Below are 115,343 nucleotides of genomic sequence, written 5' to 3' on the forward strand. Positions count from 1 at the left end.
GCGACTTTTAATATGTGAGAGATCGCTTTGCGCATCGCTGCTCCGCAGCAATGAGCGGTGCTGCGCACCCGCTAGCGCAAAGCTGGCCGCCACAGCTTAGGTACGGCCCCGGTCTTTTTGCCGGGATCGCCGGCTTTTCGCCCTCGCGGTAACACTGTACCGCTTCGGGCTCCAAAGCCTGGCGCTGCCGGCAAAAATCCTCGGGGAATCATGGCGTGGCATGGGTAGGGCTTCAGGCTCCAGCGAGGCCACCGCTCTTTTGCTGTAGTCAGCAAAAGGGAAAGGGGTCGGGAAAACATATGTTTTCCCGTGGAGGAAGGCAGCGAGTCTTCGAGCGTCGGAAAACCGTGGGTTTCCGAGGAGGCAAAATTCCGCGCAGGAGCATTGTTCTTTGTTATTCAATGCAAGATGCGGGGGCAATCGTCAAGTGACAAAAGGAGGGTGCGTGGTAGTTTTTGTAAAGATTAATACCAACAAGGAGAACATGATGAAATTCACCAACTTAGACGGACTGACGCTTCCTTCGTGGGAGTCCTTTACAACTGAAGGTTTTCTTGATGAGCTCAAAGCGCTCCATCAGGAGGGTCTCGCACTTGCGGATGAAATTGCGCTTCTTGCGCAACCGACCTTCAATGATGTCGTGAACCGCTTTGAGGTCCTCGATCTCAAGCGCACAATGCACATTCATGTGTTGAGTCATTTGAAGAATGTGGACATGGATTCCTATCCTGGAATTTCCGCTATCGAGGAGGAATGTTTCGCGCTCGAAAGTGCATATGGTGCGAATCTTGATTTTCATCAAGGGTTGTATCGTGCGCATCTTTTTGTACGTGAAAATGAATATGGTCTGCTTAACGATGAGCAGCGCTATATTCTCGATGAGGCGATTAAGAGTTTCGAGCTGAACGGTGTCGGTCTTCCAAAAGACAAACAGGACCGCCTTCGCACTATCGTCGAAGAGATTGCACGATTACAGAGTCTCTTTGAGACCAATGTGGTAAGTGCAACGGATGGCTGGTCACTCCATGTGACCGACAAGGAGAGGCTCGTCGGGATTCCCGAGGATGTCTTGAAGTCCGCCGCAAAGCTTGCGGAGAGCAAAGAGCTCCCTGGCTACCTCATTTCCCAGAAGACGAATGTTGTCCTTTCGGTGCTCGACTATGCTGATGTTCGCTCGCTTCGCGAGGAGCTGTGGCGTGCATTCAGTTCACGCGCATCCGAAATCAGCCCGCTCGGGGCCGAATTCGATAATGGTCCTGTGATGGTGAAATTACTCGAGCTCCGTGCGGAATCCGCAGCTTTGCTCGGACTTCCTTCGCATGCCGCACGTTCGATCCAGCCGAAAATGTCTGGCGCCGTCGGTGTTGAAGGAGTTTCAGACTTCCTTGCCATGCTTGCAAGCGCCTCACTTCCGAAGTCGGAAGAAGATCGAGTGCTGCTCAAGGAGTTCGCAAAGAGTGAGCTTGGGCTCGATGAAATGTTCCCTTGGGATACAGGGTATGTTGCGCGTCTCTATAAGGACAAATTCTTTGCAGTGCATGATGAAGAGATTCGCGACTATTTCCCTGCATCGAAGGTCATGGAAGGACTCTTTGGACTTTTGCAGCGCATGTATGGCTGCACCTTTAAGAAGGCAGAGGTCAGTGTTTGGCATCCGAGCGTGCAGTTCTACGAAGTCTGCGACAAGGATGGCAAGGTTTTTGCGGGCTTCTATGTCGACTTGCTCGCACGCCCCGGAAAGCGTGGTGGCGCATGGATGGACGACCTCGGCTGTCGTATTGATCATGATGGCATCAGTAGTCTGCCGGTCGGATTCCTTTGCTGTAATTTCCGTACCCCAAGTGACGGGGGAGAGCCATACCTGCTCCATGATGATGTGGTGACAACGTTCCATGAAAATGGTCACGTCTTCCATCACTTGCTTTCGCGATCGAATTACTTCGACACTGCGATGATGCATGTGGAGTGGGATGCAGTGGAGTTGCCTTCGCAGCTGCTTGAGCATTGGGCCTGGGATAAGAACATGCTCCGCAGTATGTCGGCGCACCGCTCCAAGGGGGAAGTACTTCCCGACGCCCTCATTGATGCGATGCTCCGTGCAAAGCACTATCTTGCCGGCCTCGGTTATGGCAGGCAATTCGGCCTTGCGCTCTTCGACTGGAATCTCCACAAGGAGAAGCCTGTCGACCTGGATGGAATCATGGCGACGTACCGCAATGCGATGAGCATTGCAACAAGCGTCCCTGTGCACGAGAGTGGTCGTGGTCCGCATAATTTCACCCATGCATTTGGTGGTGGTTATGATGCTGGCTACTTCAGTTATTCGTGGGCGAACAGTCTCGTTGCTGACGTAGCTGCCGCATTCGATGAAGCTGGGGAAGCAGGCCAGGCAGAAGTTGCTGCTCGTTATCGCGACGAGATTCTTGCATGGGCTGCACGTCGTCCTATGATCGAATCTTTCCGCGCATTCCGTGGTCGCAATCCTGATCCGAAATACCTCATTCCGTACATTGGTTTGAATTAGTTTTAAAACACCCCAATAGGGGTGTTTTTTATAGTACCCATATCCCAATCGGTCAAGCTATGGTGTACTCATTTCCGGAATTGACGGAGCAGGGGTCGATGTTATCGTTAAGAGAGAAACATTGGGAGGCGTTATGCGCTACAAACGCTATGGAAGTCTACGGCTCCCAGTGTGGAGCACCTTTAAAATGGATGAAGTGGTTCCGAAATTAGAGGAGTTAATACGCGAAGGAATGCGCCTTGCTTGGCGCGTCTCCACGAAAAAGGATCCTCAATTCGATGATGTCATTACGCGCTTCGAAGAACTTGAAGAGCGGATCTGGAGGACTGTTACGCCAGTCATTTTTCTGGGAGATGCAGATGCTGCAAAATACCCAGGTACCGAGCAAGTGCGTAATACCGTCGAGATGTTAATGTCTCGATATACCGTCAGCCTGAATTTGCGGCGCAAGCTACTGCGGGCGGCAAGCATGGTTGAGTCACGACCGGGCTTCGGAAAGCGTCCGGTCGAAGATCAATTCGTTATTGAGCGTCTCGTGGTGACAATAAGAGAATCAGGGGGAGATCTTTCTCCTCAGCAAAAGCGACGCTTGAGGGAGCTCTCATTGCGCCTTGTGGATCTAGAGAATAACTATCAGCGTAACATCATCGGAGCAATCGATAGTTGGACGCTTGATGTCACTGACGAAGCAGAAGTCCTGGGAATCCCCGAGGAAGTGTTGCAGTCTGCACGAAGCAGGGCGCTTTCGCTCGGCAAAGAGGGGTATGCGTTTAGTTTGCAGCATCATGATTACAAGTCGATCGTCGATTATGCGGCAAGTCGGGCGCTCAGAAAAAGAGCCTGGTTGGCCTATAATTCCCGCGCGTCGAAACAAGGGCCCGGTGGTCCACAATTCGACAACGGTTTGCTCATGTGCAAGATCGCAGAGCTTCGTTGTGCAATTGCGCAGATTCTCGGTTACGATAATTTTGTCGCTCAAAATATAGGTTCGATGATGGCAGAAAAGCCCCATGTTGTCGAACGATTTCTCGATCATCTTGCGAAAGCGGTGAAGAAGAAATCCAAAGAAGATGACTGCTTGCTGCAGCGTTATGCACGGCGAAAGCTTGGTATCAGGAATCTGCAGCACTGGGATAGGGCCTACACAGAGCGGTGTATGCGTGATGAGCTTTATGCCATCGACGATGAGGCCATTCGTGCATACTTCAGTGAGGAATCGATCTTGAAGGGGCTCTCGAGTCTTCTTGCGCGATTATTCAACTGTACGATGGTAGAAAAGATCGTGTCTACGTGGCACGAAAGTGTACGATTCTTTGAAGTTCTGAATACGAAAGGCAAGGTGATCGGAGGTTTCTATTTGGACCTCTACGCACGTCCCGGAAAGGCGACCGATGCATGGGCAGTGAGCATCATGACTCGTTTCGTACGGCGCGGAAGAATACAGCGTCCTGTCGTGGCAATTTGCGCTAACGTGCGTACTCCTCCATTGGGTGAAGTCGCGACATTTTCCCACCGAGATATTTGCGAGATTTTTCATGAATTTGGACATACGATGCATCTCATACTCGGCACCACAAAACACCGAGAGAGTTTCGCATTCTATGTCGAAACGGACGTATCCGAAGTTCCTTCACTACTCCTTGAGGAGTGGGGTTGGAAGAAGGATATGCTCCGCCTCATGTCTTCACACAAAGATTCCGGTGCTCGCATTCCTGAAGCGATGCTGAGTTCGCTGATTGCTTCAAGGCACTTCATGGAGTCGCGCACCTATGCTTTCGATGTCGCTTGCGCCATCTTCGATTGGGAGATTCATAAAAACCCGCCGAAGAATGAGGCAGCATTGATGCATGTTTATGCAGATGCTGTTGCACGCTCTACGGGATTTTCGAATCAGATCATTGCCTGTGCGCCACATACGCTCAATCATATATTCAGTTGGGGACTCGCAGCGAGCTATTACAGCTACCTCTGGTCAAGTAGCCTGGTCGCTGATATTGCTGCGGCGTTTACTCATGCTGGACTTAGGGGTGAACTTACTGTTGCACAGCGGTACCGCCGCACGATTCTTGCACCTGGTTCGAGTCGACTCTTCGCGGAGTCTTTCAAGGCATTTAGGGGTAGGGGTCCGCGGACGCGATTCCTCTTACGCCATATCGGCATCCGTTGATTGTTTTCAAAATAAGCGCCCTTATTGGGGCGCTTTTTCATTGACCACCTACACATGTTATACTGTCCTCATGAAGCAAATATATCTCGCAACAGACCATGCAGGCTTTGCGCTAAAGGAGGAACTCTTCGCGTACTTAAAAAACAAAGGACATGATGTTGTTGATTGTGGCGCTACTGCACTCAATCAAAATGATGATTACCCTGATTTTATCAAGCTTGCAGCAAAGGCAGTTAGTGAACAGCCCGAAATGCGATGTGCGATTGTCCTCGGTGGTTCTGGTACTGGTGAGGCAATTGTTGCAAACCGATTCCCGCATGTGCGTTGCGTTGTCTACAATGGAGGCCCACGCGAGATCATCACACTCTCACGAGAGCATAATGATGCAAACATATTATCGTTTGGCGCACGATTTGTTGATACTGCAACTGCAATTTCTGTTGTCGAATCATGGCTCTCGACCGATTTTAGTCGCGATGAGCGACACGTGCGTCGTATTGCGAAAATAGAAGAATTACATTAGAATCCCATTCACCATGTCTATAGATATCATTCCGGCGATCATGCCAAAGACGTTCGATGACCTTCACGCTCGCGCAAGCGAAGTGGAAGGACTTGTGCCGCTCGCACAGATCGACATCATGGATGGACGTTTCGTAGCAAGTAAGAGCTGGCCTTATGCGCTTGGTTATCCGGAGCGCGATGAGGATTTTCTCGCTCTTTCTCGTCAGGAAGATGGACTTCCTTACTGGGAAACACTTGATTATGAGCTCGATCTTATGATTGCGGAGCCGGAGAAGCATCTTGAAGAGTGGCTTCCTATCGGAGCATCACGCATTATCATACACGCAGAGGCGGTGCAAGACTGGAATGCACTCTTTGCGCTCGATTTCTTGAATCCCGACGCACGCCGCATTGGTGATGATATTGTCATTGCACTCGGTATCGCATTCAATCCTGACACAGATGTTGCGCAATATCAGGAGCAGATAGAGAAATTCGATTTCGTCCAGTGTATGGGAATTGCGAAGATAGGCTATCAGGGACAGCCTTATGATGAGCGGGTGCTCGAACAGATCAATCGTATTCGTAGTTCATTCCCGAATCTTCCTATTGCTGTCGATGGTGGAGTGAGCGAGAAGACCGCACTCGAATTGGTGCAGGCGGGAGCCACGAGGCTCGTTGCAGGAAGTGCCATCTTTGGTGCTGACGATAAGGAGCAGGCGATTGGCCATCTCGAGTCACTGGTGTCGCAAGATACATTCGAGGATGCCGAGGAAGATGCTCCGATCGATGAATAAACACGACCACGTCGTGTTTTTTGTTGTATAATACTGGTATTACTATAGTCGCTCTTTCTATGCGTGAATATTTACACCCCGATAAAATAGCTAAGCTCGAAGTCATTGCAAATGATCTCCGTGAGTCTGTCATCGATATGCTGATGCATGCAGGTAGTGGACACACTGCAGGTCCACTTGGTATGGCTGATGTTTTTGCCGTCCTCTATTTCCATGCATTGAGACATGATCCGAAGAACCCAGAATGGTCAGATCGCGATAGACTCTTGCTCTCGAATGGACATATCTGCCCAATCCTTTATGCAGCAATGGCGCATTCGGGGTATTTTCCAGTTGAAGAACTGAAGACATTGCGCAAATTGGGTTCACGTTTGCAGGGGCACCCACATAGGGAGTGGTTACCGGGTGTAGAGTCTACCTCAGGACCTCTCGGCGAAGGGATCTCCCAGGCTGTTGGTATGGCGCTCGCCGAGCGCATGGATCATGGTAAGCAGTCCGATAAATTCTTTTATTGCATTACCGGAGATGGTGAGCTTGGAGAGGGGCAGAATTGGGAGGCGATTCTCCTTGCGGGAAAAGAGAAGATACACAATCTCATCGTCATCGTCGATCGCAATAACATTCAGATTGATGGTTTCACTGAGGATGTACTTCCACTCGAGCCCCTTGGTGCGAAGTGGGCAGCATTCAATTGGCACGTGCAGGAGATCGATGGACATAACCTCGAAGATATCAACGGTGCTATCCATGCTGCGAAGGCTATCTTCAATCAGCCGTCAGTAATCATTGCTCATACCATTCCAGGAAAGGGGATAGACTTCATGTCTCGTCGCTTTGAGTGGCACGGTAACCCTCCTGGGAAAGGGCCAGCTGATGTCGTTCCTAAGGAAGCGCAGGGAGAAGAAGCGTTGCGCGAATTGCGCACATTACGCGGACGAATTACTAGTGAACTCGACTAATATGCAACTCGTACCAATAAATCCAAAGATCTTTGATCCAAAGGTAGAGAAGTTTCCTATTCGTAAGGGTTACGGAGAAGGTCTCCTTGCGGTTGGTGAACTTAATCATCGTATCGTGGCCATTGCTGCCGATCTTGTCGAGTCTACTTATACCCATCACTTTGCGAAGAAATTTCCAGAGCGTTTTATCCAGCATGGTATTGCGGAGCAGTCGATGGCTGCAGTCGCATCGGGTATGGCCGCAATGGGGAAGATTCCTTTCATGGCGTCTTACGCGATGTTCAGTCCGGGTCGCAACTGGGAGCAGATCCGTACGTCTATCTGTTACAACTTCACGAATGTAAAGATTGTTGGCTCACATGCTGGGGTGACGGTTGGTCCTGATGGTGGGTCCCATCAGGCACTCGAAGATATTGCGCTCACGCGTGTATTGCCACGGATGATGGTGCTTGTTCCTTGTGATCACATCGAAGCGCGCAAGGCGACCATCGCAGCTGCAGGTTATGAAGGCCCGGTCTATATCAGGCTTTGTCGTGAGAATACTGCAGTCGTAACCGCTGAGGAAACACCTTTTGAGCTCGGAAAGGCACAGTGTTTCTTCGCATCACCCAATCCTGTTGTAGGTATCATCGCGATCGGAGCACTTGTACACGAAGCAATGCTTGCCGCGAAACAGCTTGAGGAAGATGGGATTCCGGTGAAGGTGCTCAATATGCCAACCGTGAAGCCACTCGACGAGGCGGCAGTACTGGAACTTGCTAAAGAAGTGAAGGGTATAGTGACTGTCGAGGAACATCAGATAAAGGGAGGCCTCGGTGGGGCAGTAGCGGAATACCTTTCATCGGTACATCCTACGAAGATCGCATATGTTGGCATGAAAGATGAATTCGGTCAGTCAGGTGAGCCGATGGAACTCATTAAGTTCTTTCATCTCGATGCGCCTGCGATTGTGCTCGCAGCAAAACAGGTGATACTATAAATAAATCGGTTACCCAACGCATCACATGCGACATGGGTGGCCGATTTTTTAGTTACTATGTGGACAAAAAATGAGGGAACTTGGTGTATAATGTACAGAACAAAGCGCTCACTGCGCCGTTGTTTCGCACAGAGGAAAATATGAAAATATCCACACAGAAATATTTCTTGAAGAACATTATCGTGCACGTCGGCGCGATTGTTGCAATAATCGCTGTCGGATTTTTCATGCACTCTCTGAGTCAGGGTGGCCTCTCGAATACAGTTTCGCGGATTAGGCAGCTGGCATTGCTCTCAAGTACATCGCTTATGGAAGTTGATTTGGTGCCTATGCCATACGACACACCGGTGTGTACTCCTGGTGCTCTGCCAGTCAACATGATGATTATTCTCTCGAAGCCCGATGCTGCCTCGGTGTATATCATCAGAGATCAAAATACGGCAACCGCTCAGCCGGCAAAATTGAATGTTCCATTTTACCTCGAAAAGGGTAATTATAAGCTGTATGCACAGCTGCATTCAGGTTTTTCTTGGTCTGGTCGCTCAGCTTTCACTTTCACAATTGATAAAACCTGCGATGCAGCAGACGCTTCTTCCCAGCAGCCTTCTGGGGATCCAGAAGCCAGTTCAACTCCTCCAGTGGCGTCATCTACGCCATCAGGCGCTACGGTAGCTTCATCGACCCCTACACTTCCTTCATATCAGATAGTGCAAACGCCCACTGCAACTGCAACTCCAGTACTTCAGCCTACCGTAGTTGTCGATACTGCTTTTTCGGTGACGAAAAACTATCCGATTGATGGGAATATTGTGCCGATGATCTTGAAGGAGAATGTACGTACGTATACTGGCGTTGGACAAATAACATTCCAGGTTGAGGTCCCAAGTGATACTGCAATGTTTCTTTTCGGGTCACCCAATGGGTGGAACGATGATGGTGTGTTCGGTGTAGATCGTGGATTCAAGCGTATCTCAGGTACACAACGCTGGGTTTTGCCATTTGATACGAGAAAATTCAAAGACGGAAACTATCGTGTTGCGGCCGCATACTTTGTGCGCAATGAGGGATGGAGACTCACGAGTGCTGTTGATTTTCCGATCAAGAACGCTGTTGTCGCTCCGGTTCCTACAGTAGCGACCACGACTCCTCTCAGTGCTACTACCTCAGGAGATCAATATGCTCCTGTATGGAAATCACCGACAAGTACAATGACCACAGCGGAGCCGAAGTTTACTCCGACACTCCGACTCGTGGTTGATGATCGTCAGGTTACTGCGCTCGGGCGCATGTTTGACCGTGAGTTGCTCGAAATGCGTGCAACGACACTTCCTGCACAATCAGTGCAATTCTTTGCTCTCTCTCTTGACGGAGCATTCAAGCCTGCAATAAAGGAACTCGGTAAGGGGGGACGCGATGAGCTGCTCTCTAGGGACGGGAAGGAGGTATGGACCTATTCTATCGATATGGGCGAATTTCCATCCGGGAGTTATCGTTTGTTTGCGCGTATTCGAACGCTTGCTAATAAGATAGAAGAAACTGCCCCAAGCACGATTTCTGTGCAACATCTCAATCAACTTGGTGTGACTCCAAATCCTTCGCTGAGTGTTGATAATACTCCGCCCGCAACTGCGACAAGAGAGCAGATCTTGCAGCGAGTGCAGGATCCAAGTACATGCCAGAACAGGCAGGAGTGTCAGGTTTATTGTTCAAGCAGTAGAGTAGCAGCAGATAAATGTGCTGATTTTGCTCGTGTTCAGGGGATGGCGGGATATGATATTACCGCAGTGCTTTCTGATGTCGCTGCATTGCAGGATTCGATTCGAGGCGAATTTGGCTCGAAGCTCGCTGAATATATTGGTCGCGCATCCTATACTGGAACGACAACAGAGGGCGTGTCTGCCACAGGAACGACAGAGGTTATGGCTTCATCGTCATGGTCATATGCTGATTCTGTAGGAAGGCCTTCGCTCGCTGATGTGCTTCCGAAGCCTGTTATAGATGCGACTGTTGCAAATCCACTGAAGCTTGCAGCGGAGTTGCCTGCTGAGGTGCATACTGCAAGTGATTTCCAATCGTATTGTGGAACTATTGAGCACGCTGAACGTTGTGCGAAAATTATCACAAATATCGCGCCAGATCTTTCTACTGCACTTAAGAAGCAAGAAGAAATCGTGCAACGCACTGAGCAACATCATGTGCAGGTGATCGAGCAGCGTACGGGTGCGCGAGTGTTCACTGATTCCGATAATGATGGAATTTCAGATTATGATGAGATAAATATCTTCCATACTGATCCAACAAAGCGAGATACCTATGGCACGGGTTACTCAGATGGTGCAGCGTTGCTTGGACAATCAAGTACGATTGGACAGGTTGCGGGAACGACAACGAGTTCAAGTATTGCGCTTGCGGGCGGTCTCGCTGTCGAGAATCCAAAACTCACCGGTACAACTCAAGCAAATATCTTGAATGTTGGCTCTGTTGCTGCAATTGAGTTTAAGGATATTGAGGGTGGCAAGAAAGAGATTGCAAAAGCACTCTTCAAGGGTAAGGCGCTCCCGAATAGTTTTGTAAAAGTGTATCTTTTCTCTGATCCTATCGTAGTGACTGTAAAGACTGACGATCAGGGCAACTGGTCATATATCCTCGACAAGACGCTCCCTGATGGTGCGCATACTGCGTATGTTGCGATGGTGGATAATGGAGGACGCATTCTTGCAAAGTCTGCTCCATTGCCATTTATCAAGGAAGCAAGCGCGTTGACCGTTGAAGCAGCTGGCCTCGGTATCGGTGCGCCTGTTCCTAAGGGTCTTTTCAGTGGCCTTACTCCACTCGCTCTGGTCGCACTTGTTGTTGGCGTGCTTGGTCTTGGACTTTCGGTCATTGGTGCGGTCATCGGTATTAGGCATTCAGGTAAGTCCGCAAACGATTCTGGTCTTAGTGCTAACTAAATATGCAATCCCCAAACTCATATATGAAGAGTGGTGTGCAGTTCGTTCGAGATAACCCTCAGCTTCTGTATACACTTTTCTTGCTCGTTATTATTCCAATGGCTTTCGTTATTTCGAGCGAACAGTTTCTTGGAATTGCGCGAACTCAAAATGATAAGGCGGAGCAAGCGCGCGTCGGGCTACTGCACGACGCGTTTGCTGCGTTTTTGCCAACTCAATTCGAGCCTGCGCTGATAGACGAGCATATCCGAAAGATTGCAGAGAAGAATGAGACAATCACCGGTTTTGCAGTGCTCGAGGAATTGGAATCCGCAACAAGTTCCACATATCAAGTTGTTGGGTCGCTCAACAAGCAGGAGATTCCCCTGGGGGAATATCTTCCTGATCCGACGACTGCAGCACTTATGCGTTTTGCGCTTGCAAATCCAGATCAATCACTTACGTTGGAGTTTACAAAGAGCGCAGTACGGCAATGGAAAACTGCTCGTGTTATTCCACATCCTCATGATGGTGTTGCGCGTGCCTATGTAGTTACTGATGTCTCAATGTCGCAGAGCGATGCAGTATTGCAGGGTAACATTCGCGCTGCATATGCATCACTTGCACTCATTATTGCGCTTATTATTGTTTTGCTTGCGCGGCAGGCTCGCATCGTTGATTACGCGACACTCTATAAGAAACTTGAAGAAGTGGACAAGATGAAGGATGACTTCGTTTCTATGACTGCTCACGAGTTGCGCTCGCCATTAACGACCATCCGTGGCTATGCAGATCTGCTTAAGGAGGTACAGCATCTTTCACCCAAGGGTGAGGAGATGTTGTCGAACATCGATAGGTCTGCTCGCGACCTAAACGATCTGATCACAGACATCCTTGATGTCTCCAAGCTGCAAGAGGGACGAATGTCATTCAAGCTTGCACCACTTGCACCGGTTGCTGAATTGCGTGATGTTGTAGAAGCATTTAGAAAGCCTGCCGAAAGCAAAGGACTGACAATTGGACTCACTGTAGGAACATTGCCCGATCTCATGGTGGATAAAATGCGATTTCATCAAGTGCTTGTAAATCTAGTGGGAAATGCAGTGAAGTATACACCGAAGGGAAGCGTGACTCTTTCTGCTCGTTCAATCGATAGTGCGCATATGTGTGAGTTTCGCATTTCTGATACAGGTCTTGGTATCAGTGCCGAGGCGCAGCAAAAACTCTTTTCAAAATTCTACCGCGTAAAAACGAAAGAAACGGAGATGATTACAGGAACCGGACTTGGATTGTGGATTACCGCTGAAATCGTCAGGCAAATGCACGGAACCATTGCTGTAGAGTCTATCGAAGGTAAGGGTACTGACTTCATTGTCCGTTTCCCGATTGCGAGTGTATAGTCAATAATATTGATGTTTTAAGCCATATTTTGTTCAGTCGGGAAGCCACCACTTTGGTGGCTTCCATGCTATAATGCCCTTGGGTTTCTAGATACTTGAGCGACATTTTAGCAGTAACGTTGTTATCTATACCGTATGTGCGAACTTAAGCTGATTGAGATTACTGAGCACCCAATTACTTCTACATTTGAAATCTATGCTAAAGGGGAACGTGTAGGTAGGTGTATGCTTCATCACGAAGCACGCAGCGAATCGCATCTCCCTGAGGGATTTTCTGGACATATTTTCTACGAAATATTTGAGCCTTTTCAGGGCAAGGGATACGCAAAGGCAGCTCTTGAGAAGCTCGTCGTTGCTGCGCGTCATATCGGTCTTCCTCGCGTGTTTGTGGTCGTAAGTGATGAGAATGTTCCATCACAGAAAGTCATTGAAGGGCGAGGGGCACAGCTCATTGGTGCCACGATGGGAAGTGATGGTCGTTATTATCGTCGCTATGCAATAGATTGTAATAAATAAAACACCACATTGTGGTGTTTTGTTTATTAGACTGGCGTTGCGACAAAATCCGTTGGTTTCTCAGCGAGATATTTTTCTAGTTGAGGGCGTGTGAGTAGTCCCTCCTGAGCACCGATATACTGCACGACCGACATCGAATTGATTGGGCCCCAAAGGAGTGCTTCTTCGAGTGGTAGTCCGAGTCCGAGTGCAACGACGATTGTGGAAGAGCATGCATCTCCAGCACCAGTGCGATCATATGGGGGTTTTGGATCTGGGTATGGTGGCACGAACCAGGTCTTGTCCACATCTGCATCATAAGCATAAAGTCCTTTTGGTCCATCGGTGATGACCGCGATGCGCGGGCCGATTGCGGACATCATCTTCGGGAGTTTTGACGGATCCTTCTCGTTGGTTTTCAGGATGATACGGGCTTCATCAGTATTACAGAAGAAGATAGAGCACGATTGGTACAGTTCCTTGAGTTTCTCGGCTCCAAGCTTGATCTGGAACGTACCTGGCTGGAAGGCAAACTTTACACCAGGGTGTGCTTTGATATAGTTCAGCACTTCTTCGTGATAGGGGAGTGAGTTTTCACCGAGGGAAGAGAAGTATATCCATTTTGGTTGTTCGAATGCCGGAAGTTTGTAATCGAAGGTCTCATGTTTGATGAGAATTGTGCGTTCTGCTTTGAACCAGAGCACGTAGTGATAGTTTGATGACTTTCCTGGATTAACGCGAACCATATCGGTGTTCACGTGATCGTGTGCAAGTGCAGCGATGATCTCCTTTCCCTGAGCATCCTCGCCAACATCAGCGATCAGTGCAGAAGAGAGTCCGAGACGTGCTGCGCAGACCGCAGCATTTGCTGAGTTACCGACTCCCGGTATTACCTTAGCAAATTCATAGGGAATCTTTGCTCCGTTAATGAAGCAGAGATCTTGCTCTGTCTCACCAGCTTCACCCTCGATAGTGTGCACAGAAGCCTTCTGTATGCGAATAAATGCGTCAGTGACTGTGTCTCCAATAGCCACGAAATCAAAAGATTTTTGTTCCATCAGGAAATTATAGCATAAATTGCATATGCACTACTTACCACTTTCCACTTTCTTGCTATAATAAAGGCATGAATATTGTACAGCTTGAATCCGTTGCACGAGCGCTGGTCGCACCAGGAAAGGGAATCCTTGCCGCTGATGAATCAAGTGCAACTGCCAATAAGCGTTTTGCCGCAGTCTATGTCACTCAAGATGAAGACCACCGTCGCACGTTCCGCGAGATACTTTTGACGACTCCTGATGCAGTCGGTATCGTCTCAGGCGTGATCTTTTATGACGAAACATTCTGGGAGAAGGGTTCTTCGGGTGAGCTTTTTCGGGAATATTGCGCAAAACATGGAATAATCCCCGGCATAAAGGTGGATGAAGGTCTTACTGATCTCCCGGGTTTCCCTGGAGAGAAAGTCAGTAAAGGTCTCGATACTCTTCCTGAGCGTATACAGAAATATGCTGAAGCGGGTGCTCAGTTTGCGAAGTGGCGTTCCGTCATTGTCATTGGTGAAAAAATTCCTACTGATGCTTGTATCGCTGCGAACGCGTATGTGCTTGCGCGTTATGCTCGAATCTGTCAGGAGGCGGGTGTAGTGCCTATCGTTGAGCCTGAAGTGCTCTTTGATGGCAAACATACTTCCGAGCAATGTGAGGCTGTGACGAGTCATGTTCTTGAGACACTCTTTGCCGCAATGCGTACCTACCGTGTACATTTCCCTGGTGCGATATTGAAGACAGGTATGGTCCTTCCAGGAAAAGATTCTGGTATCCCTGTTGATGAGACTGATGTTGCAGATCGTACGGTGCGCACTTTGCGTACCCATGTGCCTCATGATATTGGGGGTGTGGTATTCCTTTCGGGTGGTCAGACACCACATCAGGCCTTTGCGAACTTGAATGCGATCGCGCAGCGTGGTCCACATCCTTGGGGATTGACCTTCTCTTATTCACGCGCACTTCAGGATCCAGTGTTGAAACATTGGGCAGTACATCAAACAGATATCGTCGGAGCGCAGTCGATTTTTGCACATCAGCTCAAGGTTGCACAAGCAGCACGATCGGGAAGTATGAGTGTGGCGGCGCATAGTGATGATTTCGTTTCCCACTCCCAAGACATGTAGAAAACCGCATATTTCGGCGCATCTTGCCATGCTTCGGCGTGCGACTCGCTCACCGTAGAACACCTACGGCTCGCTAGAGTTCGCATACCTCCAGCATAGCAACCTGCATCCGAAATCTGCGTTTTTTTGTTATCTCAAATATATAAATCGAATACTGAAATATTTAAATATTTAAATATGTATTGGATTGCGTAATTAAAAAACCAAGATCAACTGATCTCGGTATCTAGAGTAGGGGTCGCATCTGGAGCTGCACTGAAGACGCGGATTTGTCCGCAGCCTTTACATTTAATTTCCACCGTCGCCTCGACAAGATTGCCCTTGAAGAGCAATTTTCCGCAAGAACATTTGTGATTTTTGAGCTCTGTATCTTCCATGTTCATGAGTGTGCTCGCGTGCTAATAATATATACTATACCATCATATAGTAGTAAGACCTATGCAGTCTGTGCACAGTTTTTGCACAGTAAGTGAGTGGGGGTCGACAAAAGCCATATTTTGATGTAGATTAAGTCCTCGTTCTTTTCTAAGGAGGTTCTTTTGAACCACGAACCACTCGTTGAAAGTTTTCCTTGTGTCGAACCTGGCTGTGAAGGCCTTGTCGACCCCTGCTCTGAGTTGGCCATTCGGCTCAACCCTGAGAAGTACGGCACCAAGAAGGGTGTTTGCTGCAATAGCTGCGCTCGCCTGTATGGAACGGATGGAGAGCCTGTGCTCAATATCGAATTCATGAAGGTGTTCATTGCTGGCGGTAGACTCGAAGGCAGGGTGCTCACTGCAGTCGAAAAGTGCAATCTGGTCCGTAATGAGATCGGCAAGATGTGCGATGCTGAAACTCATGAGGAGAAGGAAGCGCATCGTCGTAATATCTTCGCGCTCTGCGGGGGAGAAGAAGCCTTCCTCGATAAGAAGAAGAGCATGGAGGGACATACGGCTGACTGCGAAGCAATCGAATACCGTGCGCCACACATGTGCAGCTGCGGTGTCACGCACACTCGTAACTGGTTCAGGGATCACGCGGATATGGCTGGAGAAGCCTAGCATTTTACCACCCCCCAAAAAAATGGGGGGTGGTTTTTCTTTTCCTTTTGCCTTATGTCTGTCTTTTGCTATACTGGTCAAATGCGACAATCCCAATTATTTACAAAGACGCGCCGAGAGGCGCCAAAGGACGAAGTAGCGAAGAACGCACAGCTTTTGCTGCGCGGTGGCTACATTTACAAGGAGATGGCAGGTGCATACTGTTATCTCCCCATGGGATTGCGTGTGCTCAATAAGATCATGAACATCATCCGCGAGGAGATGGATGGTATTGGTGCACAGGAAATTCTTATGACCTCATTGCAAGACAAGGCAATCTGGGAAGCAACCGGACGCTGGAGTGATGATGTTGTCGACAATTGGTTTAAGACGAAATTGAAGAGTGGTACTGAGGTTGGTCTTGCATTTACTTGTGAAGAGCCACTCACGAATCTCATGCGCGAGTATATACACTCACACCGCGATCTCCCAATGGCCGCATATCAGTTACAGACGAAGTTTCGCAATGAAGCACGTGCAAAGAGTGGTATTATGCGTGGACGCGAGTTTATCATGAAGGACGCCTATACGTTCTGCAAGAATGTTGAGGAGCACAATGTGGTCTACGAGCAGTATGCGGAGGCCTACATGCGCATCTTCACTCGTCTTGGACTTGGCGAGCTCACCTACAAGACATTTGCATCAGGCGGTTCATTTAGTAAGTATTCTCACGAATATCAGACAATCACGGAAGCCGGTGAGGATACTATCTTCATTAGTGATGAGAAACATATCGCAATCAATCATGAGGTCATGAATGATGAGGTGCTCGCAGATCTCGGCGTGAAGCGTGAGGAGCTTCGTGAAGCTAATGCAGTTGAAGTGGGAAATATTTTCACCCTCGGCACTAAGTTCTCCGATGCATATGATCTGAATTATGTGGACGAAGAGGGTCATCCTCAGCGAGTCTTTATGGGTTCGTATGGAATTGGGCCTGGGCGCGTCATGGGAACCATTGTTGAGGTACTTTCAGATGAGAAGGGTATCATATGGCCAGAATCGGTTGCGCCATTTATGTTCCACCTCATTGCGCTTGGTTATGATGATCCTGCGGTCAAGGAAGAGGCGGATAAGCTATATCATGCACTCCGCGCTCGTGGCATTGAAGTACTTCTTGATGACCGAGTTGGCCCTTCTGCGGGAGAGAAGTTTAATGATAGTGATCTTCTTGGTATGCCTAAGCGTGTCGTTGTTTCAAAGAAAACTATTGCCGCAGGAATGTATGAACTCAAGGATCGTAAGACTGGTGAAGTAAGTCAGATTTCTCACAGTCAGCTTCTTGCATAATAAAAACCCGAGAGGGTTTTTATTTTATCGACATAAGAAAAATGGCTTGTAAAGAGGTTCACTTAAGGGAGCCACAACGGTGGAGTGCGCGTTCTCCTTGCTGCGGTGAGCAAATGGGTAAATTCTATATTTCGCAACACTATTGAGTACACGCAACCCTTGCGGGAGCATGCTATTTTCAGTAGACTGCAGTTATGTTAATGGACCGCTTTCTTGGCTTTTCTGGCGCAGATATTGGTATCGATCTTGGTACGGCGAATACACTCGTCTATCTTCGTGACCACGGCATAATTATTGATGAGCCTTCGGTGGTTGCGGTCAATCAGAAAACGGGACGCGTTGTTGCGGTGGGTAGTGATGCAAAGCAGATGCTCGGGCGTACGCCAGGGCACATTGTTGCTATTCGTCCACTTGTAGGGGGAGTGATTTCTGACTTCGAGATTACTGAGGAGATGCTTGCACACTTCATCAATAAGGCGCAGCGACTTTCGAAGAAGCAGGGTCGTCCACGCGTTGTGATCGGTGTTCCAACACTTATCACTAATGTGGAGACGCGAGCGGTTCGTGATGCTGCGATGAATGCAGGTGCACGAGAGGTCTATATTGTCGAAGAGCCCATGGCTGCAGCGATTGGTATTCGACTTCCTGTCACAGAGCCTGTGGGTTCGATGATCATCGATATTGGCGGAGGCACAACTGATATTGCAGTCATCTCTCTTGCTGGAATTGTGAATGCGAAGAACCTTAAAATCGCAGGGGATCGTTTCAATTCAGATATTTCTTCATATATTCGGGATGAATTTAAGATTCTTATTGGTGAACGTACGGCAGAGGAGGTAAAGATTAAGATCGGTACTGCTACAAAGCCGAAGGAGCCTCGTGAGGCGGCAATTCGTGGACGCGATTTGCTCACCGGACTTCCACGTGAGGTAATCGTGACGGATATCGATCTCCGCGAAGCCCTCGCACCATCTCTTGCTGCGCTCGTTGAGGCGACTAAGGAAGTACTTGAGACGGCCCCACCAGAAATTCTTGCCGATGTGATGCATCGAGGAATCGTTATCGCAGGTGGCGGTGCACTTATTTATGGGTTGCCGGAACTTCTTGAACTCGCATTACATATTCCCGTCGTTACCGCAGATGAACCACTCACCGCAGTAGCACGTGGAACAGGTATCATCATTGAAAATTTGGATATGTATCGCGAAGTGCTCATCGAGCATGATAACGAACTTCCATCACGCTAGCTCTCCTACATTCTGTTTGATTCGGTCTATAAACTATGCCAACTAATTTTCGACAGGAAAGGATGGTGAAAGAGCAGCGCCAAAAAATCTATGGCGCGCTTTTTCTCATTCTTGTCATCATCGTCCTTGGGCGTTCCTCTGTGCTTGGCGCAATTGGGCGATTTGGGCATTTGATAGGTCTTCCACTTTGGCATAGTGCGGATGCCCTCCAAGCTTCAGGAATTGATATCGCAAGCATGACTCGAACAAGAGCCTCACTGATTGAAGAGAATAAGGTGTTGCATGAGCAGGCAGAATTGAGTGACTTACGAGCAAAGACTATTGATGCACTTGTATCAGAAAATGAACATCTCAAGGAGCTGATGGGGCGCGATACAAAAGAGGATACTGTGCTAGCGCGCGTGCTTTCGAGGCCGCCATTTGAAGTCTATGATACTTTCATTATCGATGTTGGCATGCATGAAGGGGTGAGTGTTGGTGCGCTTGTGTACGGGAAGGGCTCATTTGTGATTGGTTCAATATCAAGAGTAATGGATAGGAGCTCAGTGGTAACACTCGCATCTGCCCCCGGTGAAACGCGCAGCGTTATGGTTGCAGAGTCATCTGGTGATGAAAAGCAAGCCTCAAGTACGACGGACACACTTTCTGAAAAGCATAATCTAGTCTTTGCAGGTATTGGGGGAGGAGGCTTTCGTGCTCAGGTTCCAAAGCAATTACATATCGCACCCGGGACGATGATGGCACTTCCTACGCTTAATCCTTCTTTCATCGGTATAATCACTACAGAGTATGTTCCCGAGGATGGGTCACTCAAAGAGATATACGGCACACTTCCATTTGGAATTAATTCACTTGAGTGGGTGAAAGTTGTCCTTGCTCTGCGTACTCCAGTAACACCATAATGTTCGGCTCAATCGACAAACAGCGTTTAGTAATTGGTGGCGCACTATTTATTGGTGTGTTTGTTTTGCCATCAATACTTACCCTGATTATTGGTGCATTGCTTGCATTGCGTTACAATAACTACTTCGAGTTTCCGGTATTCGCATTACTCATTGATGCAGTTTATCGCACTAATAGCATGTCAACGTTCGGCTTGTTTGGTTTTGCGGTAATCTACGTGCTCGCTGTTGATTATTTCAGAGTGAGAATTCGTATGCGTGATAATCGTAGGCTTTACTAACGTGGCTTCATTTTTCAAAAAAAGAACACTCGTCAATGAAGACATCGCTCCCGATGAGATTTTTTTGGATGATCGAAATATGCCAGGCTTCGATCAGCAGCAGTTTGAGGGTCGTATTGAGCAACCGATTGCTCGTGCATCAATTATTGCTCTTGGAGGTTTATTTGTACTCATCACTGTAGTTTTTTGGGTGAAGCTCGCGGATATGCAGGTTGCTCATGGTTCTGATTATGCAGCACAGTCAACGCGCAACCGTATTGACGAAACATATATTTTCCCAGAGCGTGGCGTCATCAGTGATCGTAATGGAGTACCACTCGCTTGGAATCTTCCAAAGGAAGGGGATGATGCAGACTTTGCGAAGCGAAAGTATATTGAAAAAGGTGGGTTCGGTCATATTCTTGGCTATCTAGGTTATCCACTCAAGGATAAGAACGGCTTGTACTATCAGAAGGCATATACTGCAATCAACGGTATTGAGTCGCAGTATCATGAATTGCTTTCTGGTGCGATTGGTAAACACCTTGTTGAGGTGGATGCGCGTGGTAATGTTGTTTGGTCAAATACAATTATTCCTCCTGTACCTGGAAAGAATATTACGCTTGCAATCGATGCTGACTTGCAGCATCAAATGTACGAGATTGTTAGTGGAGTCGCTCGCGCGGGTAACTGGACCGCAGGTGCAGCAGCGATAATGGATATTAATAATGGTGAACTCATTACGCTCACTTCTTTCCCAGAGTTCAGTTCGAATGTCATGACCGAGCGTGATGATCCGGAAAAAATGGAATCTTATCATAAGGATAAGCGCTCTCCGTTTATTGATCGAGCGGTTTCGGGGCTTTTTGCGCCAGGATCTATTGTGAAGCCACTTATCGCGGCGGCAGCACTGCAGGAAAAACTGATTACAAAGAATACTATCATTGTATCTGAAGGAAGAATCACCATTCCAAACAAGTACTTTCCTGATAAGCCTACCCATTTCAATGACTGGCGTGCACACGGAGCAATGACCGTGAAGGAAGGTATCGCGTATTCATCTGACGTATTCTTTTATGAGATCGGAGGAGGCTTTGGTGCACAGAAGGGTTTGGGGATCGAGCGACTTGAGAAATGGTATCGTAGCTTTAGTTATGGCGCTCCAACAGGGATCGATCTTGAAGGGGAGGCGAGCGGGACGCTTCCAAATCCTGCATGGAAAGAGAAGACATTTAATGGTGATCCGTGGCGTGTCGGTGATACCTATTTCACAAGCATCGGTCAGTATGGAGTGCAATCAACCTTGCTTCAGCCACTAGTTGAAGCTGCTGCGATAGCGAATTATGGAACAGTGCTTACGCCACACCTTGTAAAGGATCAGGTATTTCCAACACGAACAATTGCGATTGATAAAAAGAATTTTGATATCGTGCAAGAGGGCATGCGCTTGGCAGCATCTCCTTCAGGAACAGCGAATACGCTGGTAATGGATGGGGTACACTTCGGTGCAAAGACGGGAACTGCAGAACTCGGCGTTACTAAGAATCATGTGAACTCTTGGGTTATCGGTTTCTTCCCATACGAAAAGCCGAAGTACGCTTTTGCCTTGGTGATGGAGCATGGTATGAAGGGTGATACAAAGAATGCTGCATATACAATGCGCAAGTTCTTTGATTGGCTTGCGGTGGCGCATCCTGAATATCTTGGCATGAAGGCTCCGCTTGCGGCACCTACAGAAGATAGCAATGGTCATGATGGTGAAGCCGAGGCCCCGATACCAGCTCCGGTCGTTGGTCAGTAGAAAATAGGGAGAGTTTATAGGGCCCTCTTTCGACCTTTCTTTTATGAGAATTTGTGTTATATTATGGACTTATGGATACTCCAAAGGAATATTTGAGCAAGGAAAAGCACGGTGAGCTCGTTGCAGAGCTCGACTTCTTAACACGTACGCGTCGTAAAGAGATTGCAGAAGCACTCGAAGCCGCAAAGGCTCTTGGTGATCTCTCAGAGAATGCAGAATACCATTCTGCGCGTGAGGCTCAGGCCGCACTCGAAGAGCGCATCTCAATGCTTGAAGAAATTCTTCGCACTGCGATTGTTGTCGGTGAACATGCAAGAAAGGATACCGTTGATATTGGTTCTACCGTCACCATTAAACGCAATGGCGAGAAGCAAGTCTTTACACTTGTTGGTTCAGAAGAAACTGATGTGCTCTCGGGCAAGATTTCAAACCGCGCTCCACTAGGCGAGGCACTCATGGGTAAGAAGAAGGGTGATGTCTGTAAGTATAAGACACCAGTCGGAACTGCTGAGTGTACAATTCTCGAAGTCGCTTAATACATTCTGCCCGCCGAAAGGCAGGCAGGATTTATTTTTATTACGTATTATATTTGATATAATTATTCCATGGCATCACTTGAAGAAATTCGCACCGAGCGTCTGCGCAAGCACGCACTCCTCCTTGAGAAGGGAATGAATCCATATCCTTCGAAAGTCCCTCGTACGCATGCAGTAAGTGCAGTGCGCGCAAATTTTGCAGACCTCGAATCAAAGGCAGCGATCGTTGCGCTCGCGGGACGTGTCATGGCCATTCGTGGTCAGGGCGCCATTCAGTTCGTTGTGCTCGATGACGGTACGGGTACATTCCAGGCCGTCATGAAGCGTGACACGCTCGGAGAGGAGAAGATGGATTTCTTCGGCGCTACTGTAGACATGGGTGATTTTATCTCTGTAACCGGAACCGTATTTACCACGCAGCGTGGTGAGGCAAGTATCCTTGTGACCGACTGGGTCATGGCAAGCAAGTCATTGCTCCCACTCCCTGATAAGTGGGGTGGACTCCAGGACGAAGAAGAAAAGCTGCGTAAGCGCTACCTCGATATTCTGACAAATGCAGAATTGAAGGATCTTTTCATCAAGAAGTCAAAGTTCTGGCAGGCAATGCGTTCATTCCTTATCAATGAGGGTTATCTCGAAGTCGAGACTCCGATTATCGAAGTGACAACGGGAGGAGCGGATGCTCGTCCATTTGCCTCACATCACTGGGCACTTGATATCCCTGTCTTTAACCGCATTTCTGCCGGTGAGCTGTGGCAGAAGCGCCTCATGGTCGCAGGTTACCCAAAGACCTTCGAGATTGGACGCATCTTCCGTAATGAGGGCATGAGTCCAGAGCACGCACAGGACTATACACAGATGGAGTGCTATGCAGCTTGGGAGAATTTCGAAGAGGGAATGCAGTTCGTGGAGCGTCTCTACCGCCATGTTGCGAAGGAGGCATTCGGGACCGAGCAATTCACCATTCGTGGTTTCGATATCGACCTCAGTAAGCCATGGGCACGCTACGACTACACGGAGACTATTCATCGTATGACTGGTGTCCATATCGTGACGGCTACCCAGGAAGAACTCGATGCAAAGCTCAAGGAGCTTGGTGTGCGTTTCGACCCCAAGGGCTGGAATCGTATGCGTGCGATTGATAATCTTTGGAAGTGGTGCCGCAAGCAGATTGCAGGACCAGGATTCCTTATTAATGCACCTGTGGAGATGGCTCCACTTGCGAAGGTTGCAAAGGATGGCAAGACCGTTGAGATGTACCAGCCAATCATCGCGGGAAGCGAGGTAGGTCGTGGATACAGTGAGCTCAATGATCCTATTGATCAGCGACAACGATTCACGGAGCAGCAAGGTATGCGTGATGCAGGTGATGAGGAGGCACAGATGGCGGACTGGGAGTTCGTCGAAGCGCTAGAGCATGGTATGCCACCTACATCAGGTTTCGGCGTCTCGGAGCGTTTGTTCTCATTTTTGGCAGATAAGCCAATTCGCGAAGCCCAGCTTTTCCCACTGGTGAAGCCAAAGATAGATTAGAAATAAAACACCGTCTAAAGATGGTGTTTTTCTTTCTCGAAGGATTTAATGTGCAATACTTTTGTCAAACTATATAACGGGTGTTTTGTGCAAAATGCATGCCCATTCTGTTCGGCCGATGATTATGTGATTGTCGGGGTCATCGAATCAGTATTCCTAGGATTTCTTGACGAAAACAGTAACGACGGTAATGTGGGTAGAGAAGAACCTTGGAGGTAGTATGTCCATCAATGATCGGCCACGTTGTGGCTTTTGTCTTTCCGATGAAGGGCCGCTTATTCCCGGAAGTGCCGTTTCTCGTCTTTTTGAAGGCGATGTAGTTCGAGAGATATTGAATGTGCTCGAAGATAACGGAATCTATAATCCCTCTCGAAACATTGCTGATGCAGTCGCGTATGTTCATATCTGCCCCAGATGTGTGCTGCGCTATGCAGAGCAAGAGGTAGAGAAGCAGAGGAGTGATGCACGTGAAGATTCGGTTGACTATACACCACAGACTATTCATGGGTATCTCAACCGTTGGGTCGTAGGTCAAGATCGTGCGAAGAAAACACTCGCAATCGCGATTTACGAACATTACGCGCGAATGCGCATCAAGGAGATTTCAAGAGTTCCGAGTGATCCGTATCGCGATGTTGAACTCAAGAAGGCGAATGTGCTCCTTATTGGGCCAACGGGTAGTGGTAAAACATTGCTCATAGAAACGATTGCGCGCTATCTCGATGTTCCATTCGTTGTTGTTGATGCAACGACGATCACGGAAGCGGGCTATGTCGGCAAAGATGCGGATCATTGCATCAAACGCCTTTTGCTCCTTTCGGATGGTTCTGTGTCTCGCGCGGAACGCGGTATTGTTTATCTCGATGAGATTGATAAGATTGCATGTGCACAGGATACGAGCATCAATCGCGACATTGGAGGTGAGGGAGCGCAGCAGGCGTTACTCAAACTCATTGAAGGGGTCGAGGTTGAAGTGACGACGCGAAGTGATTCGGGCAGTCCGTCGAAGTCCACAGTGAACACGAGCGGCATACTCTTTATTGCAAGCGGTGCGTTTCCCGGCTTACCCGAGATCATTGGGAAGCGCAAGCATAGCAGGGGAATGGGTTTCCAGACCTCGCCACAGAAGAAGCAGTGTTCAGAGGATTGCCTCTGTGACGTCACCGTAGAGGATTTGAAGCGCTATGGCCTGATTCCAGAGTTTCTCGGCCGATTTCCGGTCATTGAGACACTGGAGGCACTCTCTCGTGCTGACCTCATTAGCATCCTCAAGGACCCAAGAAATTCGCTACTCAATCAGTATCGCAAGTTGTTCTTATTTGAAGGAATACAACTCACCGTCGACGATGCAGTACTCGAATCTATTGCTGATGATGCTATGGGTAGTGGCACCGGCGCCAGAGGCTTGCAGAGTGTATTCGAGAAAATCATGAGAGATTTGGTGTACATTATCCCCGGGATGAAAATCGCTGAACCAGACCTGGTCAGTGTTCAGGTCACGATGAAATATCTCGAGGGCGGAACTGCAACCTTCGGATATAAAGAAAAAGGGCCTGATGGCTCTAGACGACGTGCACGTCGATGATCAAAAGCGCTACGATTGTAGCGCTTTTTTATATGAAAAGGGACCGAAGTCCCTTATGGTTACTGCATGCAACATTTTTCCGCGCGCTCGTAAAGGAGCGGGCTTTTATTGCAGGCGATGTTGATGATCTGGAGGCGCGAATTTGGGAAGTCCCTGTGGTGCAAGAGGATCGCATTACGGATCGCCGCGCACGCATCCTCGAAAGGCTTGAACAGCGTCGTCTTGTTCGCGTCAAAGCGCGGGATCCCGATGGACACCACACGCATGAGCTCCTTGTCGGCGAGGGTGAGGGCGTTATAGACGATGTCCTCGATGGAGAGCTTGCCATCATCGACGACGAAGATGACATTGTCGAAACGAACAGGGTACATCTGCGTACGTTCGATCTTGAAAGCACTTCCAGCGGGGAGCGGGAGCCGCTTTTCGGCTCGGTGGTGGAAGTGATCCCCGACCAGGTGCATGATCGCCTGATCAGTGAACGTCTTTTCGCCGCCACCATCACCAATTGTGGTGATGATCGCGTCTGCGGCCAGATCGGTGATCGGCCTTTTGTGGATATTGATTGCGGGCACGAGGCCTCCTTTTAGAAAGAACATAATTGACACTACAATAAATTTTCTCTTAGTCAAGGTGAGTGTGGAGGCTGAACATCACGAGTAATATGCGCGAAATAGTCTGCTCAATAGTGAGCAATTATTCATGAAATATTTCTTGCAAAATGCTATGCAGGTTTTTTGATGAAATTTTTTTTCACTATCAAAAATATGGCTAACGCTCTGTGTTGTGGGGAAAGTGGGACTGTGGATAACTTTATTGTTGCATAATGGGGGAGAGTGGGATAAAATGGGAACATGTGGGAGAAAGTGGGAAACTTGAGGAACAAAACATCAGCCACATTCGGGGTCATCACCCGAGCAAAAAGATATCGAAGGGCATGTGGGTGCCACTCGGTATCTGCTCGGGGCGATGCCCTGGTGCTGGTGTGTTAGACCTGCTGGTGGGTCTAATGCATCAACACTAGGGTAGCGCACAGTTTCATGACGAAACTTAACGTTCAAAATCCATGTTTATAGGCGAATATACAAATACCATAGATGATAAAAAACGACTTTCTGTGCCCTCAAAATTTCGAAAGGAATTGGGTGAGAAGGCGGTTATCACGTATGGTTTGAATAAAGCGCTTACTCTCTATCCACTCTCAGAATGGGAGATCTACGCAGAAAAGCTCGGTAGTCTCTCTGTAGGAAACCCTGAAGAACGTGCATATGCACGTGCAATGCTCTCGGGAGCATTCGAGGTAGAACTCGATAAGTCAGGACGTATTCTTTTACCGCAGCAGCTCACACAATTTGCAGCTATCGATGGACGTGTGGTGTTCACGGGAATGGCACGCTTCGTTGAGCTCTGGGATGAAGCAACATGGAATGCATACCGTACCACCGTTATTCCAAATACTGATGCACTTGCAGAGTCGCTCGGTGCACGAGGTTCAATCTAGAGAGGCGTATGAAGACACACATAAGCGTATTGTACCAGGAATCACTCGATGCATTGCTGCTCGCCCCGGGAAAGACAATCATTGATGGAACCTTTGGTGCAGGAGGACACAGTAGGGGTATCGCAGAGAAAATTGGTAAAAAGGGAACACTCATCGCATTCGACCAAGATGGAGAAGTGTTTACAAAACCGATTGTTGACGAAATTCGCTCATTCACAAACTTTATTCCAGTTATTGCAAACTTCCGCACGATGGCTCATGAGCTCTCGCAGCAGAAAATTGATCACATTGACGGAGTACTTCTCGATCTTGGACTATCAAGCACTCAGCTAGAAGTATCAGGCAGAGGATTCAGCTTTCAACGTGATGAACCGCTCGCAATGACGTTCTCGGACAAGCCCGAAGAACAACTCGTCACTGCAGAAACAGTGGTTAATAATTGGAGTCGCGAAACGATCACCGAGATCCTTAGGGGTTTTGGCGAAGAACAGTTTGCGTGGCGAATTGCGGGAGCAATCGTTGAAGCACGAACAAAGAGTGCAATAAAAACGACTAATGAACTTGTTGCAATCATCAAGGGGGCAGTCCCTGGATGGTATCAGCACGGTCGCACACATTTTGCGACCCGTACGTTTCAGGCTCTTCGTATGGCGGTCAATGACGAGACAGGTAGTGCTGAAGAGGGTATGCGCAGTGCATTCGCACTTCTTGCGCCGAAAGGGCGCCTTGCCGTCATATCGTTCCATTCGATTGAAGATAGACTAGTGAAACAAACGATGAAGGATCTTGCTGAGCATGCAGGGGGAACCCTTGTTACAAAGAAACCGATTATTGCAGGCGATGAAGAACTTTCAGAGAATCCACGTAGCCGTAGTGCAAAATTACGCATAATAGAAAAATCATGAAAATCCCAATAACAGTACAACATACGATACGACCCGTTATCCGTATTTGGGATAAGACGAATCGACGCGCAAAGCCTCGATCACGCATCATGTCTATTTTCCGAATCGCCTAATCCATTAACATCAGAAAACCATGCAAACACTCTACGCAAAAGCAAATGTAATGAACTCTTGGTACGCACAGAACGCACGTACTGTTTTCACTGTGATGCTCGCAATTCTTATTGCTAGCTTTGCTTCGTACATGTTTTTCATGGTTTCTTCATTGTCTTCTGGGGTCGCATATCAGAAGGTGCGTCGTGAGATTGCAAATACTGAATCACGCATTGCAAACCTTGAGGCTGAGCGTATTGCACGCATGAAAGCAGTTGATCTTGCATTTGCAAAGGATCGTGGCTTTGTTGAGGTTTCGCCTACTCGATATATTGCTTCTGCGGCAGCAACTGAGAAATTTACAATGCGTGACGCGCGCTAATCCTCTATGCGGAATCCACGTCAGTTACGATTGCGCTTGGCAAGCATACCCGTCCTACTCATAGGGCTGGTTTTTATTGCCCGATTGTATAATTTGCAAGTGCAGCACGGAAAGGAGTACGCCGCAGAGGGTGAGAAACAATATGTTTCAACCTCAGGCTACACCTATGAGCGAGGCAAGATATTCATGATGAACAAAGACGGGGAACGTCTTGAAGTTGCGAATATCGCACAAGGGTGGCTCATGACTATCAATCCGCAGTTGATTACAAATCCGGAGGAAACGCATCAGAAGATTGCAGCATTCTATCCTTCGCTGTCATACACAGAGTTCATGAGTAAGTCGGCGAATAAGCAGGTGAAGTATGCAGAAGTTGCACACCGTGTTCCCGACGAGATTGGACTTAAGATTAGTGCACAAAAGATTACAGGAGTGCAGTTGTTTAGGGAAACCTGGCGCACGTACCCTGGTGGAGATATCGGAGGTCAGGTAATCGGCTTTGTGGGACATCAAGGTGACGACTTCACTGGTCAGTATGGTGTCGAACGCTACTACAACGAGGCGCTCACCAGAAACGAAGATAACATCAGAGTGAATTACTTCGCTGAACTTTTTGGGAGCATAAAAAATGTTGTCTATGATCGTAAGGAGGAGGAGCGTGGAGATATTGTGCTGACACTCGAGCCAACCGTACAGTCATTGCTTGAGCATACACTTACGAAGGTGCAAAACGAATGGAACTCGAAGCAAGTAGGAGGGATTGTGATGGATGCGAAAACTGGTGCAATTTATGCCATGGCAGCAAATCCCACATTTAACCTCAATGAATATGGAAAAGTGAAAGATATCTCCGTATTTCGTAATCCGCTTGTAGAGGATGTTTTTGAGATGGGCTCCATCATGAAGCCTCTTACGGTTGCTGCGGGAATTGATACTGGAGTCATTACTTCGAACTCTGTCTATAATGACGTTGGGGTTATGCGTCTGAATGCAAAGACCTTTAGCAATTACGATGGAAAAGCACGTGGTCCAAATACTCCCGTGCAGCAGATTCTAAGTCAATCCCTTAATACTGGTGCTGCATATGTTGCACTCAAAGTAGGGAAGGAGCAATTCAAGGACTACTTTTTGAATAAGTATCAGCTTGGACAGGAAACTGGTATAGATCTCCCTGGAGAGGCTCATGGTCTTATTTCAAATTTTAATTCGAAGCGTGATATTGAGACGGCTACCGCATCCTTCGGTCAGGGCTTTGCTGTGTCACCGATCAATACGATTGTTGCACTCGCTTCACTTGGGAACGGAGGCTATTTGGTTACACCACACGTGATGTCGGAAATCGTCTACAGTAATGGTACAACGCGTAAGATTGTAGCTCCGACGCCGGTACCGATTTTGAAACCAGGCACATCTGAAGAGATCTCGCGCATGCTCGTCACCGTCGTTGACAAGGCTCTTCTTGGTGGCAAACTAAAGATTCCCGAGTATACAGTCGCTTCGAAGACGGGAACAGCACAGATTGCACGAGCAGATGGAAAGGGCTACGAAAAGGATAAATATTTGCACACGTTCTTCGCCTATGCGCCTGCATATAATCCACGATTCATTATCTTCTTGTTCAATAAGGAGCCGCAGCATGTGGACTACGCATCACAAACGCTTGGTGCACCCGCCATGGAGCTTGTACGTTTCTTGCTCAACTACTACAATGAAACACCAGATCGCGCCTCAAGCATTGAGAAGCCTTTATTCCCAAAGCAGGCAGATCCTGAGCCAGTAATCATTCCTACTCCTGCCACTTCCACTACTCCTGCAACCTCAACGCGAACAACAACATAGTATGAAAAACTTTCTTCGAGACATCACTACACGCATTATGTCCGCGCTTGCAGAAAGCGCGCTTTTGCGACATAAACCGTTTATTATCGGAGTCACAGGTAGCGTGGGGAAGACGACGACAAAAGACGCAATCGCGCACGTGCTCGCAGAACACACGAGCGTGCGCAAGAGTGATAAGAGTTTTAATAGTGAGATTGGGCTACCTTTGGCGATTCTTGGGCTTCCGAATGCATGGCTTAGTCCGTGGGGCTGGTTCAAGAATATCGTTGCAGGAATAAAGATTGCATATTTCCATAAGGAGTTTCCAAAGGTACTCGTACTTGAAATTGGCGCAGATAAGCCGGGTGATATCGGTCGTGCGATGAAGTGGATTCATCCATTGATTGGTGTGCTGACTAGGCTGCCCGATAGGCCAGTACATGTCGAGAATTTTCCTACGCCCGAGCTTGTGCGTGAAGAAAAGGCAAAGTTGATTGCAGCACTTCCAGAAAGTGGCGTATTTGTCGCAAATGCAGATGATGAGCGCGTTATGAAACTTGCCGAAGATGCACACATGAAGGTAATTAGTTATGGTTTCAAGGAAGGCGCAATGGTTATGGGTAGTAGCGTTGCTATCACATATGCGGATGCCAAGAAGACTATTCCTCGTGGTGTTTCGATGGACGTGACTTACGGTAGGGAGACCGCCGTGGTACATATTGATGGCGTGCTTGGTGAGCATATTCTCGCAAGTGCACTTGCCGCAATTGCGGTGGCGCTTGCACGCGATATACGCTTCATGGATGCGGTTAGAGACGCAAGTGGATGGAAGACTGCACCAGGAAGAATGCGTATCATAAAAGGCAAAAATGGAGCAACCATAATCGATGATAGCTATAATGCTTCACCCGTAGCGATGAGAGCCGCTCTTGATACACTCAAAACTATTCCTGCTGTTCACCGTATTGCGGTGCTTGGGGACATGCTCGAACTTGGTAAGTACAGCGATGAGGAACACAAAGCTGTCGGAGCATACGCAGCATCTTTCGTTTCTGGACTTGTTGTAGTCGGGAAGCGCGCACGACTAATGGCCGAGGCGGCCCTCCTTGCAGGACTCCCCGCTAATCGCATTCGCATATTTACCAACTCCGTTGAAGCGGGTGAGGCGCTTGCTCGTGAAATTGGAGAAGGTGATGTGCTCCTCGTGAAAGGTTCACAAGGAAGTGGTGCAAATATGGTGCGCATGGAACGAGCGACAAAGCAAATGATGGCAGATATTGCCGATGCGAAGAAGCTTCTCGTAAGGCAGGAGATGGAATGGGAAAAGCAATATCGAAAGGTATAATGTGAAATGACCACGAATGTGGTCATTTTTATCTTGGCTCTCTTCTTCATGGGCGCTTCATGCGCCTGTGGTATACTGATAGGCCGTCATAATCGCGCCCTAAGGGCCCATTATTCGTCCATGTTATACTTTACCTATGAATCTTACAGCTAGTGTCGTTTCTGCGTTCATTTCTTCGCACCTGTTCATGCTAGGGCTTATTGTTGCCGTGCTTGTTTTTGAGCTTATTTTAAGCACCTATCTTCAGCAATTGAAATCATCCTATGAGCGCAAGCAGGTGGGTCTTTCTGATGAGTCTGAGATTGAGGAACTTTCCATTGAATATTACAGTAGGAAGCAACGTGTTTCGTTACTGCGCGCCGGCACAATTACTGTCGCCCTTCTTGTGGGGCTTGTGGTATATGATGTACGTGCAATCACATTTATCGCCCTTGCTGTCGGTGCCAGTGTGCTTGTGTTCAAGGAGAGTATTAATTCGATTATTTCCTACTTCCATATTCTTTCGAATTATCATGTTGGTGATGATGTGAGTGTGCTTGGGGTGCGTGGGGAAGTGCTCCATATTCGTCCCTTGGTGACGACCATCCTCGGAAAGAATGATGATGGTGAGTACAATGGACGCGTGACCGCAATCCCAAACTATCAGTTTACCTGGACACCTGTTGAGCGCATGCAGATGAAGTCAAACAGCTATATGCTGGTAAAGATGAATATCCCTTTTGAGTCTTCATTGTTTAAACAGACATTTGCTGAATTCGTTAAAGATCTTCGTGCGCACCTCGATGAGATGCTCCCAAGACGCACTATAAAGAAAGTTGGATATTTCAGATCATATGTCGGCTATCGTTACAAGATAGAATATAGTTATGATCTTGATGCGCGCATTATTCTGCATATTACTTTTGTGAGTCAGTCGAAGCGCATCCCTGATCGCAAAGAGCGCATTATCGATTACGTTGAATCGTGCAAGAAATAACAGCAAAACACGCTGTTTTTCTTTGCATGAAACCTTTATTGCAATTGGTGGTTATATCATTGGACGCACCGCAAACGCAGAGGTCAATCATGAATATGTCAAAAAGAGTAATCAGGTGCACTTGTGTTTTGGATTTGTGGAAACACTTGGGGAAGTTTTTACTCATGGAAGCACATGCAGGACTATTTGTTGGATTACTCCTTATTGTCTTTGCAATTTCTCGCGAGTACACATTTCTCTTACCCCGTTACGATTTCATTTTTGCTGCAGCACTCCTCATTCAGTCATTACTCATCATTTTTAAGTTCGAGACAATGTCTGAGGTACGTGCTATTACGTTCTTTCATATCGTCGGCTTTGTGCTCGAAGTATTCAAGACGCATCCGAGCATCGGTTCGTGGTCTTATCCTGAGTTTGGATATACAAAAATATTGGGCGTCCCGCTCTATGCGGGATTCATGTATGCCTCTATCGGCAGCTATATGATGCGTGCATGGAAGGACTTTGAACTTTCAATCATTCATCCACCGAAGAGATGGCTCGCGGTGCTGCTTGCGTCACTCGTGTACCTCAATTTCTTTACACATCACTACATCTTTGATTTCCGCTATATACTTATCGCACTCATACTCTTTGTGTTTCGTAAGACAACAATTCACTACAGGGCGTTTGGGGGAGTGCGACGCCTGCATTCAAGTTTGGTATTCTTTTTCTTTGGTATTATGATTTGGATTGCAGAGAATATCGCTACTTACCTTGGTGCATGGCAATATCCCCATCAGTCTTTGGGGTGGCACATTGTGCATCCCCAGAAGATCATTTCATGGGCACTGCTTGTCATCATTAGCTTCATCATAGTCGCATCTCGTGATAAAGCTTGGAGAGGCCTCGAGCGGTAATTCAAAACCAGGAGCATGCTCCTGGTTTTTTAATCATTAAAGTGATGACCGAACTTCTTCTTTTTTGTATCGAGATAGTGCTTATTATGAGCATTCGCTTCAATGATAAGAGGTATGCGTTCCGCGACATGCACGCCGAGTTCGCGCATAGAAGTAACCTTTTTGGGATTATTCGTAATGAGTTTGATGGTGTCAATCCCAAGATCGTCCAGAACATTTTTTGCCATTGCATATGTCCTCCCGTCCGCATCGTGGCCAAGGAGAATATTTGCTTCATAGGTATCATGTCCATCTTCTTGGAGTTTGTACGCTTTGATCTTTTCGAAAAGGCCGATACCACGACCTTCCTGGCGCAGGTAGATGAATACGCCGTTGCCTGATTCTGCAATCATGCGCAGGGATGCTTCTTTTTGAGGACCACAGTCGCAGCGTAGGCTGCCAAAGGTGTCACCAGTCAGGCATTCGCTATGAATGCGCACGAGCGGGTGCATATGAGGCGCCAGGCGGGGAGTGGAGAGTACGACGGTTTCTCTACCGAGTTCTTGTTTATAGACGGTGATAGAGAAATTCCCAAAGTCACTTGGAAGCTTTGCAGAGAGGTGTTCCATAGGGATATTGTAGCATGTGTGTAGAGGACCAGTATAAAAGGAAAGTATGTGCAAAAAACCGAGCACTGCTCGGTTTTTAACTGCTTATTCACATTCACCATTATAGACCGGAAGACATCCGATTGATGGTTTTGCGTTAGGGTCCGCATTGAGATCATTCACGATATGCGCATCAAGTTTTGCGCGAAGCTCGTCCTTCTTTGCGATATTCGTCGCAGCGAGATCGGTGAGTTCTTTAGGATCTGAATTTAGGTCATAAAGCTCCTCCTTTCCCGTTTGTAATGTACGGATGTATTTCCATCCATCCGCTGTGCGAATACTGCGCATATGAGTGAAGTCGCGGTAGTCCGTCTCGGTGAAGACGTCATAGCCGGGCTTTGCGGGGTCAGTGATGTACTCAAGAAGATTTGGTCGACCAGATACTTGCTGAGCGAATTGCGCAGAAGGTGTGACGCCTGCGATCTTGAGGATTGCTGCGGCAGTATCCATCATACTCACTTGATTCTTTACTACACTACCACCTGCAACACCAGGGATCTTGAAGATGAGTGGAACGCGTACGAGTTCATCATAGAGCGCGTGTCCATGGTCAAAACCCTTGTGTTCGTAGAATTCCTCACCGTGATCGGAAACGACGACGATTACTGTCTTGTCGAGGAGTCCACGAGTCTTCAATTCGTCGAGGAATCCTTGGAGCTTTGCGTCAGCATCATGTATCTTACTGTCATACCATGCAGTCCAGAATGCAGCATCCTCTTTGGTCATAGAGAGAGGGGCGACGAGCTGATCCTCACGAAGCTTTGCCTCTTCTTCCATCGTACCTTTGAATGGGCCAGTATAGTTCGTTGGTGCAAACGTACCCTTGTAGTCTTTTCCGATTCCTGCAAACTGTCCGTGAAGGTCATAGCCGTGGAAGAACATGAAGAACTTTTGATCCTTTCCAAGGCTATCTAGCCACTGCATTGCATGCTGATTGCTATTTTCGAGGCCGCCAAACGTGACTTCGTCAGTGTATGCGTCGAAACCTTGGTTGTATCCGAACTTTGCGGAAACTCCTGCATCACCGGTGAATCCTCCCGTTGCGTATCCTGCTTTTTTGAATTGTTCTGCGAGTGTCTCGATGTTTGGAGAAATTTCTTTAAGGTTCGAGAGTTTCTTTGTTTCTTTGGTAAAGATCCTGAACTTATTGATGACCCCATGTACGCCAGGATAACTACCGGTCATAATAGCCATGAAACCAGGCACCGTCCACGGAGCCGCTGAGATCGATTGCTGAAAGATCGTTCCTTCGCTCGCAAGCGTATCAAGTACCGGGGTAGTTTTGCGTTCGTAGCCCAAGCTGCTTAAGTGGTCGGCGCGTAATGTGTCTACTCCAATAATGATGACGTTACAGTCTTTGCAAGATGGATGCTTATCAAAAAGAGGTGATTTGATTATTGTAAATAGAGCAACAATTCCTATGATTCCTAGTAGTGTAATTTTTGTGTATGTGTGCATATGTTCAATTTATAGCAATATGGTTGGAGGGTAGTGCAATGGGTGGGATGGGGAGTGGTACTAGAAATATGGCTGTATCTCTAGGGTTGTCTGTGCTGGCAACTTCATCTTGAATTGCTCACGTTCCCATTGCTTGAGTTTTTCTTCGAGGTAAATGATTTCAGGATTTTCGCGTTCTCTAGTGTAGATGTTGTTTGTTTCCCTTGGGTCAGTACCAAGGTGATAAAGCTCATATTCTGAATAAGACTGAGGCGAAGCGCGGAAGTTATTGTGCCATGCCCATCTATCAAGTGCGCGGTGGGCACGTCGATGTATAAGCTTCCAATCATGCGTGCGGATCGCGACATCCGCAAAATGTTCCTGGTCATCAAGGGCAAGAAAACCCTCAAGACCCTCATAGTAGGACATCACTCTTTCCCACATGGAAGTGCGGGTGATGTAGACTGCCTCTCGAGGGTTATTTGCGCGCCCCATGATGTACGGAGAGAGATCATAACCCTCCGTTTCAATTTGAGGGAATGTAAGGAGTGCGAGGAGTGTGGGGATGATATCGACTCCCGATACAAGGCCGTCTATTCGCCCGGGGTTCAACATTGGTGACTTGATGATGAGGGGTGTGTGTGTCTGCTCATCAAAAATATCATAGTGAAGAACGTATCCACGTTCATTCAGTCCCTCGCCATGTTCTGACTCGAGAATAACAATGGTATTCTTATCGATTCCTGATTCCTTAAGGAAGCTGAAAAGTTGTCCAATTCTCCTGTCGGTCATTAGGATACCATCATCGTACCTGCCGACGATGAAATCAAAATCATTTTTTCCGAGCTGTGCTATAGGCTCAAATTTTGCCTGTGGCCCGCGGCGAGCAAAGACTGTATTTTCAAAGAGATGATCGACAAGCTTCCATGTGTTCTTCGATGCGGTTTTGAAGTACCCATCATATGTTGAGCTACTGAAGTGGTGCGGCTCTGATTGTCCGTAGGGCCAGTGCACTGATCCAATTGGTAGCCAGAGGAAGAATGGGCTACTGCTTGCACTTACTACGCTTATCCAATCAATCGAATCACCGATTAGATTTTTGTCACGTCCATTGAATTCACTTGCTGTAGCCTCTGAGAATACGTAGCGGTCAAATCCTCGGCTCAAGCTATGGCCAGCATTATATCCTTTGAATTCTGGTGAAGTACCAAAGGCCGCAGTCTGATATCCATGGTCTTTAAGTAATCGAGCAAGATTCGGTGTCGAGGTAGGGAGTGTCTCTTGGAAATTTACAACACCTGTTGTGAAAGGGTATTTTCCAGTATGAACACTTACTTCACTGATTGGAGTTAGGTGGCTCGTGGAAAAATAATTATTGAACACAACCGCCTCCTTTGACCATTTGTCGATATGAGGAGTTGTGTCACGGGAATAACCATAGATTCCCATGTGGTCTGCTCGGAGACTGTCGATTGAGATGAGGATGACATTGAGTGGCTTTGCAGGTTTCGTAGGAAGGAGATATGAAATGCAAAGATACCCTGCGAAGAGGACGAGGGGGATGAGAAGGAGGGCGATGCGGAAGTGGTGGTGGATGCGGCGGGCGTGGTGTTTGATGCGGGGGTGAAGGTGCATAAAAAGAAGATAAGACTTAGGCTTTGCTTAAGTATAATGCATGATAGGCGCGAGGGGGAGGGGATAGCAATACAAAAAACGAGGCTGCTATGCCTCGTTTCACTTTACTCATAGCGTAGCGCTTCGGCAGGTTCCATGCGTGAGGCCTGTCGTGCAGGAAGAAGTCCTGAGATTACTCCGACGACAAAGGTGAGGAAGAGTATGACGAATAGCCCAAAGAAGTCTAACGATGCAAAAGAGAAGAGTCCACGAATTCCATTACTCTCACCGTATTTTCCAATAAGGAAGGCGAGTAGGATTCCAAAGGTGATACCCAGTATTCCTCCAACAAGTCCGATGATTCCTGACTCCAAGAGAAAAAGCGTGAGTACGTTGTCGTTTGTCGCACCGATTGCCTTCATGATTCCGATTTGTTTCGTTCGTTCAAATACAGAGGTATACATGGTATTCATAACCCCCACGGCTCCGACAATGAGCGAGATAAGCGCAATGATGACCAAGACAAGCTCGATGATGGTAAGGACATTGCCTGCAAGTCGTTCTGTTTTTGCAGGTGTTAGTACAGAGAAGTCTCTTACTTGGTCTTGCTTTCCCAACTCAAACTTGATCTGTTTTGCGATGAGGTTTACATTTGCGTCAGGATAGAGTTTTATATCAGCATTCATTGCCACGCCACGAACACCCGTTAGGTTGCGGAATGTCCCAATAGACATGAGTATGATATTATCTGCCATTTGTTCACCGATAGAGGAGAGTACTCCTGCAACTTTCATTTTCTTCCCGCGAATGATGATCTCATCACCTACTTTTGGATGTCCTTTGAACAAAGCGTTCGCCACTTTATTTCCGATGATGATATCTGTTGAATCTATATCTGTAGGCCAATGGCCAGACTCGATTTTAATACCTTCGGATTCTTCCATGAGCTCCTTTGCAAGTCCCCATTGTATGCCATTGACGAGCGTGGATTTCTTTTCACCCATGAACTCTATGTTCATTGATGCAATGTCCTCAATCGCGACGAATTTGATTCCCTCGATTCTTTCAAGGGCGAAGAGGTCTTTTTCCTTGAATCGATCTCCACCAAAAAGGCTCGCAAGGGGATTACTCTCCTTGCCAGGAAAGACTACGATGAGATCAGAGCCGAACATTTGTAATGTGCTCTTGATTGAGTTCTGTATTCCATCTCCGAGCGCAAGAATGACCACGACGAGCATGATGCCGATGACAATACCCAAAATAGTCAACCAACTGCGCATCGGGCGATAGCGTATTCCTTTGAGGATTAAGACTAGGAATTTATTCAACATGATATTAGCGTAGTTTTTCATGCACCGTACCATTACGCACCAAACGACCGTCTTTGAAGCTGATCACTTGATCGGCCTTTTTTGCGATATTCAGATCATGGGTGACGATGAGCAATGTCTTCTTGTGCACCTTGTGCAGGTCAATGAGGATCTCCAGGATCTTTCCTCCAGTGACTGAGTCCAGATTTCCTGTGGGTTCATCGCCAAGAAGTATTGCGGGGTCATTTGCGAGGGCGCGCAAAAGGGCGATGCGCTGTTGTTCTCCGCCAGAAAGTTCCGTGGGTCGATGTTCCATACGATCCTTGAGTACCATCTCTCCAAAAAAGTGAGCGAGCATCTTTTCGTTCGGGGGAGTTGTGGAGAATACGAGTGGAAGGAGGGCATTTTCCTCAGCGGTGAGCCAGGGAATGAGATTGTACTGTTGAAACACGAAACCAAAAGTAAGCGAGCGCAACTGCGCGCGCTTGTCATCATCAAGATCGGTGATATCTTTTCCTTTAAGAAATATGCGTCCACTCGTTGGTCTGTCGAGTAGCCCCACCATGTTCAGCGTTGTACTTTTCCCGGAACCCGATGGTCCTACAATGACAGTAAAGTCTCCTTCCCAGATATGGAGGTGTAGCCCCTTTAGTACTTCAGTACGAATCGTTCCTGTGTCGAAGATTTTCCATACGTCATGCAGTCTCATCAAGGGCTCCTGTTCGTAGCGTGCTGGATCCTTCTTGTATCGTTGAACGCAAAATTTGCCACAGAAGTAGCGTTTTTGTTTACCACGTCCAAGTGAGGGGGAGTCAGAAAATTCTGCAATGTTCATTCCACAGACGGGGTCGATGATGAGTTTTGTTCCTTCATTGTCCATAGTGTATCAATCAGCGGGAACAACAATGGTTTGTCCTTCGCTAAGACCATTCATGACTTCGATGGATTCTCCATCAGAGATACCGGTTTCTATTGGGTGTTCCACTTGCTTGCCATTCTCTATAGTGAACACAAAGCTTTTTCCTTCTTTGCTTATTACTGCAAGAAGTGGGATTTTGAGTACACTATCTTTTGTAGAGACGAATATTGAGAGGTCAGCACTCATTCCCGAGCGCAATGGGAGCGCATTTGGCTCGATAAAGACATTAGTGCGATAATATTTGTCACCATCCTTCACTATCTCCTTTGGCTCGATGGAGAATACTTTTCCGTTTACTGTCGTGTTGGGGAATGCGTCGAATCTGATAAGCACAGTATTTCCGACTGCCTCATTAATCTTTACAATCTCAAGCTCAGAGATATCCGATTGAATCTTAAAGCTTGTGGTTCCTAATGTGATTGCAGTTACCTCAGGGAGCGCGAGTTCGCTTTTTTCAAGCCAAACTTTCGTAATTCTTGTGTCCATTGGTGCATATAGTGTCGACTTACGTATCTTCTCTTCTGTGATTGCTATCTGCGAACGATAGCTATTGATCTCCGCTTCGGCCTGGAGTACTTTCGCGCTCGCTATGGAGGTTTCTCCCTCCTCGGTTGCGAGTTCAGCACGTGCATCTTCAATTGCTTGGCTTTGTTCTTTTAGGGCTTGTTGATAGGCATTCTGATCATTCGAGTATGCAGCACTCTTTGTGTTTGGTATGTTCAGAATCCACGTTTTATCGACGTAATTTGAGAGGTCCTCTGGGAAATCGACAAAGAGCCCTAGTGTTCCAAGTGGGGTAGGGCCAGTTTTGCTGATGAGTATAGGCCCGACTTTTTCAAGTCCAAAGACATGGAGGACGTAGTCCTTGATGGCGATGTTCTTTTGAGAAGTGGTGAATCTGTAGATTCCTTGTTCTCCTGCATAACGTCCTGTGATGCGAGGAGGAGTGATGTTGTAATTGATCTCACTTGGTTCAGCGGTGAGATTATTTGAGAGCAGAGTACTGTATGCATTGTGCACAAGAGTCTCTTGTTTTTCAACGACCGTCGAAAGTCTTGATTCTGTATTTCCTGCCTCTGCTTTTCTGATGGATAGATTTGCCTCTGCTTGTTTTTCATCATTGCGGAGCTTTCGGAGCTCGAGCTCAAGATCTTTTGTTTCAAGTTTCATTAGTGGCTCACCCTGCTTCACTTGCTGTCCTTCTTTGACGAAGATCTTTTCGACGATACCAGAAGCAGGGAAGTGAAGGTCAAAGTCTTTTTCAGTGACGATATCTCCGCGCGCACGGACAGTTTCATTGACAGTACCGCGCGTTGCGGTGAAGTAGAGTAGCGGTGGAGTTTCCGATTTGAAATACTTCCCGTAGATCCAGAAAGAGACTAGGGAAATTCCGATAAGAGAAATGATAAAGACGATAAAGGAAGTGCGTCTCATACACTATAGTATAGCATAGGTGGAGAAGGATAGTGGGAGAGGGGGATTCAAGGAAGATGCTAGAGAGTGATACGCAGAGATATCTCACGAGCTTTGCTCGCGCACCCTAAAGGGGCCCGCACGGCCAGGCTCCTCGATTTCATTACATGAACGGTACACCTTTTGGACCTTTTGTATCGAAGACTCACAAAAGTCCTCAAAAGGTCTTGCTCTCTCGCTCCCATAAGAATGGGACCCATGAGCAAGAGCTCACCCACGGTTCTCGACGGAACCTCTTCGAGGTTCCTGCTTTCCTCCACGGGAGAGGTGTCCCTCTCCCGACCCCTTCTCCGTTCGATTCTCTGTAGGGATTCACAAAATAGAAAAACCTCCCAAGCTTTGCTTGAGAGGTTTTTCATTTTGTGACCCTACAGAGAATCGAACTCTGATTTAAGGCTTGAGAAGCCTCCGTCCTAACCGTTAGACGATAGGGCCAGTCGCTGCGCGAACCAGGCTGGCCATTTTGCTAGAGGAATCGGCCACCGCCGATACATTTCCTCGCGCCTTTCTCGCAAAACCTCGTAAGGCTGTCGCAATAGGGCCAATGACATTTCTGAGTTCTTGCTAGTCTGTTTCCTTTCTCACAGAGCCCCGAAGGGCTTTGCAATAAGGGTTACGGGCAACCACAATTCAGCAGAAAAGTGATCAGCTCGTTCGAATATCATAGCAGATTATTCAAGTTTGTAAAGTGCTAAAAGGGGTGTAGTATTGGGAGATATGGAGAACAGCATGGATCAAACGACTGCAACCTATAAAGAGCATTTTCGTAAGTTTATTGAGGGTACGCGGGGGCTTGATGTGCCTAACGCAGATATAAAGAAATGGATTGATTCCTTTTTACATCATATTCAGAAGGGTGGCACCATAATCGAAATGGGTTCAGCGTTTGGACGCGATGCGGATTATATGAAGTCGCATGGGTACAAAGTAGTCTGTACAGATATTGCAGAGCCCGCACTCGAGAAATTACTGACCAAGGGTTACGAGACGCATATGTATGATGTACGTGATGCAGTTCCCGAGGAATGGCGTAGGCGTTTCGATGGTTACTTTGCAAACGCGGTCCTGCTGCATCTTACTGATGATGCTTTTCGGGATGCGCTCACGAATGCATACGATATGCTGAAGCACGGCGGTGTTGCTGCTTTCTCTCTTAAGATCGGCATGGGCGATGAAGTGACTTCGAGGAAGATGGATGCACCGCGCTATTTCCGCTACTACTATAAGCCGGAAGTGGAGGCAATCATCGGCGAGCTTCCATTCGATATTATCTCTATCGAATATACCGCTGATGAGAAATGGATCGTTGCGATCTTGCGTAAGCGCTAACTCGACGGTCTTTTGCTTTATGTTATGCTCTCTGTGTGAGCAAGGGGAATAAATATATCTTTGTGCCCGATGAGATTCTTGATCTGCATGGTCTTACAGGCAGAGAAGCAGCCGAGGAGGTTGCCGATTTGCGTTCTCGCTATGAACGTGGCACACACCTACGCATCATTATCGGAAAAGGGACGCATAGCCGCGATTACCCGGTGATTCCGCATGTGGTACGTAATGCGCTAATGTCTCAGAACATTCCATGGAATTACGCAAAACAGCGAGACGGAGGGGAGGGCGCGATAGACTGTGTCATCAAGTATAAATAAAAAGACGCAATGTGTCTTTTTATTTTTAATGTGAACTTAAATTCTGCTGACTTAAGCCAAGGAATATCATCGTTCCTGCATGGATGCCGGCGAGGATAATAATGCCGAGGATGATATAAGTAGCGAACATGAGTTTCTTTGATACGAGTGGGTGAGGACCCTTTACGCCATTTACTGTATGCACGATGAGCAGATAGGTGAATATCAGGTAAATTCCATAGCCAACGAAGCTGTACACAAATGCACGCATATCATTCTGTCCAAAGAGAGGTGCAACCATGATCGGAAGTGCGATCTCAATCCACACGAAGAATACTGGAGCTAGGAAGAGAAGGTTTTTATGTGCGCTAAGCCCCAACTTGTGTGTATGTGATTCAGACATACATTAAGTATACCAGAAAAACAACCACACAATGTGTGGTTGTTTTCTTAGACGGTCTGTATAATTGTAAGATTCGTTCCGCCTATGGTTCCGAATGGAACACCGACGCAGAGCACGAATTTATCACCTTTCTTTGCAATCTTCTGCTCGAGCAGTGTCTTGCGAGCGACGAGGATGGCGGTCTCAACCGAGTTCACTTTCTCTTCGTGAACGACCGGTGAGGTGCCGAAAGAAATAGCGAGCTGGCGCGCAACCTCTGCAAAAGGCGTAATTGCAATAAGTGGAAGGTGTGGCTTGTGGCGAGCGAGCATGCGTGCAGTGAAGCCCGACTGTGTAAGTGCGACAATTGCCTCTGCTCCAACCTGGTGCGCTGCATGTGTTGCGTGGAGTGTAACTGCATCGACTGCAGAAGGGAGCTCTTGTGCGCGACGATCTTCCATCGCCTCAACGAAGAATTCACTTTCTTCTGCACGCTTTGCAATCGTTGCCATTGTATGGACGACATTTACGGGGTCATTACCAACAGCAGACTCTTGTGAGAGCATGACTGCATCGGTTCCATCGAAGACGGCATTCGCAACATCTGCGACTTCTGCGCGTGTTGGTACTGGTGCGTCCGTCATGGAGTCGAGCATCTGTGTTGCGGTGATAACGGGCTTTCCTGCAGCACGACACATACGGATGATCATCTTCTGGAGCAGAGGCACATCTTCCTTTGGTACCTCGACTGCGAGATCACCGCGAGCAACCATGATGCCATCAGCAACAGCGAGAATGCTTGCGATGTTGTCGATTGCAGCCTGTGTTTCGATTTTTGCAAAAATAAGTGCATTACTCTTTGCCTTCTTCATCATCGCGCGAAGGTTCGTTATATCCTTTGCAGTCTGGACGAATGAAAGTGCGACGATGTCGACATTCTTTGTAACCCCGAATGCGAAGTCTTTCTTGTCCTTTGGTGTGATAGCACCGATCGAGAGCATAGCCCCAGGAACATTTACTCCTCGGCGTGAGCGAATATTTCCTCCGGCAATGACCTTTGTATGGATGTCTTCGCCAGTAACTGAAAGTACCTGGAGGATATACTTTCCATCCTCGAGCATGATCTGCATACCCGCCTTCACCTCCTTAGGTAGCATGGCGTAGTTCACTGAGACCTCCTTCACAGAGCCTTCTACCTTACGTGTAGTGATGGTGAACTTCGCGCCGTTTTTGAGCTCGATACTTCCTGAAGGGAAGTCACCAATACGGATCTTTGGTCCGCAAAGGTCTTGAAGGATTGCAATTGGTTGACCTAACATTGCCGATGCTTTGCGTGCGTTGTCGATACGCTCGCCATGCTCTGCATGATCACCGTGAGAGAAATTGATGCGCGCGACATTCATGCCGTTCTTGATCATTTCTGCAATCACGAGTGGGTCATTGGATGCAGGTCCTAATGTTGCTACAATTTTGGTTTGCTTTTGGAGTACTTTCATTTGAATAGTATTAGGAATAGAGCAGTCAGTGTACCACAAAATATGCATTTAGGAAAGATGAATTGTGAAATCTACACTATAAAAGGTGCAAGTTTTGTGTCTTTTCCTTTTCACTTTTCGTGTTATCATCAGCACATGATAGGTATCGCACTGACGAATGAGCAACTCGCGACGCTCTTAAAGATGGTATATGTCGCAAATACGGTTGCGAATGGGCCTTTTGGGGATCGTGTTTCTCGTAAGGATTTTGATGACATGGAACAGTATGTATTCTCTCGCGCGAAGGATGTTTTTCCAATGGCAGTGTATCAACACAAGGCAGATGAAGGGGATGAGCATCATCACCCTTCAGTCATCTTCGAAAGTGATCCTGATGTGAATGCTCTCTTCGATCAATATGAGGAATATGTCGCACGTATGGTAATGGCAGAAAAGCTCGCGGAGCGTGATGTGGAGCGCGAATTTGGTGCGCATGCGAAGGACCAGATGAATGCGGCCCAATTTGAGGAGCTCGTAGCGGAGCGTTCAACTGAATACGAAGAACTCCTTGAGGAGCATGGTTTGAAGATTCTGGACATGCCACCGCAGTTCAAAAAATAACATGGTTATTTTCCTTGATTGTGATTGGACCATTTTCGATGCGCAACGCTTTATTGACTACATGAATGCGCATGAAAATGATATTACTGCTCTTTTGGAGAAAGATCCTCAGGCGCCACTCGCCTCATGGCTTTATGCTGATGTTGTTGATTTTTGCATTGCAGCACGGGGGAAGGGGTACAAGATAGTCATTCTTTCAATGGCGAGGAATATTGAGGGGCAGATCGCAAAAATTCGAGCGACGGGCATTGCGGCATATGTTGACGACATTGTTGTAGTACCCGGGGAGAAAAGTACTGCTGCGGGGGATTGGCTAAAGGAACACAATGAGCGACCCAATGGTCACTACTTTATTGACGATGCACCGCTTTTCCTTAACGATATGAAGCGTACGCACCCAGGCATCTGGTGTATTCGCATGGAGCGCACTGCGCTACTTCCGTCCCAAGAATCCATCGCCGCCGTCGATCTCTCTGATCGAACCATAACGAGCCTCGATGAGCTAAGGGGAATCTTGGGACTAGAAGTCTACGAGGAAGAAACTGCAGAGCATCAAAGTCCTCCGCTTGCGTAGCAAGCTGTCACGCGCTACACATAAATTTAGGTTGATATAATCCACCTCGTTTACATTACCCATAGTGGGGGCGACGGAATTCTCTCCGTCGCCAACTAACGCCGTGAGGCGGACTTGTGGTTGCTTTTCACTACTTTAAAAATACCCAAGCTTTGCTTGGGTATTTTTAAAGTAGTGAAAAGCCCGTGCTTGCGGACACGGACTTCTCGGTAAGCCGTCAAGCATTAAGCGCGCATCGTTTCATAAGGACCGTGAAGAACCTTATGGCGTATGTGTGCTCGCAGCCACGAGCGGTCTATGCTTATAATATAGCATATTTTAAAGAAAAGTGGAGTGCCTGAGCACTCCACTGTGGATAACTGATTTAGTCAACTTTTAGGGCCAAAAACTTTCCGTCTCATCTCATGGCGCTACACGTGCCGTTTGCGACCCAGTCCTTGAGCCTTGCGTAGCTCGCGAAAGTGCTTGCACGCACGGTTGTAGGCGGTCGTCATGATGCGTCCATCGACCTCGACTTCCTTCGGTTTCGGAGTCTCTCCGACCCAGCGCACATTCTGAAGAACGGTACGATGACCCTTCGGCATGAAGGCCACCTCGGTATTCTTGTTGATGGTGAAGATGATGCCGAGCGGATGTGCACGTACGAGCTGGATAGGGTCGCGGAGTCTCTGCTGTTCGATCCGCATGTGACTGAGCGCAGAACCGACTTTGCTTTTGAGTTCATGCTCGTCGATGCCCACAGGGACCTCGAGCTCTTTGATCACCAGTGCGAACGCCTCGTGAAAGCCGAACTGATGGAGGAGCGCACTGGTTCCGTCCACATACTTCTTGAGCACTTCTTCGGTGATGGGCATGTGCCCTCCTTATTGATCAGGTGAAGGTTGCTTGCGCATCGGAATGCGAGAGCGTACGAGAGAGAGCAGGGAAGCCCGCTGCTGAGTACTGAGCCAATAGTCTGCGATTGCTACTTCAAATGCTTCTTCGAACGAAACACTATTTGCGCGCATGTTCGCACTTACCAGTAACACAATCTCAGAAATGAATAATTCATCCATTGATGCCTCTTTGATTTTCCGACATATTTATAACATAAAATATGAACTTTAGCAAGTGCAGTATGTGTTTTCTAAGCATTAGACTTTGTGTGTAATTGACCTATAATGCAATTATCATGTCCATACAAGCAAATGTAAAAGAGGAGATTAAGAATGCGATGCGAGCAAAGGATCAAACGCGCCTTCTTGTTCTTCGTGGTATGTCTACCGCATTTACCAATGAGCTCGTTAGTCAGCGCAAGACGCCACAAGACGAGCTTGATGATGCTGCTGCACTTAATGTTATAAAGCGTCTCGCGAAGCAGCGTAAGGATTCTATTGATCAATTCACTAAGGGTGGGCGCAGTGATCTTGCAGAGCATGAGCAGGCGGAGCTTGCAATCATTGAGACATTCCTCCCAAAGATGCTTACACGTGATGAGATCAGGCCTGTTGCAGTTGCTAAGATCGCTGAGCTTGGTGTCTCGGATAAGTCTGGCCTGGGTAAACTCACTGGTGCTGTCATGAAGGAGCTTGGTGCAAACGTTGACGGAAATGACGTTCGTGCAGTACTCGACGAATTGCTTTCGTAGTTGTATTTCAAAAAAGCGCGTTGTGCGCTTTTTGCTTTTCTGCTTATCCACTTGTCTGAATAGGCTAATGGGGTACCATTGAAACAGCGGTCAGATACTATGGAAACGCACATGCAGAATGGAGGAATAATACCGCCTACACCACACCTTGCGCGCGAACGAGAGTCGGCGCAGCTGAAACGATTACAAGAGGCATATGAACAGGCAATAAGTTGCCAAATGGCTCTTGAACAGAAGATTTCAGACTTGAACGAAACGATTGAGCGATCGGAGCGTAATTTTAGCATTCTGCAGGTTCAGCTTGATAGCGCACGAAAGAAGATTGCGCGTCAAAATCGATTGCGTGAGGAAGCTGAGGCGCGCTCACTTCGTCATCAATTCATCGATATATATAACCTTGAAGGTTTTCGTCATGAGTATAATCGTTTTGTGCGTGAACTTGCGCGTGGAATGTGGCGCTCTGGTACAATCGTCTATTTTGATCTCGATGGTTTCAAGCTTGTGAATGATCTTCTTAGTCACGATGTGGGTAATGAAATCCTTATTGCCTTTGGGAAATGTCTTACTGATGCGAGCCGACCTGAAGATGTCGCAGCATGTTTGCATGGTGATGAGTTTGCACTCATACTTCCAAATGCTGAACGTAAGGATGCAGAAGCCGTTATGGATCGTATCCATCGTGCAGCGGCGAATATCAACGCAGGGGAGCTTGATTACAAGCATATCTTTGCGGAACTTGGTAGAGATCAACTCGTTGCATTTTCATCCGGATATTACACTATTCAGCGGGAAGATCCCGTGCTCTCTCCAGAAGAAGTGCTTGCACAGGCAGAATCAATGATTCCAAAGTTTTTTGAAAAGCGTACGGCGAGAATACGATAAAGCGACCTTCGGCCGCTTTTTTGTTATAAGAAACAGAGTAGTTTAGTCCTAGAATCAATTGTTATGAGTTGAGTTATTTGTGCGCAATATCTATAATTGTTATCCACTTGCGCTCGTGTTACGATACAGTACTATAGGGTGAGGAATTTCAGCGACGAAGGTTATTTTCGATATTCAAATTATGGCCACGAAGCTACGCATCACACCAGACGAGAAAACTGCTTTACGGCGTGCTCTCGAAGAGGAGGCCGCTGCGCACAAAGAGACACAAGCAGCGCATGAGCGATCAATCGAACGTCAAATGGCGCTTGAGCGACAGCTCGCAGATCTACGCGAAACGTTTATGGAGACGGAGCGCAGTTTTAGTATTATGCAGATTCAGCTTGATAGTGCCAAGAAGAAGATTGCTCGTCTTAGTAAATTACGCAGAGAGGCAGAAGCACGTTCCTTGAGGCATCAATTCATAGATATATACAACCTTGAAGGTTTTCGTCATGAATATAATCGTTTTGTGCGTGAACTTGCGCGTGGTATTTGGAACTCCGGTACTATAGTCTATTTCGACCTCGATGGATTTAAGCTAGTGAATGATCTTTTGAGTCACGATGTGGGTAATGAGATTCTCATTGCATTTGGAGAGTGTCTGCATAATGAAAGTCGACCCGAAGATATATCTGCCTGTCTGCATGGGGATGAGTTTGCATTGATTCTCCCTGACGCAGATCGCAAGGATGCCGAATCCATCATGGCGCGCATTCATAAGGCTGCTGCGGGTATTAATGCCGGTGATATGGACTACAAACATATCTTTGCCGAGCTCGGGAGGACTCAGCTTGTCGAGTTCTCTTCGGGATATTTTACGATGCAGCGTGGTGACCCTATCCTCTCTGCAGAGGAAGCACTAATGAAAGCTGAGGCTACGATTCCTAAGTTTTTCAATCGCCGAAAGCCGAGAAATAAGTAGAAAAAGTAGCCCATTTAGGGCTACTTTTTTGAATTTTTGGGATGGTATAATAAATACATATGTCACCGAATTCGAAAGAATATTACAGGCTTGCAATAGCGGACCTTGAGAAGATGCTTGCGACCGATGTAGTGCACGGTCTTTCTCGTGAGCAGGCGGCAGAACGTCTACAAAAAGATGGGCCAAATGCTTTTGGAAAAGAAGAGAAGATAAGTCCACTTGATCGAATTGTCGATGAGCTTCGTTCGCCGCTTACTTTTACACTGCTTGTTGCGGGTATTGTGACGACTCTCCTTGCAGAATATGTTGATGCGACGGTGATATTTCTCGCGCTCGTGGTGAATGTGCTCATTAATCTCTATCAGGAGGGTCGTGCGTCAAAAGCATTTGCTGCACTTAAAGCAGGTGAAGCTGCTTTTTGCACCGTTATTCGGGGCGGTGAACCAAAATTAATTCCTGTTACCGAAGTGGTTGTGGGCGATGTGCTCTTACTCCAGTCAGGCGCAACCGTTCCCGCGGATGCTCGTATTATTGATGCTCATGGTGCACAACTTAACGAATCAGTGCTTACAGGCGAATGGGCTCCAGTAGTAAAACATGCAGAAGATGTGCCACACCTATTGCCGCTCACTGAACAGAAAAATATGTTGTTCATGGGAACCCTTGTTGCTTCAGGTGTAATCAAGGCTGTTGTAGTGCTCACGGGAGAGCACACTGCATTTGGTGGCATTGCAGCAAGTTTGCGTACAGTGAAAGCTGCACCGACGCCAATGCAAAAAAATATCGCTGCAATTGCGCGTATGCTTACAGTAATTATTATTGTGGCACTCGTAATTGTATTTTTGCTTGGAATATATCGAGGAGTCTCACTCACTGAGACATTGTTGATCGCAATTGCAATCGCAGTGGCCGCAATTCCTGAAGGGATGCCAGCTGCAGTATCGGTTATGCTTGCAATGAGTATGCAGCGTATCCTTGGAAAAGGTGGCCTTGTGCGCAGCTTGCTTGCTGCCGAGACATTAGGTAGTGCAACAGTGATTATTACCGATAAGACCGGAACATTGACTGAGGGTCAGATGACACTTGAGCGTGTTGTTTGCTACCACGCACTCACTAGCAGTGAAGCCGGTTTCAAGGAGAAGCGTTTGCATGAGGAGCACGGTGATGAGCATGATGCGCTCTCGTTTGCATATCTCTCGAGCAATGTCATCATTGAAAATGAGCATGATCAATTTAGGCATCCCGAATTTCATGGACGTCCCGTTGAAGTTGCGATTGCACGTGCGGCGCATCTTTCTGGCGTTGATATGCGCGAGTTAGAGCGAGACTATCAGCGCATCGATGCGTCACCGTTCATTTCATCATTACGCATGTCCCTTGCGCTGACCGGTATTCGTGGGATGAAGCACAATCGCCTCATAGGGCTCGGCGCCGCAGAGGAAATGCTCGCGCGGGCGCGCGCATACTATGCAGATGGAAAGGCACATCCTATGCATGAGGATGAGCGCAAGAAATTCGAAGAAGCACTTCGTGATGCTACACGTGAGGGGGTGCGTGTTGTGGCGGTTGGATACGTAGATTCACAGTTAGAAAAACTTCCAACCATACCAGAGGAGATTGAGGAGTTGTTTAGCGGAGAGGGGACATTCGTTCTTTGCGGACTACTCTACCTTGCAGATCCGTTACGCAGCGATGTGCGTGCAGCAATCACGACCGCGCGTAATGCGGGAATTCGTGTCATTATGGCGACCGGGGATAATCCTGAGACAGCGCGCGCTATTGCTATCGGTGCAGGTATTGTGGCGCATCCTCAAGCACCAGTACTCTTGGGTGCCGAGTTTGACGATATGACGGATACGCAACTGCTCGAGCAATTGCGTACGGTAAATGTTTGTGCGCGAATGCTTCCGACACACAAACAACGCATGGCACAGCTTTTGACGGAATCTGGTGAAGTTGTCGCAATGACGGGCGATGGAGTGAATGACGCACCCGCACTCCGTACTGCAGCAATCGGTATAGCACTTGGAAGTGGTACTGATGTTGCCAAGGAAGCGTCTGGTCTCGTCCTAACTAATAATAGTTTTGGAATTATCGTGAGTGCGATAGAAGAGGGGCGACGCGCTGTAGATAACATCCGTAAGAATGTCGCGTACCTTATTTCAACATCGTTTTCTGAGATTATGTTGGTGGTGATGGCACTTGCGCTGGCACTTCCTATTCCACTTTTGCCTACGCAGATCTTATGGACGAACATGCTCACTGAAGGTTTGATGAATTTCGCATTCGCTTTTGAACAGTCAGAGAAGGGGATTATGACGCGAAGTCCGCGAGTGCACGGTGCCAGCTCAATGCTTTCCCGTAGGTTTATGGTGTTCATCATTACTATAGGAGTTGTGACAGGTATCATACTTATCGGACTTTATGCGATACTTCATGCACAGCAGGTGAGTGAATCTGCATCGCGTACCGTGCTCTTCGTGGCACTCACGCTTCTTGCAACGTTTGTTTCATTCTCACTGCGTGACTTGCATACACCACTTTGGCACATTAAGCCATGGACAAATCCATATCTCCTTGTAGCACTTGTGATTACCTTGCTGGGTCTTGCGGTCGCATTGTTTGTACCACATGTTGCACGTCTGTTACAACTCGATCCTGCTGGCTTCAATGGATATTTTGGACACGTAGCTGTCGCACTCGCGCTTATGTTTGTCGGGGTCGAGTCAGCAAAGTATTTTATTCTTCGTAAGAGCTAATATTCATGGAACAATTACCATTTACAATTCTACTCCTTGCACTCATTCTTGCAGTGGTCGTTATTCTACGAAAGCTCGATAAGAGGAGCGGAGTTTCAGAAGAGATGAAGAACTTCGCACAAGTGCGCGAGGCAGACCGTGCGGCACTTTCAATGTTGCAGCAGCAATTAGGAGAGCTCACGAGGCAGATTGATTCACGACTTACTGAGTCTCGCAGAGATGTTTCTGAAGCAGTGCACCGTCAGTTTAGCGAGTCGCAAAAATTGCTTTCTGATATCAATACACAAATGACCGATAGGTTGGTTGCCGTAGCGAAAGAGCAAATGCGCGCCAATGAAGCCGTGGAACACTTCGCGCAGATTGGTGATCAGCTTGCAAACCTTGAGCGCACATTGACTCATCAGAAACAGCGCGGTAATTGGGGAGAAGCATCGCTTGCGCTCATTCTGCAAAATATCCTTCCTCCTGATGCATATAAGATGCAGTATCCACTTACTGATAAGGATATCGTTGACGCAGTGATTATTACCAAGGATGGCATGATTCCGATCGATGCGAAGTTCTCGCTTGATAACTATCAACGGGTTACACTCGAAGAAGATGAGACGCGTCGCGAAGAGCTCGAGAAAGAGTTTCGTAATGACCTTAAGAAGCGTATCGATGAAACTGCAAAGTATGTGAACGAGAAAGCAGGAACGCTCTCATTTGCTTTTATGTATATTCCCGCAGAGGCAATCTACTATGACTTGCTTGTGAACGAGGTGGGTAAAATCAAGAGTAATACCCGTAGTCTCCTCGATTATGCGTATCACGAGAAGAAAGTAATTATCGTATCACCTACAACATTCTCTGCATATCTGCAGGCAGTCTTGTTTGGCTACAATGCATTCAAGATTGAGAAGGATGCAGTAGAAATCATCAAACGTGTCGAAGAGCTTGGTCGTCATATCAAGGCATATGAAGAGTTCTATAAGAAGCTCGGAGGATCACTCTCGACAACTGTCAGCCATTATAATTCCGCTTATAAAGAATTGGGAAAGATCGATAAGGATGTGAAGCGCATTGCAGGTAGTGCGCCGGGCATTGAAGCAACACTCCTAGATAAGCCGGTCATGGAAGAAGAATAGAAAAAGCCGCCCAAGTGGGCGGCTTTGTTATTTCTTAAGGAGCTGGATAGCAAGGTTCGTGATCGCCATTGCGGACTCGAGCCCTGAAAGGTTTTCGTATTCGGTGCCGAGTGTAGCGATGAGCTGCTTGGCCTTGTCGAAAGCATTGATGAGGCGCTCGTGGAGGTCGTGCTCCATGTATTTCTCGGAGCTGCCGATCGTCGGCATGAGCATGCTCGCACAGACGAGTTCGCCTGCATAGTCGGGGCTAAGCTTCGCCATGACCATCTTCTGCGGCAGGGGAAGCGCTTCACGCACAGCCTTTATGGCAATGCAAAGCTGATCTTCCTTGTTGAGGTAGGCGTCGAGCTTGGTCATCAAGCTTCTCCTTCTTTCTTCTTTTTGAAAAGATGCCGCTTGGACGGAGGACGCATCAGCAGCACATTGCAGGCGAGCCGCGCCAGACAGATCGTCGTCTGCGGCATGTCTTCGGGGGAAACAGTCTGGAGATTCATGACTTCGCGCTCGTAGATGACCTTCGCGGTCGTGAGCGCATCGCGGATCGCGTCATTCATCTCGTCCGGAGGCACCTTAATGAGGCCCTCCATGATGATTGCTGCGCAGTGTGCCTCGTTTGTGAGGTCGTGCTTCTTCTCTTCGATGAAACTGGGGAAGCTGATCTTCACCTGCTTCAAGACGAACGGGTAGAGCCAGTCCGGAAGAACGGGAGTCCTACGCTTAAACATGGGATATCCTTTCGTTTTTGTATTCGGTACAGTCTGGCACAAGATTACTGCATTTTGACGATTCCGCAAGGGTTTGCGGAGTAGTCTTAGCCGCGGTATGATAGCCCAATGGACCCCATTCATCGATTAGAATACTTCTTCACTCAATTTCCAGGAGTGGGTGCTCGTCAGTCTCGTCGTTTTGTTTATTACCTCCTGAAGCAGCAACCGCAACATTTGAATGAACTTTCTCGACTGATAGCGCAGCTTCCCGATCTAGTACTTGAATGTGCAGACTGTCATCGCTTCTTTCCAAGGCAAGGGGTGCATCAGGATCGCTGCCGCGTTTGTCTCGATGTGCAGCGTGATGCGTCGCAGCTACTTATCGTAGAGAAGGACGCGGACCTTGAGGCGATAGAACGTGCGCACGCATTCAATGGATATTATTTTGTTCTTGGAGGCACGCTTGGCATTCTTGAGAAGAATCCGGAGCGCGTTATTCGCATGAACGAATTACGTAAGCTCATTGCGCGCAGGCCAACACTCAAGGAAGTGATTGTCGCAACCGCTGTGACTCCGGAGAGTGAACATACGGGAGACTATATTCATGAAGCATTGCGCGAGAATGCAACTGAACGTGGCTACCGCGTGACGACCCTGGGAAGGGGAATATCGACGGGAAGTGAAATTGAATATGCAGACGCAGATACATTGCGAAATGCAATTATCGGAAGGAAGTAAAAACACCATAACGGTGTTTTTTAATATTTCAGAGTATATATTGTATAGTGTATAATGGATGGATGGAATTTGTCATGCAGGGCATCAGGGAATATATCAAGCGATTTGGTGTGCTTTTACTACTGCTTGTTGTGCTTTCCGCATCGATTATTTTTGCATATCCGAAATTATTCCTAGCTGTTCCACCCGCCCCGCTAACGCATATTAGATTAAATCAACCCAGCTGGCCCGGCTTTATGATTGCACCGCTCGCTGAGGAGCTTGGGTATATGAGAGAAGAGGGTATCAAGATCGGATATAAGGAGTATCCGGATAAAAGCGTCCTTAATGAAGTAGATATCGAGCCGTATGACGTCCGTGGCATGCTTGCTGTTGACCTTGTCGAAGAAGCAAGGAGAATCAGGCCTTTGGGCAAAATAGTAATCATCACCGATCGATCAATCGGAGGTGACGCACTGCTTGTATATCCAGGAGCTCCATCGATACAATCAAGTGAAAAGAAGACGATTACCGGTGATGACTCGTATCCGTTTTTCTTTCCGTATGTAATTGATCTCTTGAAGGGTGACATGAATTCATTCGTAAGTGATGTATCGATAACACAAGAGGAGGTCGTAGATAAGATAACAACAGGAAAGGTGAATTATGCGATGACGTATGAGCCGTACCTTTCATTGGCGATCAGTAAGGGTGCAGTGAAGGTATTTTCGAGCAAAGACGCCTCGGGAGTAGTGACCGATACGCTGATATTCAGTAATCACATCATTGAGCAGCATCCTCAGCTTGTCCAAGGATTCGCAAGGGCATACATGCGCGCATATAATTACTGGAAAGCAAATCCAAAAGAGGCATATCGTATGGTGCGCAAAGTGTTCAATCGTAGCCCTGAAGAGTTTGCTGCGCAAATGAAGGAGGTTGAAATGCTTGGCCTGAGTGAGAACAACGCAAGTATGTTTTCGGGAATTGGCTTACGTTCGATTTATGGAAATATCCGTGCTGTCCAAGTATATGAGAATCGAAAAGGGCCTGTAATAGACGTGAATGTTGATGCACTTGTATATCCTGATCCTATCCGCACTCTATTTCAAAGATTGTCGGAAATTTAAAAGACCATACTTTCGTATGGTCTTTTTATTAAAATGCTGCGAATGCATCGTCGCTGTCGCCACCACCATATCCTGCGTGCATTGTGTCGATTTCGCGGAAGCTTGTGTGCTTTCCGTCGAAGTGTAACTCGACAACTCCAGTGGCACCATTACGGTGCTTCTCGATAAGGATTTCAGCAGTTTCACTGCGCTCACCATTCTCATTCTGTTCACGGTGAATGAACATGACAACGTCAGCGTCTTGCTCGATAGAACCTGAGTCGCGAAGGTCAGAAAGCCTTGGCTTTCCTCCACGCTGCTCCACGTTACGAGAGAGCTGTGAGAGGGCAATAACAGGCACTTTAAGGTCCTTTGCGAGGCCCTTGAGTGAGCGAGAGATTTCCGTCACAATCTGCACCTGTGAGTCAGATTGGCGCATAGGGCTCATGAGTTGGAGATAGTCAACAACAATGAGCTTTACTCCGTATTCACTCACCATGCGGCGCGCGGTCGAGCGCATATTCATGATGTTGATGCCCGCCTGATCATTGATATAGATTGGAGCCTTAGACAAGCGATCGATACCTTCGCGGAGATACTCAAATTCATTGTCTCTCGAGAGTTTACCGGTGCGAAGCTTCCATGCATCAATGCGTGATTCTGCCGAGACCATACGATCGATGATTTGCTGTGCGGACATTTCGAGCGAGAAGACGCCGACGGGGATCCCATGCTTGATCGCAGATCCGCGTACCATGTCGAGTGCGAACGAGGTCTTACCCATCGATGGACGTGCAGCAAGAATGATGAGGTCCGAAGGCTGGAAGCCCGCGAGCATCTTGTCGAGTGAAGGGAACCCAGTTGGAATACCACGGAGACCATCACCTGCTTCAGAAAGTTTTTCAAATCGCTCCCATGCTTGAGTTGCACCATCTTTCATGCCAAGGATGGTTTGTCCTGGCGTCATCTGGGTAACCTTAAACACCGTAGCTTCCGCTTCATCAAGAATTTCCTCGAGCCCACGGTCTTCCTGAAAACCAAGTTCGGAGATTTGCTCTGCACCAGTGATGAGCTGACGGAGGACGTGTTTGCGGTGAATAATGTCTGCGTAGTGCCGAGCGTTGGCAGAAGAGGGGACTGCGTTGGTGAGTTCGGTCAGATAGGTGTGACCACCGATCTGTTCGAACTGTCCACGCTCAGAAAGTTTTGCTGACATCGTGAGGAGGTCGATAGGTTCACGACGGTTGTGGAGGTCGAGCATTGCCTGATAGATGATGCGATGCTTCTCCGCATAGAATGCCTCGGGGAGAATGAGGTCTGATACTTCGTAGAGTGTGTCCGCACGGATCATGAGTGCACCCAAGAGTGCGCGCTCAGAATCGAGATGTTGAGGAGGGATACGAATAGAGCTGAGGACGGGTGTGCGCTGTTCATTACTTCCGTAACTGCGCTTGTTGTATGGCTTCTTCTCGTACTGCGTGCTGGGAACGTTTTGCATGTATGCATTCTGCCCGAATACTCCACTTCTGCAACTGTGGATAACGCGCGTTGTCCACAATGTGGTTAAGCCATTAAATCATGTTTGCGCACCTATTGACTGGCATCAAAAAATAGGCGGTCTTGCCTCCCTCAGATTTATGTTGCCCGCATTGTCATGGTACAGAAATATATAGTGAATAGAACACTATTTTGCATGGTACAATCCTTTTCATGACGATGAAAACGATCCTTGTAGCAAAGACGGGAAAGACGACTTACCTTGCCCTCGGTAATACAGAAGAGCAGATAAAAAAGGTTGGGCGCAAGCTTGTGGCACCACATATTTTGCGTGAAAAGATAAAAGCATTTGATGTGAAGGAGGGAAAGCTCACTGATGATGAATGGTTTGCACTTCCGGTGATTGGAGAAGATGAGAGTCTGATTACTCCATACATCGAAGCAGCGATGGCTCCGCTCGATGACAAACGCATCGAGGAGCTGGACCTTGGACAAGTGCGCGCGCTTGCGCTCGTTACTACTGATGGGGTTCCTCGCGAGAGTACGATCATTGTGAGTAAGGTGACCAAGGCGAATATCTTTGATCGCAAGACATTGCTCGAGTTCGGCGTGCATGGTGTTGCTGTAGAAGAACGTACGCGTGGTATCGAACTTCCTGATGAGGTGCATGCATATTACAAAGATGGAAAACTATTCTTCAAGAGTTTTGCATTCTTCGCTGCACTTTTTCCAAATGGAGATAAGTTCTATCGCGAAGCAACAGACGAAGAGGTGAATAAATTCTGTAGTCTTGAGATGTTCCTTCTTGGTGAAGAGTTCGATGCTAACACCATCGGACGCAGGCAGCGCAAGCAGATCGCACTCTCATTGCCGCTTATGCCCGACTTCAGTGATGATGAGGTACGTAAAGATCTTGCGAACTATGCGCGTGAGTACCTTATGCCCGAAGATATCGAACGCATGGTCCATGGTGATCGTTTCTCGATTGATACGCTCAAAGATTTGGGTTTCGTTTTCCATCTCGTATTCGGCGACTACTATACGCATGGACTGACGGGAGACAAAATGATTGCGCGCCGTAGCGAGAAGCTGATTGGTTAATGAGGAGTATGTTTGACAGACCTCGTTCTTGATAGTAGTTTGCGGTTTAGAAGTATGACCTCATGGAGGTGTACATGAAATCCATCACGATTACGTTGCCGACTTTGTCTCGGCCGGCCATGATTATCCTCAGCTTCGCACTTGCGAGCCTAATTTGCTTCATTATCGGCTGGTGGCGCGGCAGGGACTTTAAGATCACGGGATACCCGATTCCTCTTCCGAATCACTTCAAAGGGTGCGGATCCTACTTGCTCGGTTGGGTCCTTGCAATCATCGCCGTGGCCCTTGCGCTCGGTAGACTCATGAAATAGCCCCTCGGGGCTATTTTCTTTTGGAATCGATCTTGTCTGGGATTCCTAGAAATTGCCTAATTTATGGTATTTTGAAGCAATATTCCCTTATTCCCTCATTCCCTTATTCCCTCATACCCCTGTATTTTGTATTTCCCCTATATATCCCTTGCGTTTTTTGGAAATCTGGTGTATATTATCCCCACTATGGCATTCGCAGTAATCGCAACAGGCGGCAAGCAATATAAGGTAGCAGTCGGAGACACTGTCTCGATTGAGAAGCTTGATACGCTCGAAAATACAGTTACCTTCAACGATGTTCTCCTTGTTGACGATGGTTCTTCAACAAAGATTGGTGCTCCGTATATCGCGGGTGCATCAGTCACTGCAGAAGTCGTCGAGCAGGGTAAGGGTCCAAAGATTTATGTCGTGAAGTATCACGCCAAGAGTCGTTACTATAAGAAGAACGGACACCGCCAGCCTTTTACGCTCGTAAAGATCACCGCAATCAAGTAATTGCAATAACAAAACCCCACTCGGGGTTTTGTTTTTTGACGACATATATTTTGAACTGATGTCTATCGGTCAACAAAACATCAAAATTCCATCCACAGACTTAAGTAGACGGCCGTCTACTTAAGTCTGTGGATTCCTTTTCACTTGGTTGTGGTGGTCGTGGTGGTCGTGGTGTTTGATGCAGAGTAAATAGAATTGTTGTATCTCTGTGGCAATACGATACAATAGGAGGACTGTATGCAAAAATATCTCAACGACCGTTTCGGTATCACGTTTCCTGTGTTCATTCTCTCTGTGGTGAGTTTTTTGAATGACGTCGCAACGGATATGATCTATCCAATCATTCCAATCTTCCTTACTCAAGTCATTGGTGCCCCAGTACAAGTACTCGGACTTATCGAAGGAGTTGCAGAGTCTACCGCAAGCTTTCTCAAGGTAGCCGCAGGTGTCATTTCTGATAAGCTTGAGCGACGCAAGCCATTTGTAGTCCTTGGTTATGTCCTCTCTGCTACCGCAAAGCTCTTCTTTGGATTCGCATACTCTTGGCATGCTGTTCTCGGTGGAAAATTCGCAGATAGGCTGGGGAAGGGAACGCGTACTTCGGCGCGTGATGCATTTATCGCGGAGAATTCAGCACCCAAGGATAGAGGAGTGGTCTTTGGTTTTCATCGTGGTATGGATACACTCGGAGCGGTCTTTGGTCCACTTATTGGAATCGTGTTACTCTCGTATTTTCCAAATAACTTCCGTGAGATATTCCTCTTCTCGCTCATTCCAACCGTTTTCGCAATTGCACTCCTTATTATTTTCATCAAGGAGAAAGAGAAGGCTCCTGATACGATTCGTGTGACGATTCCTCTCCGCATCATGGTGAAGAATCTTTCGTATCCATTTTTTGCATTTCTTTTGGTGAGTGCGATGTTCGCGATCGGTAATAGCTCTGACGCATTTCTGATTTTGAAAGCGAATAATCTCGGCTATTCTCTGGTCATGGTGGTTGCACTCTTTGCCACATTCAATTTCACGTATGCACTACTCTCGGTGCCTGCAGGTATTGTGGCGGACAAGGTGGGGCCAAGAAATATCATGATTGTCGGCTTTCTGGTGTTTGGCATCATTTACCTTCTTTTTGGCTATGTACAAACGCCAGCACTGCTCTGGGTACTCTTTCCACTCTATGGGGTCTATATGGCCTTTACAGATGGCGTAGGGAAGGCCTACATATCGAATATTATCCCGCATGAGCAGTTGGGTACCGCATATGGTATCCATCAGACGGTTGTCGGCTTCTGCGCATTCTTCGCTTCGATTATCGCCGGTTTCCTCTGGGCGAATGTGAGTTCATCCGCACCATTCATCTTTGGTGGATCGCTCGCAATTGCCGCAGCAGTACTCTTTCTCTTCGTGGGCCCAAAGGGGAAAGTCGTTATTGAGGCTCATCATCACGCATCATAAATACCATGAAATACACCGAATATCTCCAGTCGCTTGATCATGATAAGTGCCCGTTCTGTGATCCGGGGCAGCGTGTCTATCGCAAGAATGATGCTGCATATCTCACGTACGCGCTTGCGCCGTATCATCGCCATCATCTACTCATCATACCGAATCGCCACGTGCTCTCTCTGCTCGAAATGAGTGACGAGGAGAGTGCGCAGCTCTGGCACCTCATTAAGGAGGGTATGCAAACGATGCGTAGTCTTGGATATGAGAATCTCTCAGTGCTCGTACGCGAGGGGGAGGTGGGTGCGATTAAGTCTGTTGCGCATCTGCATTACCACATCATCCCGAATCATCGTATTGGTGACCTCGACATCAATGGCGAGGCGCGCAAGATATTAACTGAAGAGGAAGTGGAGGCGATAAGCAATGAGTTGCTTGCCGTCATGCCACAAGATTAAAAATAGCCACAAGGCTGTTTTTTGTTATACTGGACATATGAAAAAGCGAGCAGTTATCGTGACAGGCGGAGGTCGGGGTTTGGGGCGTATTATCGCGGAGCGCCTCGTTGAGAGCCTTAACGTCTTCATCGTCGGCCGTACGGAATCCGATCTAAGAGACACCTGCTCAGCTCTAAAGGCAAAAGGCCATGAAGCAGCATATTTTGTCGGGGATGTTTCTCTGCCTACTACTGCAGACAATGCTATTGCAGCACTCGAGGAACTCGGTTGGGATATTGCTGCGCTTGTCTGTAATGCAGGTATAGGGAAGAGCAGGCCGACCCATGAGCTAGAGAATGCAGAGTGGCAACATATTCTTGATGTAAATCTCAACGGAAGTTTCTATTTCAGTAAAGCAGTATTGCCACTGATGAAAGAGCAGAAGTCGGGAGTACTCTGTTTCATCAGTAGTATCGCAGGAGTGCGAGGATATGCATATGAGGCTGCGTATGCCGCAAGCAAGCATGCAGTTGTTGGCTTAGCAAAAAGTATTGCAGCAGAGTATGGCAAGCATGGTATTGTGTCCGTTGCGCTCTGTCCGAATTTCATTGACGGTGAGATGACGGAGCGCACGATAAATGGACTCGCGCAGCGACGTGGCATAACTGCACAGGAAGCGAGGGAAGTCATCGAGCAAGCGAATCCACAGAAGCGCATCATTCCACCGGAGGAAGTTGCGGAAATGGTCGCCAATATTTGTACGAATAAAGTTCCATTGCTAAGTGGCACTGCGATAGTTATGGGAGGTGGAGGAGAACTATGAACAAACAAAAAACAATTGACACCCTGATTGCGTGGCTCGCAGAAAAAATTCCCGCAGGTGGCGGGATTCTTGTGCCAGTGAGCGGAGGCTCTGATAGCGCACTGAGTTTTTGGTTGAGCGCTCAGAAGTTAAAGGCACAGACGAAGGCAGTGTATATTGGCGAGAACCTGCGAAATAAAGAATGGTTTGATATGCTCGGAGCTGTCTCACTCGATACTGTTGATTTTGGGAAGAATAATCCTGAGGTGGGGAGATGGGCATATTTCCTCACACTCTGCCTCGAAGAGAATCGCGTGCTCGTCGGCTCTCGTAATCGCACCGAGATGTACTTGGGGACCTTTAGCAATGCGAGCCGCGTTTCCGCGCTGCTTCCACTTGCGGGTCTGTGGAAGAGCGAAGTGATGGAGCTCTGCAAATATGTTGGTGTGCCTGAAGATATTATTATATCGAGCAACCGTGCAGATCCTGAATGTGGACGCCCTGAAACGATGGCGGATATTTCACATGATGTCGTGGACCGATTCTTGCAGACAAAACTCGGGCTTCCTGTGGGTGAGGGACTCTGTGAACCTACCGAAGCACAGCGCGCATATCTTGAGACGGTATATATGCAGAATCGACATAAGGCGCAGCTTCCATTCATAGGTCCCGAGGCAATATAGTGCTTGAGCGAGTTGAAATCAAAAACAGCCAAGAGGCTGTTTTTGATTTAGAATACGCAATATGCGCGGGCGACACCTGCAGGCGTCGGAGTACGATAGGTGAGGTGTGGGTATATCGTAGTTTCTGTCGAAAAATAGATGGTATAGAGCGATGTCGTCGAGCAACCCGCATTTGCGTCAACCGGTGTCGGATCATAGGCATAGTAGAACGAGCCAGTGTTGATCGGATCAATCGGCAATTTGGGGATGTAGCTCTTGAGCTCATTCTCAAGAATATTCCACCCTAGTGTTGGTTCATGACTGCGCACTCGGTTGCTGCCGTCTGCGGTTGTGGTCGTTGGATACTTTGCGTTGGTGTCGAAGTAGAGTTCAAGCGCTCTTTGGAACTGGTTTATATCGCTGATACGTCGTGCGTCTCTCGACTTTGCACGTGCAGTAGATAGCGAGGCAAGTACAACGCTCGAGAGGAGAGCAATGATTGCAATAACCACAAGAAGTTCGATGAGGGTGAAGCCTTTCTGCTGTTTCATGTATAAAGTATAGCATGGAGAAGAGTGCATCTGGAAAGAAGATGGGGAAAGAAAAACAGCCGAGAGGCTGTTTATTTATTGAAACGATAGATAATGAATATACCCGTAAAGACGACTGCAGCTCCGATAAGCGTTGGGAGATTCACTTTGCTCTTAAAGAAAAGATAGCTAAATAGTGCAATGAAGATGGGGTAGGAGATTTCGATCAGGCCTGCGAGTGTTGCGCTCTTTGCAGTGATGGAATAACCAATGAAGAGTTCGGCGATAAGGAGGGAAATGATGCCTCCTGCAACATAGCCTAATAGCTGACGAGAAGAGGCAATTTGCTTTATATCCTCGACAAAATTGCCCGAGGAGAGCGATAAGATGGTTGTGATTGCAAAGACTACAAAAGAGGCGAGTGCGAGTGAGGTGAGCACCGAGATCTTCTTGTAAGCCTGCTCATTGAATACATACGTAATACCCCAGAAAGTCGATGCGCCCAGCGCGTAATATAGCCACATAAGTATATTCTAACATGGGGAAGAAAGTCGAAAGTAAAAAATGAATAATTATACAAGAGTCTAGTAATCTTATTATATTTGTGATATAACAGGACAGTTCAAATAGAATTTAAAGGCAGGAACTGCTTAGATAATTGAATATTACGGGATCGTCTAAAGGTAAGAATAGCCCTATGGGCACCAGGTATTCTTGCCCGATAGAGAGTCGCCACCGCGACCCTGATCAACTCACGCCTTCGCAGGCTCAGTCGTTCACGGGTAGGAAAGAGGCCGGCCTCCGTCCGGCTCTCCGTAAGTATTGAATTGTTTTTAAATATAGTATTACGGGATCGTCTAAAGGTAGGACAGAGGCCTTTGAAGCCTTTAATCTTGGTTCGATTCCAAGTCCCGTAGCAATGGCCAAAAAGAACGCGAAAGCGTTCTTTTTGTTTGCCATTGCTAACGGGACTTGGAATCGAACGGAGAGGGGTCGGGAGAGGAATACCTCTCCTGTGCAGGAAAGCAGGAGTCTTGTAGGCTCCGTCGAGAACCGTGGGTTCTTGAAGAGCTTTGCTGTGCGAGGCTCCTCTGGAGTGCGCACGCAAAGCGAGTGAGATATCCAAGCCCCATAGCAGTTTGAAGAAATTTCTGTTTCGGAACACGGCACATCAATGTAACACATTGATTAGTACAATTTTTACACTATGTGATACTATATGTGTATTTATGTAACTAATAATGAATTAAGTAATATGCAGCAAAAACAAGAATTCGCTTTGCGTAAACTAGAGGAAGAAATTTCCGCTAAGATCCTATCCGTTTCGCAGCAAGTCCGAACCGCAAGAACAGCTGAACAGTTTTTTGATTTGACATGCGAGCTCTATGCAGTGGTTGAAAAGATGAAAAATGAGAATCTGCTCTGGGTCGGTAATAAAACAAATTACCCAGTTCTGTTTTTGAGTGCGGTATTGAGAAATGAGACGATTCAGAGAGAGTTGATAAGGGTTACTGAGGAGGAAGAAGGAATATATGATCAAGCCATCATCTCAAATACAAATCTTGAGTCCAAGCTATTAATACGAACATCATTACTGTTAGCATTCATGCCAATAGCAGTTGGGTTAGAATCTCTAGAGGAGGTGAATATAGTTTTCTATAGAAAGGTTATAAATGATGCACTTAAGGAGGCCATCAGAAATTCGCAATCAAATATTTCTATAATTAGCGTCTGCTTTAAGATTGAAGGTATTATAAAGACAAAAGATTATTTTCATGGAACATCTTCATTACTAATAGATGTTGGCGCTTTGTTCGAAGTATTAAAACTGTCAAGAATTTTATGTGGGATATCGTCCGCGGCAATGCCAGTTACGCAAATATTGGCAGCACAGTTTTCCAAGTCAAATGAAAAAATTCTGTCATTTGAACTAAATTTGTCCGAAATCCTTTCAAGTGTTTATAGTTCAATTTTCAAAGTTAGTCGCAGTATTGAATATTATATAAACACTCCTGTTGACGAAAGCTCAATTCGTGAAGTTGGAAGGTATAGTGATTTGTATCAAACTTCAAACGAAAAAAACCTAATTTTCTTTCTGGAAAAGATCTCTTCAGATTTTAACTTCCAAGAGGGTAGGAGATTTTATGAAGTAATGATCTCAAAAATTAGTTCAGCCGATTCTCTTCGACTTGAGTTGGTGGATTTTGCAACAAAACACCTTAGCGGATTCCGCGGTGATATAAGCGAGGATCATGGTGAGTGGTCGAATAAGGTATTTATTACTTCCCTTAGACTTCTATCAGTTCTGTCTGTGATAAATTTAGCAAAAGATTCGAGATGGAAAGTGTCTACGTCGGTTAGGGAGTATGTAAGATGGCTTGAGGAAGTTCATGGAATAATTAACAAATATTCTCTTGAGGATGACTGGTCTGCTATTTCTGATTTTGTTGATGATGAAACGTCTGAGATTGAATGGAAGTCAACATTTTTTACACCAACAGAGCAAATGTATTCTTCTAAAGAATCAGATTCTTTAGTTAGTAGAAGTATATTTGGCAAAATATCAAAAACAGTATTGGGGATGATGAATACTTCAGGCGGAACTATTCTCGTTGGACTTGTAGAAAACCCGAAATTAATCATACGAGCTGATATTTCCGAGAAGTTAATATGCAAAAATGGAAAAACATTTTATGATGTCGGTTATGAACTAAGTCAGATTGGTAGGTCTCTTGATAGTGTTAGGCTTCAAATGCTTGAAAATTTGAAGAATATGACGGATGAGTCATCGGAAAAATTTAATGATCTTTTCACATTTATTCCTTTGCAAATTAAGTCGGGAGGCGCTTCGGTTACAATTGTAAAAATTCAGATTAAAAAAGGGGCTAGAAAGTTCTATTCAGTTAAAAAAGAAAATAATTCAGTTTGGATTTCTCTAGCAATGCGTGCTATGGGGCAGACGATAGATGTAGATGTCAGGGATTACCTTCCTGAAGGAGATATAGAAAAGGCTCAGGATTAAATATTTATTATATTCGTGTTACAATTCGAAGCAATATGGCGATGATAAAATGCACAGAATGCGGAAGGGATATTTCAGACCAGGCGTCTACTTGTCCAGCTTGCGGCATACAACTAAAGGAGATCGCAGTAGAGACGACTAAACCTGTGACAATAGAGTTGACTAGTAAGAAGTGGAAGGTGATAAAGCTTTTTGCATGGCCAGCAGTGATTCTTGGTTTCCTTTGGTATATATCAGGAATGCAACAACCTGTACCCCCAACTTCTTCAGGGGTTGGTGCAATGTTCCTCTTTTTTGGAATAATCGGATTAATAGTTGCAAAGCTTGGAGCTTGGTGGACAAATAAATAATTTCTTATGAAAACCCGCATTACCCTCATCTCCGCATTACTCCTCCTTCCAATGATTGCCTCAGCATTCACGCTTTCCGACGTGCAGAACTCTGACTTCTGGCCGGGATTCTGGCAGGGACTTACCTTACCATTCCGTCTCTTCTTGCGCTTCTTCATGCATGATCTCGTTATCTTCGAGCCCGCACGCGCTATCTGGTGGTACCACGTCGGATTCCTCGTAGGAGTCTTCGCAATCTTCACCGGAGGACATCATTCAGCAAAATAAAACATCGGCCACTAGTGGCCGATGTGTTTTGTTATTGCCGTGAGCTCACGGCCGCCGCGCATTCGTAGATGCGCATTTCATGCGGGGAAAGAGCGAAATCGTCGAGTGTGAGGCCAAGGTGTCCGAGCATTCTTGCTGTCTCTTTCTTGAGACCTCGTCCGAGATTTTCTTTCACGTAATGTTCGATGATGGAAGGCTGGATGGGGAGGACTCCGAGGTTGGTAAATGCGTGAACCTCGGATTCCTCGATTCTGTTGCGGGACACGTGTCTTTCGAGGATATACTGCGCTTCTTCCTTGGTGAGTTCACGTCCGAGGTGGGCAGCATAGAGTTGTGCGTAGCGCAGTGACCCTGTCCCCACGGCCCAGACGAGGAGTTCTTTGTGGAAGCAGCGAGCTTCATTCCCAGAGTAGCGCTCAGCGAGGGTAATTATGCTCGCCCAATGCTTCCTCATGGAATCCTTGATGATCGTTCTTGCGATCTGCTCCATCTGTTGGGCAGGAAGTTTCAACTCGAAGATGCGCTTGATCGCGAATTCGAAATTAAGCTTTGCGAGTCCAAGCATGAACATCGTCAGTATCGTGGTGAACACGAGATTCTCCTTGTGGTTATCGTCTGGTCTCTTTATACAATATTCAAATATGATTGTCAAATATACTTTTTCGAGCCCACAAATATAAAACACCCCTCAGGGTGTTTTATTATTCCGCGATTGTATATTGCTTATGTAGCGTAATCGGTAATCCCGCAGCCTTTGCTTTATCAATCGTGTCTTGTGTTCCTGAACTCGCATTCACCTGGAATGCATAGACTTCATCGGCAACCTTCACTTCACCGTCATGGCGAAGGTTATAGTGCTCCTGTGTAATTTCTCCATCCTCAGGGAGTGCATGCACATGCTCGGGCTTTGCGCGACGCAAAAGCTTGAGGCAAGTGGCAAGTTCATCAATTGATTCTTGTGTCACTGGCGCATGGCACCAATTCTCGCGATAGTCACGAATGTAGTTCTTGAGATTCGTGGGCAAGAATACTTGTAGCCTTTCGCCTGAAGGATCATACTCCATCGCTTCCGTCATGGCGAAATAATCAACACCCGTTGCTCCGCCAGTGATGATGCCATCACCGCGTTCGAGTACTTCTTTGGCTGCATTACGAACATCCTCCTCAACCTGCTTATTGGTAAGTCTCCAAGTTCCCGTAAATAGTATCCAATGCATATATTCAATATACATGGTATGAGATAAAGCGCAAAATACAATTTTGTTGTATGAGTTGCAAAACTGTGCGATGATTGTCCTATGTTTACTATCGAATTCCTGCGTCATTACCGTGTGCTTGGTTACGCCGTATTTGACCTCACCGTGTCATTCCTCGGTATGGCGCTCCTCGCACCCTTACTTTCGCGTATTATGCGCAAGCTTGGCTTTATCGTTCCTATGGTGAACTGGGTCTGGATGACGCTGCCGATTGGCATCCTTACGCATCTCATTGTTGGCAGGATGACCCCGATGACCGTACAATTTTTGAATCCAAATGGTGACTACGTGCTCAAAGCGATTGTCTTTGTTATGTTTGTCCTTGGGCTTGTGGGTATCAGGCGCGCAAAGCCTGTGATGCGATAAAAGTGCGGTATTGTGCGTACTACATATACAACATGACCACTCCAATAGATTGCACACTGAACTCTGACGAGGAGCTCGTCACACTTGCACTCCAGAACTCGGATTGGTTTTTCTGTCTCGCAAAGCGCTATGAGGAAAAGCTTGCGCGTTATATTGCGCGCATTTCAGGTGGTCACAAAGAAGATGTCGAAGACACACTGCAAGATGTTTTTGTGAAAACATATCAAAACTTGAACAGTTTTGATACACGACTCAAATTCTCTTCATGGATCTATCGCATTGCGCACAATGAATCAATAAGCGCAATGCGCAAGCGTTCCGTGCGTCCCGTGGTGCACCTCGAGGATGAAGACATGCAGAAGTTCGCTGGAACACTCGATATTGAGAAGGATATCAATAATATCTTCGATAGAGAGATCATCAACAGCATCTTGGCACTTATGGATCAGAAGTATGCTGAAGTACTCACACTTCGTTATCTCGAAGAGAAGGATTACATCGAGATAGCCGATATTCTCCAGAAGCCGATAAGTACGGTGGGGAATCTCATTAGCCGCGGAAAGAAGTTGTTTAAGGTCGAATATGAAAATATAACTAACGAAAAACATGGATAAGGATATTGCAAAGAGCGCAATGGAGCGCATAAAGAAACTCGGCATCACTCCTGAGTCAAAGGCCACGGTTATGCTCCGCAGACTCAAGTTTTGGGCACCGACAATGATTGCAGGAGCTCTTGCTGCGGTTGCAATAGCTGCAATCTATTTTAATTTAGATGGGAATGATTGGGATCTTTTTCCAAGGCTTGGCTTCGGATTCATACTGCACTCAGTGCCATATTTCTGGATTGTAGCCTTCGTTATCCTGGTAGTGCTTGGCGACTTCTACTACGGGAAGACCGAGGTTGGCTATCGTTACAGTTTCGTACGTATTGCGGGGATATTCATACTCGTCACGATGCTCTTCGGTAGCCTCCTCATGTATATGGGTGCGGGCCGTATTTTCCAACGCTCTATTCGTGGAGGAGGTGGAGTGCTCCAGAATATGATGTTCCAGCAGACTGAAGTCTGGTCACATCCTGAGCAGGGGTTACTCGCAGGGACGATACGTTCTGTTGCTGCAACAAGTTTTGAACTTACAGATTTTGAAAATAAAGTTTGGGCTATTGATATGACTAATGCGTTGGTGCGCAGTAGGGTACAGCTTGTGCCGGGGACATTGGTAAAGATTATTGGGCAAGCGGCTGGTGATCAATTTATAGCCAGTGAAGTCCGTCCGTGGATGGGTCAGGGAATGATGAATGGTAGCGGGGTTCACGGAGGTATGTTTGGTGGTGCAGTAGGTGGCGCAGGGAGGAAGGGGATGATGCGATAAATTTGTTTTTGATGCGTATTAATAGGTGAAGGCCTTAATTAATATAACTTCAATTACAATGAACAAGAAGATCATTACTGCAGGAGTTGCCACGCTTATCTTGGCAGCAGCTGCATCAACTGCATTTGCTTATCAGGGTGACGCTACAAAGCGTGGTCCTAATTACTCGCCAGAGCGCCACACTGCAATGACCGCAGCAATCACAAGCGGTAATTACGACGCTTGGAAGCAGCTCCATACTGCAGGTACTCGCGTATCAACAGTTATTACCAAGGACAACTTCCCAAAGTTCGTAGAGATGTGGAAGCTTGAGCAGGCAGGAAAGACTGCAGAGGCTAAGGTCATCAGGCAGCAGCTCGGTCTTGGTATGGGCGCAGGCATGGCAAATGGCCGTGGTCAAGGAATGGGTCGCGGAATGCATCGTGGTTTCTAGGCAAATTAACACCCCATAAAGAACATACATAACGTATGTTCTTTGTTGTTTACAGATTTAGTTCTTTGGTGTATCATTCAAATGTACATTTGAATGTAATTTGCACGGTAATGGCAAATATTCAGGCAGTTATTAATATTTGAGCTATATGGCAAAGAAAGAGACCAAAGACACAAAGTTCTATGTGGGGATTGGTATAACCCTTCTACTTCTTATTGCATTGTTCGTGTTTTTCCCAACACAGCGAATGCAATTGTCGGGCAGTGAATTCATGCAGACGTTTAGTAAGACAAGCGATGCGGTCTTGCTTGATGTGCGCACGCCGACTGAGTTCGCTGCAGGACACATTGATCAAGCGATCAACGTCGACTACGAGGATGCAACATTTGAGTCCGAGATCAAGAAACTTGATCCCTCGAAGACATATTTTGTTTACTGTCGCTCTGGTAACAGGTCGGGAAAGTCCATCACTATTATGAGAGCAAATGGATTTCAGCATATTTACGAACTTGCAGGAGGAGTCGTAAGTAGTAAAGATTCGATAAAATTGATTCCTTTGAGTATTTAAGGTTAGTTATTAAGAAAAATACAAACAACAATATGTTATATACAAACTTGCATCATATTACGAGCGTTGCGGAGTACCAGAAGGTATTGAGCGAGAACGAGAACGTTATGATTATCTGTGGACGCATGGGTCCTATGTGTATTCCTGTCTATGGCATCGCCGAGGAGCTCGAGCAGCAGTTCACTCATGTGAAATTCTGTGACTTCGAATTCGATACTCCCGCAGCGGATGTTATTCGTGATCTTCCTGAGGTGCAGGGCTTCATGGGTATTCCATTCACGATCTATTACAAGAATGGCAAGGTGGTTAAGGCAACTTCAAGCATCCAGACGAAGGGTCAGGTAACCGCAATCCTCGAAAAGGAGTTCGGCACAAAGTAGTACTTGTGAAGACTATGGAAAATCATTATGACACTATAATTTTGGGAGGCGGACCTGCGGGGCTTACTGCAGGAATCTATCTCTCAAGGGCAAAGCTAAAGACGCTCATTATTAATGAGGGTACTATTGGTGGGCAAATGATTTTGACGCATGAAATCGCAAACTATCCCGGAGTGGAAAAGACGAGCGGATATCTGCTTGCCCGGACAATGCAGAAGCAGGCGGAATCATTCGGCAGCACAATACTTTCGAACAAAACTGTTCGAAGTTTTGTGCTTGATGGTGCACTAAAAGAAGTAATGCTTGATGACGGTATGCGATATACCGCACAAAGTATTATCTTTGCGCAAGGCGGGAGATCGCGAACTCTTGGAGTTCCAGGCGAAGAAGAATTGAAGGGTAAGGGAATATCATACTGCGCTACATGTGATGGCGATTTCTTTACCGGCAAAGAAATCATTGTGGTCGGCGGAGGGAATTCAGCGCTCGAGGAAGCGGTCTCATTGACGAAGTATGCCAAGAAGGTGACCATTGTGCATAAGCTCGGACAGTTCGATGCACACAAGCATGCGATAGAGGAGGCAGAACAGCATCCAAAGGTTGATTTTCTCATGAAGTCTGCAGTAGTCGCCTTTCATGGGGCAGAGAAGCTTGAAAGTGTTGATATAAAAAATTTGGAAACGAATGAGGTGGTCAATAGAAAAACTGATGGAGTATTCATATTCATCGGCTATATACCAAATACTGAGACACTCATGGGTGTGCTTGATTTGAACCAGGCAGGTGAGATAATGGTTGGAGCGGAGATGGAGACAAGTTTGCCCGGAGTGTTTGCAGCAGGAGATAGTACACAAAAGCGCTATCGCCAGATTACTACAGCAGTCGCTGATGGTACGATTGCTGCACTTGCTGCTGCTGACTATGTCGAACGCATCAAATAATTATTCGATAACATTGTTATCATGAATTTCTCAAAAAATGTCGGAAAGTGGGATAAGAAAGTGCGCATCGTACTTGCAGTAGTATTTGGCTTAGTTGCTTTTTACTGGGTCTCTGGGGCATTCGCAGTGCTCTTTTGGGCTCTTGCAGCAGTAATGCTCATTACCGCTATTACAGGCTTTTGTGGGCTCTATAAGCTCATTGGAGTGAGTACGTTTGTACCAGAGGAAAAATGTCCTGCAGTCCCTGTACGCATTGCATTTGTAGTCTTTGTGCTTGCGCTGCTCACGGTGGGCGGCTACTATAGCAATTTCTTTACGAAGAAGTTCTATCTTGAGGATTTCAATCGTATGAATAATTTCTACAAGCAGACGCTTTTCTTTACGGGGCAAGAGAAACGCGCTGAGGCGGTAGAGAATTACCAGAAGCTGATAATGGCATACGCACCTTTCAGCGCGAAATATCAGTCGTACCATCCTTATGCATTGCGTGGTGATGGACAGCTCAATAGTGACCTCATTAGGGTGGGGCAAATCATTGCGTCGGTGAACGATAAGGTGAATACTGGTGATCTTAAGGCAGCACATACTGATCTGGAGCAAGTGCGTCCAGTATTCCAAGAAATCTTTAAGCGCAATAACTTCTCTATGCTTGCAGTAACGCTTGTGGATTTCCATGATGCGATGGAGAAGATACTGACTCCTGCGACGGAAAAGAATATAGAGGGTACGCTTGCGGTCTACGGGGAGGTAAGCGAAAAACTCAAAGCCGTTGAGGCTGAAGCGAATGATACAGAGATTCAATCGATTCGCCTAAGACTCGATGAGCTCTATCTTCTTGCACAGAAGGGAGAAGCAGCAAAGCTTCCTGAAAAGGGCAATGAGCTTAAGTCAGCATTTGTAAAAGTGTATCTCGTGCGTGGATAGTGCTAAAGGAAAACACCCGAGTGTGGTATCGCGGGTGTTTTTTGTTGTCTCGTGCTCGTGTTATGCTTTATTAATGAGTTTAGGTACGATCCTTATTCTTATTGTGCTTGCTGGCTACGTCAGTAACTGGCTGAACTGGCGCTATCTTAATTACCGCCTCACGCACTACCTCTATTATATTGGGGCTTTTGTGCATGAGTCATCACATGCACTTTTGTGCTTGTTAACCTTTGCAAAAATCGAAGAGTTCGTTGTGTTCTCTGAGCAGCCCCACGTTGCGTATCATAAATCAAAGATTCCGTTCATTGGGAATATGCTCATTTCCTCAGCACCGGTCTTTGGTGGATTACTTTTCCTCTTTTTGCTCAATCATTTTGTTTTTGGAAGTTTTTTCACGCCGGTCGTTCCTGACGCAGACACTCGCAGCATATTGATGGCACCACTCTCGCTTTTGCTACAACTCGACGTCTTCCACTGGCAGAGCTATGCCATGTTGCTCCTGTTGTTAAACGTTGGTGCTATGATCGGTCCATCTATTCAGGACATGAAGAATATGTGGTTCTTGCTTATTCTACTCTTTTTTGTCGAGATTCCTGAGTTTATGACCTTTGGGCTTGTTGCCCTCGGTCTCATTCTTGCAAATATTCTGCTGCAGATTTTACTTATCTTCACTATTTGGTTTGGAGGGAGATGTATCGCACGTATCAGGGGCTAGTGTTATAATCACTCTATACGCTATGAAAAAGCCAATTCCTGCACGTTATTTGCTCGTTGTGCGTCTCTTCATTGGACTACTTTTGGGTATCCTCGCATATCTTGCGCTTATTCTTGCTGCGCAGTACCACTATATCGCGCGCGAACAAATGGTGCATGGCAAGCGGATGCAGATATCGAATTTCCGCAGACAGCACGCTCTTACTGTTGAGGATATTTCACTTATTGAGCCTTGGATGACATTTGATTACATTGCTACGGTATTTCGAATTCCGTCTAGTTATATCAAGACGACACTCAATATCGCCGATCCAAGATTTCCTCGAATCACGCTTCATAGATATGCAAAGATCAACAGGCTCAGCGAGCGTGAGTTTACGCTTGCTGTTATCGATACTGTAGGGAAGTATTTTGTGGAAACGAGTACGGAAGCTAAGGAATAGAAACAATGGATTACGTACTCTCCATACTACTTTCTTACCTGCTGCTTTACAAATATGTGACGTTATTCATCGTCATGTATGTTGCAGGTTTGCTTATCCCATTTCCTATTAACACGCTGGTATTTGCGGCCGGCGTATTTGCAAGCCAAGGATTTTTGAATCTTTGGGCTTCCTTTGGGGTTGCAATATTGGGTAATGTACTTGGGGATTACACTGGTTATATGCTTACTGCGATATGGAAGCACCGCTACATCAAGCGCAGTCATCTCGAAAAGATCCCTTATCTCCCAAAGCTTGAGGCCTATCTCCGGGAGTATGCGGGGCTCACGGTCTTTTTCTCGCGCTTCCTTGGTATTGCAGGGTGTACGGTGAACTTCCTCTCGGGGCTTGCAGGTGTCCCTATGAAGCGTTTTCTTACGTTCGATATACTCGGCAATGCATTTTCCGCAGGTATCTTCCTCTTTGGAGGTTATATACTCGGAACATTCACTGAGACATTCTCCGATAGCATGAGTCTCATTGGTCTCATGATTTCGCTCACATTTATTATCATTGTTGTGCTTAAATCAATACAGAGGAAGTAATTAATTACAAGTCAGTAGTGAAATAGGGTATAATTACAGAATAATCATTAAGGCTCATTCGAGTGCCTAAAAATAATATGATGATGAATAGACGTGCGGTATATGTATCTCTCATAGTGCTTGTGCTTGGAATCCTCATTTTCTCTTGGTACAAAAATACAAATAACGTGGAGGAGACATTACCGCCTCCTGTTGTTGATGCTGGGACAAATGTTAACCTTGGCCTAGACATACGAAATGGTACGTATGTTTTTGATGGAAGGCCAGTGAAACTTGTACAGGGTACGATGAGTGAGCAAGTTGCTCCAGGTTCAGCATCTTTCATTACGACGAAGTTTTTTGGCAATGAAACTTATGCCGACTTGAACAATGATGGAAAACAAGATGCTGTATTTTTCCTTACACAAGAACAAGGGGGATCGGGAACATTCTACTATGTTGCGGTAGCACTTGCGGCAAGAGATGGCCTGAGAGGTTCAGAAGCGTACTTCGTTGGTGATCGTATCGCTCCACAGTCTATTACAGTAAATGAACGTGGGATTATCCTCGTGAATTACGCAGATCGAGGCAAGGGGCAGTCATTTGCTGAGGCTCCAACGGAAGGAAAGACTCTTCGCCTCAAACTTGATATTGAGTCTATGCGATTTGGTGTCGTAGCGGATATTCCTGGAGAGGCTGATCCTGCACGCATGACGCTCGGCATGAAGACATGGAAGTGGCAGTCATCAGAGCTGAGTGATAAGACTCTGGTCACCCCAAAGCAAATGGACCGATTCTCTTTAGCATTTACCGCTAAGAATCAGGTTACTGTGGGCACTGATTGCAATAGGGTTGGTGGTGAATACGTTGCGAGCGATGGCAAGATTACGTTCAATCAGCTTGTTTCTACAGAGATGTTTTGCGAAAACTCTCAGGAATCAACTTTTACGAAAGAGCTTACGGAGGTTACGAATTATCTGTTTACCGATAGAGGGGAGTTACGACTTATGTTAAAGAATAATGGTGGAACGATGATCTTTAAATAATAAAAATGCCCATAAGGGCATTTTTATTATTGACCACGATACAGTCTGCGTGTCTCTTCGGCGTCCTCTTTGCGGGTGATCTCCATAAGACGAAGATTCTCTGCCTCTGCGGCATCCACACTGCTGATTGCATTGCGAATGGTTTCCTCGCTCAGTTCATCATTTGGCCAGACGCCAACCATCTCTTTATACTTTGCGGCAGCTTCAGCGAGCGAGAGCTGGGTGTTCTCTGGTGCAGGATGAGTGACAATCTCTGCAGGGTTGAATACTGGTGTCAGCGGCGCGATTGTGCTTATAGGTGGCCGTGGCACAGTTTCCTGGGGTATGAATGTGATGACATTATCATGTTGCTCAGAAGGGGTGACAGGCAAGCCGTTCAACTCCTCGGGAGAGAATAGTGGTGGATGGTCTTCCATATGCGTTAAGCATAACAAAGGATGCAGAGGGATGCAACGAAAAACAGCCCAAGGCTGTTTTAGTGGCTATGTGTTCCGCAATCTGAACATCCGCCTGCCATAAGAATCATTGCCCACTGGTGCGCATATTCAGTCATGCCTTGTTTTGCAAACCATGAGTAAAAAGTGATGAATGTGGGAAGTTCATCAGTATCTCCAGACTCGCGCTTTTCAATAAGAGCATTATAACGCACCACTGCTTGAGTGAAGTGCTTTTCCGCCGACTTACGTAGTGAGGTGGTAGGGATTTCAAGCTCGGCGATCTTTGGATCAGTCTCGAACTCAGTCACGAGTGCATCAAGGCTCTCGCTGATATAGGCAAGCAAGGGATCCGAGTCGCGGTTGAGCGCGCTGCGGACTAAAAGAATTTCGTTGTCGTTGTTTGTCATAAGTGATTGAAGTCGCCTCATAATAACCTGAATATCATTCAAGTCAAGGTGAGTGACAGTGTGCTATGCCTGCGGTACTATGGGTCACATGAACGTAATACAGGAATTATCAAAAGAGATTGTCGATTTTCGTGATGCGCGGGATTGGAAGCAGTTCCATAATCCTAAAGACTGCGCCATCTCACTTTCGCTTGAAGCAGCGGAGGTGCTTGAGCATTTTCAGTGGAAAAACGATGGAGAGATGGCCGAGCATGTAGAACGAGAAAAAGAGGCCATCGGTTCAGAACTTGCTGATGTTCTTAATGTAGTCCTGCTTATGAGCTACGATCTTGGAATAGATATCGAAGAGGCGCTTCGTAAGAAGATGAAGATGAACGGAGAGAAGTATCCTGTCGAGAAATCTAAGGGGAAGCATACGAAATATAATAAACTTTGATATGCAATTGTTTGTTTTAAACACCACAACACCACTAGGAAATTTCTGTATGCTTATGGACGAGCACAATGTGGTGCATGCATCGGGTTTTGGTACACCACTAAAGCTCAAGGATCGATTGGGGAAGGCATATAAGGACGTGCGTGTTGTACCGTATATCGGAATCCATGAGTACACGCGAAGCTTGGAAAAGTATTTTGCCGGAGAGAAAGATGCGCTCAAGAATATCAAGAAACAACAATCGGGAAGTGTCTTGCAGAGAAAGGTTTGGCTCCAGATAGAAAAAATAAAGTGGGGTAAAACTGAGTCGTATAAGTTCATGGCGTCTCGAGTGGGCTATCCTCGTGCGATGCGTGCGGTCGGCTCCGCGTGTGGAGCGAATGCACTTGTACTATTGGTCCCTTGTCACCGCGTGTTGCGTACTGATGGGGGACCCGGTGGGTATGCCTTCGGTGTGCAGCTAAAAAGGCGACTTCTTGAGATGGAGCGTGGGGGCGCTTAACGGGGCGCTATTTCATGAATGTTATGTGTATAGAATGTGTATAATCTGTGCATTGTAGTAGATTTCTATAGTGCTAGTATTAAAGTAACGGATGACCATGAAATAAAGAAAATGGACGAGGAGGGAGACCATTCACCGTATCTTTGCTTGCAAAGCGGTTTCCAAAGTGGCGCCGTTGCAGTACGTGATTATCGCATGCAAAAGTAGACACATTCATAGGAATGTATAGTGTTCGCCCAGCGTTATCAGTTAATCTGAGAATTAGTGGTTTCCAGCGATAATGCACGAAGAAAATGACTCACTAGAAAGTGGGCCATTTTCTTTACATTAAAAAACGAGCCGAAGCCCGTTTAGTTGATTTCAATGTCGACGTATGCGACTTCAGGAAAACGCTCCTTCATTTGCTTCTCAATCTTGTCGATATGGTTGCCTACAAGACGGGGGATACGATCGAGCATCTTGAGCATAAGTTTCGCAAACTCGCTATAGTCCTCACGCACTTCATCGAACTCTTCACGCAGGTCCCCTATGTCATAGATCTCTTCGTAGAGTGGAGATCCGTTCCATTCGACGGTTGCAAATATACGATATTTCCCAACATCGATAGCGGTTGATTTGAACTCAAGGATGTGTTCAATACACGGATCTTTGAGGAGGAAATCCATGATATCCTCGCGAATATTCTCATTCAATGGTTTTCCGATAAGATACTGGTGATTCTTGATGATAAGCAGTATCGCGAGTATGCCGAGAATGAATCCAACGATGATACCGCCTAGTGCATCGTAGAGGTTATTTCCCGTAATGTATACAAGGGCTTGTGCAAGCATCGCTACCATAACACCGAGCACTGCAGCACCGTCTTCATAGACAACCGCAAGTGTTACGGGATCAGCGTCGGCAAATATCTTACGTGATAATTTTTTATTACCCTTCACTTCACGGATAGCAATGAGGAGGGTTGCCCCTTCGACGACGAGCGCGATTACCAAGACAACAAATGTGATGTAGTTGAATTCCGAGGGTATCGAGGCCTCATTGCGCAAGAGCGAGTCAATAGAGTGGTAGACCGTCACACCTGCACCGATGAATAAGATGCCGCAGGCAGAAATGAGTGACCAGAAGAAGCGTTCAATACCATATCCATAACCACGATCATCATCGGCGGGACGTTTTGAACGCTTGATGCCGATCAGGAGAAGTGACTGATTGAGTGTATCAGCGAAGCTATGGACGCTCTCAGCGAACATACTTGTAGAGCCACTGATCATGGCCATCACGGTTTTGAGGATCGTGACGATGGTATTGCCTATAAGCGCGGCTATAACTGAGGTCTTGCCGTGAGCATGTGAAGACATTTGATAATGATAGCATGGAATACAAGGGAATAAGGGGATAAGGGAATAAGGGGATAAAGATACTCGATTTGGTCGGATCTCCCTCAGAACCTCATTACCTTGAATTTAGTAATTTCTCCAAATTCTGCTACTATTTACCTATGACTTATGAACGCCCAGATTGGGATACCTATTTTATGAATATTTGTGAAGCGGTCGGCGCGCGTTCGACGTGTGATCGTGGGCGCGTGGGTACTGTAGTGACACGCGACAATCATATCCTTTCTACTGGTTATGCTGGGGCTCCGCGCAAGCTTCCATCTTGCGATGAGGTGGGTCATGAATTTCATACGGTGAAGCATGCTGATGGACATGAGACTCAGCACTGTATACGTACGGCCCATGCCGAGCAGAATGCCATTGTTGAAGCTGCACGCGTGGGAATCGCGCTTGATGGCTCTACTATTTATGTGCGCATGACTCCATGCTATATCTGCGCGAAGATGATTGTGAATGCGGGCGTAAAGCGAGTTGTTGCAAAACAGGATTATCACGCAGCAGATCGTTCGAAGGAAATATTGAAAGAGGCGGGAGTGAAGCTCGATATTTTGGAAGAGGCAGTCGTGAAATACTAAGTAAAAATGCCCCGCGTTTGCGGGGCATTTGTATTGATTTTGGATTAAGCTTCGGACGATTCGAGTTCACGCACTTTGGGCGCTGCTAAATCCATCAGGGTGGCGAGTGCATCAGCAAGCCTGAACTTGTTCACTCGAGAGTAATCAAACTTCCTGTTCTCGCTGGTGCCGCGCTGAAAGAGGCCGCCTGCGGGAGTGATGTGCCACTCCGAGCGTTCGCGAGCTTCGTCGATGAGGGCCATGATGGTGACGTCGTCGAGCTTGATCTTCACGCTAGGGTGACGAAGGATGCCGAGGTTGTAGCCATCATTGAAGATGATGACCTTCACTCCATGATCATGGAAGAGCGCACCGTGCACAGGGCTATTTGCCGCACGCGCAGTGATGGCAATCCGTCCTTCGTGGATGAGCTCTGTCCTCTCGGCTGCTTCCTTGATCTGAATGCGCGACTTGCCCGACTTCAGCATGCCATCGAAGAGCTCGCTCATGCGCGAGAAGTGCACGTCTCCACCGTGGGGGTAGAGAGACTTCAGGGCACAGAGGACTGCATCGATGCCCGTATGAGAGATCACTGATTGCAACTCCTTCTTTCCGTTTGGGGAAAGGAGCTGGCCCATTGTCTTCAGGGGGTGCATGAGGCTGACGTAACGCGAGAGGTCTGCAAGCGCCTGCTTGTCGGCCTCCGTACCATACTTTTTGAGAATGGCAGGGAAGGTCTCGAGTAAACGCCCATTCATCGTGGCCTTTTCGGCCTTGGTGAGGGTGTCCTCGGTACCGACGAAAAGGTCGTTGGGCTTCACGTCCTTCAGGGGCGGAAAGCGCTTCATGAACTTGACTTCGGCCGCCTTGCGCTCAGGAATGAACGTCTTGGTCGCCCAGAGCGCGGCGAGGACGGGGAGGTTTGCTGAGCCGAGAACCCAGATATTCGTTACGAGCACGATTACTCCTTCGATTGCGCAGGTGCGCATTGTAAGGTGGAAAAGAACGAAAATTGCGCCAAATGCGCAATGGCACGCGACGTGCTGCCGTTGTAGTGATAACATGATATTTCACCTCAGTCAAGATGACTCCATAGGGTCTTGACGCTCTCTTCTCCTTCGTGTATTATTCAAACATGCATTTGAATGAACTGGCAAAAAAGATTCGCACTGTTGGGGACGAGAGCCGTTTGCGCATACTTTGCGTCATATTTGAAGGGCGCAAAATCTGCGTTTCAGAGATTGCTGCGAAGCTCGATATGAGTGTAGCTATTGTCTCACACCATCTTCGTGCCTTGCAGGATGAGGGATTGCTTATTCCAATGCGCGATGGAAAGCATGTTTGCTATGAAATTTCGGATGAAAAGTTCATGGAGGACTTAAAAAAGTTTATTTGTAAATATAACGCTGAATAATATGAATACTAAAGAAGTAATCGTTTACTCAACACCGAGCTGCCCATACTGCGTCTACGCAAAGCAGTATTTTACTGAGCATGGTGTGACATTTAAGGATATCGACGTGAGCCGAGATCGTGCTGCGGCGATGGAAATGGTCCAGAAGTCTGGTCAAATGGGTGTTCCTGTCATTGATATTGGTGGCGAAATCACTGTTGGTTTCCGTCCTGATGTTTTTGCAAAGCAGCTCGGCCTATAGAACGAAAGCACCACATCGTGGTGTTTTTTGTTGGTGATATAATAGTTGCATGGAAAAGATTGCGCAGTTTGTTCGTGAGAAAAATGAATTACTCCGCGCAACGCCAGATCTTTCGCTGCGTACGTTGTATGTTGTTGTATCTCTGTGTCTCGTTGTCTCTGCGTATTTGCTTGGAGAAATGCATGGTCGCTCCAGTGTCGCAGAAAGCCAATTAAGTGTTTCTGGCGCGTTAGCCTATGTGCCATATGATAAGACGCCGCTTCTTGCTACTGGAAATGGTTCCGAGAAAGCCGCAAAGAATTTTGTGGCGTCTGTAAGTGGGAAACTCTATTATCCTGCAGATTGTAAGGCGGCACAGCGCATCAAGGAAGAGAATAGAATATGGTTTGCAACACTCGCAGAAGCGAAATTAAGTGGCTTGTCGCCATCACCGCAATGTAACCGTTAGCTTGTGAGACAGTTAGAATGTTCTACGATATAATCACATGATGGATAGGATCTCGAAAGCATTATTGTTCTATTTGCGCTACAGACATACATTCAGTCCGATTATTTTTGCTATCACGTTTATTATAGACGTGGCAACATTTCCGCAAGTTGATTCCCCGAGGGCGATACTTCTTGCATCGATCTACGCAGGGTTAACACTATTCCTTCTTTTTGTCTTTGCGCGAAGTGCAGAAGGCGATATGTCTGATGGGAAAAGTAGGCGATGGGACCCCACGGTGAAACTCATACTCGATATCCTTTTGCAGTTTGCGTTTGGTGCATTCGCCAGTGTGCTCTTCGTATCATATCTTAAGGGTTCAGATGTGATTACGAGTATTCCATTCCTGCTCATCTTATTTGTATTTGTTACGGGAAATGAGTTCGCAAGTAATCACCGTTCGCGCGTGTGGGTTCGGTTTAGTGCCACACTTTTCCTTTGTTACGCCTATTTACTCTATCTTGTTCCACTCGTTCGGAATGAATTAGGTTTCACTTCGCTCTCGATAAGTACTGCACTCACGGGTGGACTTGCAGTTTTCATGCTTATGCTTCTTGGTGCTACAGCACCACGCCTCTTCATGAAGACTAAGGTAGTCCTCATTTCTGCAACTATAGCGATTTTGCTTGGTATTCCACTGCTTATTTATTCAGGAAGCATTCCTCCGCTCCCGCTCATGTTGCGTGAGGGTACAGTCCTTCATGACATAAGTCGAGTTAATGCTACGGATTATCTTGCACTGCAAGAGCCGCAAGCGATATACGCACGCTTTGGTCTTCCAAGATTGTTGCCGCGGTATCATGTAAGGACGGGTGAAGGCCTTACATTCTTTACTGCAGTTTATGCACCCGCTGATATTAAGACCAATCTTATACATCGCTGGGAACGCTTTGATCCAGCTTTGGGAGAGTACGTTCAGCGTTCGGTGATCCCTCTTGTGATTTCAGGTGGCCGTCAAAATGGTTATCGTACCTATTCAACTGTTGATTCGATTGAACCAGGCACGTGGAGGGTGGTTGCAGAACTTGGAGCCAAGCAGATCCTTGGATATCGCACATTCGAAGTACTCGTAGGGAATCCGTCATTGAAAGAGGTAATCAAATAAAAAACACAATGCGATGCATTGTGTTTTTTATTTGTATAATACTGAGGATTTTCCTGCGACAAATCCTGTGGTCCAGCAGAGTTGTAGGCTGTAGCCCCCAGACGGTCGATCAATATCAAGTACATCACCTGTTACGAAAAGATTCGCAAGGCGCTTTGAGCACATCGTGCGCATTTCAACTTCGGAAAGGGGAAGTCCACCAGAGGTCACAATCGCCTTATCGGTACCAAGTAGACCGGTTGGTGTAAGCGTAATGTGTTTAACAAGTCCCACTATCGCAAGCCGCTCTGCACGAGTAAGTTGATGAACCTTCTTCTCGCCATCAAGCTTGAGCTTCTCAAGCACCCCCTCAGCAAGCGACTTCTCGAAGATTTCTGGTAACGCGTTACGTAGCAGTTTGTTCTGCAGAGGCTGTAATTTCTCTTGGATCATGCGATCAAGTGCACCCTCATCGGTTTTTGGAAAAACATCAATCTCGATAGTAATTAAGTCTTCCATCATCAACGTCCAAATTTCCTTACTCATATTAAGTATGAGCGGTCCTGAAAGTCCAAAGTGGGTGAAGAGTATGCGGCCTGTTTTCTTCGCAACAACTTTTTTGTCACGTATGAGTGAGACTTTTGCTGCTTCAAAGGCAAGTCCGAGCATTCCATGAGTCCAACGCTCAAGGGTTTTTACGGGTACGAGTGAGGGGTTAGAATCATGAATCGTATGTCCTAATGATGAAAGCCATTTGAACCCGTCTCCTGTCGATCCTGTCTCGGGTCGCGAAGTGCCGCCTGTTGCAATGATGAATGCGTCTCCCTTTATGACTCTTCCGTCATCAAGGCGAACGCTCGCGATATGGTCACCATCTTTAAGTAGTTCCGCGACTCTTGCATTATATTGAATTGAGACACCTTGCCGTGCAAGTTCTGCGCCAAGTACTTCCCACACGGTTCGAGCACTATTTGTTATCGGAAACATGCGGCCCCCAGGCTCTTCTTTCATGCGCAGACCAAGCTCCGCAAAGAATTTAATAGTATCTGCAACTGCGAATTGAGCAAAAGGGGAGTGAAGAAAATCACTCGCATCTTTGTATTTTGTCAGTAGCTTACGATTATCGATTTCGTTATTTGTGATATTGCAGCGCCCTCCGCCTGTAATAAGCAATTTCTCACCAAGGCGGCTATTTCGTTCAAGTAAAACCACTTTTCCACCGATTCTTGCTGCAGTAATTGCAGCCATCATGCCCGCCGGTCCTCCGCCGATAACGACGACTGTTCGTTGCGCTGTTTCTCTCGGCGAAATATTCATACTAGACATACTACTGTATCTATTGCGCTAATACAAGGTGAATTGCGGTTACTACTATATATGTAATAATTAGTATATAATAATATAGTAATGGAGCAAACTTAACGCGCAGTTTGCACCGTATGAACTTACGTACATATGAAACATCACATCCCCATAGAAAGGACAAGGGCAGACAGCAAAGAGCGCGCAGTGCCCATTCGTCACAAAGGTGCAACTGTGCTGGGGGCAATATTCTGGACACTACTCGTGCTCTCAAGCGGCGCCTATGCAGTCTGGTACTTTGCCGAGTATAAGAAGTCAGGCCTTGCTAGTGTAGGCATTATGACATCCAACAGCTCGACGGATGATTATCTTGCTGCAATTGCACGCAAGATTCTGCTTCCGAAGGATAATACAGCACCGAGAGTTGCGGTGATTACTGATCCACATACGCTCGTCAATGAGCAGGAATTTTACAGAGGAGCAGAAGCGGGAGATATTCTTGTCGTCTTTGAGGAGTCGAAGCGGGCCATACTCTATAGCCCTCGACGCGATATTATCGTTAATGTTGGTCCCGTTATTCCACGCAGCCTATCAGTGAATGCTGAAAAACCGGAAATCCTTGAAGATGATATTGGGCTGCAGTAATTCTTAAGAATATGCGAATATTCACAGACTACATTGCAGGTATATCACTGTTTCTTACTCAAACAAATTTCTTTGGGTTCAGTCTCGGTACTGTGATCATCGCATCTTGTCTCATTATCCTTGTGATTGCTGGAATCGTATTTGCGCTGAGGCTTGCTAACGAATTGCTATGTGTATCGAAGCAGCGAACTCCTGATTATCTTTTTATTAAAAAAGCAGATCGAGAGTGGTACATACTTGCAGCAATGTTGCTTGGAAGAGCGGAATGTGTTGTGGGGCGAGGCGTACGAACTATCGTTCGAGCTATTCCTGGAATCAAACTAAATGATGCTGGTGCATTTGATTCACTCGGTGCCGTTCCATTTGAGGGGCTGCTTGCAGTTGCTCGTGTGCTTCATAAGGAGGCAGGAATACTCACACTGGTGCCACTATTCATGAATAAGGACACGCGTCGTGTACTCCATCTCATTTCGCATTAATTATATGTCTACCTCTCAAAACATTACGTTAGCGCTTATTGATGAAAACCCACGAACGAGGTGGGAGATTGTTGCTGCACTCCTTGGTGTCGGTCTCACTGCAAAGGTGATTTCGATAGAAAATCAACAGTCCGCGCGCGAGGTGCTTTCGGGAGAAGAACGTATCGATCTTATTATTGCGGATCCATTCGCATTCCTTGGTCATGGGGTAGAGATTATTGCCACAATCCGTACACATTCGGCAGGAAAACATCTCCCACTTCTTATTTATTCCTCCTGCGGAAAAAAGAATTGGGGAGGTGCTGTTTGTGTTCCTAAGCCAGCCCATAGTGTGCAGCTTGCGGGTGCAATTTTACGTTGCCTTCCTCGAGGGCGACTGAGTATGCTTTCGCCGCTTGCGGCACGTGCAATTGCGCTTTCATCACCTACGTCATGAAAACTCTTCGAGGGAAACTTACGCTAAACACGTTGCTTGCGACTATTACACTCTTTGTCTTTGGGGGAGTTGGTTTTTATATGGTATTTTCGAGTGTAAGTGAAGACGCAATAGGCGGAAGTTTGCAGAGGGTGCTCATTGGTACATTTAGGCGTGTCGATGAGTACTTTGCTGAGAGAGGAAGAGAGTTTGATGCGCTTGCCAAGAATCAGACAGTACTTACGCATATTAGTAAGGGCGCATGCGCGAAGTCTGATGGCGTTACAGAGCTTGTGCTTCCGTTTTCCCGAAATGGCTGGGAGCGCATTGTTGTCGTCGATAGTGCGGGAACCGTCTGTGCATCTACGGGTGGTGGTATTGTCCTCTATCAGGAAGAGAAGAATGCAATTGTTGAGGCAATGCGCGGAGTACGGGTGCAAACCGATATGATTTCCTCTGGGAATTTTTTGCAACCCAATCAGATACTTGCGTCACCGATTATTTCAGATAGTGGGACAGTAGATGCAGTGCTTCTTGGTCGACTTACTGCGGGTGAACTTACGAGTACGCTTGCTGATATTGGTTCTCCTGCACAGCTGATGAATGCAAATGGATTAGTGCTTTCAAGTACTCGCTCAAATGATCGCGCAAGTGAAGGGCTACTTTACCCAGATCCAGTTTCTGTTTGGAATTTTGCAAGTAGCCTTAGTCCTGCTGACCACGGAGTTATGAGATTCGGGGTAAGTTCGGTAATTGTTGCGATTGCGACAGAGCCCGGAGTCCCTGGATACGCGGGGAAAGGTTGGAAACTCATCGCTATAGAAAAGAATAACGTCCTTTATGGAAGCAGCTTCGCACTTCTTGGTGCCGCACTTTTCGGTCTGCTTTGTGTATTATGTGGACTTATATTCTTTGGTAGGATTCCGCTTCGACTCGTAAACGAACTCAAACAGATGGCGTATTATACCGAGCAACAGCTGCGAGGCATAACTGAATTTATTCCTGGAAACAAGGAGATCGAAATAAAGTCCGTGTATAACGCAATTGAACGGCTTGCCGTACGGTATAACGTGCTCGCGCGCACGAGGGATGACAGTACGATCAAGCTTGCTCAAGATCTAGAAGCATACAGAGAAGACCGAGATCGGTATGCAGTGATGATCGGAGCAATGCGGGAGGGGGCATGTGCAATAAACAATGATGGCATAATCACACTTTGTAATCTGTCCGCAGCGAATATGCTCGGGCGAAACCGAGATGAGATTATTGGACAACACTACTTAAAGGTCTTTCGTTTGTATCTTGATGAGGACATGACTAAGGAGTTTGATGCACTGGAGAAGGCATTACTTTCGGGGGGGATGTTTGCGGAGGAGGGGCCGTATTATGTACAACAGGCAAGTGGTGGAGCACTGCCGATTCGCATGCAATCTACGGTTATAAGGAGAGGTGTAGACCGTGCGGCCATTGGGATATTCGTGCTCATGCGTGATGTAGGGAAGGAGCTTGCAGTTGAACAGGCAAAGAATGAATTCATCTCCGTTACTTCGCATCAGATGCGTACACCACTCGCGACGATGCGCTGGCACATCGAACGATTGCTGCGGCCCGGGTCGCCACCATCTCCAGAGGTGTTGCGGGACTACTTAGAGCGCATTGAAAGAAACAATAAGCGCATGATCAGGCTTGCTGAAGCATTACTTGATGTGTCACGTATAGACCTCGAGGACACGCAGCGTAATCATGTTGAAGTGGATATTCCTGATATGGTGAAAGAAGTACTCGATGAGATCGACGAAGAGACGCTATCGAAACGTACAATCGTGCAAAATTATAAGGGAATTGAGGGGCAGAAGGTTCTCTGTGATCCATACCTTATTCGTGTGGTATTGGAAAACTTCATAGAGAATGCGATAAACTACACGAAGCCGAAAGGAAAGATTGAGATTTCCGTCGTTATTGATGGTGATTCATTACGTATCGATGTCTCTGACAATGGCATCGGTATAGCCGCTGATATGAAGGACAAAATATTCACCAAGTTTGTGCGCGGGAAGGACGCAACGTCGATGCAGCCTGCTGGGACTGGGCTTGGTCTCTACATTACTAAGTCGTTGGTCGAGCGTGCAGGGGGGAAGATTTGGTTTGAGAGTAAGCGAAATGATGGTTCAATATTCTCAGTGCGTTTTCCATTAAGTGATCCAAATAATAACTAATTACCATGGAACAATTCAAGTCAAAAAAAATCCTCGTTGTCGAGGATGAGAAAGATATGAGAGATGTTATCGTTGAGACATTGACGGAAGTCGGTTATCCCGTTGTCTCAGCAGCAGACGCAGTTGAAGGGATGAAGCTCTACCATGATGAGCACCCGGACTTGATCGTCTTAGACATCCTGATGCCAGGAAAGACAGGACTTGCGCTCCTTAGTGATATACGCAAGGAGCCGGGAGGTGATAAGGTACATGTGATTATGCTCACCAACTATAATCCAACAAATAGTAACCTCATTGAGCCAATACTTAAAAGTAATCCGGAATACTATCTGATAAAGAGTAATATATCGATGGATACGCTTGTTGATAAAGTTCGCTCAAGCTTCGAAATGGAACTAGAAAATAAAAACACCCCTAAGTAGGGGAGTTTTTATTTTGCAGTCTTTGTTGTCGTTGGAGTGGTTGATGATGCAGTAACCACCTTTGTCTTTAGTTTATCGATATTCGGGATAAGATCCTCGATTTCTTTTTGGGTCTTGAATCCGTAATATGCCTTGCGGTTGATGATTAAGACTGGAGGCTCAGCATGCGTACGATAGATTGCCTTGAGGGTGTCTATCGATGAGAGGCCAAGGTTGTAGTCAAACGCATAGATATGCAGGCGGTCGTACTGCTCACGCATCTGCGTAAGCACATGACCTGCCTTGATACAATCTTCGCAGTCGCCGGTATTTGAGTAGAAGAAGATAATCGTACTGAACACCTCTCCGCACTGGCGTTGGCGTTCACGGAGGAGGAGATAGTCCTTAATCATGAGCAGCGAGTAGTCTTTCTTGAGGGCAATAACCTCTCGATCATTAGTTCCGCGCTGCTTTTCCATGTCGTCGAGTCGTCGTGCAAGCTCATTCATCTGGGAGATCTGTGAGCTCGCTGCGGTTGGGTCATCACATGCGGCATCAGCAAGAAGCTGATATTGAATCTCAGTTTCAACGATTTGTCGGTTGATTCCTGATTCTACTTCTTTAATAGCCGCAGAACGCAAGCTGTAGAAATAGTTGGAGGCAAGAAACGCGACTGCGAAGATTCCCAATGTGATGATGAACACCGCAATGAACTTACGCTTCGTAACGCTCTGCTGTGGGGTAATTTGTGTCATGGTGATTGTATGTTGATGCAAACTTAACGCCAAGTGGTCTCTTTTGAAGTAATCAGGTTATAGAGCGACTTTGCGAGCCAGAATGGAGCAATGAGTCCATAGAGGAAAAGGAATGAAAGTGTTCCGCGTGCAATGGTATATTGCTTGCGCACAAGGCGAACTCCAAACGTAATATAGAGGAGTGTGCCCAGGAAGAGGACATAAACGATTAGTCGATTGAATGTGAGATCATAAGAGAAAAGATCGAAATCCGTACTTGGCCAACCAAAGTGGAATCCCACCGCTTGTCTATATATGATCTCTTCGCCAATTGATTTTACCACTGCTTTGATATACGCGACAGTGAAGTAGAGTGCGGTAAAGATGGAAATGAATGCAAAGGGGAGGGAGAGGACGCCAAGATAGCCATACTCACTTTTCATGAACATATGCCTATACGAGTAGTAAGCGTTTTTGAGAAAACCGGTTACCCAGCGCACACGCTGTTTATAGAGAGCAGGTAGGGTCTTTGGGGGAACGGTCCACACGATAGCCATATGTGCATTCTCAATCTTGAGTTTGTAGGACTGGATGCGCAGTGCCATTTCCATGTCTTCGGTATGATATGCTGCACGGAAGTTGCCTATCTTGTCAAAGAGTTCACGGCGGAAGATGGAGAACGGGCCGGGGGTAACATAGAGGGCATTGATGCGCGAGAGAACCTTGCGGGTAAAGGCACCAACCATGTACTCGATGGCTTGGATGTGCCTGAGCCAGTTGTCTGGCTTCCAAATCTGTACAGAGGGTGTGACGGAGACGACATCAGGGTCAGCGAAGAATGGAACCATCTCGCGAAGGGCGTTGGGTTCTACATAGGAGTCTGCGTCGAGGCAGCCAATAAGGTCCGCCGTGCTCATCTCTATACCCAGATTCATAGCAGTATGCTTGCCGCCGTTTTCCTTAGTGATGATCTTCACCCTTTTATTGTCGCCAAAGTGTTTGCGAGCGACTTCAAGTGTATTATCTGTCGATCCGTCATTGACGAAGAAGACATCAAGTTTATCGGCAGGGTAGTCGAGCGCCAGAATTGAGTTAATAGTGCCAAGTATTGTGGTTCCCTCGTTCCAGGCGGGGACAATGATCGTCACTGTCGGTAGGCTTTCATCTGTTGCACGAGGTCGCTCCTTGAAGTGCATCTGGTCACGCTCTTCAATATAGGTGAGTAGCATAAAAACCTCAAAGTAGGTGACTGAGAAGAGGATTCCTATGGTTAGGATCTGTCCAATAAGTGGCAACATGGTGATTCTTTTAGGCTCCAGAAAGGAGACGTGTAGTCTCTATCCTATGCAAAATTTAGCCTTATGTAAAGCCCTATTTTAAATTTGACCGCATTTTGGGAAAATAGGCGAGAGTCGGCAAATTTCCGAAAAATGCCCAAAAATAAGGATTTCCAGCATATTTAATCATGAATTCGTGTTTTGTCAACATTAAAATACAACCATTTTCGAGGTACTTTCGAAAAAACTTTAATGTTAGTTGAGCAATGTGTCTATGTTTTAAGCCATATTTTGTACCTAGTTGTAAAACGGTTGCATAATCGAGCTCCATCAGTACAATAACCCAGTACTCTAAAAAGCAGTAGAAAGCCCTCCGGGGAAGTCTATCGCCATAGTTTCCGATCCGCTTCTTCGCTCGACCGTCAGGCAGACCATCTGTCTCCACCAGAAGCAGAGTACAAAACTATTATGCCCAAAGAAGTTCTTGAGGGTTCAGAAGTTGGTGAACGTAAGGGGTTGCTTAACCTGCAGCCCCGTGCCCAAGCCATTGTTGCGCTTATCGCTGTAGCCTTTATGGTTGCACCAGCAAGTGTATTCGCTGCAACACCCTCTGCCTTACGTGAGCAAGATACCGATACGTACATCGAGCGCATTAATTCGCGCTACGGTGATCATGTCGATACCGCTGCAATGCTCACTGATTATGACCGCGATATGATTGTTTCAGTCATTACGGTTGAATCAGAAGGAAATCCTCGTGCTGCGTCTCCAGTAGGCGCTCGCGGGTTGATGCAGCTTATGCCGGGGACTGCAAAGATCTTCGGTGTGAAGGATCTCTCGGATCCTTTCCAAAACATTCTTGCAGGAACAAAGTATCTGAAGGATCTTGAGACCAATTATGGTTTCAAGAATGTGGATGAAGCTTTGATTGCCTATAACATGGGTCCTGCACGTGCACGTCGTTTCCTGTCTCAATACGATACAGCGGACCACTCGTACGTAAAGAAGGTGAAATTCGTGTATAACCGTATTCAGGATCAGAAGCGTGATCTTAATCATGCGCTGACACTTCGCCAGTCTATCGATGATAGCGTGGCAAAGGCTGAGGCGGTGCGTCCTGTAGCTGTATCTTCGTTTGCTGCGAAGATATTCAGCCCGATGAGGGTAGCTGAGGCGTCAACGAGCAACTAACATTTACACCCGAAAGGGTGTTTTTGTTTTCTGTGGACGAGTTGGGGTGGCGCACAATGTAGCATGTTATACTCACCCTATGCTTGATGTTTCACTATTTTCCGCATTTTTCGCTGGTCTACTGACTTTCCTTGCGCCTTGTACTCTTCCTCTTGTGCCTGCCTACTTAGCGTTTCTTGCGAGCGAGACAGGTAAACTCGATGAAAAGAAGATTTTTCAACGCGCGCTTGCGTTCATGGTCGGTTTTTCATCGGTCATCGTATTACTCGGTGTGTTTGTCAATCAGCTTGGTCGGTATATCGCAGCGTATAGAGGAGAGCTCATTATGTTCGGAGGTCTTCTTTTTGTCCTCTTCGGCCTTACATTGCTCGGCGTCATTAAAATCCCTGTACGAAGTGCAGGTATGCCGGCTTTCCTGAAGCCAACAAGCAACTTCGCTGTTGGACTCCTCGGAGTGGTGTTTGCATTCGGCTGGAGTCCATGTGTTGGTCCTATTCTTGGGAGTATCTATGTATTGGCCGCTCAGGCAGATACTGTGGTTCGCGGCACATTACTCCTTGTGCTTTATGCTGTCGGTCATAGTTTGCCTTTTATCCTCCTTGCTTACTTCTATGAACGATCCTTTAAGGTGGTGTCTGTACTCTCTCGCTATTCTGAAAAGATTAGTCGCGGAGCAGGAATCATACTCGTCATCATCGGACTCTTCATGCTTGTCGGACAATATGGCTTTCTGCTTTCTATTTTCGGAAAGTTCGTTGACGGTGATTGGCAGGAGAAATTGCTAAACTATCTTTAAAATAGCCCATCTTGGGCTGTTTTAATTGTGTTATAATTGTAGACATGTTACGAAGCATTCGTTTCCTTTTGGTCTCTATGCTGCTGCTACCGAGTCTTGCGGCTGCAGCTACAAGTTCTGTGGGTATTCCTACGGGGGGTATTTGGTTCTCGAAGGAGCCGTTCTTTGTTGGCGATCAGATATTAGTGAACACACTTGTCTTCAATGCTACCGATGGAGTCGTGCGTGGAACGCTTGAACTTCTCGATGGATTAACTATCCTGCAGCAAAAAGATGTCGCCGTTGACGCAGGTGACTCTAAAATCGTATCATTTCCCGTACAAGTAACGAGGGGTAGGCATGCCTTTCATATACGTATTGCAGGTGGTGACGTGACCGGAAAGGGAGGAATAACGATTCCTGTGAAAACTTCGGGCGACTATGTGGGCCAGACAAGTGAGCTGAAGCGTGAGGCAGCTATAAGTCCTGAACTTCCTGTTGTTGATGTTCCAAAGTCTACGTCGTCTGTAGCTGTTGCAACGACTTCTGCTTTTACAAGCAAGGATGCGCAGGGCGTAGCAGATGTAGTGGAAAAAGTACTTCCTGCGAAAGTGGTGGAGCCCGTGGTGAATTTTGCCGTACCAATTATTGGCGCAACTGAATCCTTCCGAGTAGGACAGGCGAATTCGAATACCGAGAGAATCAATAGTACTGTTGGTGACCTTGCAAAGGACATTGGGGTTGCAAAAGTATTAGGTATCACTACTGAGGCTACAAGTACTGGAAGGGTTGCCACCTCAACGCTACTTTCGAAGTTTACAGGGTGGTCAGTATTTAGAGAGGGAATAACAAGCAATAACTTCATAAAGTCACCATTTGGGTATGTGAAATTGTTCCTCTATTTGCTCTATCATGCAGTGGTAAGTGCGGCATGGTTTTTCTATGGCCTCTCTGCGTTCATTCTCTTTAAACTGTTTTTGTATGTAAAGAGACTTATCTTTCCCGTAGCAAGCTAGGAAAACAAGCACGGTACGTGCTTGTTTTTTTATTTCCTAGCGTAAAAGTCACCAATGTTGACGTTGAGCTACTATTTATGTTGCAAACTGTTTGCATGGCCATGTTGTGCTAGTATAAATTACATTACTGAAAGTACGAACCATAATCATGGATAAAAAGACACAAATCATGGTGGTAACGGGAACAGTCGTTCTCGTGGCTATCTTGCTCAGCATTGCTGTTTGGAGCAGCAAGCGTGGCACAACAACAGAGGAAGTAGCAACATCTACTGCCACTACAACAACGCTTACTCAGGCAGAAGTCGCAGGTACGACCGGACTTCCTCTTGCATCGGCTATCGCGAAGAATGAGACTGCAGGTCTCGCTGCTGCAGATCAGGTGACTGGTGAATTTGTTGCAGTCACAAACCTCAATATTACTTCGGATACTTGGGTTACTGTTTACGACAGCGTAAACGGACAGCCAGGGCGTGTCATGGGAGCATGGCTTGAGCGTGTAGAATCTGCTACACCAAAAACAATTGTTCCACTGCTCTCACGCAAGACTGAGGCAGGAAAGACCTACTTTGTTGCGCTTATCCGTGACGATGGGGATAGGGAGTTTGATCTTTCTAAAGACCGTCCATCAGCAGATGCTCCGGTTGTATCATTTGTCGCAAAGTAGCATTTTAAAAGAAAAGCACCCAAAGGTGCTTTTCTTTTTACATCAATATGTGTTTCTGTCGAAGAATAAAAACGCACCCGTGTGGGGTGCGTGCGTGGAGTCAGTCTTCCGAGTCCATGGCGTCATGAGTGAGGCACCAGAGCGTAATGAAGCCGAGTGTTGAGATGATGAGATGTATCGCGACAAGAACGGTCATCCATGCTTCGCCGTTTACCCACTTGGTCAGTTCAGGCTTGAATGTGAAAGCGAGAAAGCCAAACGCAACGAAAATGCAATGGAAGTTGAACGTATGGATGGAGAAGTCAACACCATCACCCCAAGTCCAAATGTTCATGATGAGGCCAATGATGGCGCAGATGAATGAGACCCAGTACAGTGCGATTGAATTGAGATGAATTTCAACAGCCATGTAGCGTAGCATGTAGATGACGCCGATCGTCGGAAGGAGGGTGCAAAAGAAACTCGAAAGGATCATTTTGGTTTTCACAAAACCCCCGAAAGTTTTCTACACTAGGTTTACCACGAACACAAAGTTTAGCAAGTAGGGTGCTTGCATAGGCCTGTAAAACCCGTATGCTATACTTTTCTTATGTCATTTTCACTTCGACCAGAATGGAAACCCGCAGGGGATCAGCCGAAAGCCATAGAGGCGCTTGTGGCTAATTTTGAGCAAGGCGCAAAAAATCAGACGCTTTTGGGTGTTACTGGATCGGGAAAGACATTCACTGCTGCAAATGTGATCGCGAAGATAGGAAAGCCGACACTCGTCATTGCACACAATAAGACTTTGGCTGCGCAGTTAGCACAGGAGTATCGCACGTTCTTTCCGGATAATGCCGTACATTACTTCGTGTCATATTACGATTACTATCAGCCGGAAGCATATATTCCAACAACGGATACTTACATCGAGAAGGATGCTGCAATTAACGCAGAGATTGAGCGTTTGCGTCATGCTTCGACACAAGCTCTTCTTTCTCGGGATGATGTGATTATTGTTGCTTCTGTTTCCTGCATCTATGGTCTTGGCTCACCTGAGGAGTATAAAAAAGTGCATATCGAACTCAAGAAAGGTATGACTCTCTCGCGTAATGAGCTTATACGAAGGCTCGTAGCCGTGTATTTCAAGCGCACTACCGCCGATCTCGCTCCTGGAACATTCCGTTCGATTGGAAATCAGATCGAGATCATGCCCACCTCAGAACTTATGATCTATGAGGTTACGTTTGCAGGCGCGCAGATAGATCGTATCATGCAGATTGATCCGATGAGTAGGGCAGAAGTCAAGGAGCACCAAGCATTTTATCTGTTCCCAGCAAAACACTTCGTTACTCCAGAGGATGAACGCTTGCGAGCGGTTGCGGATATTCGTGCGGAGCTCGACGAGCAACTTGCGCTTTTTGCGAAAGAGGGGAAGATCCTTGAAGCAGAACGACTACGCAGGCGCACGAACTATGATCTAGCGATGATAGCAGAGGTGGGCTACTGCTCGGGCATAGAGAACTATTCGCGACACTTTGATGGCCGCAGCGCAGGTGAGGCACCTTCGACGCTCCTCTCGTATTTTCCACATACCGCTGACGGGAAGCCTGATTTCCTTACGGTTATCGATGAGTCGCATGTCACGATTCCGCAGCTCAGGGCAATGTTTGCGGGAGATCAGTCCCGCAAAGAGACGCTGGTGCAGCATGGATTTCGATTGCCGTCTGCGAAGGATAACCGTCCACTACGATTTAATGAGTGGAGAGATCGCATCGGCGATATACTTTTCACTTCAGCTACTCCAGCAGATTATGAGCGTGAAGTGTCCGATAATATAGTTGAGCAGGTCATCCGTCCGACAGGCCTTCTTGATCCAATTATTGAAGTACGTCCAGTTGTCGGTCGTGATGGAGCGCCTGGACAGGTACAAGATTTTCTCGAGGAAGCAAGCAAGGTCATACAGCAAGGTTCACGAGTTCTCGTAACAACTTTGACAAAACGTATGGCTGAGGATCTCTCTACATATCTCACGGAGCGTGGCGTGAAGGCCGCATATCTCCATAGTGATGTGAAAACTTTGGAGCGTATTCAAATACTTACGGATTTCCGTAAGGGTGCATATGACTGTCTTGTCGGAGTGAACCTTCTTCGTGAGGGGCTCGACTTGCCAGAAGTTGCGCTCGTTGCGATACTCGACGCCGACAAAGAAGGATTTCTTCGCTCAGAGACTGCGCTGATACAGACGATTGGACGCGCAGCGCGAAACGTCGAAGGACGCGTCGTTGTCTATGCGGATAGACTTTCAAGTGCACTTGAATTTGCCATAAAGGAGACTTCCCGTAGGCGTACTATTCAAGAGGCATACAATACAGAGCACGGTATCACTCCGAAGACAATCATGAAGCAGATTCATGATATCACTGAGGGGATGGATAAAACGAATAAGGCAGCACTTGCAAATCTTATTTCTATTGATCGCATTCGTTTTACAGAAAACCCGCAAGCATTGATTAAGGAGAAGGAAAAAGAAATGGAAGATGCAGTTGAACTTCTTGATTTCGAGACCGCAGCATTCTTACGCGATGAAATTGCAGCGCTTGCAACAGAGCTTGGTCTGTCTCATAAGGCGGAGGCAGCATCGAAAAAGGCGAAGCAAGATGATAGTGCTAAGACAAAACCGGTGAAGAAGAAATCTTTGTTGAGCCGTCGGTAAAACAAGCAACATAGTTTGCTTGTTTTTATTATCTCCGATGCCATGTCCAACGCGTAAGCCGCTTATGCTATAATATATGAAATGATCTCTGTGAGCATCGGTATGGGGAAGAACGATGACGCACGTCGAGCGGGAGCGGATGCAATCACTCAAGCGCTTGCGACATTGCCAGATAAACATGCACAGTGCGTGGTTGTTTTTGGCTCATCCCTTATTGATCAAGATGCACTTGTCGCCGGTATCAAGGATGCAGCACCGGGAATACAGATAGCGGGGTGTAGTACTGCGGGGGAGATTTCTAGTGAGGGTTTGGCCTCAGAGGGTGGCGTGGTTGTTGTGGCCTTCAATTCAGATCAACTGCACATTGGTACTGGTTTTGGGACACATATGCAATGGAACCCGCGTCGTAGTGGAATGGATCTTGCAGACACTATGCATGATGCCATGGAGGGAAATTTGTCCGCAGCAATCTTCTTTGCAAACGTTTTAAGTGGAGGAATGGAGGATGCGCTCATGGGTTTACGTCAGCAGGTTGGAGTGCCTATTACGTGTATTGCAGGTGGGGCTGCTGATAATTTCGCATTTTACGAAACAAGTCAATATTATAATGATCGCGCATTTGGTGATGCAATCACTGGTGTTGGCTTTTCTGGAACATTCACTGCGGCAAGTGTAATTAAGCATGGATTCCTTCCAGTGGGAGTGCAGAGGCGCGTGACGAAAGCGACAGGAAATATTATCGAGGAGATTGATGGAAGATCCGCCATTGCACTTTATGAGGAGTATTTCGGTGAACAGTACTCTACAATGCTCCAGCAAGGGAAACTGACGGCATTTGCCTCCTCATATCCATTGGGTATTTATCATGATGGCGCTATTCATTCAGTGCTCCGTAGTCCATTGCGTGTCGATGTGGAGAAGGGTGCGATTGTGTGTGGAGGGAACGTCTCTGTGGGTAGTGGACTGAGGCTGATGATCTCTGATAAACAGCAGGCGGTAACTACCGCAAGAGACGCTGCAAGAGAGTTGATGCAAAAGCTCGGCGGCAAGAAGCCTAAGGTGGTATTTATGTTCTCATCTTCCGCACGACGCAAGATGCTCGGTCATTCTGCAGATAGGGAGGTGCGTGCAGTACAGGAGGAGGTTGGACGCGATGTTCCTCTCGCGGGTTTTTATAGTTATGCAGAATGTGCATTTTCTGCACGACCCGACGAGGCAGTAAGTATGCATAATGGTTCAATTGCGCTATTTGCAATAGCAGAATAGTTTTATGACTGAAACAATTTCTACAAAAGTTGCTCGGGCATCATATACCTCATCTTTGTGGGTTGTTCGTGCACGTTGGTATTATGCGTTTCTCGCATTCATATTAGGAGTCATTTCAGTCACCCCAGGCCAGCAAACGGGTACTTTTGCATTACTTGGCATTATGTTTGGAGTTGCCTTGCTCGGTAATCTTATATTAAGCGTATATCTGGTGCGTAGCGACCCCGTCGTACTTGGTGAGATCAATCTATGGAGGATAAATATTGGTCAAGTAATTTTCGACTTGCTCTATATCTTCTTCATGCTTGTTGCTACCGGAGCAGGACTTGCATCATTTGTACATGTATTCTTCTTTGTACCCATCATTGTTTCGATGATTCTATTCGGCTTTCGGGGTGCGATGAGTGTTGCTGGGCTCTCAGGTCTCTTTCTTATCGTTTCAGGGCTTGCCGAGAACGGAATGCTCAGGGCGTTGCTTACGCACCCCACCGCACTTCCGCAGATGCTTCGATCTGGCGATGTATTGCTTGGTCTCGTGCAGTCCGGAGTTGTGGTTTTGATTTACCTACTTATTGGCTATTTCTCTGGGACTGTTGCACGTACGCTTGCTTCTCGCGAAGCTGACTTGCGTAGAGAGTTTTTGGAGGAAGAGGCTATGGTTAATAGACTCAAGGACCTAACCCGAGATTTTGAGTTAAGTTCAAAAATGCTTGTGCGACGTGATATAGAACTGACTATGGCAAATGAGCGGATGCAGGCGCTTGATGCGATGAAGACAGAGATCATTTCTGTGGCTGCACATCAATTACGAACACCACTCTCTGGAATGAAGTGGATGATGAAGATGCTTCTTGTTGGTGATATTGGAGAAATCTCAATGGAGCAGCGCGAAATCATACAGAGAGGGTATGAATCAAATGAGCGCTTAATACGACTAGTGAATGACATGCTTGCTGTCGACCGACTTGAGTCTGGAAGAGTGAAGTACGTGTTTGTTCCCGTTCAAATACAATCTCTTATAGAAAAAGTTGTTGCAGACCTATTGCAGAGAGCTGCGGAGAAGCAGGTTCATATCGTTACAAAGCTCGCACCCGATGTTCCGAGACTGTATCTTGATCCAGAGCGAATTACTGATCTCCTTAATAATCTTATTGATAATGCTATCAAGTACAGCAAGAACGATGGTGTAATTAATGTTGTGCTTGCAAAGGTTGAAGAGAGTGCGCGCATCATTGTGTCAGACGAGGGTATTGGTATTCCAGATCGAGATCAGGCACATGTCTTTTCTCGTTTCTTTAGGGCATCAAACGCGATGCAGCATTTTACGGAAGGATCAGGGTTGGGACTTTCCATTGCGCAGAGTGTTGCACTTCGCCATGGTGGAAAGATTTGGTTTGAGTCAAAGGAGGGTGTGGGGACGATATTTACCGTTCAACTACCTATTACGCAGCGCAATGCAGAACTTGGGCAATAATTATTGTACGTTACCATTTTGTTATTATATAGCTTGGGTTTTTTGACGGTGTGCATGAAATTTTCATGTTATAATAGCTAAAACATGTCAGCCATCATTCTTTTTTCTGAGCAGCAAAAGCTCATTGACGGACTTAAGACCGTGCTTTCTCCACAGGGTGTTTCTGTGGTGCCCGTTGCTGATCCGACACAATTTTTGCCAACAGTACTATCAACGAAGCCCGCATTGATCATCATTGATGTTGCTGTTGCGGGGAAAACTGGTCTTGCACATCTCGAGGAACTTCGCAAGGCAGATCAAGGGATTGCAAATACTCCCGTGATTATCGGTGAAGAGACTGGTGATCTTATGGTTATTTCTCGTGCACTGCAATTCCAAGTGGCCGATTATTTCGTTACGGGAAAGTTCGACGCTCAATCTACACTCTCCAAGATTTTCAAGCACTTACCTCAAAGTGAGGGAGTTATTCTGCCACCATCAGTACAAATTCGTGAGGACAACAAGCATTTCACGCTGCTCTTGATAGAAGATGATCGTTTCTTACGCGATCTCGCAATTCAAAAGTTTTCTGCAGATAAGAGTCTTACGGTTATCACTGCGATGGATGGAGAGCAGGGTGTTATGCTTGCTGAGAAGCATATTCCACACGTTATTCTTCTTGATATTTTACTTCCAGGAATCGATGGGTTCGAAGTCTTGAAGCGTATACGCGCAAAACCTCAATTTGGCCGTACGGTGATTGCTATGCTTTCGAACTTTGGACAGCGAGAAGATATAGACAAGGCCATGCAGCTTGGAGCAAATCAGTTCTTCATCAAAGCAAATTTCACACTTGATGAGATCGTTGAAGAGGTCAAGAAGATGCTTTCGAAGTACTAAGCATAATAATTTTTTCAAAAACGCAACTTGTTAGTTGCGTTTTTGATTGCACTTTTACTGTATGACGAACACCAAGGATGCTATACACTTTCTTGTGCTCTTGTGGTAATCTGAGGGGATGACGAAAGGGAAAGTTAAGGCGCAAGAGGATATTGTCATCCGTGGAGCTCGTACACATAATTTGAAGAATATTTCACTCACCATACCCCGAAACAACATGATTGTGTTTACGGGTCTTTCTGGTTCAGGAAAATCATCTTTGGCTTTTGATACGATCTTCGCCGAAGGACAGCGCCGTTATGTTGAGTCACTCTCCGCATATGCAAGACAGTTTTTACACACAATGCAGAAACCAGATGTGGATGAGATTACCGGACTTTCACCGGCTATTTCTATCGATCAAAAGTCTCACTCCTCGAATCCTCGTTCTACTGTGGCAACAATCACCGAGATTAACGATTATCTCCGTGTGCTTTTTGCGCGCATTGGAGTGCCGCATTGTTTGCTCTGTGGGAAGCCAATCAAGCGTTTGACGAATGAGGAAATCCTCGCTTTTGCATTTCAGCGTGCCGATGAGCTCATTGCAAACTCGGGAAAGCGTGAGGTTATGGGTGTTGAGCTCACGGATGCAAAGATCGGTATTTATGCTCCAGTAGTGCGAGGTCGCAAAGGGGAGTACTATCAGATGCTTTATGACTACCTTGGGAAGGGTTACGCAAAAGTGCGCGTTGACGGTGAGACGAAGAGTCTCCGTGAGCGCATCACACTCACGAAGACGAAAGTCCACGATATCGACCTCCTTGTCGATGAGTTTTATGCTTCAGAATTCAAGGATGATGAGCGTGGAGTGCGTGAGCGTCTTTCTGAGGCGGTAGAGAGGGCTCTTGAAGAAGCAGACGGGTTAGTAAAATTGATAGTTGGTGATGAGGAGGTGTTGCTCTCTGCTAAGTTTGCATGTCCAGATGATGGATTTTCATATCCAGAGATTGAGCCTCGTCTGTTCTCATTCAATTCACCTGCAGGTGCTTGTGCTACATGTAATGGTCTTGGGACAAAGTATTTGTTTGGCGAAGAGGTCTGTGAAACTTGTAATGGTGCTCGCTTGCGAGAGGAAGCACTCCATGTGCGTATCGGAGATAAGAATATTGTGGACATTACAGACTTCTCTGTTGATGACGCTTTCGAGTATTTCGCACTCCTCGAGCTTTCTCCATTTGAACAACAGGTTTCTGGCGTTGTTACAAAGGAAATCACTACGAGACTCACCTTTATGCGTGATGTTGGTATTGGCTACCTGACGCTCGGCCGCCGTGCAAACACGCTCTCTGGGGGTGAGGCACAGCGCATACGACTTGCATCACAGCTTGGTTCGCGTTTGGTGGGTGCACTGTACGTGCTTGATGAGCCAACGATTGGCCTCCATCAGCGCGATAATGACAAGCTCGTGAAGACACTTCGTGACCTTTGTGATATCGGAAATACCATCATCGTCGTTGAGCATGATGAAGATACGATCTTTGCCTCTGACTATATCGTCGATATTGGACCTGGTGCAGGTGTTCATGGTGGAAATGTGATGACATGTGGATATTTGGATGATGTCCTTACGGACCCAAAGCAGCAGTCATTGACACTCGACTACTTACGTAGGGATAAGGTCATCGAAGTACCTGAGAAGCGTCGCGATGTGGAGATGGGGAAGCTTGTGGTCCAAGGCGCATCAATCTTCACGATCAAGAACCTTACCGCAGAGGTGCCGCTCGGCCGTCTCGTGTGTATTACCGGTGTCTCGGGATCGGGAAAGTCGACGTTCTTGTATGAAGTCATTCACAAGAATCTCGAACACTCATTCGATAGGCATAAGAAGTCAAACAAACCAGTGAATGCATCGGTATTCTCGGGTACTGAATACATCAACCGCGTCGTTTTGATCGACCAAACTGCAATCGGACGTACACCACGCAGTAACCCTGCAACCTATACCGGCTCCTGGACGTTCATCCGTGATCTCTTCGCGGAGACCGAAGAAGCGAAAGTACGCGGATGGAAGTCTTCGCGATTCTCATTCAATGTGCGTGGAGGACGCTGTGAAGCTTGTGAGGGCAATGGACAGATCGCAGTGGAAATGCACTTCTTGCCTACGGTATACGTGCTCTGTGAGGTCTGTCAGGGTAAGCGCTTCATGAAGGAGACACTTGAGGTGAAATTCCGAAAGAAGACCATCTATGACATACTCGAAATGACTATAGAGGAGGCAACGATATTCTTCAATGATATTCCTGCTATTCATGACCGCTTACGCACACTCGAGGAGGTGGGCCTTGGGTATCTCAAACTGGGTCAGTCTGCGACGACGCTTTCGGGTGGAGAGGCACAGCGCGTGAAAATTGCCGCAGAGCTCTACCGTCCACATCAAGATCGCACACTCTACATGCTTGATGAGCCAACGGTTGGATTGCATTTTGATGACGTGCGCAAGCTCATCGAGATTCTTCAGGCACTGGTCAAGAAGGGGAATAGCGTCCTCTTGATTGAGCACAATCTTGATGTCATCAAGTCAGCAGATTGGCTTATCGATTTCGGTCCCGAAGGTGGGGTTGGTGGTGGGCGCATCGTTGCAAAAGGTACCCCTGAGGATGTTGCTGCGAATACTAATTCTGCAACGGGTCAGTATCTCGCAAAGGTACTTAATCGCGGACACAAAACAAAATCAAAGAAAAAGTAGTTGAATTTTTTTCGCGCAGCGAGCTTGCTGCTGAACAGTGGGTCATATTGAGCTAACTATTGTCTCGCAACAGCCATCGTCAAGGCGCTCCTGCGCCCAACTTACAGCGTAAGCTGGACTCTGTGAGCTGGGCTCAGCGAGCCGGAATCAGGAGAATAATATAAATGCCCCACATCCTGTGGGGCATTTTATTATTCGAGCGTGTAGCGAGAGCGAATCAGTGACTGGTGGAAATTGGTGAAGAAGTGTTCCTTCTTGCATAGTTCTGACAGTCGCGAGACCGGATCTCGGTATGCGGTAATAAGCACACGGAAGATTTGGTTGTGGCTGACAATTTCACCTTTCGGGTCTCTGTAGTTCCGCTTGTAGCGAGCCAGAGTGAATACGAAGTGATCAGTACAGCGGATCAGCAGGTCAAGCGGGGAAATGCTTGGGTCATCAAGGCCAAGGCCTTGATTGCTGAGGAGCTGAGTGAAGAGCGAAATCCACCGCTGTTCTTGTCCCCCCATAGGGAGCGTGCTTCGAGGGTCTGCTTCGTTAAGTTCAGGTTGGATAGGCATGGTGGCCTCCTTGTGTAAAGGTTGGGTATTGGTGGTCACCAATGAGTGTGCTTGGTATAGGTTGGCTTTTTGCTTTTGACACTATACCGAAGTACAGTATCATGGCGCCAATCTATTGCATCTGCTTGCAAACTACCACTCGGTCATGTTATCGTCAAGAGGTGAAATTGGCTGATTTTAAAGCCACAGAACTGTCCACGAACCCCGGTGTGTATCGATTTCTCGATGCCGAGGATAATGTACTTTATGTGGGTAAAGCGACAAACCTGCGCCAAAGAGTGCGTAGTTATTTTGATGATGATCTTATCAAGACACGCGGACGCTTTATTGTTGATATGGTTACCCGTGCGGCCCGAATAGTCTCAGAAGATGCCCCAACGGTACTTGATGCGCTCATTAAGGAGGCGGCATTGATAAAGGAAATTCAGCCACCATATAATACTCGAGAGAAGGATAATAGGAGTTTTACCTATATCGTCATTACAAATGAGGATTATCCACGAGTGCTCGCATTACGCGAACGTACGATGGCAATGGGTGATGAAGAAGAAGGTCAATACAAACAAGTTTATGGGCCATTCCCAAGTGGTGCAACAGTACGCACACTACTATCGCTCGTCAGGCGGATAATCCCATTTCGTGATAAGTGCACGCCACATCAAGGTAAGCCATGTTTCCATAAGCAGCTTGGCTTGTGTCCCGGTGTGTGCGATGGTTCTATCTCGAGCAAGGACTATGGAAAGCTCGTCGCAGAGCTCATGCTTTTCTTTGGAGGTAAGAGAGAAAAGCTTATCACTCAGCTTGAGCAGCAAATGAAAAAGGCTGCAAAAGCAATGGCTTTTGAAGAAGCGGCAGAATGTAAGCGGGTACTTTTCGCCCTCACTCACATTAACGACGTTGCGCTTATTACTGATGAGACAAGACTCGCTTCACAGCGCTCTGCTAAAATACGTGAGCGCGCCTTTCGTATCGAGGGGTACGATATTGCACATCTTTTCGGAACATATACTGTCGGTGTGATGACTGTAGTGCATGATGGTAGGCCAGAAAAATCACAGTATCGTAAGTTTAAGATCAGAGAAGAGGAAGGAGTCATAGATGATTTTAAGCGTCTAGAAGAAGTATTAAGGAGACGCTTCGCGCATAAGGAATGGCAGATACCCGATGTCATTGTTGTTGATGGTGGCCGTGCGCATCTCTTGCGTGCGCGTAGGGTGCTCGAGCGCTTACATGTCGATGTACCCGTCGTTGCATTGGTGAAGGATGATAGACATAAAGCGAAAGCAATCATTGGTAATCGCACGCTTGCAGAGTCATATCGACCGTCAATTGTGCTTGTAAATATGGAGGCACATCGCTTCGCAGTGAACTACCACAGAGAACTCCGAGAAAAGCTCCCTTAGGGAGCTTTTCTTATGAAAACTTCAGTAACCTCTGTGCATATGTTCATAGCGCCCCTCTATGGATGTGATAGTATGTAGGTATGTCTATGCACCGCAAACGTGTCGCCGTTGTGCGCGGAGGTCCTTCCGCAGAATATAGTGTTTCGCTGAAAACTGGTGAGTCTGTTTTGCGACACCTTGATAGGGAAAAATATCAGCCTCATGATGTCGTTTTGACACGTGATGGCGTGTGGTATATCAATGGAGTGCGTTCTACTTTTGCTGATATCGCGCAACACTCTGACGTTATTTTCAATGCAATGCATGGAGAGTTTGGTGAAGATGGAAAGGCACAGCAGCTTTTTCAGTCGTTCGGTATTCCGTATACAGGATCTGATGCGCTTGCATCTGCGATTGGAATGCACAAAGGGCTTGCAAAAGAGCGTTTCACTGCAGCGGGGCTCAAGGTCGCACGAGGTGAAGTGGTGCCCCGTGATGCAGAAATGCCTGGTGTTGCGTATCATCTTGGGACAGACATGGGCTTTCCGCTCATCGTTAAGCCTGTGACCGGTGGTTCTTCGGTAGCGACGCGTATTGTACGTAATGAAACCGATCTTGTGATCGCTATGGATGCAGCTGCAAAATACGGCGATGTGCTTGTTGAAGAATATATTGAAGGAAAAGAAGGAACATGTGCAGTTGTCGATACGGGAGATGGAGAACATTTTGTACTTTATCCAATCGAGATTAAGCCACATGCATCAAAGGAGCTCTTCGACTTTGACGCTAAGTATGATGGCAGCTCAGAAGAAATATGCCCAGGAAATTTCACTATTGGAATGATGACACAACTACGTGATGCTGCTTCGCTCGCTCATAGAGCAATAGGAGCACGGCATTATTCTCGCTCCGATTTCATCGTGACTCCGACGGAAGTATACATACTTGAGATTAACACCTTACCGGGACTTACTGAGGGGTCATTGCTTCCAAAGGCACTTGAAGCAAGTAATGTATCGATGTCTGAGTTCTTAGAGCATGTGATAGAGTTAGCCCTTCGAGGGAAATAAAAACACACTTCCAGTGTGTTTTTTGTATAAAATATGTATGGAGCAAAAGGGAGGGGGAGGGTGGAGGAACTAAAAAGTATGGTGCTATCCCCACTTGCAAAAATTTTTCAATCATGTATATTTATCTCCACACGGGCCCATAGCTCAGTTGGTAGAGCAGCGCATTTGCAATGCGAAGGTCGCAGGTTCAAATCCTGTTGGGTCCACAGAGGTAGAAAAAAGAGCGCAAGCTCTTTTTTCTTTTACCTCTGTGAGACCCAACAGGATTTGAAAGACGGAGCCGGGCACCGTCGCCCGGCGCTGATTTTATCCGGCCAAAGGCCGTGATAAATCCAGCCGCGCGCACGGTCGGCGAGTCGGGGTCGCGAGTACTTAGCAAATAAGGAGCGAAGCTCCGCATTTGCTTAGTAACTTGTGACCAAATCCTGTTGGGTCCTCCATTCTTTCTTTTGTATTTGAATTTGCATTTCCGGTGACAGAGGGGCAAATCCTGTTGGGTCTCTCTGGTTACGAGCGAAGCACCTTATTGTATTTGTGACTCGTGACCAAATCCTGTTGGGTCCTCTGCATTCTTGTATTTTGCATTTCTCCTAATATAAAAACAGACGCAAGCGTCTGTCTTTATTTCGTACAACACATTTTCGCAAATGTACCTCTATCCGACTTCTTACTAAGAAGATCAATATAAATTAAAGAGGGCGACCTCTTGGAATTATATTGACCCAGTTTTCTGAAAACCGAAAACTTAATAAGCGAGCTCCTCCTCGAGGACGCCGCAATAGCAGTGTTCTGGGTTAGTCCATTCTCGCCCGCAACGCATGCATGGGTGCTTACCTTCCTGCGCCTTTTCAAGCGCAAGCTCATGTGCGAGGGTTTCGATGGATGTGCAGAACGCACACTCACAATATGGTCGCTCGTTGGCCATAAATCAAGTATAACAACGTATATTCACTATTGTAAACGCTTGCATGTGCAAAACTTGTGTATAGTGTGTGCATAACTCTAAATTCTTTCAAATATATGTGTTAGAATATGGACATATGAAGGATAAAGCAACCGTGTAATTATGACAGATAATTTTTCATTCGAAGAGACTCCAACAAAGCTAACTGCGTACTCTGGACCAACTGGGCTAGTTGGTTTTCTTATAAAGAAAGTTGGCGTGCCTAATGAGAAGATAGCAAATCTCATACTTATCATCATTGCGCTCGTTATATTCACTATCTCTGGCTTTATTTTCGCAAGCGCACTCAGCGGAATATAGAAATACCCACTACAGATGTAGTGGGTATTTTGTTATCCGCTGAGATCATTCTCGACTCCAGTTTCTCGAACACGTTGTCTGTAGTTGCAATAAGTGCAGTGCGTGCTTTGAAGGGGAGGACCCGCATTGAGTACGCGCTCCATACCATCGTAGAGGGCTTGTTTTTTTATGCGCGCAGCCTCAGGCGGTAGGTCAACTGTAAGGCAGTGTATTGGGCGCAGAACATTATGCTTATGTGCAAGATAGAAGCAACGAGGACAATCGAGGAAAAGCGCGATTTCATCACGGGTGAAGCTGGCGTTGTCCGTTGCTTTTGGCATGGAGGAATTATAGCATACTTCTTTTCAGTAAGTTACAAATACTTGTGTATTGAATGTGGAAAATCTGCAGGTGTGGTCTATGGCACATGCTGTTGAGTGAAAAACAGTGTTTTGGGCTTGCTTTTCGCTTTCTTTCTTTTCGTGTATATTACATATATGAATAAAGGAAGATTTGAGCGTTATGAGCACAAGAATGTGGAGCAGAAGTGGCAGAAGAAATGGGGCGAGATGGCACTCAACCGCACCCAAGAGGATCCCGCAAAGCCAAAGTGCTATGTGCTGGACATGTTTCCCTATCCATCAGGAGATGGATTGCATGTAGGTCATCCGAAAGGGTATATCGCCACAGACGTATATACGCGCTTTAAACGAATGCGTGGTTTTAATATCCTTCATCCAATGGGATGGGATGCGTTTGGTCTTCCTGCTGAACAATTTGCGCTCAAGAACAAGGTTCACCCAAGTGTAGCTGTGGCAAAGAATTGTGCGCGATTTAAGGAGCAACTTGAAAAAATTGGTTTTAATTATGATTGGGAACGAGAGATCAACACTACCGATCCATCTTACTACAAGTGGACTCAGTGGATTTTCCTGAAACTCTTTGAGCGTGGACTTGCATATCAATCGAATGAACCAATCAATTGGTGTCCTTCATGTCTCACTGGCCTAGCGAATGAAGATCTTGATGGAGATAAGTGTGAACGCTGTGGAACGAAAGTTGAACAGAAGCCTATTCGTCAGTGGGTACTTCGAATTACTGACTATGCTGATCGCATGCTTAGTGACCTTGATACGCTTGAGTGGCCGACTTCAATCAAAGAGAGTCAGCGTAATTGGATAGGGAAGAGTGTGGGCGCAATGCTCCATTTTGAGCATGCCGCTGCTCCTGCTCATACCCCTCCTATCTCTGTATTTACAACAAGACCTGATACTCTTTTCGGAGTCACCTATATTGCTATCAGTGCAAAGCTTGCGCTGAAGTACTTTGCGGAAGAGGTGTTTGAGGCTAATGCTGAACTGAAGCAATTCGCGAATCAAATCATTGCCGATGAATCGAGAGCCGTTTATGGGGAAGTTGCTGAGAAGAAGGGTGTGTTCACTGGGTACTATGTGATTCATCCGATAACTGGAGCAAAGATTCCACTTTGGATTGCGAATTACGTGCTTGGTAATTATGGAACAGGTGCAGTTATGGGCGTTCCTGCCCACGACGAACGTGATTTCGATTTTGCAAAGCAATATGATATTCCCATGAAGATGGTGGTGTGCCCTGTCTACCCATCACCAACTTGTCCTGTACTCGATCATGCATTTGAGGATGATGGTCACTTGGTGAACTCTGGTGATTTTGATGGTATGCCAAATCGTGATGCAATTCCTGGTATTATTGCAGCAGCAAAGGGTGAGCCGAAAACACAGTATCGCCTCAAGGATTGGGTGTTTGCGCGTCAGCGTTACTGGGGAGAGCCTATACCGCTTGTTTTCCAGAAAGGAACGGATGTTGCATATCCTGTCGACATGACAGATCTCCCCGTAGTACTTCCCGAGGTTGAGTTTTATGAGCCGACGGGTACTGGTGAATCTCCACTTGCAAATATTTCAGAATGGGTAAACGTGGAGGGTTATGTCACTGAAAAGGGTACATTCAAGCTTGTAACAAAAGAGCATCCTGCACCAGAAGGTGTCACCGTGCAGGAGTTTAGACGTGAGACCAATACGATGCCACAGTGGGCTGGCTCTTCGTGGTATTACCTTCGATATATTGACCCAAAAAATAATGATGCGCTCATTGATCCTAAGCGTGAGCACTATTGGTCGCCAGTGGATGTCTATGTGGGAGGTGCGGAGCACGCGACACGACACCTTATTTATGCTCGATTTTGGCATAAGGTCTTGTTTGACGCTGGTGTAGTATCGAAGCCTGAGCCTTTTGCTCGCTTGCAGAATGTCGGGCTCATCATGGCATCAGATGGACGGAAGATGTCGAAGCGTTACGGAAATGTCATAAACCCAGATGATGTCATTGAGACGTTTGGTGCCGATTCTTTGAGATTATACGAGATGTTCATGGGTCCGTTCGATCAGCCAATCGCTTGGTCAACTGATAATATGGTGGGTGCTCGAAGATTTATTGAACGTGTCTGGAAGCTCGCGGATCGTGTCGGCGATATTGAGGAGGATGGAGCAACGGAAGTGCTCATGAATCAAACCATTGCAAAAGTTGGTGCGGACATTGAGGCTTTCAAATTCAATACAGCAATTTCTCAATTAATGATTTGCATCAATGGGCTTGAGAAGCTGCCCGCTATTCCTCTGCGATCTTATCGTGCTCTATTGTTGCTTCTGTCTCCATTTGCTCCGCATATAACAGAAGAGATCTGGTCTCTTTTTGGGGAGTCGGAGTCTATTCACCTTCAGCAGTGGCCAATATTCGATGCTGCAAAGACTGAAACGAATACAGTTCCAATTGCGGTGCAGATTGCAGGTAAACTCCGTGATACGTTCCATGTGGAAAGAGATTCTTCTAAGGAGACAATTGAGAAGCTTGCACTTGAACGCGATGCGGTTAAGAAGTGGGTAGGCAGTCAGCAGGTAAAGAAGATCATCGTCGTTCCGAATAAGATCATCAATATTGTTGTTGGCTAAACACATATGAATCCTCGGAGCCCTTTTCATGGGTAATCAAAAAACGCTTCCATGGGGAGGCGTTTTTGTCTAACACACAATATTTCAATGAAGTGTTTGGTACATTTTGAGCCATATTTTATAGGATAATTTGGCAAAATCAGCCTCTTCTGGGTAGAGAAGACGTATTAAAGCCATTCTACTTGACAACTTGGCCATATATGATAGAAATAGGCATAACACGTATTGGAGGGAATATGTCAATACTGTTTTATTTGTGTTAGTTTTTCTTTATGTCTACCACAGTTAACATTACATTTAAGCCGAAAGCAGTCGTACGACAGCTTCTTTCTGTGCCTAATGATCGCAATCAGGATGTCCTGATTCGTCGTTATGGACTCGGAGCAGATCCTACACGTATGACACTCGAGGCCATAGGTGACCTTTATGGCATCACACGCGAGCGTGTGCGTCAGATTGAGAACACCGCACTTGCTGCAATCCGTAAGTCTCCTACCTACAGGGAGCTCCTTCCTGCATTTAATGAGCTTCGTGATGCGATGGTCGCCCTTGGCGGCATCGTCCATGAGCGCGATTTTCTCAACGCAATCTCTACAGACCACGTTACGCAGCAGCACATTCATTTTCTTCTTGTCGTCGGCGATCTCTTCATCAAGCACAAGGAGTCAGATGACTTTGAGCACAGCTGGACGGTAGACAAAGATCTTGCTGAGCGTGTTCATGATTCCCTCCAAAAACTCTATGCTTCCCTCGGAAACGATGACCTCGTTGAGGAGTCGAAGTTGATCGATCGCTTTTTGTCACATCTTCGTGACGTTAATGCAGAATATGCACGCGAAGAGATCTATCGCCGCTGGCTAAATCTTTCACGCCGACTCTCAAAGAACCCTCTTGGTGAGTGGGGTCGCTCACAGTCTCCAAACGTATCTGCACGTGGTATTCGTGATTACGCATTCCTCGTATTACGTAAGCATGGTTCACCAATGCACTTCCGTGAGGTTGCAAATGCCATCGAACAGAGTTTCCGCCGTGAAGCACATATTGCAACGACACACAATGAGCTCATCAAGGATAAGCGTTTCGTGCTCGTTGGTCGCGGTCTCTATGCACTCTCTGAATGGGGTTACTCAACAGGTATTGTTCGTGACGTCATTCGCGACTTGCTCCAGAAACATGGTGCACTCCAGCGAGATGAAATCGTCGAGCGCGTCATGCGTGAGCGTTACGTTAAGGAAAACACCGTTGTAGTCAATCTTCAAAATGTACGCTTCTTCCGCAAGAATAAGGAAGGTAAGTACGAATGCGTTGCGTAAGCAATCAAACGAAAAAGACCCATCTCGTGGGTCTTTTTCTTAGCGCTTATTATCGATGATGCTTTTTTGATAATCCTCTCGCTCTTTGCATGCACTACAGAGGCCAAAGTATTCCACGGTATGATAGGTGATGCTGTCGTAGTGGGGGACTTGTGCCCTAAGCTCTGGCTCAAATCCTTCGTAGAAACAACCTTCTATGTCATCGTGACGCTTGCATCCGGTGCAGGTAATGTAATGATGATGTCTTTTGTCATCATGTAGTTCATAATACGCTGCATCCTCACCGAAGTCATCGCGATGTACAATGCCTTTCTTTACGAAAGTTTCAATAGTGCGGTAGATGGTGACCATATTCATGTCTTCGTCAGTCATTTGTACGCGCTCGAATATGTCCTTCACACGAAGTGGTTTCTTTGCATCCGTAAGTACGCGAAGTACTTTTCCTCGGGCGCCAGTTGCCTTGAGGCCCGTCTCACGAATGACTTGAGACATTGATTTGGTTTCGCCTGGCTGATGTTTTGTTGTTTGCATACATAAATTGTATAGTAAGTTGCAATAACAACAATATCACAATTGTGGACAATCTGTGGATAGTGACTATATGAACATATAGTGTCATCCTGTATAGAGAAAAACCGCAATCTATGGCTAGTACATGCGGTTTTGTGAAATATTACGAGCCCGTCTCCGGTTCTGCCATACGGATATTGTCCTGCTCAGTGAGTATTGCATTACGAATATCAGGATTGATGTATTGATTGACTGAAGAGAACGGGAGTACAAATTCAACAGAGGTGCGCGTTCTTGTGGTCGGATCTTCCTCCGTATCGACACTAATCAATAAACCATTTTTGTTAAGTGCGTGCTGATCATCACGCAACAATGATTGGTTGATTTGAGTAGGGGAAAGTGCTTTTGCACTTTCAAGTTTTGATATCTGAGTAGCAATGCGAGTCATTGTATCTGTACCAATGAATAAGTCTTTAGACTCTATAACTTTTGCATGCATCAGGTCAAAAGTAATATAGCGCACGAATTTTTGTGGATGTGGAATTTGCGCAAGCATCGTGCTCTCGGTGAACGCGATGGTTATGATGCGCGGTGTTGTAAGTAAGACCTTTGCATTCATTGTGAATGTATTGATCATGGAAGCGCTTGTAGATGCAGTGACCGTACCACGCTTAAGCTCAGAGGAGAAACGACCCACTGCGTCTTCAACAAAACGTGCGATATATGCATTCGCTCGATCCGCAGCGGTATGATCGCTGAGAATCTTTACCTTTGGAGTATCATAATCGAGCACCGTTGGACCAGAAGGGTCATCTCGGTGCATACGTTCAATCGTAATAAGTGGAACTTCTTTTCCGAGCGCTGAAGAGAGTGGGGTAACTACTCTGTTCGCTTCTTCGTCTTGCTTGCGCTGCTGCCAAAAATCATACCCTGCATAGGTAAGTCCTGAGAGTAGGAGAATGGCAATGAGCGCGCGTGGGTTCATATTTAGTGTGATGAAGCAGTTACTTCGCTTTCTTGCATTCTTGCCTTAGCCCGCCGAGCAGTGCATTTTGTGCATCGGCAACCAAAAGGCTTGATGTGCACATTGAAGTACTCCTTACCATAATCGTAAGTGATTTCCTCGCCAAGAGCAATAGGCTTTGTTGAAGTGATCCATACGTGACCTTTCTTGATATCGCTTTCTGCGTTCGGTGCACAGGAGTGATTCGCATAGCGTGCAGTATTGTAGCGAGGGCTTCCGTCGATGTCTACCTTGCTGCTCACGTTGAATATATATTTATTGGCGTCTTCATCTGAGGATGAGCGAACGATTCCAATATATTCAATAATTTTTACTCCCTTGGGGATTGCTTCGGCTGCGAAGAGTCCGAGGCCGGCGGCAGAGCGTTTTACTTTCAACTTATATGCAGCGTGCGGGTCGGTGCGTGTTTCTATAATCATACAGTGCTTCTTATCGTACTGAATTCCCAGGAACTTGAAAGGGGATAGTGCTATTGACAATGCTATATAGTGTGTTATTATTACAAACGAACTGCTCATCGAAAGGAGGTTCACATGCTAGGGGAAAGCAAGATCGCAATGCTCGTCATGATGCTCTGTTCGCTGCTCTCTGCAGGCGGACCGCGAAGAAGTAATCAAGTCTACATTCCAGGAAAGCAGACTGATTTCTATCTCTATGAGAAGGGAGAGGCCTCCTGGTATGGACCTGGCTTCCATGGCAAGACAACTGCGGGCGGAAAGACGTTTAATACATATCACTTCATGGTGGCACACAAGACGCTTCCTATAGGTGAAGTCATTTGTGTTCGTAACCCCGCAAACAACAGAGTAATCGTTTGCGAAGTTGCTGATCGTGGCCCATTCGTTCGAGGTCGCATAATTGATCTTTCTTATACCGCCATGAACCGGCTCGGTCTCGTTAGTAGCGGACATGGTATGATCGAAATCTATCGAACCGCAGACGCGCGAGTTCGTCAGTGAGGGTGCAACATGTGCCCTCACTTTTTTAGTCTCAAAAAACGCCGAACCACTTGATTCTTTGACATATACTTCTTATCATGTTACTATAGACTTATCTCATCAGTACTCCACGCAACGCGTTCTGCATTCAGCAGTTTGGGGGTTTATGGGACGCGTAATGTACTCCGCAATCTTCATTCGTGAAGTTGCACACTCTTGTAGGCATGGCCTACTGTTTCAATCATTTCTCCTAGTGCTTCATGCCTAGTTATCTTGAGAGATACTCGAAATAAACCTCAGCACTTACTTGTTGTGCTTTGTTGTGTTTTATTTTTGCATTGCGCCTTAAATCAAATTTGAAAATGGAAAATAATCAGAATCAGGGAGCGCCTCGTCGCGACCATTCTACGGCGCGTAATGCGCGCTATGGTGCAGTACGATTCAATCCTCGCAATGAGCGCGGACCTCGCCCAGCACCCACTGCTCCTGCAGCAGCTCCAGTAGCACATGCTGCGCCAGTTGCTCGTCCCGCAGTAAATCCTAATGCTCCACGCCGTCGTCCGATGGTACTTGGTGGTATTGGTGGTGGTGGTCGCTATGAGCCAAGTGAACGCGAAATGCGCCGCGCTCGTAAGGGACCAGAGGCGCTTGCCGCAGACGATGTCTATAAGGAGGTCGTTGAGGGCAAGAAGCCTGCACGCCCAAATACAAAGAAGTCCGGTCAGCCCGTCATCGACGCAGACCGTTTCATCAATCGCGCAGTCACTGTAGAGCAAGACGCTCCGTATATGTCGAAGCATCAGTTCGTGGATTTCAAGATCCATGATCAAATCAAGGCAAATATCACCGCGAAGGGCTATGTTATCCCAACTGCAATTCAAGACCAAACAATTCCTCAAGCACTTGAGGGTCGTGACGTCATTGGTATAGCAAATACAGGAGAAGGAAAGACCGCTGCATTCATTATCCCGATGCTTGATAAGCTCATCCGTCATCCACAGGGTTCACTCCTCGTGGTGACACCAACGCGTGAGCTTGCAGTGCAGATTGAGGAAGAGTACATGGATTTCAGTAAGGGCATGCACATGCCGTCTGCACTCCTTGTGGGTGGTCAGGCAATGGGTCATCAGACTGAGCGTTTGCGTAAGGGCGCACGTGTGATTATCGGTACGCCAGGTCGTATCAAGGATCATATTGAGCGTGGTAATCTCGTTATGTCTCGTGTGCACAACTTCGTCCTCGATGAGGCTGATCGTATGCTCGACATGGGTTTCATCAATGACATCCGATTCCTCATCGCCAAGATGCCTGAGGTGCGTCAGACGCTTTTCTTCTCTGCAACATTCGCAAAGGAGATTGAGGCGCTTTCGTCTTCATTCTTGCGTGATCCTATCCGCGTTTCCGTAAAGAAGCGTGAGACCGGCAAGAACATCAACCAAGATGTTATCTATGTCGCCGATCGCCAGGAGAAGTTCCAGAAGCTTACCGAGATCCTTGCACGCCCCGAGGCGGAGAAGGTACTCGTCTTCGGACGCACCAAGCACGGTGTCGATAAGCTCGGACGCATTCTCTTCCGTTCAGGTTTCGCGGCGGTCGCCATTCATGGTGACAAGTCGCAGCGTGAGCGATTGCGCGCGCTCCGTGACTTCAAGGAGAACAAGGCGAAGATCCTTGTCGCTACTGATGTCGCAGCACGTGGGCTTGATATCCCTGATGTCTCACATGTGGTGAATTACGATGCCCCAGAAAACTTCGATGACTATGTACACCGTATCGGTCGTACGGGTCGCGCAGGCAAGAAGGGTACCGCATTCACTTTTGTGGAAAAGGCATAAACTAAAGTATTTCTCGTTCGTTCCAGCAATTCAACTATACATATATGTCAATTCGTTTAGATAAACTCGTTGTCGATAGAGGTTTTGCTCCCTCGCGAACGCGTGCACAGGCCATGATTGAAGCAGGGAAGATCTCCGTAAATGGGCAGGTCATTCTCAATACTTCGCGTGGTTTCGCGTACGATGCCGAAATTGTTGCACTCGAACCCGATATCCCTTGGGTTTCCCGTGCAGCATTAAAGCTCGTGCGTGCACTTGATGCATTCGCAGTCGATCCCAAGGATCGTATTGCGCTCGATATCGGCGCGTCGACAGGCGGCTTCACGGAAGTGTTGCTCAGTCGCGGCGCAAAGCATGTATATGCTGTCGATGTCGGTACGTCACAGATGCACGACAAACTCCTCTATGA

The 115,343-nt window shown here is 46.8% G+C and carries 121 protein-coding genes and 3 tRNA genes (1 of these 124 running past the window's edge); 89 read left to right on the top strand and 35 right to left on the bottom strand.

Annotated features, from left to right (window positions below; genetic code table 11):
- Positions 1-445 precede the first annotated feature (445 nt).
- From VJ579_00005 to VJ579_00045, 9 genes are all read left to right on the top strand, one after another.
- Positions 446-2,524 carry a M3 family metallopeptidase gene (locus VJ579_00005; protein ID HXK37440.1) on the top strand — a complete coding sequence of 693 codons (2,079 nt, stop codon included), beginning with the start codon at positions 446-448 and terminating at the stop codon, positions 2,522-2,524.
- Positions 2,525-2,657: 133 nt separating this feature from the next.
- On the top strand, positions 2,658-4,691 hold the full coding sequence (locus VJ579_00010) for a M3 family metallopeptidase (GenBank protein ID HXK37441.1): 2,034 nt from the start codon (positions 2,658-2,660) through the stop codon (positions 4,689-4,691).
- A 70-nt stretch (positions 4,692-4,761) separates the two neighbouring features.
- Positions 4,762-5,214, top strand: a complete 453-nt coding sequence (locus VJ579_00015) for an RpiB/LacA/LacB family sugar-phosphate isomerase (protein HXK37442.1) — start codon at positions 4,762-4,764, stop codon at positions 5,212-5,214.
- Positions 5,215-5,227: 13 nt separating this feature from the next.
- Positions 5,228-5,992 carry a hypothetical protein gene (locus tag VJ579_00020; protein HXK37443.1) on the top strand — a complete coding sequence of 255 codons (765 nt, stop codon included), beginning with the start codon at positions 5,228-5,230 and terminating at the stop codon, positions 5,990-5,992.
- Positions 5,993-6,051: 59 nt separating this feature from the next.
- Positions 6,052-6,951: a transketolase gene (locus VJ579_00025; protein ID HXK37444.1), complete on the top strand. Its 900-nt coding sequence runs from the start codon at positions 6,052-6,054 to the stop codon at positions 6,949-6,951.
- A 1-nt stretch (position 6,952) separates the two neighbouring features.
- Positions 6,953-7,930 carry a transketolase C-terminal domain-containing protein gene (locus tag VJ579_00030; protein ID HXK37445.1) on the top strand — a complete coding sequence of 326 codons (978 nt, stop codon included), beginning with the start codon at positions 6,953-6,955 and terminating at the stop codon, positions 7,928-7,930.
- 140 nt (positions 7,931-8,070) lie between these two features.
- Positions 8,071-10,881, top strand: a complete 2,811-nt coding sequence (locus VJ579_00035) for an Ig-like domain-containing protein (protein HXK37446.1) — start codon at positions 8,071-8,073, stop codon at positions 10,879-10,881.
- A gap of 2 nt (positions 10,882-10,883) precedes the next feature.
- A complete protein-coding gene (locus VJ579_00040; protein ID HXK37447.1) occupies positions 10,884-12,260 on the top strand; it encodes a HAMP domain-containing sensor histidine kinase in 1,377 nt (458 codons plus the stop codon).
- Between the two features lie 135 nt (positions 12,261-12,395).
- Positions 12,396-12,776 (top strand): GNAT family N-acetyltransferase, encoded by a 381-nt coding sequence (locus VJ579_00045; GenBank protein ID HXK37448.1) that lies wholly within the window; start codon positions 12,396-12,398, stop codon positions 12,774-12,776.
- 26 nt (positions 12,777-12,802) lie between these two features.
- Here the strand turns inward: VJ579_00045 and VJ579_00050 are convergent, their stop codons facing one another.
- Positions 12,803-13,813, bottom strand: a complete 1,011-nt coding sequence (locus VJ579_00050) for a carbohydrate kinase family protein (protein ID HXK37449.1) — start codon at positions 13,811-13,813, stop codon at positions 12,803-12,805.
- Between the two features lie 68 nt (positions 13,814-13,881).
- On the opposite strand from VJ579_00050, the gene VJ579_00055 reads away from it, so the two are divergent.
- Positions 13,882-14,925, top strand: coding sequence for a class I fructose-bisphosphate aldolase (locus VJ579_00055; protein ID HXK37450.1), 1,044 nt, complete (start codon positions 13,882-13,884; stop codon positions 14,923-14,925).
- Positions 14,926-15,344: 419 nt separating this feature from the next.
- Here VJ579_00055 and VJ579_00060 read toward each other — a convergent pair whose 3' ends face one another.
- Positions 15,345-15,968, bottom strand: a complete 624-nt coding sequence (locus VJ579_00060; protein ID HXK37451.1) for a hypothetical protein — start codon at positions 15,966-15,968, stop codon at positions 15,345-15,347.
- A gap of 78 nt (positions 15,969-16,046) precedes the next feature.
- Between VJ579_00060 and VJ579_00065 the strand changes: the two genes are divergently transcribed.
- From VJ579_00065 to clpX, 8 genes are all read left to right on the top strand, one after another.
- On the top strand, positions 16,047-17,291 hold the full coding sequence (locus tag VJ579_00065; GenBank protein ID HXK37452.1) for an aminoacyl--tRNA ligase-related protein: 1,245 nt from the start codon (positions 16,047-16,049) through the stop codon (positions 17,289-17,291).
- Positions 17,292-17,485: 194 nt separating this feature from the next.
- A complete protein-coding gene (locus VJ579_00070; GenBank protein ID HXK37453.1) occupies positions 17,486-18,538 on the top strand; it encodes a rod shape-determining protein in 1,053 nt (350 codons plus the stop codon).
- A 35-nt stretch (positions 18,539-18,573) separates the two neighbouring features.
- Positions 18,574-19,440, top strand: coding sequence for a rod shape-determining protein MreC (locus VJ579_00075; protein HXK37454.1), 867 nt, complete (start codon positions 18,574-18,576; stop codon positions 19,438-19,440).
- On the top strand, positions 19,440-19,721 hold the full coding sequence (locus VJ579_00080; protein HXK37455.1) for a hypothetical protein: 282 nt from the start codon (positions 19,440-19,442) through the stop codon (positions 19,719-19,721). The genes VJ579_00075 and VJ579_00080 overlap by 1 nt, the downstream gene beginning before the upstream one ends.
- Before the next feature lie 64 nt (positions 19,722-19,785).
- On the top strand, positions 19,786-21,501 hold the full coding sequence (locus tag VJ579_00085) for a penicillin-binding transpeptidase domain-containing protein (protein ID HXK37456.1): 1,716 nt from the start codon (positions 19,786-19,788) through the stop codon (positions 21,499-21,501).
- A 71-nt stretch (positions 21,502-21,572) separates the two neighbouring features.
- Positions 21,573-22,037 (top strand): transcription elongation factor GreA, encoded by a 465-nt coding sequence (gene greA, locus VJ579_00090; GenBank protein HXK37457.1) that lies wholly within the window; start codon positions 21,573-21,575, stop codon positions 22,035-22,037.
- Positions 22,038-22,106: 69 nt separating this feature from the next.
- Positions 22,107-23,570 (top strand): lysine--tRNA ligase, encoded by a 1,464-nt coding sequence (locus VJ579_00095; GenBank protein HXK37458.1) that lies wholly within the window; start codon positions 22,107-22,109, stop codon positions 23,568-23,570.
- Positions 23,571-23,790: 220 nt separating this feature from the next.
- Positions 23,791-25,155 (top strand): ATP-dependent Clp protease ATP-binding subunit ClpX, encoded by a 1,365-nt coding sequence (gene clpX, locus VJ579_00100; protein HXK37459.1) that lies wholly within the window; start codon positions 23,791-23,793, stop codon positions 25,153-25,155.
- A gap of 59 nt (positions 25,156-25,214) precedes the next feature.
- Here clpX and VJ579_00105 read toward each other — a convergent pair whose 3' ends face one another.
- Complete coding sequence (locus VJ579_00105) at positions 25,215-25,727, bottom strand: hypothetical protein (GenBank protein ID HXK37460.1); 513 nt, start codon at positions 25,725-25,727, stop codon at positions 25,215-25,217.
- 491 nt (positions 25,728-26,218) lie between these two features.
- On the opposite strand from VJ579_00105, the gene mraZ reads away from it, so the two are divergent.
- From mraZ to VJ579_00140, 7 genes are all read left to right on the top strand, one after another.
- Positions 26,219-26,653, top strand: coding sequence for a division/cell wall cluster transcriptional repressor MraZ (gene mraZ / locus VJ579_00110; protein ID HXK37461.1), 435 nt, complete (start codon positions 26,219-26,221; stop codon positions 26,651-26,653).
- An 8-nt stretch (positions 26,654-26,661) separates the two neighbouring features.
- Positions 26,662-27,558 (top strand): 16S rRNA (cytosine(1402)-N(4))-methyltransferase RsmH, encoded by an 897-nt coding sequence (gene rsmH, locus VJ579_00115; GenBank protein ID HXK37462.1) that lies wholly within the window; start codon positions 26,662-26,664, stop codon positions 27,556-27,558.
- A 133-nt stretch (positions 27,559-27,691) separates the two neighbouring features.
- Positions 27,692-28,033 (top strand): hypothetical protein, encoded by a 342-nt coding sequence (locus VJ579_00120; protein ID HXK37463.1) that lies wholly within the window; start codon positions 27,692-27,694, stop codon positions 28,031-28,033.
- 99 nt (positions 28,034-28,132) lie between these two features.
- On the top strand, positions 28,133-29,872 hold the full coding sequence (locus tag VJ579_00125) for a penicillin-binding protein 2 (protein ID HXK37464.1): 1,740 nt from the start codon (positions 28,133-28,135) through the stop codon (positions 29,870-29,872).
- Position 29,873: 1 nt separating this feature from the next.
- Positions 29,874-31,196: a UDP-N-acetylmuramoyl-tripeptide--D-alanyl-D-alanine ligase gene (gene murF / locus VJ579_00130; protein ID HXK37465.1), complete on the top strand. Its 1,323-nt coding sequence runs from the start codon at positions 29,874-29,876 to the stop codon at positions 31,194-31,196.
- Between the two features lie 136 nt (positions 31,197-31,332).
- Positions 31,333-32,172 (top strand): hypothetical protein, encoded by an 840-nt coding sequence (locus tag VJ579_00135; protein ID HXK37466.1) that lies wholly within the window; start codon positions 31,333-31,335, stop codon positions 32,170-32,172.
- Between the two features lie 95 nt (positions 32,173-32,267).
- Entirely contained in the window at positions 32,268-33,071 is an 804-nt protein-coding gene (locus VJ579_00140) for a DUF817 domain-containing protein (GenBank protein HXK37467.1), read from the top strand.
- Positions 33,072-33,100: 29 nt separating this feature from the next.
- Here the strand turns inward: VJ579_00140 and ribA are convergent, their stop codons facing one another.
- From ribA to VJ579_00175, 7 genes are all read right to left on the bottom strand, one after another.
- Positions 33,101-33,679 carry a GTP cyclohydrolase II gene (gene ribA, locus VJ579_00145; protein HXK37468.1) on the bottom strand — a complete coding sequence of 193 codons (579 nt, stop codon included), beginning with the start codon at positions 33,677-33,679 and terminating at the stop codon, positions 33,101-33,103.
- Positions 33,680-33,763: 84 nt separating this feature from the next.
- A complete protein-coding gene (locus VJ579_00150; GenBank protein ID HXK37469.1) occupies positions 33,764-35,176 on the bottom strand; it encodes a sulfatase in 1,413 nt (470 codons plus the stop codon).
- 60 nt (positions 35,177-35,236) lie between these two features.
- Positions 35,237-36,790, bottom strand: coding sequence for a sulfatase (locus VJ579_00155; protein HXK37470.1), 1,554 nt, complete (start codon positions 36,788-36,790; stop codon positions 35,237-35,239).
- A 104-nt stretch (positions 36,791-36,894) separates the two neighbouring features.
- A complete protein-coding gene (locus VJ579_00160) occupies positions 36,895-38,100 on the bottom strand; it encodes an ABC transporter permease (GenBank protein ID HXK37471.1) in 1,206 nt (401 codons plus the stop codon).
- Between the two features lie 4 nt (positions 38,101-38,104).
- The gene (locus VJ579_00165; protein HXK37472.1) at positions 38,105-38,959 is read right to left on the bottom strand and encodes an ATP-binding cassette domain-containing protein; all 855 of its coding nucleotides are present in this window, start codon (positions 38,957-38,959) and stop codon (positions 38,105-38,107) included.
- A gap of 6 nt (positions 38,960-38,965) precedes the next feature.
- A complete protein-coding gene (locus VJ579_00170) occupies positions 38,966-40,432 on the bottom strand; it encodes a biotin/lipoyl-binding protein (GenBank protein HXK37473.1) in 1,467 nt (488 codons plus the stop codon).
- A 402-nt stretch (positions 40,433-40,834) separates the two neighbouring features.
- Positions 40,835-40,906 (bottom strand) — tRNA-Glu (locus VJ579_00175).
- A gap of 282 nt (positions 40,907-41,188) precedes the next feature.
- Between VJ579_00175 and VJ579_00180 the strand changes: the two genes are divergently transcribed.
- The gene (locus VJ579_00180) at positions 41,189-41,800 is read left to right on the top strand and encodes a class I SAM-dependent methyltransferase (GenBank protein ID HXK37474.1); all 612 of its coding nucleotides are present in this window, start codon (positions 41,189-41,191) and stop codon (positions 41,798-41,800) included.
- A gap of 35 nt (positions 41,801-41,835) precedes the next feature.
- Positions 41,836-42,117, top strand: a complete 282-nt coding sequence (locus tag VJ579_00185) for a Smr/MutS family protein (GenBank protein ID HXK37475.1) — start codon at positions 41,836-41,838, stop codon at positions 42,115-42,117.
- 25 nt (positions 42,118-42,142) lie between these two features.
- Here VJ579_00185 and VJ579_00190 read toward each other — a convergent pair whose 3' ends face one another.
- Both VJ579_00190 and pyk read right to left on the bottom strand, forming a co-directional pair.
- On the bottom strand, positions 42,143-42,499 hold the full coding sequence (locus VJ579_00190; protein HXK37476.1) for a hypothetical protein: 357 nt from the start codon (positions 42,497-42,499) through the stop codon (positions 42,143-42,145).
- A 47-nt stretch (positions 42,500-42,546) separates the two neighbouring features.
- Positions 42,547-43,974 (bottom strand): pyruvate kinase, encoded by a 1,428-nt coding sequence (pyk, locus tag VJ579_00195; GenBank protein HXK37477.1) that lies wholly within the window; start codon positions 43,972-43,974, stop codon positions 42,547-42,549.
- Between the two features lie 135 nt (positions 43,975-44,109).
- Between pyk and VJ579_00200 the strand changes: the two genes are divergently transcribed.
- Together VJ579_00200 and VJ579_00205 are read left to right on the top strand one after the other, a co-directional pair.
- The gene (locus VJ579_00200) at positions 44,110-44,574 is read left to right on the top strand and encodes a hypothetical protein (protein HXK37478.1); all 465 of its coding nucleotides are present in this window, start codon (positions 44,110-44,112) and stop codon (positions 44,572-44,574) included.
- Between the two features lies 1 nt (position 44,575).
- A complete protein-coding gene (locus VJ579_00205) occupies positions 44,576-45,148 on the top strand; it encodes a hypothetical protein (protein HXK37479.1) in 573 nt (190 codons plus the stop codon).
- Between the two features lie 410 nt (positions 45,149-45,558).
- Here VJ579_00205 and VJ579_00210 read toward each other — a convergent pair whose 3' ends face one another.
- Both VJ579_00210 and VJ579_00215 read right to left on the bottom strand, forming a co-directional pair.
- Positions 45,559-46,002, bottom strand: a complete 444-nt coding sequence (locus VJ579_00210; GenBank protein HXK37480.1) for a hypothetical protein — start codon at positions 46,000-46,002, stop codon at positions 45,559-45,561.
- Between the two features lie 9 nt (positions 46,003-46,011).
- The gene (locus VJ579_00215) at positions 46,012-46,203 is read right to left on the bottom strand and encodes a hypothetical protein (GenBank protein ID HXK37481.1); all 192 of its coding nucleotides are present in this window, start codon (positions 46,201-46,203) and stop codon (positions 46,012-46,014) included.
- 116 nt (positions 46,204-46,319) lie between these two features.
- On the opposite strand from VJ579_00215, the gene VJ579_00220 reads away from it, so the two are divergent.
- The 5 genes from VJ579_00220 (at position 46,320) to VJ579_00240 (ending at position 52,507) form a co-directional block, all read left to right on the top strand.
- Positions 46,320-46,775, top strand: coding sequence for a GatB/YqeY domain-containing protein (locus VJ579_00220; protein ID HXK37482.1), 456 nt, complete (start codon positions 46,320-46,322; stop codon positions 46,773-46,775).
- 99 nt (positions 46,776-46,874) lie between these two features.
- Positions 46,875-47,657: a GGDEF domain-containing protein gene (locus tag VJ579_00225; protein ID HXK37483.1), complete on the top strand. Its 783-nt coding sequence runs from the start codon at positions 46,875-46,877 to the stop codon at positions 47,655-47,657.
- 181 nt (positions 47,658-47,838) lie between these two features.
- Entirely contained in the window at positions 47,839-48,621 is a 783-nt protein-coding gene (locus VJ579_00230; protein ID HXK37484.1) for a diguanylate cyclase, read from the top strand.
- Between the two features lie 59 nt (positions 48,622-48,680).
- A complete protein-coding gene (locus VJ579_00235) occupies positions 48,681-51,380 on the top strand; it encodes a cation-transporting P-type ATPase (protein ID HXK37485.1) in 2,700 nt (899 codons plus the stop codon).
- A gap of 5 nt (positions 51,381-51,385) precedes the next feature.
- Positions 51,386-52,507, top strand: a complete 1,122-nt coding sequence (locus VJ579_00240; GenBank protein HXK37486.1) for a DNA recombination protein RmuC — start codon at positions 51,386-51,388, stop codon at positions 52,505-52,507.
- 27 nt (positions 52,508-52,534) lie between these two features.
- On the opposite strand, the gene VJ579_00245 is transcribed toward VJ579_00240, so the two are convergent.
- Together VJ579_00245 and VJ579_00250 are read right to left on the bottom strand one after the other, a co-directional pair.
- On the bottom strand, positions 52,535-52,864 hold the full coding sequence (locus VJ579_00245; GenBank protein HXK37487.1) for a hypothetical protein: 330 nt from the start codon (positions 52,862-52,864) through the stop codon (positions 52,535-52,537).
- Entirely contained in the window at positions 52,864-53,232 is a 369-nt protein-coding gene (locus tag VJ579_00250; protein HXK37488.1) for a hypothetical protein, read from the bottom strand. The genes VJ579_00245 and VJ579_00250 overlap by 1 nt, the downstream gene beginning before the upstream one ends.
- Positions 53,233-53,340: 108 nt before the next feature.
- Between VJ579_00250 and VJ579_00255 the strand changes: the two genes are divergently transcribed.
- Positions 53,341-53,952 carry a toprim domain-containing protein gene (locus VJ579_00255; protein ID HXK37489.1) on the top strand — a complete coding sequence of 204 codons (612 nt, stop codon included), beginning with the start codon at positions 53,341-53,343 and terminating at the stop codon, positions 53,950-53,952.
- Between the two features lie 62 nt (positions 53,953-54,014).
- Positions 54,015-55,058: an ABC transporter substrate-binding protein gene (locus tag VJ579_00260; GenBank protein ID HXK37490.1), complete on the top strand. Its 1,044-nt coding sequence runs from the start codon at positions 54,015-54,017 to the stop codon at positions 55,056-55,058.
- A 28-nt stretch (positions 55,059-55,086) separates the two neighbouring features.
- Here the strand turns inward: VJ579_00260 and dnaB are convergent, their stop codons facing one another.
- Complete coding sequence (dnaB, locus tag VJ579_00265) at positions 55,087-56,535, bottom strand: replicative DNA helicase (protein HXK37491.1); 1,449 nt, start codon at positions 56,533-56,535, stop codon at positions 55,087-55,089.
- Between the two features lie 212 nt (positions 56,536-56,747).
- Between dnaB and VJ579_00270 the strand changes: the two genes are divergently transcribed.
- From VJ579_00270 to VJ579_00300, 7 genes are all read left to right on the top strand, one after another.
- A complete protein-coding gene (locus VJ579_00270) occupies positions 56,748-57,635 on the top strand; it encodes a hypothetical protein (GenBank protein HXK37492.1) in 888 nt (295 codons plus the stop codon).
- Positions 57,636-57,709: 74 nt separating this feature from the next.
- The gene (locus VJ579_00275) at positions 57,710-57,946 is read left to right on the top strand and encodes a hypothetical protein (GenBank protein ID HXK37493.1); all 237 of its coding nucleotides are present in this window, start codon (positions 57,710-57,712) and stop codon (positions 57,944-57,946) included.
- A gap of 186 nt (positions 57,947-58,132) precedes the next feature.
- Entirely contained in the window at positions 58,133-58,441 is a 309-nt protein-coding gene (gene rplU, locus VJ579_00280; protein ID HXK37494.1) for a 50S ribosomal protein L21, read from the top strand.
- A gap of 237 nt (positions 58,442-58,678) precedes the next feature.
- A complete protein-coding gene (locus VJ579_00285; GenBank protein ID HXK37495.1) occupies positions 58,679-59,896 on the top strand; it encodes an MFS transporter in 1,218 nt (405 codons plus the stop codon).
- Positions 59,897-59,901: 5 nt separating this feature from the next.
- Positions 59,902-60,342 carry an HIT family protein gene (locus VJ579_00290; GenBank protein HXK37496.1) on the top strand — a complete coding sequence of 147 codons (441 nt, stop codon included), beginning with the start codon at positions 59,902-59,904 and terminating at the stop codon, positions 60,340-60,342.
- 37 nt (positions 60,343-60,379) lie between these two features.
- Entirely contained in the window at positions 60,380-61,144 is a 765-nt protein-coding gene (locus VJ579_00295; GenBank protein HXK37497.1) for an SDR family oxidoreductase, read from the top strand.
- The gene (locus VJ579_00300) at positions 61,141-61,806 is read left to right on the top strand and encodes a hypothetical protein (protein ID HXK37498.1); all 666 of its coding nucleotides are present in this window, start codon (positions 61,141-61,143) and stop codon (positions 61,804-61,806) included. Before VJ579_00295 ends, VJ579_00300 begins: the two co-directional genes overlap by 4 nt.
- 47 nt (positions 61,807-61,853) lie before the next feature.
- Here VJ579_00300 and VJ579_00305 read toward each other — a convergent pair whose 3' ends face one another.
- Positions 61,854-62,336, bottom strand: a complete 483-nt coding sequence (locus VJ579_00305; GenBank protein ID HXK37499.1) for a type II secretion system protein — start codon at positions 62,334-62,336, stop codon at positions 61,854-61,856.
- Between the two features lie 71 nt (positions 62,337-62,407).
- Positions 62,408-62,839 carry a DMT family transporter gene (locus VJ579_00310; GenBank protein HXK37500.1) on the bottom strand — a complete coding sequence of 144 codons (432 nt, stop codon included), beginning with the start codon at positions 62,837-62,839 and terminating at the stop codon, positions 62,408-62,410.
- Between the two features lie 322 nt (positions 62,840-63,161).
- On the opposite strand from VJ579_00310, the gene VJ579_00315 reads away from it, so the two are divergent.
- The 4 genes from VJ579_00315 to VJ579_00330 all read left to right on the top strand — a co-directional run bounded on the left by VJ579_00315 (position 63,162) and on the right by VJ579_00330 (position 65,954).
- A tRNA-Gln gene (locus VJ579_00315) sits at positions 63,162-63,232 on the top strand.
- A gap of 338 nt (positions 63,233-63,570) precedes the next feature.
- Complete coding sequence (locus VJ579_00320; protein ID HXK37501.1) at positions 63,571-65,337, top strand: hypothetical protein; 1,767 nt, start codon at positions 63,571-63,573, stop codon at positions 65,335-65,337.
- 35 nt (positions 65,338-65,372) lie between these two features.
- On the top strand, positions 65,373-65,687 hold the full coding sequence (locus VJ579_00325) for a zinc-ribbon domain-containing protein (GenBank protein HXK37502.1): 315 nt from the start codon (positions 65,373-65,375) through the stop codon (positions 65,685-65,687).
- A gap of 6 nt (positions 65,688-65,693) precedes the next feature.
- On the top strand, positions 65,694-65,954 hold the full coding sequence (locus VJ579_00330) for a hypothetical protein (protein ID HXK37503.1): 261 nt from the start codon (positions 65,694-65,696) through the stop codon (positions 65,952-65,954).
- A 31-nt stretch (positions 65,955-65,985) separates the two neighbouring features.
- On the opposite strand, the gene VJ579_00335 is transcribed toward VJ579_00330, so the two are convergent.
- Positions 65,986-66,546 carry a hypothetical protein gene (locus tag VJ579_00335; GenBank protein ID HXK37504.1) on the bottom strand — a complete coding sequence of 187 codons (561 nt, stop codon included), beginning with the start codon at positions 66,544-66,546 and terminating at the stop codon, positions 65,986-65,988.
- Between the two features lie 109 nt (positions 66,547-66,655).
- Positions 66,656-67,171 carry a hypothetical protein gene (locus tag VJ579_00340; protein ID HXK37505.1) on the bottom strand — a complete coding sequence of 172 codons (516 nt, stop codon included), beginning with the start codon at positions 67,169-67,171 and terminating at the stop codon, positions 66,656-66,658.
- 81 nt (positions 67,172-67,252) lie between these two features.
- Here VJ579_00340 and VJ579_00345 point away from each other — a divergent pair, with 81 nt between their 5' ends.
- The 12 genes from VJ579_00345 (at position 67,253) to VJ579_00400 (ending at position 74,959) form a co-directional block, all read left to right on the top strand.
- Complete coding sequence (locus VJ579_00345) at positions 67,253-67,576, top strand: hypothetical protein (GenBank protein HXK37506.1); 324 nt, start codon at positions 67,253-67,255, stop codon at positions 67,574-67,576.
- 32 nt (positions 67,577-67,608) lie between these two features.
- Positions 67,609-68,190, top strand: coding sequence for an RNA polymerase sigma factor (locus VJ579_00350; protein ID HXK37507.1), 582 nt, complete (start codon positions 67,609-67,611; stop codon positions 68,188-68,190).
- Positions 68,183-68,947 carry a hypothetical protein gene (locus VJ579_00355; protein HXK37508.1) on the top strand — a complete coding sequence of 255 codons (765 nt, stop codon included), beginning with the start codon at positions 68,183-68,185 and terminating at the stop codon, positions 68,945-68,947. Before VJ579_00350 ends, VJ579_00355 begins: the two co-directional genes overlap by 8 nt.
- Positions 68,948-69,005: 58 nt before the next feature.
- Positions 69,006-69,380 carry a hypothetical protein gene (locus tag VJ579_00360; protein ID HXK37509.1) on the top strand — a complete coding sequence of 125 codons (375 nt, stop codon included), beginning with the start codon at positions 69,006-69,008 and terminating at the stop codon, positions 69,378-69,380.
- Positions 69,381-69,528: 148 nt separating this feature from the next.
- Entirely contained in the window at positions 69,529-69,948 is a 420-nt protein-coding gene (locus VJ579_00365; protein ID HXK37510.1) for a rhodanese-like domain-containing protein, read from the top strand.
- 32 nt (positions 69,949-69,980) lie between these two features.
- Positions 69,981-70,328: a thioredoxin gene (locus VJ579_00370; protein HXK37511.1), complete on the top strand. Its 348-nt coding sequence runs from the start codon at positions 69,981-69,983 to the stop codon at positions 70,326-70,328.
- A 14-nt stretch (positions 70,329-70,342) separates the two neighbouring features.
- Entirely contained in the window at positions 70,343-71,269 is a 927-nt protein-coding gene (locus VJ579_00375) for an FAD-dependent oxidoreductase (protein HXK37512.1), read from the top strand.
- Between the two features lie 21 nt (positions 71,270-71,290).
- Entirely contained in the window at positions 71,291-72,193 is a 903-nt protein-coding gene (locus VJ579_00380) for a DUF2892 domain-containing protein (GenBank protein HXK37513.1), read from the top strand.
- A 73-nt stretch (positions 72,194-72,266) separates the two neighbouring features.
- Complete coding sequence (locus tag VJ579_00385) at positions 72,267-72,908, top strand: hypothetical protein (GenBank protein ID HXK37514.1); 642 nt, start codon at positions 72,267-72,269, stop codon at positions 72,906-72,908.
- A 22-nt stretch (positions 72,909-72,930) separates the two neighbouring features.
- Positions 72,931-73,350 carry a hypothetical protein gene (locus VJ579_00390; GenBank protein ID HXK37515.1) on the top strand — a complete coding sequence of 140 codons (420 nt, stop codon included), beginning with the start codon at positions 72,931-72,933 and terminating at the stop codon, positions 73,348-73,350.
- Between the two features lie 5 nt (positions 73,351-73,355).
- Positions 73,356-73,934 (top strand): DedA family protein, encoded by a 579-nt coding sequence (locus VJ579_00395; GenBank protein HXK37516.1) that lies wholly within the window; start codon positions 73,356-73,358, stop codon positions 73,932-73,934.
- 83 nt (positions 73,935-74,017) lie between these two features.
- Positions 74,018-74,959, top strand: a complete 942-nt coding sequence (locus VJ579_00400; GenBank protein HXK37517.1) for an META domain-containing protein — start codon at positions 74,018-74,020, stop codon at positions 74,957-74,959.
- 26 nt (positions 74,960-74,985) lie between these two features.
- Here VJ579_00400 and VJ579_00405 read toward each other — a convergent pair whose 3' ends face one another.
- The gene (locus tag VJ579_00405) at positions 74,986-75,375 is read right to left on the bottom strand and encodes a hypothetical protein (protein HXK37518.1); all 390 of its coding nucleotides are present in this window, start codon (positions 75,373-75,375) and stop codon (positions 74,986-74,988) included.
- A 59-nt stretch (positions 75,376-75,434) separates the two neighbouring features.
- Positions 75,435-75,803: a hypothetical protein gene (locus tag VJ579_00410; protein HXK37519.1), complete on the bottom strand. Its 369-nt coding sequence runs from the start codon at positions 75,801-75,803 to the stop codon at positions 75,435-75,437.
- Between the two features lie 88 nt (positions 75,804-75,891).
- Between VJ579_00410 and VJ579_00415 the strand changes: the two genes are divergently transcribed.
- On the top strand, positions 75,892-76,239 hold the full coding sequence (locus tag VJ579_00415; protein HXK37520.1) for a nucleotide pyrophosphohydrolase: 348 nt from the start codon (positions 75,892-75,894) through the stop codon (positions 76,237-76,239).
- A 1-nt stretch (position 76,240) separates the two neighbouring features.
- Positions 76,241-76,741 carry a methylated-DNA--[protein]-cysteine S-methyltransferase gene (locus tag VJ579_00420; protein HXK37521.1) on the top strand — a complete coding sequence of 167 codons (501 nt, stop codon included), beginning with the start codon at positions 76,241-76,243 and terminating at the stop codon, positions 76,739-76,741.
- A gap of 350 nt (positions 76,742-77,091) precedes the next feature.
- Here the strand turns inward: VJ579_00420 and VJ579_00425 are convergent, their stop codons facing one another.
- Positions 77,092-78,099 (bottom strand): cation diffusion facilitator family transporter, encoded by a 1,008-nt coding sequence (locus VJ579_00425; GenBank protein HXK37522.1) that lies wholly within the window; start codon positions 78,097-78,099, stop codon positions 77,092-77,094.
- Positions 78,100-78,239: 140 nt separating this feature from the next.
- On the opposite strand from VJ579_00425, the gene VJ579_00430 reads away from it, so the two are divergent.
- Positions 78,240-78,713 (top strand): cytidine/deoxycytidylate deaminase family protein, encoded by a 474-nt coding sequence (locus tag VJ579_00430; protein HXK37523.1) that lies wholly within the window; start codon positions 78,240-78,242, stop codon positions 78,711-78,713.
- Positions 78,714-78,757: 44 nt separating this feature from the next.
- Here the strand turns inward: VJ579_00430 and VJ579_00435 are convergent, their stop codons facing one another.
- Positions 78,758-79,756, bottom strand: a complete 999-nt coding sequence (locus tag VJ579_00435; GenBank protein ID HXK37524.1) for a hypothetical protein — start codon at positions 79,754-79,756, stop codon at positions 78,758-78,760.
- Positions 79,757-79,827: 71 nt separating this feature from the next.
- Between VJ579_00435 and VJ579_00440 the strand changes: the two genes are divergently transcribed.
- The 4 genes from VJ579_00440 to VJ579_00455 are packed head-to-tail and all read left to right on the top strand — an operon-like array spanning position 79,828 to position 81,939.
- A complete protein-coding gene (locus VJ579_00440; GenBank protein HXK37525.1) occupies positions 79,828-80,106 on the top strand; it encodes a metalloregulator ArsR/SmtB family transcription factor in 279 nt (92 codons plus the stop codon).
- 1 nt (position 80,107) lies between these two features.
- Positions 80,108-80,347, top strand: a complete 240-nt coding sequence (locus VJ579_00445; protein HXK37526.1) for a glutaredoxin domain-containing protein — start codon at positions 80,108-80,110, stop codon at positions 80,345-80,347.
- Between the two features lie 49 nt (positions 80,348-80,396).
- Positions 80,397-80,795: a hypothetical protein gene (locus VJ579_00450; protein ID HXK37527.1), complete on the top strand. Its 399-nt coding sequence runs from the start codon at positions 80,397-80,399 to the stop codon at positions 80,793-80,795.
- Positions 80,796-80,835: 40 nt separating this feature from the next.
- Positions 80,836-81,939, top strand: coding sequence for a DUF2914 domain-containing protein (locus VJ579_00455; protein HXK37528.1), 1,104 nt, complete (start codon positions 80,836-80,838; stop codon positions 81,937-81,939).
- Between the two features lie 27 nt (positions 81,940-81,966).
- Here VJ579_00455 and VJ579_00460 read toward each other — a convergent pair whose 3' ends face one another.
- Positions 81,967-83,244, bottom strand: a complete 1,278-nt coding sequence (locus tag VJ579_00460; GenBank protein ID HXK37529.1) for an NAD(P)/FAD-dependent oxidoreductase — start codon at positions 83,242-83,244, stop codon at positions 81,967-81,969.
- 129 nt (positions 83,245-83,373) lie between these two features.
- Between VJ579_00460 and VJ579_00465 the strand changes: the two genes are divergently transcribed.
- The 5 genes from VJ579_00465 to VJ579_00485 are packed head-to-tail and all read left to right on the top strand — an operon-like array spanning position 83,374 to position 87,397.
- Positions 83,374-83,865, top strand: coding sequence for a hypothetical protein (locus VJ579_00465; protein HXK37530.1), 492 nt, complete (start codon positions 83,374-83,376; stop codon positions 83,863-83,865).
- Positions 83,866-83,876: 11 nt separating this feature from the next.
- Positions 83,877-84,344 (top strand): hypothetical protein, encoded by a 468-nt coding sequence (locus VJ579_00470; GenBank protein ID HXK37531.1) that lies wholly within the window; start codon positions 83,877-83,879, stop codon positions 84,342-84,344.
- Positions 84,345-84,348: 4 nt separating this feature from the next.
- Positions 84,349-84,780 (top strand): hypothetical protein, encoded by a 432-nt coding sequence (locus VJ579_00475; GenBank protein ID HXK37532.1) that lies wholly within the window; start codon positions 84,349-84,351, stop codon positions 84,778-84,780.
- On the top strand, positions 84,777-86,975 hold the full coding sequence (locus tag VJ579_00480; GenBank protein ID HXK37533.1) for an ATP-binding protein: 2,199 nt from the start codon (positions 84,777-84,779) through the stop codon (positions 86,973-86,975). Before VJ579_00475 ends, VJ579_00480 begins: the two co-directional genes overlap by 4 nt.
- A 5-nt stretch (positions 86,976-86,980) precedes the next feature.
- Positions 86,981-87,397: a response regulator gene (locus VJ579_00485; GenBank protein ID HXK37534.1), complete on the top strand. Its 417-nt coding sequence runs from the start codon at positions 86,981-86,983 to the stop codon at positions 87,395-87,397.
- Positions 87,398-87,405: 8 nt separating this feature from the next.
- Here VJ579_00485 and VJ579_00490 read toward each other — a convergent pair whose 3' ends face one another.
- Together VJ579_00490 and VJ579_00495 are read right to left on the bottom strand one after the other, a co-directional pair.
- On the bottom strand, positions 87,406-88,131 hold the full coding sequence (locus tag VJ579_00490) for a hypothetical protein (GenBank protein HXK37535.1): 726 nt from the start codon (positions 88,129-88,131) through the stop codon (positions 87,406-87,408).
- Positions 88,132-88,154: 23 nt separating this feature from the next.
- A complete protein-coding gene (locus VJ579_00495) occupies positions 88,155-89,408 on the bottom strand; it encodes a glycosyltransferase (protein HXK37536.1) in 1,254 nt (417 codons plus the stop codon).
- Positions 89,409-89,855: 447 nt separating this feature from the next.
- Here VJ579_00495 and VJ579_00500 point away from each other — a divergent pair, with 447 nt between their 5' ends.
- The 4 genes from VJ579_00500 (at position 89,856) to VJ579_00515 (ending at position 93,033) form a co-directional block, all read left to right on the top strand.
- A complete protein-coding gene (locus VJ579_00500) occupies positions 89,856-90,578 on the top strand; it encodes a lytic transglycosylase domain-containing protein (protein ID HXK37537.1) in 723 nt (240 codons plus the stop codon).
- Positions 90,579-90,657: 79 nt separating this feature from the next.
- The gene (locus VJ579_00505) at positions 90,658-91,374 is read left to right on the top strand and encodes a cytochrome c biogenesis CcdA family protein (GenBank protein HXK37538.1); all 717 of its coding nucleotides are present in this window, start codon (positions 90,658-90,660) and stop codon (positions 91,372-91,374) included.
- Positions 91,375-91,418: 44 nt separating this feature from the next.
- Positions 91,419-92,369, top strand: coding sequence for a hypothetical protein (locus tag VJ579_00510; protein HXK37539.1), 951 nt, complete (start codon positions 91,419-91,421; stop codon positions 92,367-92,369).
- Positions 92,370-92,517: 148 nt separating this feature from the next.
- Complete coding sequence (locus VJ579_00515; GenBank protein ID HXK37540.1) at positions 92,518-93,033, top strand: hypothetical protein; 516 nt, start codon at positions 92,518-92,520, stop codon at positions 93,031-93,033.
- Positions 93,034-93,133: 100 nt separating this feature from the next.
- Here VJ579_00515 and VJ579_00520 read toward each other — a convergent pair whose 3' ends face one another.
- On the bottom strand, positions 93,134-93,520 hold the full coding sequence (locus VJ579_00520) for a hypothetical protein (protein ID HXK37541.1): 387 nt from the start codon (positions 93,518-93,520) through the stop codon (positions 93,134-93,136).
- Positions 93,521-93,622: 102 nt separating this feature from the next.
- Between VJ579_00520 and uvrB the strand changes: the two genes are divergently transcribed.
- The 5 genes from uvrB (at position 93,623) to uvrA (ending at position 102,072) form a co-directional block, all read left to right on the top strand.
- Positions 93,623-95,728, top strand: coding sequence for an excinuclease ABC subunit UvrB (gene uvrB / locus VJ579_00525; GenBank protein HXK37542.1), 2,106 nt, complete (start codon positions 93,623-93,625; stop codon positions 95,726-95,728).
- An 81-nt stretch (positions 95,729-95,809) separates the two neighbouring features.
- The gene (locus tag VJ579_00530; protein ID HXK37543.1) at positions 95,810-96,994 is read left to right on the top strand and encodes an FIST N-terminal domain-containing protein; all 1,185 of its coding nucleotides are present in this window, start codon (positions 95,810-95,812) and stop codon (positions 96,992-96,994) included.
- Positions 96,995-96,998: 4 nt separating this feature from the next.
- Complete coding sequence (locus VJ579_00535) at positions 96,999-98,468, top strand: HAMP domain-containing sensor histidine kinase (protein HXK37544.1); 1,470 nt, start codon at positions 96,999-97,001, stop codon at positions 98,466-98,468.
- Positions 98,469-98,552: 84 nt separating this feature from the next.
- Positions 98,553-99,347 (top strand): response regulator, encoded by a 795-nt coding sequence (locus tag VJ579_00540; GenBank protein ID HXK37545.1) that lies wholly within the window; start codon positions 98,553-98,555, stop codon positions 99,345-99,347.
- Between the two features lie 118 nt (positions 99,348-99,465).
- Entirely contained in the window at positions 99,466-102,072 is a 2,607-nt protein-coding gene (gene uvrA, locus VJ579_00545; protein HXK37546.1) for an excinuclease ABC subunit UvrA, read from the top strand.
- Between the two features lie 191 nt (positions 102,073-102,263).
- On the opposite strand, the gene VJ579_00550 is transcribed toward uvrA, so the two are convergent.
- On the bottom strand, positions 102,264-102,632 hold the full coding sequence (locus VJ579_00550; GenBank protein ID HXK37547.1) for a hypothetical protein: 369 nt from the start codon (positions 102,630-102,632) through the stop codon (positions 102,264-102,266).
- 167 nt (positions 102,633-102,799) lie between these two features.
- On the opposite strand from VJ579_00550, the gene VJ579_00555 reads away from it, so the two are divergent.
- The 3 genes from VJ579_00555 to VJ579_00565 all read left to right on the top strand — a co-directional run bounded on the left by VJ579_00555 (position 102,800) and on the right by VJ579_00565 (position 105,290).
- Positions 102,800-104,035, top strand: coding sequence for a GIY-YIG nuclease family protein (locus VJ579_00555; GenBank protein ID HXK37548.1), 1,236 nt, complete (start codon positions 102,800-102,802; stop codon positions 104,033-104,035).
- A gap of 80 nt (positions 104,036-104,115) precedes the next feature.
- Positions 104,116-105,084 (top strand): D-alanine--D-alanine ligase, encoded by a 969-nt coding sequence (locus VJ579_00560; GenBank protein ID HXK37549.1) that lies wholly within the window; start codon positions 104,116-104,118, stop codon positions 105,082-105,084.
- A 133-nt stretch (positions 105,085-105,217) separates the two neighbouring features.
- Positions 105,218-105,290 (top strand) — tRNA-Ala (locus tag VJ579_00565).
- Positions 105,291-105,829: 539 nt separating this feature from the next.
- Here VJ579_00565 and VJ579_00570 read toward each other — a convergent pair.
- Positions 105,830-106,009, bottom strand: a complete 180-nt coding sequence (locus tag VJ579_00570; GenBank protein HXK37550.1) for a hypothetical protein — start codon at positions 106,007-106,009, stop codon at positions 105,830-105,832.
- 141 nt (positions 106,010-106,150) lie between these two features.
- On the opposite strand from VJ579_00570, the gene VJ579_00575 reads away from it, so the two are divergent.
- On the top strand, positions 106,151-106,348 hold the full coding sequence (locus tag VJ579_00575) for a hypothetical protein (protein ID HXK37551.1): 198 nt from the start codon (positions 106,151-106,153) through the stop codon (positions 106,346-106,348).
- Positions 106,349-106,380: 32 nt separating this feature from the next.
- Here the strand turns inward: VJ579_00575 and VJ579_00580 are convergent, their stop codons facing one another.
- A complete protein-coding gene (locus VJ579_00580; GenBank protein ID HXK37552.1) occupies positions 106,381-106,668 on the bottom strand; it encodes a hypothetical protein in 288 nt (95 codons plus the stop codon).
- 156 nt (positions 106,669-106,824) lie between these two features.
- Between VJ579_00580 and leuS the strand changes: the two genes are divergently transcribed.
- Positions 106,825-109,314 (top strand): leucine--tRNA ligase, encoded by a 2,490-nt coding sequence (gene leuS, locus VJ579_00585; GenBank protein ID HXK37553.1) that lies wholly within the window; start codon positions 106,825-106,827, stop codon positions 109,312-109,314.
- 272 nt (positions 109,315-109,586) lie between these two features.
- Positions 109,587-110,627, top strand: coding sequence for a sigma factor-like helix-turn-helix DNA-binding protein (locus tag VJ579_00590; GenBank protein HXK37554.1), 1,041 nt, complete (start codon positions 109,587-109,589; stop codon positions 110,625-110,627).
- 39 nt (positions 110,628-110,666) lie between these two features.
- Here VJ579_00590 and VJ579_00595 read toward each other — a convergent pair whose 3' ends face one another.
- From VJ579_00595 to VJ579_00605, 3 genes are all read right to left on the bottom strand, one after another.
- Positions 110,667-111,158 (bottom strand): Fur family transcriptional regulator, encoded by a 492-nt coding sequence (locus VJ579_00595; protein ID HXK37555.1) that lies wholly within the window; start codon positions 111,156-111,158, stop codon positions 110,667-110,669.
- A 142-nt stretch (positions 111,159-111,300) separates the two neighbouring features.
- On the bottom strand, positions 111,301-112,122 hold the full coding sequence (locus VJ579_00600; GenBank protein ID HXK37556.1) for a hypothetical protein: 822 nt from the start codon (positions 112,120-112,122) through the stop codon (positions 111,301-111,303).
- 2 nt (positions 112,123-112,124) lie between these two features.
- Complete coding sequence (locus VJ579_00605; protein ID HXK37557.1) at positions 112,125-112,580, bottom strand: SET domain-containing protein; 456 nt, start codon at positions 112,578-112,580, stop codon at positions 112,125-112,127.
- 114 nt (positions 112,581-112,694) lie between these two features.
- On the opposite strand from VJ579_00605, the gene VJ579_00610 reads away from it, so the two are divergent.
- From VJ579_00610 to VJ579_00620, 3 genes are all read left to right on the top strand, one after another.
- Positions 112,695-113,120, top strand: coding sequence for a septal ring lytic transglycosylase RlpA family protein (locus tag VJ579_00610; GenBank protein ID HXK37558.1), 426 nt, complete (start codon positions 112,695-112,697; stop codon positions 113,118-113,120).
- A 341-nt stretch (positions 113,121-113,461) separates the two neighbouring features.
- Complete coding sequence (locus tag VJ579_00615) at positions 113,462-114,934, top strand: DEAD/DEAH box helicase (GenBank protein HXK37559.1); 1,473 nt, start codon at positions 113,462-113,464, stop codon at positions 114,932-114,934.
- A 44-nt stretch (positions 114,935-114,978) separates the two neighbouring features.
- A protein-coding gene (locus VJ579_00620; GenBank protein HXK37560.1) for a TlyA family RNA methyltransferase crosses the window boundary here: on the top strand, positions 114,979-115,343 show its 5' portion. The gene runs 361 nt beyond the window's last position; the window shows 365 of its 726 coding nt (coding positions 1-365); it begins with the start codon at positions 114,979-114,981; its stop codon lies off the right edge, out of view.

Source organism: Candidatus Paceibacterota bacterium, assembly GCA_035583355.1.
GTDB lineage: Bacteria > Patescibacteriota > Minisyncoccia > Phycocordibacterales > UBA6899 > JAJZQJ01.

Coding starts and splice junctions, on each gene's coding strand:
- VJ579_00010 (HXK37441.1), top strand. CDS start 2,658: ATGCGCTACAAACGCTATGGAAGTCTACGGCTCCCAGTGTGGAGCACC.
- VJ579_00015 (HXK37442.1), top strand. CDS start 4,762: ATGAAGCAAATATATCTCGCAACAGACCATGCAGGCTTTGCGCTAAAG.
- VJ579_00020 (HXK37443.1), top strand. CDS start 5,228: ATGTCTATAGATATCATTCCGGCGATCATGCCAAAGACGTTCGATGAC.
- VJ579_00025 (HXK37444.1), top strand. CDS start 6,052: ATGCGTGAATATTTACACCCCGATAAAATAGCTAAGCTCGAAGTCATT.
- VJ579_00030 (HXK37445.1), top strand. CDS start 6,953: ATGCAACTCGTACCAATAAATCCAAAGATCTTTGATCCAAAGGTAGAG.
- VJ579_00035 (HXK37446.1), top strand. CDS start 8,071: ATGAAAATATCCACACAGAAATATTTCTTGAAGAACATTATCGTGCAC.
- VJ579_00040 (HXK37447.1), top strand. CDS start 10,884: ATGCAATCCCCAAACTCATATATGAAGAGTGGTGTGCAGTTCGTTCGA.
- VJ579_00045 (HXK37448.1), top strand. CDS start 12,396: ATGTGCGAACTTAAGCTGATTGAGATTACTGAGCACCCAATTACTTCT.
- VJ579_00050 (HXK37449.1), bottom strand. CDS start 13,813: ATGGAACAAAAATCTTTTGATTTCGTGGCTATTGGAGACACAGTCACT.
- VJ579_00055 (HXK37450.1), top strand. CDS start 13,882: ATGAATATTGTACAGCTTGAATCCGTTGCACGAGCGCTGGTCGCACCA.
- VJ579_00060 (HXK37451.1), bottom strand. CDS start 15,968: ATGCTAGGCTTCTCCAGCCATATCCGCGTGATCCCTGAACCAGTTACG.
- VJ579_00065 (HXK37452.1), top strand. CDS start 16,047: ATGCGACAATCCCAATTATTTACAAAGACGCGCCGAGAGGCGCCAAAG.
- VJ579_00070 (HXK37453.1), top strand. CDS start 17,486: ATGTTAATGGACCGCTTTCTTGGCTTTTCTGGCGCAGATATTGGTATC.
- VJ579_00075 (HXK37454.1), top strand. CDS start 18,574: ATGCCAACTAATTTTCGACAGGAAAGGATGGTGAAAGAGCAGCGCCAA.
- VJ579_00080 (HXK37455.1), top strand. CDS start 19,440: ATGTTCGGCTCAATCGACAAACAGCGTTTAGTAATTGGTGGCGCACTA.
- greA (HXK37457.1), top strand. CDS start 21,573: ATGGATACTCCAAAGGAATATTTGAGCAAGGAAAAGCACGGTGAGCTC.
- VJ579_00095 (HXK37458.1), top strand. CDS start 22,107: ATGGCATCACTTGAAGAAATTCGCACCGAGCGTCTGCGCAAGCACGCA.
- clpX (HXK37459.1), top strand. CDS start 23,791: ATGTCCATCAATGATCGGCCACGTTGTGGCTTTTGTCTTTCCGATGAA.
- mraZ (HXK37461.1), top strand. CDS start 26,219: ATGTTTATAGGCGAATATACAAATACCATAGATGATAAAAAACGACTT.
- rsmH (HXK37462.1), top strand. CDS start 26,662: ATGAAGACACACATAAGCGTATTGTACCAGGAATCACTCGATGCATTG.
- VJ579_00120 (HXK37463.1), top strand. CDS start 27,692: ATGCAAACACTCTACGCAAAAGCAAATGTAATGAACTCTTGGTACGCA.
- murF (HXK37465.1), top strand. CDS start 29,874: ATGAAAAACTTTCTTCGAGACATCACTACACGCATTATGTCCGCGCTT.
- VJ579_00135 (HXK37466.1), top strand. CDS start 31,333: ATGAATCTTACAGCTAGTGTCGTTTCTGCGTTCATTTCTTCGCACCTG.
- VJ579_00140 (HXK37467.1), top strand. CDS start 32,268: ATGTCAAAAAGAGTAATCAGGTGCACTTGTGTTTTGGATTTGTGGAAA.
- ribA (HXK37468.1), bottom strand. CDS start 33,679: ATGGAACACCTCTCTGCAAAGCTTCCAAGTGACTTTGGGAATTTCTCT.
- VJ579_00150 (HXK37469.1), bottom strand. CDS start 35,176: ATGCACACATACACAAAAATTACACTACTAGGAATCATAGGAATTGTT.
- VJ579_00155 (HXK37470.1), bottom strand. CDS start 36,790: ATGCACCTTCACCCCCGCATCAAACACCACGCCCGCCGCATCCACCAC.
- VJ579_00160 (HXK37471.1), bottom strand. CDS start 38,100: ATGTTGAATAAATTCCTAGTCTTAATCCTCAAAGGAATACGCTATCGC.
- VJ579_00165 (HXK37472.1), bottom strand. CDS start 38,959: ATGGACAATGAAGGAACAAAACTCATCATCGACCCCGTCTGTGGAATG.
- VJ579_00170 (HXK37473.1), bottom strand. CDS start 40,432: ATGAGACGCACTTCCTTTATCGTCTTTATCATTTCTCTTATCGGAATT.
- VJ579_00180 (HXK37474.1), top strand. CDS start 41,189: ATGGAGAACAGCATGGATCAAACGACTGCAACCTATAAAGAGCATTTT.
- VJ579_00190 (HXK37476.1), bottom strand. CDS start 42,499: ATGTCTGAATCACATACACACAAGTTGGGGCTTAGCGCACATAAAAAC.
- pyk (HXK37477.1), bottom strand. CDS start 43,974: ATGAAAGTACTCCAAAAGCAAACCAAAATTGTAGCAACATTAGGACCT.
- VJ579_00200 (HXK37478.1), top strand. CDS start 44,110: ATGATAGGTATCGCACTGACGAATGAGCAACTCGCGACGCTCTTAAAG.
- VJ579_00205 (HXK37479.1), top strand. CDS start 44,576: ATGGTTATTTTCCTTGATTGTGATTGGACCATTTTCGATGCGCAACGC.
- VJ579_00210 (HXK37480.1), bottom strand. CDS start 46,002: ATGCCCATCACCGAAGAAGTGCTCAAGAAGTATGTGGACGGAACCAGT.
- VJ579_00215 (HXK37481.1), bottom strand. CDS start 46,203: ATGGATGAATTATTCATTTCTGAGATTGTGTTACTGGTAAGTGCGAAC.
- VJ579_00220 (HXK37482.1), top strand. CDS start 46,320: ATGTCCATACAAGCAAATGTAAAAGAGGAGATTAAGAATGCGATGCGA.
- VJ579_00225 (HXK37483.1), top strand. CDS start 46,875: ATGGAAACGCACATGCAGAATGGAGGAATAATACCGCCTACACCACAC.
- VJ579_00230 (HXK37484.1), top strand. CDS start 47,839: ATGGCCACGAAGCTACGCATCACACCAGACGAGAAAACTGCTTTACGG.
- VJ579_00235 (HXK37485.1), top strand. CDS start 48,681: ATGTCACCGAATTCGAAAGAATATTACAGGCTTGCAATAGCGGACCTT.
- VJ579_00240 (HXK37486.1), top strand. CDS start 51,386: ATGGAACAATTACCATTTACAATTCTACTCCTTGCACTCATTCTTGCA.
- VJ579_00245 (HXK37487.1), bottom strand. CDS start 52,864: ATGACCAAGCTCGACGCCTACCTCAACAAGGAAGATCAGCTTTGCATT.
- VJ579_00250 (HXK37488.1), bottom strand. CDS start 53,232: ATGTTTAAGCGTAGGACTCCCGTTCTTCCGGACTGGCTCTACCCGTTC.
- VJ579_00255 (HXK37489.1), top strand. CDS start 53,341: ATGGACCCCATTCATCGATTAGAATACTTCTTCACTCAATTTCCAGGA.
- VJ579_00260 (HXK37490.1), top strand. CDS start 54,015: ATGGAATTTGTCATGCAGGGCATCAGGGAATATATCAAGCGATTTGGT.
- dnaB (HXK37491.1), bottom strand. CDS start 56,535: ATGCAAAACGTTCCCAGCACGCAGTACGAGAAGAAGCCATACAACAAG.
- VJ579_00270 (HXK37492.1), top strand. CDS start 56,748: ATGACGATGAAAACGATCCTTGTAGCAAAGACGGGAAAGACGACTTAC.
- VJ579_00275 (HXK37493.1), top strand. CDS start 57,710: ATGAAATCCATCACGATTACGTTGCCGACTTTGTCTCGGCCGGCCATG.
- rplU (HXK37494.1), top strand. CDS start 58,133: ATGGCATTCGCAGTAATCGCAACAGGCGGCAAGCAATATAAGGTAGCA.
- VJ579_00285 (HXK37495.1), top strand. CDS start 58,679: ATGCAAAAATATCTCAACGACCGTTTCGGTATCACGTTTCCTGTGTTC.
- VJ579_00290 (HXK37496.1), top strand. CDS start 59,902: ATGAAATACACCGAATATCTCCAGTCGCTTGATCATGATAAGTGCCCG.
- VJ579_00295 (HXK37497.1), top strand. CDS start 60,380: ATGAAAAAGCGAGCAGTTATCGTGACAGGCGGAGGTCGGGGTTTGGGG.
- VJ579_00300 (HXK37498.1), top strand. CDS start 61,141: ATGAACAAACAAAAAACAATTGACACCCTGATTGCGTGGCTCGCAGAA.
- VJ579_00305 (HXK37499.1), bottom strand. CDS start 62,336: ATGAAACAGCAGAAAGGCTTCACCCTCATCGAACTTCTTGTGGTTATT.
- VJ579_00310 (HXK37500.1), bottom strand. CDS start 62,839: ATGTGGCTATATTACGCGCTGGGCGCATCGACTTTCTGGGGTATTACG.
- VJ579_00320 (HXK37501.1), top strand. CDS start 63,571: ATGCAGCAAAAACAAGAATTCGCTTTGCGTAAACTAGAGGAAGAAATT.
- VJ579_00325 (HXK37502.1), top strand. CDS start 65,373: ATGGCGATGATAAAATGCACAGAATGCGGAAGGGATATTTCAGACCAG.
- VJ579_00330 (HXK37503.1), top strand. CDS start 65,694: ATGAAAACCCGCATTACCCTCATCTCCGCATTACTCCTCCTTCCAATG.
- VJ579_00340 (HXK37505.1), bottom strand. CDS start 67,171: ATGCATTGGATACTATTTACGGGAACTTGGAGACTTACCAATAAGCAG.
- VJ579_00345 (HXK37506.1), top strand. CDS start 67,253: ATGTTTACTATCGAATTCCTGCGTCATTACCGTGTGCTTGGTTACGCC.
- VJ579_00350 (HXK37507.1), top strand. CDS start 67,609: ATGACCACTCCAATAGATTGCACACTGAACTCTGACGAGGAGCTCGTC.
- VJ579_00355 (HXK37508.1), top strand. CDS start 68,183: ATGGATAAGGATATTGCAAAGAGCGCAATGGAGCGCATAAAGAAACTC.
- VJ579_00360 (HXK37509.1), top strand. CDS start 69,006: ATGAACAAGAAGATCATTACTGCAGGAGTTGCCACGCTTATCTTGGCA.
- VJ579_00365 (HXK37510.1), top strand. CDS start 69,529: ATGGCAAAGAAAGAGACCAAAGACACAAAGTTCTATGTGGGGATTGGT.
- VJ579_00370 (HXK37511.1), top strand. CDS start 69,981: ATGTTATATACAAACTTGCATCATATTACGAGCGTTGCGGAGTACCAG.
- VJ579_00375 (HXK37512.1), top strand. CDS start 70,343: ATGGAAAATCATTATGACACTATAATTTTGGGAGGCGGACCTGCGGGG.
- VJ579_00380 (HXK37513.1), top strand. CDS start 71,291: ATGAATTTCTCAAAAAATGTCGGAAAGTGGGATAAGAAAGTGCGCATC.
- VJ579_00385 (HXK37514.1), top strand. CDS start 72,267: ATGAGTTTAGGTACGATCCTTATTCTTATTGTGCTTGCTGGCTACGTC.
- VJ579_00390 (HXK37515.1), top strand. CDS start 72,931: ATGAAAAAGCCAATTCCTGCACGTTATTTGCTCGTTGTGCGTCTCTTC.
- VJ579_00395 (HXK37516.1), top strand. CDS start 73,356: ATGGATTACGTACTCTCCATACTACTTTCTTACCTGCTGCTTTACAAA.
- VJ579_00400 (HXK37517.1), top strand. CDS start 74,018: ATGAATAGACGTGCGGTATATGTATCTCTCATAGTGCTTGTGCTTGGA.
- VJ579_00405 (HXK37518.1), bottom strand. CDS start 75,375: ATGGAAGACCATCCACCACTATTCTCTCCCGAGGAGTTGAACGGCTTG.
- VJ579_00410 (HXK37519.1), bottom strand. CDS start 75,803: ATGACAAACAACGACAACGAAATTCTTTTAGTCCGCAGCGCGCTCAAC.
- VJ579_00415 (HXK37520.1), top strand. CDS start 75,892: ATGAACGTAATACAGGAATTATCAAAAGAGATTGTCGATTTTCGTGAT.
- VJ579_00420 (HXK37521.1), top strand. CDS start 76,241: ATGCAATTGTTTGTTTTAAACACCACAACACCACTAGGAAATTTCTGT.
- VJ579_00425 (HXK37522.1), bottom strand. CDS start 78,099: ATGTCTTCACATGCTCACGGCAAGACCTCAGTTATAGCCGCGCTTATA.
- VJ579_00430 (HXK37523.1), top strand. CDS start 78,240: ATGACTTATGAACGCCCAGATTGGGATACCTATTTTATGAATATTTGT.
- VJ579_00435 (HXK37524.1), bottom strand. CDS start 79,756: ATGTTATCACTACAACGGCAGCACGTCGCGTGCCATTGCGCATTTGGC.
- VJ579_00440 (HXK37525.1), top strand. CDS start 79,828: ATGCATTTGAATGAACTGGCAAAAAAGATTCGCACTGTTGGGGACGAG.
- VJ579_00445 (HXK37526.1), top strand. CDS start 80,108: ATGAATACTAAAGAAGTAATCGTTTACTCAACACCGAGCTGCCCATAC.
- VJ579_00450 (HXK37527.1), top strand. CDS start 80,397: ATGGAAAAGATTGCGCAGTTTGTTCGTGAGAAAAATGAATTACTCCGC.
- VJ579_00455 (HXK37528.1), top strand. CDS start 80,836: ATGGATAGGATCTCGAAAGCATTATTGTTCTATTTGCGCTACAGACAT.
- VJ579_00460 (HXK37529.1), bottom strand. CDS start 83,244: ATGTCTAGTATGAATATTTCGCCGAGAGAAACAGCGCAACGAACAGTC.
- VJ579_00465 (HXK37530.1), top strand. CDS start 83,374: ATGAAACATCACATCCCCATAGAAAGGACAAGGGCAGACAGCAAAGAG.
- VJ579_00470 (HXK37531.1), top strand. CDS start 83,877: ATGCGAATATTCACAGACTACATTGCAGGTATATCACTGTTTCTTACT.
- VJ579_00475 (HXK37532.1), top strand. CDS start 84,349: ATGTCTACCTCTCAAAACATTACGTTAGCGCTTATTGATGAAAACCCA.
- VJ579_00480 (HXK37533.1), top strand. CDS start 84,777: ATGAAAACTCTTCGAGGGAAACTTACGCTAAACACGTTGCTTGCGACT.
- VJ579_00485 (HXK37534.1), top strand. CDS start 86,981: ATGGAACAATTCAAGTCAAAAAAAATCCTCGTTGTCGAGGATGAGAAA.
- VJ579_00490 (HXK37535.1), bottom strand. CDS start 88,131: ATGACACAAATTACCCCACAGCAGAGCGTTACGAAGCGTAAGTTCATT.
- VJ579_00495 (HXK37536.1), bottom strand. CDS start 89,408: ATGTTGCCACTTATTGGACAGATCCTAACCATAGGAATCCTCTTCTCA.
- VJ579_00500 (HXK37537.1), top strand. CDS start 89,856: ATGCCCAAAGAAGTTCTTGAGGGTTCAGAAGTTGGTGAACGTAAGGGG.
- VJ579_00505 (HXK37538.1), top strand. CDS start 90,658: ATGCTTGATGTTTCACTATTTTCCGCATTTTTCGCTGGTCTACTGACT.
- VJ579_00510 (HXK37539.1), top strand. CDS start 91,419: ATGTTACGAAGCATTCGTTTCCTTTTGGTCTCTATGCTGCTGCTACCG.
- VJ579_00515 (HXK37540.1), top strand. CDS start 92,518: ATGGATAAAAAGACACAAATCATGGTGGTAACGGGAACAGTCGTTCTC.
- uvrB (HXK37542.1), top strand. CDS start 93,623: ATGTCATTTTCACTTCGACCAGAATGGAAACCCGCAGGGGATCAGCCG.
- VJ579_00530 (HXK37543.1), top strand. CDS start 95,810: ATGATCTCTGTGAGCATCGGTATGGGGAAGAACGATGACGCACGTCGA.
- VJ579_00535 (HXK37544.1), top strand. CDS start 96,999: ATGACTGAAACAATTTCTACAAAAGTTGCTCGGGCATCATATACCTCA.
- VJ579_00540 (HXK37545.1), top strand. CDS start 98,553: ATGTCAGCCATCATTCTTTTTTCTGAGCAGCAAAAGCTCATTGACGGA.
- uvrA (HXK37546.1), top strand. CDS start 99,466: ATGACGAAAGGGAAAGTTAAGGCGCAAGAGGATATTGTCATCCGTGGA.
- VJ579_00550 (HXK37547.1), bottom strand. CDS start 102,632: ATGCCTATCCAACCTGAACTTAACGAAGCAGACCCTCGAAGCACGCTC.
- VJ579_00560 (HXK37549.1), top strand. CDS start 104,116: ATGTCTATGCACCGCAAACGTGTCGCCGTTGTGCGCGGAGGTCCTTCC.
- VJ579_00570 (HXK37550.1), bottom strand. CDS start 106,009: ATGGCCAACGAGCGACCATATTGTGAGTGTGCGTTCTGCACATCCATC.
- VJ579_00575 (HXK37551.1), top strand. CDS start 106,151: ATGACAGATAATTTTTCATTCGAAGAGACTCCAACAAAGCTAACTGCG.
- VJ579_00580 (HXK37552.1), bottom strand. CDS start 106,668: ATGCCAAAAGCAACGGACAACGCCAGCTTCACCCGTGATGAAATCGCG.
- leuS (HXK37553.1), top strand. CDS start 106,825: ATGAATAAAGGAAGATTTGAGCGTTATGAGCACAAGAATGTGGAGCAG.
- VJ579_00590 (HXK37554.1), top strand. CDS start 109,587: ATGTCTACCACAGTTAACATTACATTTAAGCCGAAAGCAGTCGTACGA.
- VJ579_00595 (HXK37555.1), bottom strand. CDS start 111,158: ATGCAAACAACAAAACATCAGCCAGGCGAAACCAAATCAATGTCTCAA.
- VJ579_00600 (HXK37556.1), bottom strand. CDS start 112,122: ATGAACCCACGCGCGCTCATTGCCATTCTCCTACTCTCAGGACTTACC.
- VJ579_00605 (HXK37557.1), bottom strand. CDS start 112,580: ATGATTATAGAAACACGCACCGACCCGCACGCTGCATATAAGTTGAAA.
- VJ579_00610 (HXK37558.1), top strand. CDS start 112,695: ATGCTAGGGGAAAGCAAGATCGCAATGCTCGTCATGATGCTCTGTTCG.
- VJ579_00615 (HXK37559.1), top strand. CDS start 113,462: ATGGAAAATAATCAGAATCAGGGAGCGCCTCGTCGCGACCATTCTACG.